100 protein-coding genes and 3 tRNA genes (1 of these 103 running past the window's edge) are annotated in these 115,343 nt (G+C 32.7%); 46 read left to right on the top strand and 57 right to left on the bottom strand.

Annotated elements, in window-relative coordinates; translation table 11 throughout:
• The 7 genes from BUB42_RS14175 to hemN all read left to right on the top strand — a co-directional run.
• On the top strand, positions 1-88 hold the 3' end of the coding sequence (locus BUB42_RS14175; RefSeq protein WP_139257405.1) for an aspartate aminotransferase family protein. Its footprint begins 1,100 nt before the window's first position; only the last 88 of its 1,188 coding nucleotides appear in the window; the start codon falls outside the window, past its left edge; it ends in the stop codon at positions 86-88.
• Positions 89-334: 246 nt separating this feature from the next.
• Positions 335-1,732 carry a tetratricopeptide repeat protein gene (locus BUB42_RS14170; protein WP_073021525.1) on the top strand — a complete coding sequence of 466 codons (1,398 nt, stop codon included), beginning with the start codon at positions 335-337 and terminating at the stop codon, positions 1,730-1,732.
• Positions 1,732-2,481, top strand: a complete 750-nt coding sequence (locus BUB42_RS14165; RefSeq protein WP_073021524.1) for a shikimate dehydrogenase family protein — start codon at positions 1,732-1,734, stop codon at positions 2,479-2,481. Before BUB42_RS14170 ends, BUB42_RS14165 begins: the two co-directional genes overlap by 1 nt.
• 239 nt (positions 2,482-2,720) lie before the next feature.
• A complete protein-coding gene (locus BUB42_RS14160) occupies positions 2,721-4,742 on the top strand; it encodes a DUF349 domain-containing protein (protein WP_073021522.1) in 2,022 nt (673 codons plus the stop codon).
• A gap of 387 nt (positions 4,743-5,129) precedes the next feature.
• The gene (locus tag BUB42_RS14155) at positions 5,130-5,342 is read left to right on the top strand and encodes a hypothetical protein (RefSeq protein WP_073021520.1); all 213 of its coding nucleotides are present in this window, start codon (positions 5,130-5,132) and stop codon (positions 5,340-5,342) included.
• Positions 5,329-5,667: a type II toxin-antitoxin system PemK/MazF family toxin gene (locus tag BUB42_RS14150; protein WP_073021518.1), complete on the top strand. Its 339-nt coding sequence runs from the start codon at positions 5,329-5,331 to the stop codon at positions 5,665-5,667. Before BUB42_RS14155 ends, BUB42_RS14150 begins: the two co-directional genes overlap by 14 nt.
• Positions 5,668-5,940: 273 nt before the next feature.
• A complete protein-coding gene (hemN, locus tag BUB42_RS14145) occupies positions 5,941-7,305 on the top strand; it encodes an oxygen-independent coproporphyrinogen III oxidase (protein WP_073021517.1) in 1,365 nt (454 codons plus the stop codon).
• A gap of 61 nt (positions 7,306-7,366) precedes the next feature.
• On the opposite strand, the gene BUB42_RS14140 is transcribed toward hemN, so the two are convergent.
• The 8 genes from BUB42_RS14140 to BUB42_RS14105 form a co-directional block, all read right to left on the bottom strand.
• Positions 7,367-8,068: a sulfite exporter TauE/SafE family protein gene (locus BUB42_RS14140; RefSeq protein WP_073021515.1), complete on the bottom strand. Its 702-nt coding sequence runs from the start codon at positions 8,066-8,068 to the stop codon at positions 7,367-7,369.
• A 70-nt stretch (positions 8,069-8,138) separates the two neighbouring features.
• Positions 8,139-8,591: a FixH family protein gene (locus tag BUB42_RS14135; RefSeq protein ID WP_073021514.1), complete on the bottom strand. Its 453-nt coding sequence runs from the start codon at positions 8,589-8,591 to the stop codon at positions 8,139-8,141.
• 61 nt (positions 8,592-8,652) lie between these two features.
• Positions 8,653-10,071: a cytochrome c oxidase accessory protein CcoG gene (gene ccoG, locus BUB42_RS14130; RefSeq protein WP_073021512.1), complete on the bottom strand. Its 1,419-nt coding sequence runs from the start codon at positions 10,069-10,071 to the stop codon at positions 8,653-8,655.
• 102 nt (positions 10,072-10,173) lie between these two features.
• Positions 10,174-11,055, bottom strand: a complete 882-nt coding sequence (locus tag BUB42_RS14125; RefSeq protein ID WP_073021511.1) for a cbb3-type cytochrome c oxidase N-terminal domain-containing protein — start codon at positions 11,053-11,055, stop codon at positions 10,174-10,176.
• An 18-nt stretch (positions 11,056-11,073) separates the two neighbouring features.
• On the bottom strand, positions 11,074-11,253 hold the full coding sequence (locus BUB42_RS14120; protein ID WP_073021509.1) for a CcoQ/FixQ family Cbb3-type cytochrome c oxidase assembly chaperone: 180 nt from the start codon (positions 11,251-11,253) through the stop codon (positions 11,074-11,076).
• A 19-nt stretch (positions 11,254-11,272) separates the two neighbouring features.
• Positions 11,273-13,450, bottom strand: coding sequence for a cytochrome-c oxidase, cbb3-type subunit I (gene ccoN, locus BUB42_RS14115; protein WP_073021508.1), 2,178 nt, complete (start codon positions 13,448-13,450; stop codon positions 11,273-11,275).
• Positions 13,451-13,497: 47 nt separating this feature from the next.
• A complete protein-coding gene (gene ccoS / locus BUB42_RS14110) occupies positions 13,498-13,701 on the bottom strand; it encodes a cbb3-type cytochrome oxidase assembly protein CcoS (protein ID WP_073021506.1) in 204 nt (67 codons plus the stop codon).
• Positions 13,702-13,818: 117 nt separating this feature from the next.
• Positions 13,819-16,257 (bottom strand): heavy metal translocating P-type ATPase, encoded by a 2,439-nt coding sequence (locus tag BUB42_RS14105; protein WP_073021568.1) that lies wholly within the window; start codon positions 16,255-16,257, stop codon positions 13,819-13,821.
• Between the two features lie 107 nt (positions 16,258-16,364).
• On the opposite strand from BUB42_RS14105, the gene BUB42_RS14100 reads away from it, so the two are divergent.
• On the top strand, positions 16,365-17,045 hold the full coding sequence (locus BUB42_RS14100) for a Crp/Fnr family transcriptional regulator (protein ID WP_073021566.1): 681 nt from the start codon (positions 16,365-16,367) through the stop codon (positions 17,043-17,045).
• Between the two features lie 5 nt (positions 17,046-17,050).
• Here BUB42_RS14100 and BUB42_RS14095 read toward each other — a convergent pair whose 3' ends face one another.
• From BUB42_RS14095 to def, 4 genes are all read right to left on the bottom strand, one after another.
• A complete protein-coding gene (locus tag BUB42_RS14095; protein WP_073021505.1) occupies positions 17,051-18,499 on the bottom strand; it encodes an APC family permease in 1,449 nt (482 codons plus the stop codon).
• 359 nt (positions 18,500-18,858) lie between these two features.
• Positions 18,859-19,638: a nucleoside triphosphate pyrophosphohydrolase gene (gene mazG, locus BUB42_RS14090; RefSeq protein WP_073021503.1), complete on the bottom strand. Its 780-nt coding sequence runs from the start codon at positions 19,636-19,638 to the stop codon at positions 18,859-18,861.
• A gap of 78 nt (positions 19,639-19,716) precedes the next feature.
• Complete coding sequence (locus tag BUB42_RS14085) at positions 19,717-20,205, bottom strand: DUF5606 family protein (protein ID WP_073021502.1); 489 nt, start codon at positions 20,203-20,205, stop codon at positions 19,717-19,719.
• 80 nt (positions 20,206-20,285) lie between these two features.
• Positions 20,286-20,873, bottom strand: a complete 588-nt coding sequence (gene def, locus BUB42_RS14080) for a peptide deformylase (protein WP_073021500.1) — start codon at positions 20,871-20,873, stop codon at positions 20,286-20,288.
• Positions 20,874-21,068: 195 nt separating this feature from the next.
• Here def and BUB42_RS14075 point away from each other — a divergent pair, with 195 nt between their 5' ends.
• The gene (locus tag BUB42_RS14075; protein ID WP_073021499.1) at positions 21,069-23,282 is read left to right on the top strand and encodes an FUSC family protein; all 2,214 of its coding nucleotides are present in this window, start codon (positions 21,069-21,071) and stop codon (positions 23,280-23,282) included.
• Positions 23,283-23,342: 60 nt separating this feature from the next.
• Here BUB42_RS14075 and BUB42_RS14070 read toward each other — a convergent pair whose 3' ends face one another.
• The 4 genes from BUB42_RS14070 to BUB42_RS14055 all read right to left on the bottom strand — a co-directional run bounded on the left by BUB42_RS14070 (position 23,343) and on the right by BUB42_RS14055 (position 25,910).
• A complete protein-coding gene (locus tag BUB42_RS14070; RefSeq protein WP_073021497.1) occupies positions 23,343-24,839 on the bottom strand; it encodes a malate:quinone oxidoreductase in 1,497 nt (498 codons plus the stop codon).
• A 105-nt stretch (positions 24,840-24,944) separates the two neighbouring features.
• Positions 24,945-25,361 (bottom strand): Holliday junction resolvase RuvX, encoded by a 417-nt coding sequence (gene ruvX, locus BUB42_RS14065; RefSeq protein WP_073021496.1) that lies wholly within the window; start codon positions 25,359-25,361, stop codon positions 24,945-24,947.
• 44 nt (positions 25,362-25,405) lie between these two features.
• Positions 25,406-25,687: a type II toxin-antitoxin system RelE/ParE family toxin gene (locus BUB42_RS14060; protein WP_073021494.1), complete on the bottom strand. Its 282-nt coding sequence runs from the start codon at positions 25,685-25,687 to the stop codon at positions 25,406-25,408.
• Positions 25,677-25,910, bottom strand: coding sequence for a hypothetical protein (locus BUB42_RS14055; protein WP_073021492.1), 234 nt, complete (start codon positions 25,908-25,910; stop codon positions 25,677-25,679). The genes BUB42_RS14060 and BUB42_RS14055 overlap by 11 nt, the downstream gene beginning before the upstream one ends.
• 167 nt (positions 25,911-26,077) lie before the next feature.
• Between BUB42_RS14055 and BUB42_RS14050 the strand changes: the two genes are divergently transcribed.
• Genes BUB42_RS14050 through BUB42_RS14040 form a run of 3 tightly spaced genes read left to right on the top strand, consistent with a single transcriptional unit; the run spans position 26,078 to position 28,997 of the window.
• Positions 26,078-26,893: a 2,3,4,5-tetrahydropyridine-2,6-dicarboxylate N-succinyltransferase gene (locus tag BUB42_RS14050; protein WP_073021490.1), complete on the top strand. Its 816-nt coding sequence runs from the start codon at positions 26,078-26,080 to the stop codon at positions 26,891-26,893.
• Between the two features lie 36 nt (positions 26,894-26,929).
• Positions 26,930-27,910 carry a glycosyltransferase family 2 protein gene (locus tag BUB42_RS14045; protein ID WP_073021488.1) on the top strand — a complete coding sequence of 327 codons (981 nt, stop codon included), beginning with the start codon at positions 26,930-26,932 and terminating at the stop codon, positions 27,908-27,910.
• A gap of 22 nt (positions 27,911-27,932) precedes the next feature.
• Positions 27,933-28,997 (top strand): glycosyltransferase family 9 protein, encoded by a 1,065-nt coding sequence (locus BUB42_RS14040; protein ID WP_073021486.1) that lies wholly within the window; start codon positions 27,933-27,935, stop codon positions 28,995-28,997.
• A gap of 48 nt (positions 28,998-29,045) precedes the next feature.
• Here the strand turns inward: BUB42_RS14040 and BUB42_RS14035 are convergent, their stop codons facing one another.
• On the bottom strand, positions 29,046-29,804 hold the full coding sequence (locus tag BUB42_RS14035) for a lipopolysaccharide kinase InaA family protein (RefSeq protein ID WP_073021485.1): 759 nt from the start codon (positions 29,802-29,804) through the stop codon (positions 29,046-29,048).
• 225 nt (positions 29,805-30,029) lie between these two features.
• On the opposite strand from BUB42_RS14035, the gene BUB42_RS14030 reads away from it, so the two are divergent.
• Positions 30,030-31,172, top strand: coding sequence for a glycosyltransferase (locus BUB42_RS14030; RefSeq protein ID WP_073021483.1), 1,143 nt, complete (start codon positions 30,030-30,032; stop codon positions 31,170-31,172).
• Between the two features lie 12 nt (positions 31,173-31,184).
• On the opposite strand, the gene BUB42_RS14025 is transcribed toward BUB42_RS14030, so the two are convergent.
• Complete coding sequence (locus BUB42_RS14025) at positions 31,185-32,141, bottom strand: WaaS/CpsH family glycosyltransferase (RefSeq protein WP_073021482.1); 957 nt, start codon at positions 32,139-32,141, stop codon at positions 31,185-31,187.
• A 68-nt stretch (positions 32,142-32,209) separates the two neighbouring features.
• Between BUB42_RS14025 and BUB42_RS14020 the strand changes: the two genes are divergently transcribed.
• The 8 genes from BUB42_RS14020 (at position 32,210) to BUB42_RS13985 (ending at position 37,515) form a co-directional block, all read left to right on the top strand.
• Positions 32,210-32,773: an L-threonylcarbamoyladenylate synthase gene (locus tag BUB42_RS14020; protein ID WP_084118353.1), complete on the top strand. Its 564-nt coding sequence runs from the start codon at positions 32,210-32,212 to the stop codon at positions 32,771-32,773.
• Between the two features lie 36 nt (positions 32,774-32,809).
• Complete coding sequence (locus tag BUB42_RS14015) at positions 32,810-33,193, top strand: GxxExxY protein (RefSeq protein WP_073021479.1); 384 nt, start codon at positions 32,810-32,812, stop codon at positions 33,191-33,193.
• Positions 33,194-33,217: 24 nt separating this feature from the next.
• On the top strand, positions 33,218-34,633 hold the full coding sequence (locus tag BUB42_RS14010; RefSeq protein WP_073021477.1) for a CCA tRNA nucleotidyltransferase: 1,416 nt from the start codon (positions 33,218-33,220) through the stop codon (positions 34,631-34,633).
• A 57-nt stretch (positions 34,634-34,690) separates the two neighbouring features.
• The gene (locus BUB42_RS14005; RefSeq protein WP_073021476.1) at positions 34,691-34,963 is read left to right on the top strand and encodes a hypothetical protein; all 273 of its coding nucleotides are present in this window, start codon (positions 34,691-34,693) and stop codon (positions 34,961-34,963) included.
• Positions 34,948-35,244: a type II toxin-antitoxin system RelE/ParE family toxin gene (locus BUB42_RS16505; protein WP_073021474.1), complete on the top strand. Its 297-nt coding sequence runs from the start codon at positions 34,948-34,950 to the stop codon at positions 35,242-35,244. The genes BUB42_RS14005 and BUB42_RS16505 overlap by 16 nt, the downstream gene beginning before the upstream one ends.
• 2 nt (positions 35,245-35,246) lie before the next feature.
• Complete coding sequence (locus tag BUB42_RS13995) at positions 35,247-36,266, top strand: COX15/CtaA family protein (RefSeq protein WP_073021472.1); 1,020 nt, start codon at positions 35,247-35,249, stop codon at positions 36,264-36,266.
• Positions 36,267-36,321: 55 nt separating this feature from the next.
• The gene (locus tag BUB42_RS13990; protein WP_073021470.1) at positions 36,322-37,095 is read left to right on the top strand and encodes a CDP-alcohol phosphatidyltransferase family protein; all 774 of its coding nucleotides are present in this window, start codon (positions 36,322-36,324) and stop codon (positions 37,093-37,095) included.
• Between the two features lie 237 nt (positions 37,096-37,332).
• Complete coding sequence (locus tag BUB42_RS13985) at positions 37,333-37,515, top strand: CsbD family protein (RefSeq protein ID WP_073021468.1); 183 nt, start codon at positions 37,333-37,335, stop codon at positions 37,513-37,515.
• A 102-nt stretch (positions 37,516-37,617) separates the two neighbouring features.
• Here BUB42_RS13985 and BUB42_RS13980 read toward each other — a convergent pair whose 3' ends face one another.
• The 9 genes from BUB42_RS13980 to BUB42_RS13940 form a co-directional block, all read right to left on the bottom strand.
• Complete coding sequence (locus BUB42_RS13980) at positions 37,618-38,400, bottom strand: LytR/AlgR family response regulator transcription factor (protein ID WP_073021467.1); 783 nt, start codon at positions 38,398-38,400, stop codon at positions 37,618-37,620.
• Positions 38,401-38,444: 44 nt separating this feature from the next.
• Positions 38,445-38,753 carry a 2TM domain-containing protein gene (locus tag BUB42_RS13975; RefSeq protein WP_073021465.1) on the bottom strand — a complete coding sequence of 103 codons (309 nt, stop codon included), beginning with the start codon at positions 38,751-38,753 and terminating at the stop codon, positions 38,445-38,447.
• 4 nt (positions 38,754-38,757) lie between these two features.
• Complete coding sequence (locus tag BUB42_RS13970; protein WP_073021564.1) at positions 38,758-39,057, bottom strand: 2TM domain-containing protein; 300 nt, start codon at positions 39,055-39,057, stop codon at positions 38,758-38,760.
• 91 nt (positions 39,058-39,148) lie between these two features.
• Positions 39,149-40,483 (bottom strand): 2TM domain-containing protein, encoded by a 1,335-nt coding sequence (locus BUB42_RS13965; RefSeq protein WP_073021464.1) that lies wholly within the window; start codon positions 40,481-40,483, stop codon positions 39,149-39,151.
• Positions 40,484-40,540: 57 nt separating this feature from the next.
• On the bottom strand, positions 40,541-41,161 hold the full coding sequence (locus BUB42_RS13960) for a hypothetical protein (RefSeq protein ID WP_073021462.1): 621 nt from the start codon (positions 41,159-41,161) through the stop codon (positions 40,541-40,543).
• Positions 41,162-41,280: 119 nt separating this feature from the next.
• The gene (locus tag BUB42_RS13955) at positions 41,281-41,685 is read right to left on the bottom strand and encodes a DUF2141 domain-containing protein (protein WP_073021460.1); all 405 of its coding nucleotides are present in this window, start codon (positions 41,683-41,685) and stop codon (positions 41,281-41,283) included.
• Between the two features lie 590 nt (positions 41,686-42,275).
• A complete protein-coding gene (locus BUB42_RS13950; RefSeq protein ID WP_073021458.1) occupies positions 42,276-42,965 on the bottom strand; it encodes a glycoside hydrolase family 78 protein in 690 nt (229 codons plus the stop codon).
• 4 nt (positions 42,966-42,969) lie between these two features.
• The gene (locus BUB42_RS13945; protein WP_073021456.1) at positions 42,970-47,793 is read right to left on the bottom strand and encodes a T9SS type A sorting domain-containing protein; all 4,824 of its coding nucleotides are present in this window, start codon (positions 47,791-47,793) and stop codon (positions 42,970-42,972) included.
• Positions 47,794-48,200: 407 nt separating this feature from the next.
• Entirely contained in the window at positions 48,201-50,360 is a 2,160-nt protein-coding gene (locus BUB42_RS13940; RefSeq protein ID WP_073021454.1) for a TonB-dependent receptor, read from the bottom strand.
• 254 nt (positions 50,361-50,614) lie between these two features.
• Between BUB42_RS13940 and BUB42_RS13935 the strand changes: the two genes are divergently transcribed.
• The 5 genes from BUB42_RS13935 (at position 50,615) to BUB42_RS13915 (ending at position 58,118) form a co-directional block, all read left to right on the top strand.
• Positions 50,615-51,178: a sugar O-acetyltransferase gene (locus tag BUB42_RS13935; RefSeq protein ID WP_073021562.1), complete on the top strand. Its 564-nt coding sequence runs from the start codon at positions 50,615-50,617 to the stop codon at positions 51,176-51,178.
• 80 nt (positions 51,179-51,258) lie between these two features.
• Positions 51,259-51,654: a hypothetical protein gene (locus BUB42_RS13930; protein ID WP_073021452.1), complete on the top strand. Its 396-nt coding sequence runs from the start codon at positions 51,259-51,261 to the stop codon at positions 51,652-51,654.
• Positions 51,655-52,231: 577 nt separating this feature from the next.
• On the top strand, positions 52,232-52,771 hold the full coding sequence (locus tag BUB42_RS13925; RefSeq protein WP_073021450.1) for an IS1096 element passenger TnpR family protein: 540 nt from the start codon (positions 52,232-52,234) through the stop codon (positions 52,769-52,771).
• Between the two features lie 202 nt (positions 52,772-52,973).
• The gene (locus tag BUB42_RS13920) at positions 52,974-54,032 is read left to right on the top strand and encodes a nucleoid-associated protein (protein WP_073021449.1); all 1,059 of its coding nucleotides are present in this window, start codon (positions 52,974-52,976) and stop codon (positions 54,030-54,032) included.
• 321 nt (positions 54,033-54,353) lie between these two features.
• On the top strand, positions 54,354-58,118 hold the full coding sequence (locus BUB42_RS13915) for a metallophosphoesterase (protein WP_244533938.1): 3,765 nt from the start codon (positions 54,354-54,356) through the stop codon (positions 58,116-58,118).
• A 20-nt stretch (positions 58,119-58,138) separates the two neighbouring features.
• Here the strand turns inward: BUB42_RS13915 and BUB42_RS13910 are convergent, their stop codons facing one another.
• Entirely contained in the window at positions 58,139-59,203 is a 1,065-nt protein-coding gene (locus BUB42_RS13910) for a hypothetical protein (RefSeq protein WP_073021447.1), read from the bottom strand.
• 475 nt (positions 59,204-59,678) lie between these two features.
• Between BUB42_RS13910 and BUB42_RS13905 the strand changes: the two genes are divergently transcribed.
• The 4 genes from BUB42_RS13905 to BUB42_RS13890 all read left to right on the top strand — a co-directional run bounded on the left by BUB42_RS13905 (position 59,679) and on the right by BUB42_RS13890 (position 68,627).
• Positions 59,679-60,584, top strand: a complete 906-nt coding sequence (locus tag BUB42_RS13905; protein WP_073021445.1) for an ABC transporter ATP-binding protein — start codon at positions 59,679-59,681, stop codon at positions 60,582-60,584.
• A gap of 88 nt (positions 60,585-60,672) precedes the next feature.
• Positions 60,673-61,509 (top strand): ABC transporter permease, encoded by an 837-nt coding sequence (locus tag BUB42_RS13900; protein ID WP_073021558.1) that lies wholly within the window; start codon positions 60,673-60,675, stop codon positions 61,507-61,509.
• 15 nt (positions 61,510-61,524) lie between these two features.
• The gene (locus BUB42_RS13895) at positions 61,525-63,609 is read left to right on the top strand and encodes a T9SS type B sorting domain-containing protein (protein WP_073021443.1); all 2,085 of its coding nucleotides are present in this window, start codon (positions 61,525-61,527) and stop codon (positions 63,607-63,609) included.
• 23 nt (positions 63,610-63,632) lie between these two features.
• The gene (locus BUB42_RS13890) at positions 63,633-68,627 is read left to right on the top strand and encodes a T9SS type B sorting domain-containing protein (RefSeq protein ID WP_073021441.1); all 4,995 of its coding nucleotides are present in this window, start codon (positions 63,633-63,635) and stop codon (positions 68,625-68,627) included.
• 233 nt (positions 68,628-68,860) lie between these two features.
• Here the strand turns inward: BUB42_RS13890 and typA are convergent, their stop codons facing one another.
• The gene (typA, locus tag BUB42_RS13885; protein WP_073021439.1) at positions 68,861-70,657 is read right to left on the bottom strand and encodes a translational GTPase TypA; all 1,797 of its coding nucleotides are present in this window, start codon (positions 70,655-70,657) and stop codon (positions 68,861-68,863) included.
• 172 nt (positions 70,658-70,829) lie between these two features.
• On the opposite strand from typA, the gene BUB42_RS13880 reads away from it, so the two are divergent.
• Both BUB42_RS13880 and BUB42_RS13875 read left to right on the top strand, forming a co-directional pair.
• Positions 70,830-72,542 (top strand): PAS domain S-box protein, encoded by a 1,713-nt coding sequence (locus BUB42_RS13880; RefSeq protein WP_073021437.1) that lies wholly within the window; start codon positions 70,830-70,832, stop codon positions 72,540-72,542.
• 1 nt (position 72,543) lies between these two features.
• Positions 72,544-72,957, top strand: a complete 414-nt coding sequence (locus BUB42_RS13875) for a response regulator (RefSeq protein WP_073021436.1) — start codon at positions 72,544-72,546, stop codon at positions 72,955-72,957.
• A 65-nt stretch (positions 72,958-73,022) separates the two neighbouring features.
• Here BUB42_RS13875 and rpsT read toward each other — a convergent pair whose 3' ends face one another.
• The 5 genes from rpsT to proS all read right to left on the bottom strand — a co-directional run bounded on the left by rpsT (position 73,023) and on the right by proS (position 75,169).
• On the bottom strand, positions 73,023-73,274 hold the full coding sequence (rpsT, locus tag BUB42_RS13870) for a 30S ribosomal protein S20 (RefSeq protein ID WP_073021556.1): 252 nt from the start codon (positions 73,272-73,274) through the stop codon (positions 73,023-73,025).
• Between the two features lie 33 nt (positions 73,275-73,307).
• Positions 73,308-73,379 (bottom strand) — tRNA-Glu (locus BUB42_RS13865).
• Between the two features lie 45 nt (positions 73,380-73,424).
• A tRNA-Glu gene (locus tag BUB42_RS13860) sits at positions 73,425-73,496 on the bottom strand.
• Positions 73,497-73,541: 45 nt separating this feature from the next.
• Positions 73,542-73,613, bottom strand: a tRNA-Glu gene (locus BUB42_RS13855).
• Positions 73,614-73,690: 77 nt separating this feature from the next.
• The gene (proS, locus tag BUB42_RS13850; protein WP_073021434.1) at positions 73,691-75,169 is read right to left on the bottom strand and encodes a proline--tRNA ligase; all 1,479 of its coding nucleotides are present in this window, start codon (positions 75,167-75,169) and stop codon (positions 73,691-73,693) included.
• 101 nt (positions 75,170-75,270) lie between these two features.
• On the opposite strand from proS, the gene BUB42_RS16290 reads away from it, so the two are divergent.
• From BUB42_RS16290 to BUB42_RS13825, 5 genes are all read left to right on the top strand, one after another.
• A complete protein-coding gene (locus tag BUB42_RS16290) occupies positions 75,271-76,314 on the top strand; it encodes a hypothetical protein (protein ID WP_139257403.1) in 1,044 nt (347 codons plus the stop codon).
• A 234-nt stretch (positions 76,315-76,548) separates the two neighbouring features.
• Complete coding sequence (locus tag BUB42_RS13840) at positions 76,549-78,120, top strand: OmpP1/FadL family transporter (RefSeq protein WP_073021432.1); 1,572 nt, start codon at positions 76,549-76,551, stop codon at positions 78,118-78,120.
• A gap of 191 nt (positions 78,121-78,311) precedes the next feature.
• Positions 78,312-79,625, top strand: a complete 1,314-nt coding sequence (gene rimO, locus BUB42_RS13835; RefSeq protein ID WP_073021430.1) for a 30S ribosomal protein S12 methylthiotransferase RimO — start codon at positions 78,312-78,314, stop codon at positions 79,623-79,625.
• 42 nt (positions 79,626-79,667) lie between these two features.
• A complete protein-coding gene (locus BUB42_RS13830) occupies positions 79,668-80,126 on the top strand; it encodes a hypothetical protein (RefSeq protein WP_073021428.1) in 459 nt (152 codons plus the stop codon).
• Positions 80,127-80,154: 28 nt separating this feature from the next.
• Entirely contained in the window at positions 80,155-81,057 is a 903-nt protein-coding gene (locus BUB42_RS13825) for an N-acetylmuramoyl-L-alanine amidase (protein ID WP_073021426.1), read from the top strand.
• Positions 81,058-81,443: 386 nt separating this feature from the next.
• On the opposite strand, the gene BUB42_RS13820 is transcribed toward BUB42_RS13825, so the two are convergent.
• From BUB42_RS13820 to bshC, 4 genes are all read right to left on the bottom strand, one after another.
• On the bottom strand, positions 81,444-82,199 hold the full coding sequence (locus BUB42_RS13820; RefSeq protein ID WP_073021425.1) for a DUF6733 family protein: 756 nt from the start codon (positions 82,197-82,199) through the stop codon (positions 81,444-81,446).
• Positions 82,200-83,485: 1,286 nt separating this feature from the next.
• The gene (locus BUB42_RS13815) at positions 83,486-84,838 is read right to left on the bottom strand and encodes an NAD-dependent succinate-semialdehyde dehydrogenase (protein ID WP_073021423.1); all 1,353 of its coding nucleotides are present in this window, start codon (positions 84,836-84,838) and stop codon (positions 83,486-83,488) included.
• Between the two features lie 402 nt (positions 84,839-85,240).
• A complete protein-coding gene (locus BUB42_RS13810) occupies positions 85,241-85,660 on the bottom strand; it encodes a nucleoside-diphosphate kinase (protein ID WP_073021421.1) in 420 nt (139 codons plus the stop codon).
• A gap of 84 nt (positions 85,661-85,744) precedes the next feature.
• The gene (gene bshC / locus BUB42_RS13805) at positions 85,745-87,334 is read right to left on the bottom strand and encodes a bacillithiol biosynthesis cysteine-adding enzyme BshC (protein WP_073021419.1); all 1,590 of its coding nucleotides are present in this window, start codon (positions 87,332-87,334) and stop codon (positions 85,745-85,747) included.
• A 103-nt stretch (positions 87,335-87,437) separates the two neighbouring features.
• On the opposite strand from bshC, the gene BUB42_RS13800 reads away from it, so the two are divergent.
• The 5 genes from BUB42_RS13800 to BUB42_RS13780 all read left to right on the top strand — a co-directional run bounded on the left by BUB42_RS13800 (position 87,438) and on the right by BUB42_RS13780 (position 94,835).
• Complete coding sequence (locus tag BUB42_RS13800) at positions 87,438-88,721, top strand: MFS transporter (RefSeq protein WP_073021417.1); 1,284 nt, start codon at positions 87,438-87,440, stop codon at positions 88,719-88,721.
• Positions 88,722-88,868: 147 nt separating this feature from the next.
• Entirely contained in the window at positions 88,869-91,058 is a 2,190-nt protein-coding gene (locus BUB42_RS13795; RefSeq protein WP_073021416.1) for a B12-binding domain-containing radical SAM protein, read from the top strand.
• Between the two features lie 103 nt (positions 91,059-91,161).
• A complete protein-coding gene (locus BUB42_RS13790; protein WP_073021414.1) occupies positions 91,162-91,647 on the top strand; it encodes an acyl-CoA carboxylase biotin carboxyl carrier protein subunit in 486 nt (161 codons plus the stop codon).
• 132 nt (positions 91,648-91,779) lie between these two features.
• Complete coding sequence (gene accC / locus BUB42_RS13785; RefSeq protein ID WP_073021412.1) at positions 91,780-93,219, top strand: acetyl-CoA carboxylase biotin carboxylase subunit; 1,440 nt, start codon at positions 91,780-91,782, stop codon at positions 93,217-93,219.
• Positions 93,220-93,293: 74 nt separating this feature from the next.
• Entirely contained in the window at positions 93,294-94,835 is a 1,542-nt protein-coding gene (locus BUB42_RS13780) for an acyl-CoA carboxylase subunit beta (RefSeq protein ID WP_073021410.1), read from the top strand.
• 80 nt (positions 94,836-94,915) lie between these two features.
• Here BUB42_RS13780 and BUB42_RS13775 read toward each other — a convergent pair whose 3' ends face one another.
• Together BUB42_RS13775 and BUB42_RS13770 are read right to left on the bottom strand one after the other, a co-directional pair.
• On the bottom strand, positions 94,916-95,212 hold the full coding sequence (locus tag BUB42_RS13775) for a DciA family protein (protein WP_073021408.1): 297 nt from the start codon (positions 95,210-95,212) through the stop codon (positions 94,916-94,918).
• A complete protein-coding gene (locus BUB42_RS13770) occupies positions 95,193-95,633 on the bottom strand; it encodes a lipocalin family protein (RefSeq protein WP_073021407.1) in 441 nt (146 codons plus the stop codon). The genes BUB42_RS13775 and BUB42_RS13770 overlap by 20 nt, the downstream gene beginning before the upstream one ends.
• Positions 95,634-95,851: 218 nt before the next feature.
• Between BUB42_RS13770 and BUB42_RS13765 the strand changes: the two genes are divergently transcribed.
• Positions 95,852-96,916 (top strand): serine hydrolase domain-containing protein, encoded by a 1,065-nt coding sequence (locus tag BUB42_RS13765; RefSeq protein WP_073021405.1) that lies wholly within the window; start codon positions 95,852-95,854, stop codon positions 96,914-96,916.
• 186 nt (positions 96,917-97,102) lie between these two features.
• Here the strand turns inward: BUB42_RS13765 and ftsY are convergent, their stop codons facing one another.
• The 12 genes from ftsY to BUB42_RS13705 form a co-directional block, all read right to left on the bottom strand.
• Entirely contained in the window at positions 97,103-98,083 is a 981-nt protein-coding gene (gene ftsY, locus BUB42_RS13760) for a signal recognition particle-docking protein FtsY (protein WP_073021403.1), read from the bottom strand.
• A 128-nt stretch (positions 98,084-98,211) separates the two neighbouring features.
• A complete protein-coding gene (locus tag BUB42_RS13755) occupies positions 98,212-98,364 on the bottom strand; it encodes a DUF4295 domain-containing protein (RefSeq protein ID WP_072987107.1) in 153 nt (50 codons plus the stop codon).
• 73 nt (positions 98,365-98,437) lie between these two features.
• Positions 98,438-98,620 carry a 50S ribosomal protein L33 gene (gene rpmG, locus BUB42_RS13750; protein WP_016988713.1) on the bottom strand — a complete coding sequence of 61 codons (183 nt, stop codon included), beginning with the start codon at positions 98,618-98,620 and terminating at the stop codon, positions 98,438-98,440.
• Positions 98,621-98,647: 27 nt separating this feature from the next.
• On the bottom strand, positions 98,648-98,884 hold the full coding sequence (gene rpmB / locus BUB42_RS13745; RefSeq protein ID WP_024980263.1) for a 50S ribosomal protein L28: 237 nt from the start codon (positions 98,882-98,884) through the stop codon (positions 98,648-98,650).
• Between the two features lie 75 nt (positions 98,885-98,959).
• Positions 98,960-100,210 carry a CinA family nicotinamide mononucleotide deamidase-related protein gene (locus BUB42_RS13740; protein ID WP_073021401.1) on the bottom strand — a complete coding sequence of 417 codons (1,251 nt, stop codon included), beginning with the start codon at positions 100,208-100,210 and terminating at the stop codon, positions 98,960-98,962.
• Between the two features lie 194 nt (positions 100,211-100,404).
• Positions 100,405-100,749, bottom strand: coding sequence for an Hpt domain-containing protein (locus BUB42_RS13735; RefSeq protein WP_073021399.1), 345 nt, complete (start codon positions 100,747-100,749; stop codon positions 100,405-100,407).
• Positions 100,749-101,360, bottom strand: coding sequence for a fumarylacetoacetate hydrolase family protein (locus tag BUB42_RS13730; protein ID WP_073021397.1), 612 nt, complete (start codon positions 101,358-101,360; stop codon positions 100,749-100,751). Before BUB42_RS13730 ends, BUB42_RS13735 begins: the two co-directional genes overlap by 1 nt.
• Positions 101,361-101,420: 60 nt before the next feature.
• A complete protein-coding gene (locus tag BUB42_RS13725; protein WP_073021396.1) occupies positions 101,421-102,191 on the bottom strand; it encodes a 3'-5' exonuclease in 771 nt (256 codons plus the stop codon).
• A 263-nt stretch (positions 102,192-102,454) separates the two neighbouring features.
• Positions 102,455-103,774 (bottom strand): dihydrolipoamide acetyltransferase family protein, encoded by a 1,320-nt coding sequence (locus BUB42_RS13720; RefSeq protein ID WP_073021394.1) that lies wholly within the window; start codon positions 103,772-103,774, stop codon positions 102,455-102,457.
• An 84-nt stretch (positions 103,775-103,858) separates the two neighbouring features.
• Complete coding sequence (locus tag BUB42_RS13715; protein ID WP_073021392.1) at positions 103,859-105,034, bottom strand: glycosyltransferase family 2 protein; 1,176 nt, start codon at positions 105,032-105,034, stop codon at positions 103,859-103,861.
• A gap of 122 nt (positions 105,035-105,156) precedes the next feature.
• Positions 105,157-105,966 carry a lysophospholipid acyltransferase family protein gene (locus BUB42_RS13710; RefSeq protein WP_073021390.1) on the bottom strand — a complete coding sequence of 270 codons (810 nt, stop codon included), beginning with the start codon at positions 105,964-105,966 and terminating at the stop codon, positions 105,157-105,159.
• A gap of 84 nt (positions 105,967-106,050) precedes the next feature.
• Positions 106,051-106,695, bottom strand: a complete 645-nt coding sequence (locus BUB42_RS13705; protein ID WP_073021388.1) for an NUDIX hydrolase — start codon at positions 106,693-106,695, stop codon at positions 106,051-106,053.
• 93 nt (positions 106,696-106,788) lie between these two features.
• On the opposite strand from BUB42_RS13705, the gene BUB42_RS13700 reads away from it, so the two are divergent.
• Positions 106,789-107,226 carry a DUF4268 domain-containing protein gene (locus BUB42_RS13700; protein ID WP_073021386.1) on the top strand — a complete coding sequence of 146 codons (438 nt, stop codon included), beginning with the start codon at positions 106,789-106,791 and terminating at the stop codon, positions 107,224-107,226.
• 360 nt (positions 107,227-107,586) lie between these two features.
• On the opposite strand, the gene BUB42_RS13695 is transcribed toward BUB42_RS13700, so the two are convergent.
• The 4 genes from BUB42_RS13695 to mnmA all read right to left on the bottom strand — a co-directional run bounded on the left by BUB42_RS13695 (position 107,587) and on the right by mnmA (position 111,826).
• Positions 107,587-108,000, bottom strand: coding sequence for a hypothetical protein (locus BUB42_RS13695; protein WP_073021385.1), 414 nt, complete (start codon positions 107,998-108,000; stop codon positions 107,587-107,589).
• Between the two features lie 3 nt (positions 108,001-108,003).
• On the bottom strand, positions 108,004-108,948 hold the full coding sequence (locus BUB42_RS13690; RefSeq protein ID WP_073021383.1) for an NAD(P)H-dependent flavin oxidoreductase: 945 nt from the start codon (positions 108,946-108,948) through the stop codon (positions 108,004-108,006).
• A gap of 12 nt (positions 108,949-108,960) precedes the next feature.
• Positions 108,961-110,574 carry a S8 family serine peptidase gene (locus BUB42_RS13685; protein WP_073021381.1) on the bottom strand — a complete coding sequence of 538 codons (1,614 nt, stop codon included), beginning with the start codon at positions 110,572-110,574 and terminating at the stop codon, positions 108,961-108,963.
• Positions 110,575-110,638: 64 nt separating this feature from the next.
• On the bottom strand, positions 110,639-111,826 hold the full coding sequence (gene mnmA, locus BUB42_RS13680) for a tRNA 2-thiouridine(34) synthase MnmA (protein WP_073021379.1): 1,188 nt from the start codon (positions 111,824-111,826) through the stop codon (positions 110,639-110,641).
• A 277-nt stretch (positions 111,827-112,103) separates the two neighbouring features.
• Between mnmA and BUB42_RS13675 the strand changes: the two genes are divergently transcribed.
• Entirely contained in the window at positions 112,104-112,481 is a 378-nt protein-coding gene (locus tag BUB42_RS13675) for a c-type cytochrome (protein WP_396178058.1), read from the top strand.
• A 280-nt stretch (positions 112,482-112,761) separates the two neighbouring features.
• Here the strand turns inward: BUB42_RS13675 and BUB42_RS13670 are convergent, their stop codons facing one another.
• Positions 112,762-113,484 carry a toxin-antitoxin system YwqK family antitoxin gene (locus BUB42_RS13670; protein ID WP_073021554.1) on the bottom strand — a complete coding sequence of 241 codons (723 nt, stop codon included), beginning with the start codon at positions 113,482-113,484 and terminating at the stop codon, positions 112,762-112,764.
• Between the two features lie 353 nt (positions 113,485-113,837).
• Here BUB42_RS13670 and BUB42_RS13665 point away from each other — a divergent pair, with 353 nt between their 5' ends.
• Positions 113,838-114,809: a fasciclin domain-containing protein gene (locus BUB42_RS13665; RefSeq protein ID WP_073021375.1), complete on the top strand. Its 972-nt coding sequence runs from the start codon at positions 113,838-113,840 to the stop codon at positions 114,807-114,809.
• Positions 114,810-115,343 lie beyond the last annotated feature (534 nt).

Here is a 115,343-nt window from a genome sequence, read left to right as displayed (position 1 = left end):
GCCGCCGCTAACTATTTCACAGCAAGAAATACGAGAAGGTTGTAAAATAATTCTTGAAGTTATGGACGAAATAACTTTAAATCATTAATTTTATTTGGAGCTAATCCGGCTATTTGTTACAATCTTTTACATCCGCCGCGGCGAACATAAAAGGATTTCCACTTCTATCCGGGCTAGTGATTCACGTTAATAACATATTTTTAGGTTAATTTGAACATCCTGCAGAACAGCAAATTTGAATTTGTTAATTAAATTGTTCACAAGAATAAACTTATTAGCTCATACAAAGCTTAAGGATGTCTAATTTTAGGTAGGCGAAATTAAAAAAAATAGTATGCAATTAAGCAACGAAGAAGAAGACTACAACTTATCCCTGTCCAAATTTGAGTCGATGTTGAAAACCAACAAAGTACTCTTTTTTGATTCTGAAGAATTTGAAGAAATTATTCTTCATTATCTAGATATGGGTAAATCCGCTTTAGCGAAAAAAGCACTCAAATTAGCACTAGATCAGCACCCTAAATCAACAGGACTAAAATTAGTCCAAGTGGAGATGTTAGTTTATGATGACAAATTGGAGCTTGCCGAAAAATTATTAAATGAATTATACGCAATAGAACCAACTAACGAAGAAATATACATTCAAAAAGCAAATATTTATTCTAAAAGAGATCAACACGAAAAAGCAGTGGAACTTTTAAAAATAGCTTTAAAATATACTGATGATTACGCTGATGTCTATAATTTAATAGGAATGGAATACCTGTTTATGGATAATTTTGAGTTAGCGAAAAACAATTTCATCAAATGTTTAGAAGAAGATTTGGAAGACCAATCTGCTTTGTACAACATTGTTTATTGTTTCGAATTTTTAGATCAAAATCAAGATGCTATCGTTTACTTGAATCAATATATAGACAAAAATCCATATAGTGAAATTGCTTGGCATCAAGTGGGACGCTTGCATTATAGCGAAAAAGAATATAAAAATGCCATTAAAGCATTTGATTATGCTACTTTAATTGATGACGAATTTCTAGGTGCTTTTATGGAAAAAGCAAAAGCATTTGAACGCTTAAAAAAACACAAAGAAGCAATTGAAAGCTACGAAAGAACAATAGAATTAGATGACGCTACTTCGTATGCATTACTTCGCATTGGAAAATGTCATGAAAAGCTAGGCAACAAGGTTCAAGCCTTGAAATATTTCAATCAAACGGTTCACGAAGATCCACTTTTAGACAAAGGTTGGATTGCAATCACTGATTTTTATGTTCGTCAAAAAAATTATCAGAAAGCTCTTTTTTATGTCAATAAAGCATTAGCAATTGACAATCATAATAAGATGTATTGGAAAAGATTTGCTTCTATCAATAAATACATGAATTTCTTTGAAGAGGCGGAATTTGGCTATCGAAAAGCCGTTGAATTTGGTGATCATTCATTAGAAACATGGTTGTTTTGGGTTGATATTTTGCAGTATTTGGGCGAATTTGAAAGTGCGATTCAAACGTTGTTGCAAGCATCTGAATATTTTCCTGAAGAAAACGAAATTGAATATCGTTTAGCTGGACTTTATTTCATGTTAACTGATGGAACTAAGGCAAAATTTCATCTTAGCAATGCAATGAGACTGAATGTTGAAAACATTAAATTGTTAGAAGAATTATTTCCTGTAGTTTGGACAAAGAAAATGGTTCAAAATTACATTGCAAAATATAAAAATTCATAATGATTGATACAGTTCGAAAACGTTTTGGTTTATTAGGCAGAAATATTAGCTATTCGTTTTCGAAAGGTTATTTTACAGATAAATTTATTAATGAAAATTTTGAAGGCTGCACATATGAAAATTTCGATATTGCCGAAATAGACTCTTTTCCAGAAATCATAAAAAATAATCTAGATCTTAAAGGATTAAATGTCACTATTCCATATAAAGAAATTGTACTACCATTTTTAGATAAATTATCGAAAAAAGCAGTATCGATTGGCGCTGTAAATACAATTAAAATTACCAAAAAAGGAAAATTAAAAGGCTATAATACCGACTATTATGGTTTTAAAAAATCATTAGAACCACTATTAAAAGACCATCACAAAAAAGCGCTAATTTTAGGAACTGGAGGCGCTTCAAAAGGAGTAGCCTTTGCATTAGAGGAACTAAAAATTCCTTATACATTTGTTTCAAGAGAAATTAAGGGTAATGCAATAGATTACCCAGGAATCAATTCTACAACATTTGATAATTACCAAATTATAATCAATTCAACTCCAGTGGGAACAAGTCCTAATGTGGATTTATTTCCGTTAATTCCTTATGAATATTTCACAGAAAAACATATTGCTTTTGATTTAATTTATAATCCTGCAGAAACTCAATTTCTAAAAAAGGCCAAAGAAAATGGCGCGCAAATTAAAAATGGTTTGGACATGCTTATTTATCAGGCGGAGAAGGCTTGGAAAATTTGGAATAAATAGAAAGTTAAAATCAAAAAACAAAATTTTTTTTTACTAACTACAGCCTTAAAAAGTTGTGGTTTTTTTTATTAAAAAACCGAAAAAAAATATATTTTGCACATTCTGACACCGTTGCATTCCTGTTAATTAAATTATATTGAATGCATTAAAAGTGATTAGTAAGATATTTATTTTGTATTTACAAACTGCTTTAGTATCTTTCGCAATAGATAGAATTACAAACCTTACACATTGAAAAAATGTTAGAAGAAAAGAACGATAACCTGACTCATCACGAAAATGAAGCAGATGGAAATGTAGAAAATGGCAATCACTTTACTGAAGAAGTTACTTCGCCAGCGGATCAATTGTCAACGGTGGTTGAAAATGATACAGTTACTGAAGAAAATATAATTCTTCCTTCTGAGGAGGCAAATACAGCCTTAGTAGATGTAAATGAAGGAGATAATCAAACAGCAGTTGATTCCATTTCTAATTCGAATGCAGAAGAAAGTGAAGATGAAACACGTAAAGATCGTCACGAAATTCCAATGCAGGACTATGATACATTATCACTTGAGGAATTAGTTGATGAATTAAAAAATTTAGTTGTGGCAGAAAAAGTATTGGCTGCCAAAGATCATATTGAAGAGATAAAAAAATCATTTTTAGCAAAATACAACCATCTTTTAGAAGAGAAAAAAGAAGAATTTCTAGCCGAAAATCAAGATCCTAGCGAAGATTTTCAGTATCATTCTCCTCTAAAAACTAATTTTGATAAATATTATTCCACTTACAGAGAGGCCAAAAATGTGCATTTCAAAAGTTTACAGACAAATCTAAAAACTAATTTAGAAAACCGATTAGCTATAGTTGAGGAATTAAAAGAGTTAATTAATCCGCAGGAAAATATAAAAGACACGTTAAAACATTTTAATGATTTAAGAGAACGTTGGAAAAATGCTGGTTCCATTCCAAAAGATAAATACAATCACGTTTGGAACAATTATCATTTTCATGTAGAAAATTTCTATGATTATTTACACTTAGATAGAGAAGCTCGAGATCTAGATTTTAAACACAATTTAGAGCTAAAACAAAAAATTGTAGCACGTGTTGAAGAATTAGTAAACGAAGCTGATGTTAATAAAGCATTCAGAGAATTACAAGATTTACATAAAATTTGGAAAGAAGACATTGGTCCTGTTTCTCGAGAACATCGGGATGATATTTGGAATAAGTTTAGTGATTTGACTAAACAAATGCATGACAAAAGAGAAGTTTTATTTGAAAATCAAAGAGGAACAGAATTAGAAAATTTAGTAAATAAGAAAGAAATTATTGCTAAAATTGAGGTGATCGCTACTGAAAAGGTCAATGCACATTCACAATGGCTGGCTCAAATAGAAAAAGTAGAAGCTTTGCGAACTGCGTTTTTCTCTGCTGGAAAAGTGCCGTCAGATGTTAATGAAGAAACCTGGTCCGCTTTTAAAACTGCTGTTAGAAATTTCAATTCTTTCAAGAATTCATTTTACAAAGACATTAAAAAAGATCAAAACGATAATTTAAGCAAAAAAACGGCTCTTGTAGTTAAAGCTAAGGAACTTCAAGAAAGTATAGATTTTGCGGCCACAACTCCTATAATGAAGCAAATTCAAGAGGAATGGAAACAAATAGGACATGTACCAAGAAAATATTCAGATAAAATTTGGAAAGAATTTAAGGATGCGTGTAATCATTATTTTGAAAAATTAAAAGAACAAAAAAATGAAGAAAACGGAGAAGAAGTAGCCGCATTTGACAATAAAAAAGCATATTTAGAAACGTTGAGAGAATTCCAATTAGTTGGAGAGCACAAAACCGATTTAGACGCAATAAAATTACATATTGAAACCTGGAAAAGTTATGGAAAAGTACCTTTCCCAAGACGACACATAGAAGGTAAATTCAATAAAATTCTAGATGCACTTTTTGAGAAATTAAGTTTGAGTAAAAAGGATACTGATTTGATGCGTTTTGCCAATAGAATGGATCATTTATCAGAAAGTCATGATACTCGAAAACTTGATAATGAAAAGATTTTCATCATGCGAAAAATTGATGAAGTGCAAAATGAAATTTTCCAATTAGAAAATAACATTCAGTTTTTTACCAATACTAGAAATGCTAAAAAAGAAAATTCAATAGTTTTGGAGGTTCGAAAAAACATTGCAATTCATAAAGAAAGCCTTGACGTTTGGAAAGAAAAATTAAAGCAATTACGAAATTTGAATATGGAATAGTATTAATTAAAAATACGAAACCTCGAATCGTAATAATTCGAGGTTTTTTTATGCAAATATATCAAGTGTTTTACATTTTTATATGATCCGGAATATTACGAAATTTTAAGTAGCATTAAAAATGTGAATTTTGTGTGGCAATTTTATTTCTTAATTTTGATAGGAGGATCTAAAAATAAAAATTTGGTTTGTTAATATTTTAAATTGCCAATTTAGCAATATTATTACCGTTTTACAGAAATTCAAAAATTATCGAATTGCAATAAAACTATAAATTGATTAAATAATATTTTTTGTCGTACTTTTACTTCTCGATTTAAGCAAAATTTTTTGCTATAAAAATTTAAAATAGCTTATTAAAGAATAGTTTAATAAAATATTCAAATCATGGAAACTTTAGACATTATTAAAGAAATACGAAGGTTGCCTCTCTCTAAGAAGTTTTACATTGTTGAAGAAACCATCAAGGCAATTAAAGAAGAAGAATTGCGTCAGCAAATGGAAGGTGCGGTAAATGAATTATATCTGGACTATACTAAAAATTCAGAATTAACTGCATTCACAGTTTTAGATTTAGAACATTTTTATGAAACAAAGTGAAATTTGGTTGGTTAATCTTGACCCCACCAAAGGAGCCGAAATACAAAAAACGCGTCCTGCGATTATTGTTAATAATAATTTGTTAGGCAAACTTCCTTTAAAAGTTGTAGTTCCTCTAACCGACTGGAAAGATCGCTATAAAATTGCTCCTTGGATGGTTCAAATTAAACCTAATATTCAAAATGGATTAAAAAAAGAATCGGCGGTTGATTGTTTTCAGGTGCGTTCAATCTCTGAAGAACACCTTATAAAGAGAGTTGGCACGATTGATATTGCTGCGCTATATGAAATTAAAGAAGCTTTGAAAAAAGTGTTCGAAATGTAAAATCGCAAAATTATAGGCAAATTGCTTTAACGGTAAAATTCAATAGTTTTGGAGGTTCGAAAAAATATTGCAATTCTCAAAGAAAGCCTTGCCGTTTGGAAAGAAAAATTAAAGCAATTACGAAATTTGAACATGGTATAAATAATAAAATTGTTATTATTAAAATCTTGAGACTCGAAAGAGTCTTTTTTTATGTCAATTTCACACATGATAAATATCATTTTAAATAGTGACCGTAAATACTATTTTTGAAGCTCAATAAAAGCTTTTATCATGAAAAATTCCTTAATTCAGAAATACAATGTTGCAGGTCCAAGATACACCAGTTATCCTACGGTTCCATATTGGGATGAAACTGATTTTTCGTATAAAATTTGGACGGAAACTCTAAAAAAATCCTTCGTTGAAAGTAATAACGTAGAAGGAATTAGTTTGTATATTCATTTGCCTTTTTGCGAAAGCTTATGCACTTTTTGTGGCTGCAATAAGCGCATTACAAAAAATCACAGTCTAGAAAATCCATACATAGGAGCCGTTTTGAAAGAATGGTCGATCTATTGTAAAATAATCGGCGAGAAACCCGTTATTAAAGAAATTCATTTAGGAGGCGGAACTCCAACTTTTTTCTCGCCTAAAAACTTAGAAGATTTAATAAACGGTATTTTTAAAAGTGCTACAAAAGCGGCGAATTATGAATTTAGCTTTGAAGGACATCCTAACAATACTTCTTACGAGCATTTACAAAAATTATATGATTTAGGATTTAGAAGAGTGAGCTTTGGTGTGCAAGATTATTCGGCTAAAGTTCAAAAAGCCATACATAGAGAACAGCCATTTCATAATGTTGCAAAAGTTACTTTTTGGGCGAGAGAAATTGGCTATACATCTATTGGTCACGATATCATTTTTGGCTTACCTTTTCAAGAGGTCAACGATGTGATTGATACAATTGAAAAAACAAAATCACTACAGCCAGATCGTTTGGCATTTTATAGTTATGCACATGTACCTTGGATCAAAGGCAACGGGCAACGCGGATTTAAAGATGAAGACATCCCAAAAGATGATCAAAAAAGATTGTTGTATGAAACGGGTAAACAACTACTTTTTGAAAATGGCTACTATGAAATAGGAATGGATCATTTTGCGTTAGCAACCGATAGCCTTTATAAAGCTTTTCAAGATGGAGAATTACACCGTAACTTTATGGGATACAGTTCCTCTAAAACGCAATTAATGATTGGATTAGGTGTATCTTCCATTAGTGATAGTTGGTATAGCTTTGCGCAAAATGTCAAAAATTTAGAGGATTACTATCAAATATTGGAATGGGATAAACTACCCGTTTATCGTGGGCATTTATTAACTGATGAAGATCTTATTATTCGAAAACACATTTTGAACTTGATGTGTCAATTTGAAACTTCATGGAGTGATGCTACAACTTACTTTAACGAAATTCCTGAGATCATACTTCAGTTAAAAGAAATGGAAAATGATGGACTTTTAATTTTTGGAGAAAAAAGCTTAACGGTCACCGATGCTGGAAAACCTCATGTACGTAATATTTGTATGGCGTTTGACTTACGCTTGGTTAGGAAAGCACCAGAAACCACGCTGTTTTCAATGACAATTTAATTTTTCTTCCAATGATAAAAAATGCGCTATTTGGCGTATTTTTTTTTGAACAGTAAAAAGTCTAATGGCAGTTAGGATTTTCTTGAACAAACAAACTCATATTTGAAGGGGATATATATGGGATACCAAGACCTAAACCTCTCAAAATAAATAAGCAACCAATAAAGACAGCTACATACGGAATTATTTTCTGGATTTTATTTCTAATTGGTACTGTCAAATAAGAATTAATATACACCACACTACTCATCATAGGAACTGTTCCTAAACCAAAGAGTATCATATAAAGTACGCCTAGACTTTCACTTTGCATTGCAATTGCCCCAAAAAGAGCGACATACACCATTCCGCAAGGTAAAAACCCATTTAATAATCCAATGGTAAAAAGAGACTTGTAACTTTTATTTCTAAATTGACTTCCTAACGCGGTTTTGATTTTGGAAATTAATTTAAAAGCTGGTTTAGAAAAATTGTATTTGGCAAAGATCTTTTCAGGAGTTAGCACAATAATAATCATTGCTGCACCAATAAAAATGGATAAATTTTGTTGAATTCCTGCTAAAAAGAAACCTTTTCCAAGAAGTCCAAAAACAAATCCTATACTGCCGTAAGCTGTTAATCTTCCTAAATGATACGTTATAATTTGAGTCACTTTTTTAGCCTGATTGTGTCGATCTACAGGCAACATCAAAGCGATAGGCCCGCACATTCCTATGCAGTGAAAACTACTTATTAAACCGAAGATAAAGGCTGAGTATAGCATTTTGTTTACTTTTTAACAAAAATAAAAATCCTAAATCCAGCTATTGGTTTTAGAATTTTTAGAATTTAAGTTAGTTGATATAAATTGTTTTTTTAGACAAATATAATTTTCCTTCATATTGCCATTCCATATTAATGTCCCATCGACCGCCTACCAAACTTTTTTTAGGTATGAGTAAAGTAGTATCATCAGATAATGAAATAGGAATTTCAAAATCTAATTTTTTGTTAGACGGTCTATAAAGGGACACTTTTCCTTGGATGTTTTTTGGTACAAATGCATCTGGAAAAACAATCGTAACTCCATCTGCAGCTAATATGAAAACCGGTTTCACAGCAAGATCTTCTGCATTTTGAACACGTTCCATTTCATCTCCAAACTTAGCGTCATGCTTATAATATTCTTCAACAACTAGATCATTATCGTACTTAGAATCCGATTGCACTTTAATTACAAAGAATAGAATAAAGCTAATAAATAAGCTAAAAGCAATTACGATTGCTGTTCCCCAGTTAATTTTCATGATTTCTTTTTATAATTTCTTTTAAGTAAAATTTTTGATTTAACTCCGTGGCTTGACCTTTTTAATCAAAACTTCGCGGACCCAAGAAACTTGTTGTACTAGTTTCAATTTTTTTATCACCATTATATACTTCAATTTTCAGTTTGGTCTTGTCGCTATCCAATAAATTTTGGTTGATTTCTATAAACAAAGTTCCACCGCTCATTCCTTGTTTAGGAACCTGTAAGTTTTTCTTTCCTACAACATTCAGCGTTCCTTTTATTCCCACTAGTTTAAAACTGATATCGTTGAAATCATTACTTGTTTTATTTATGATCTTAAAAGTATAAATGTTGCTAATGTTATCTCCTTTATGTTGGAACAATTGCCCAGGGAGTCGTAAAATTGTAGCTTCAACATCAGTGCGTAAAAAGAGTAAACCCAGTAAAATACCAACTAAAATAAACAACACAGCGGAATATCCTTTCATTCTAGCAGTGAATTTGAACTTGATATTTTTTTCAATTTCATCCTCCGATGCGTACCGAATAAGTCCGCGCGACAAACCCACGTTATCCATAATGGCGTCACATTCATCTATACAAGCGGTACAATTGACACATTCCATTTGCGTTCCATTACGAATATCGATTCCTGTAGGACAAACATTCACACATTGTTTACAATCAATGCAATCGCCCTTTCCTGTTAGCGCTCTATCTTCTTGTTTGTTGAATTTTGCTCTTCCAGTTTCTTTTTCGCCACGTACAAAATCGTACGCTACATTTATAGATTTATCGTCTAATAAAACGCCTTGCAATCTTCCGTAAGGACAAGCTATAATGCACACTTGCTCTCTAAACCACGCAAAAATAAAGTAGAAAATTCCTGTAAATATAAGCAGTGAGATTAATGTACTAATATGATCTCGTGGACCATCTTCAATCATTAAAAGCAATTTATCGCTACTAATAAGATAGGCTAGAAAAACATTGGCAATAAAAAAGGAAATGATTAAAAAGATAACCCATTTAATGCCTTTTTTTCGGATTTTCTCTGCATCCCATTTTTGTTTATCCAATCGTATTTGCGCTCCACGATCCCCTTCAATCCAATATTCTATTCTGCGGAAAACCATTTCCAGAAATATTGTTTGGGGACAAATCCAGCCACAAAATATACGTCCAAAAATAACTGTAAAAAGAATAACGAAAACGACGCCAACAATCATAAAAAGAACAAAAATGTAGAAATCTTGCGGCCAAAATGGAAATCCAAAAATATTGAATCGTCTTTCCAATATGTTAAACATCATAAACTGATTGCCATTGATCTTTATAAAAGGATTAGCAACAAGAACAATTAGCAAAAAATAGCTGACCCACTTCCTGTAATCGTAGAACTTTCCAGAAGGTTTTTTGGGAAAAATAAATTTTCTGTTTCCTTCTTCATCTATAGTTCCAATAGTATCTCTAAAAGCTTCGTCTGGTAAATTTGACATTTCTTTTTTATTTAAAACACAATTTTAAAATAATTCTTAAAATCCAAAAGTTAAATAAGAATGCGTGTTTATATTTAATATATAACTGAAACTAAAATTGATTTATTCAACATAAACTTCACCTTCGGGCGCTTTAGCATCAGGCGGATTAGTTCCATTCAATGAAATAACGTAGCTGGCCACTTTTTGCATTTCTTTTGGTTTTAATGTTCCCTTCCAAGAAATCATTCCCTTGCCATCACGGCCTCCATTTACTAAAGTGTGAAATATATTTTTTATTCCTCCTCCAAGTATCCATTGATTATCCGTTAGGTTTGGACCAATTTGCCCACCTCCATCAGTTCTGTGGCAAGCAGCACAATTGGTATTGAAAATTTCTTTTCCTGTTGCTAGATCGCCTGCTTCAGTCAATAAAGTCACTGTTTTTTCATCCATCATATCGGGAGCAGTTTTCATGTATTCTGCAACCTCAATTTTGGCTTGAGCAATTTCTTTCTTTAGTTCCATTTCTTGGTTATCGGCACCTAAAATTTCAAATCGAACCATATACACCACCCCAAAAACTATCGATGCATAAAATAAATACACCCACCATGGTGGTAAATTGTTATCTAATTCTTTAATCCCGTCGTAATCATGGTCAAGTAGCAATTGATCTTCGCTTACTTCTGCTGATGATTCTGGTTTTATTAACAATCCTACTAATTTTTTATACCATTTATTTTCAGTTAGACTCCAATTTTTAGATTCGTTTAACTTGGCTTTCTCCTCAGCAGTTAATAAATAATAAGTCACATTGTTCACCGCTGTAATTGTTATTTCTATAGCGATGATGATAAATAGAAATACAAGTAAAAATACGGTGACCATAGGAAACTTGATGAAAGCAGGGCGCTCGCCTGAGTCTATAAAAAATTCTGTTGCTGCAAACACGGCAAAGAAAATAAAAGGCACACTAAGGTATGATGGAATTAATTTTTTCATTCTGTAAATTTTAAAAAATTATACTTTTTTATTGTCGCTCAATGGCATTTGGCTTAGCTCGTCGATTTTTTCTTTTTTATAAGAGAAAACCCAAATGCCGAGTCCCACGAAAAAGAAAAAGAAAATCAATAGCGATAAGATGGGAAATATGGCCACACCATCGATCGTCTCTAAATTGTGTTTTACTTGTTCAAACATGATTTCTACTTTTTAAGAACTATTTTTTCACTTTGATATCTGTTCCAAGACGTTGCATATAAGCAATTAGGGCTACAATTTCTCTTTCATTCATTGGAACAAATTTTTCTCCCCGTGCTGCTGCTTTTTGCTTACTTTCTTCATAGCTTTTTACAAAATCAGGATCGTTTTTTAAACTTTCTTCAATTGCAATGGCTTGTTTTCTCAAATCATCTAAGCCACTTGCAACTTCAGCATCTGTGTAAGGCACACCAAGTGTTACCATCGCTTTCATTTTTTTCTGAGTCAAAGAAATATCCATCGGTTCATTATCAAATAACCATTTATATCCGGGCATAATTGAGCCAGCTGATATACTTTGTGGATTCCAAAAGTGATTGAAATGCCAGTTGTCATTGTATTTTCTACCTACTCTCAATAAATCGGGTCCTGTACGTTTAGATCCCCATAAAAATGGATGATCGTATACAAACTCACCAGCTTTTGACTGAGGGCCATAACGCTCTACTTCACTACGGAATGGACGAACAGACTGCGAGTGACACCCAACGCATCCTTCACGAATGTATAAATCACGACCTTCTAGTTCAAGCGGAGAATATGGTTTTACACTTGTAATTGTTGGAATATTAGATTTTACCATAATAGTAGGTACAATCTGGATCACACCACCAATTAAAATTGCCACAGTAGCTAAAATTGTCAACTGAATTGGTTTTCTTTCCAACCAAGGATGAAGTTTTTCACCTTTCACTCTTTTAGCACTTATCCTAACTAATGCTGGAGCTTCGGCTAATTCATCTTCAATTGTAGAACCTGATCTTATTGTTTGAATAATGTTATACACTAAAACAAGCATTCCTGTTAAATATAAAGTACCACCAATAGCTCTCATCCAATACATAGGCATGATTTGAGTTACCGTTTCAAGGAAGTTACCGTAAGTTAAAGTTCCGTCTGGATTGAATTGTTTCCACATTGAAGCTTGTAAAAAACCAGCAACATACATTGGAATTGTATATAAAATAATACCTAGAGTACCAATCCAAAAATGGAAATTCGCTAATTTAATAGAGTACAAATTACTTTTAGTCATTCGAGGAACCAACCAATAAATCATACCAAATGCTAAGAAACCATTCCACGCTAATGCACCTACATGAACGTGAGCAATAATCCAATCCGTGTAATGCGCAATTGCGTTTACGTTTTTAAGAGATAACATAGGTCCTTCAAAAGTGGCCATTCCATAACCAGTAATTGCGACTACGAAAAATTTTAAAACAGGATCGACGCGTACTTTATCCCAAACACCTCTCAACGTTAAAAGTCCGTTGATCATACCACCCCAAGATGGCGCAAGTAGCATAATAGAAAATGCAACACCTAAGTTTTGCGCCCAGTTTGGCAAAGCAGAATATAGTAAATGGTGTGGTCCAGCCCATATATAAATAAAAATTAATGACCAGAAGTGAACAATAGATAATCTATAAGAATAGACAGGACGATTTGCGGCTTTTGGCACAAAATAATACATCAATCCTAAAAAGGGTGTGGTTAAGAAAAATGCAACTGCATTATGACCATACCACCATTGAACAAGGGCATCTTGAACACCAGCATAAACAGAATAACTCTTGAAAGCTGAAACTGGTAACTCTAAGTTATTAAAAATATGTAAAACTGCTACTGTAACAAATGTTGCTATATAAAACCAGATTGCGACATACAAGTGACGTTCTCGACGCTTTATCATGGTTCCAATCATATTGATTCCCATAACAACCCAAATGATCGTAATTGCAATATCTATAGGCCATTCTAATTCGGCGTATTCTTTAGAACTACTAAAACCTAACGGCAGAGTAATAGCGGCGGCTACAATAATAAATTGCCAACCCCAAAAGTGAATATTACTTAATAAATCACTGTACATTCTGGCCTTTAGTAAACGTTGCATAGAATAGTACATTCCTGCAAAAAAAGCATTACCAACAAAGGCAAAAATAACAGCATTCGTGTGTAGCGGTCTCAATCTACCGTAACTTAACCATGATATTCCGTCGGTCATGTTAGGAAAAAGAAACATAAAAGCAAGTGTGAGACCAACAATCATTCCCACTACTCCAAAAAGGATTGTAGCGTAAATGAATTTCTTTACAATTTTGTTGTCATAATAAAACTGCTGCATTTCCATAATTAAATTTGTTTATTATTTAAATTTTAAGGGCAATTATCTTGGAATTATTCTTCTAGATTATGATCCTCATTTTTTTCAACCGTAGTTTCTTTTTTAGTTGATTTTAAAAGCTCGTCATCAAAGAGCATTCGTACTGATGGTGTGTAATCATCATCATATTGACCTGTTTTTACTGCGGTAATAAAAGCAATAAAAAAGCCGATTGCGATAATTATACTAATAGTAATTAATAAATAAATGACACTCATATCCTAGATTATTGTAACAAAATTACTGTGGAATATTCGCCTAAAACATGACATTTATCATGCTTTTAAACAATTGTTAAATAATTGTGAAACCTTAACGCTCTAGAAGTCACAATTCTATTTTTTACTTGCATAATAGCTACTCATTGCAGTAACAAAACTGACAATTGTTATTGTACTTAACGGCATGATTATGGCGGCTACTAAAGGCAACAAATTCCCCGTAACAGCGAAGTATAATCCTATAAGGTTATATAATAGCGAAAGCGTAAAACTCATTTTAATAGTTGTTATTGAATTCTTTGACAGTTGTAAAAAGTAGTTTAATTTTTGGAATTCAGTAGCATCTAAAATAGCATCACAAGCAGGTGAAAAAACATTTACATTTTCAGAGATGGATACTCCTATATTGCTTTGCGCCAATGCTCCAGCATCATTTAATCCATCACCTACCATCATTACATTTTTACCTTCTTGCTGTAATTTTTTAATGAACTCTAGTTTTTGCTCTGGTTTTTGGTTGAATATTAATTCTGTGCCTATCGGCAAAAGTTGCTCTAGAGTTTTCCTTTCGCCATCATTATCACCTGATAAAACTTTGATTTCATATTGTTTATCCAAAACAACAAATAATTGCTCTAAACCAGCCCGATATTGATTCTTAAAAATATATTTTCCATAATATATTCCATCAATTTTTATGTGAACAGATGTTTTCCCCTCCTCAATCTTCTCTAAAATAGAGAGAGAAGAAGCAGACAAATTAGAGTCTTTGACTAATTCACTTGAGCCAATTAAAACCTCGATTCCATTAATACAAGCTTTAATTCCTTTTCCAGTTATTTCTTCAAAAACATCAATATTCAATTTTTCCACTTCAGGTAAAAAATCATATAGCATCCTACTTAATGGGTGATTTGAACCGCGAAGTGCATTTTTTACTAATGCTAAATTCCCATTTGTTAAGTTTGTCATTAACTTCCCTTCTTTGGCAGTGATGGAGGAGGATTCAAAAGAAATATTAGATTTTTTATTAGTGGTAATTGTCCCTGTTTTATCAAAAACTATAGTATCTACTTTAGATAGTTGTTCAATAACCAAAGCATTTTTAAGATAAAATTTTTGTTTACCTAAAATTCGCAATACATTTCCAAAAGTAAAGGGAGCAGTTAGCGCAAGTGCGCAAGGACAAGCTACAATGAGAACTGCAGTAAGTACATTGAAAGCTGTGTTTGCGTCAATTGTAATCCAGTAGCCAAAACTTGCAAAAGCAATTAGTAAAAGTATAGGGGTGAAATAATGGGAAATTCTATCGGTAATCGTTTTATGTTTTTGCTCAACATTTTTTTGGAACACATCATTACTCCACAATTGCGTTAAGTAACTTTGAGACACCGAGTGCAGCACTTCCATTTCAATAACTTTTCCTATCTGCTTACCTCCTGCAAAAACTTTATCACCTGACTTTTTCTCAATAGCAACTGCCTCTCCAGTAACAAAACTATAATCGATTTCTGCTCTTTCTGAAATTAAAATTCCATCCACAGGAATTAATTCTTGATTTCTTATCAATAATCGGTCGCCTTTTATGACTTCATAAATAGGCACGCTGACTTCTGATAAATCAGAATTAATTTTCGTGATAGCAATTGGAAAATAAGATTTAAAATCTCTTTCGAAACTTAAAAAACTATAGGTTTTAATTTGGAACATTTTCCCTAAAAGCATAAAGAAAATAAGTCCTGTTAAGCTGTCGAAAAAACCAGAACCATAGTCCATGATAATGTCAAAAGCACTTCTCACAAACATGACAACAATTCCTAAAGCGATAGGAATATCAATGTTAAGCATTTTGGACCTGATGCTTTTATAAGCCGAAACGTAATATCCACTAGCGGAGTAGAAAAAACTTGGCATTGCCAAAGCAAAAATTAGCCATCTAAAAAAACCACGGTATTGATCTAACCAATATTCTTTTACTTCGAAATATTCTGGAAAGGAAAGCAACATAACATTTCCAAAACAAAAGAAAGCAACTCCTAATTTATAAGTTAAAGTGCGATCAACTTTATTACTACCAGTTTCATAATTTTCTAAACTAATGTAGGGTTCATAACCAATGGAACTGAGTAAGTAAACAATAGTTTTGATAGAAGTTACCTCTGGATTATAGGTAATTCTAACTCTCTTTTCCGGAAAATTAACCTGTGAAGTACTTATACCTTTTTGAAGACGCTGTAAATTTTCCAAAATCCAAATACACGAGCTACAATGTATATGTGGTATGCTAAGCGAAATAATAGCGGTTGAATTCTCTTGGAATTCCAACAGTTTGTTAACAATATTTTCATTGTCTAAAAAATCATATTTTCCTTTAATATCTTGGGGGGTTGCTCCAGGGGATTTTTCAAAATCATAATAACACGTCATATCGTTTAGATTAAAAATTTCGTACACCGTTTTACAACCGTTGCAGCAAAAACTCTTATCGTCAAAAATTATTTCGTTTTCTTTTACAATATCTAAACCACAATGGAAACAGTTTTGTGTGTCCATAACTTTACTCATTTTACCTGATGCAAAGTACTTAAACGATTGTTAACTAAAATATGATAATTATCATATATAAGCAGTACTTTTGTGGCACGTAAAGAAAGAAGATGATGAGTAAATGTGAACAATGTATCGTTAGAGAATTTAGCTCTTTGAAAGCACTTACAAAAGCCGAATTACTAAAATTATCCGAATGCAAAACATCTCATGTTATCAAAAAAGGGGAAGTTATTTTTGAAGAGGGAGAACATGTAAATGGAATATATTGTATTAAAGATGGAATTTGTAAACTGACGAAACTTAGTGCAAATGGTAAAGATCATATTGTAAAGCTAGTAACAAAAGGCGAATTATTAGGCCAACGCTCGATGATAAGTGAAGAACCCGTAAATTTAAGTGCTGTTGCCCTCGAAGACATGCAGGTTTGTTTTATTCCAAAGTCAGACATGATGGGGTTCTTTGATCACAACAATCACTTTTCAATGAATGTCATGAAAACTATTTGTGGCAACTTAAAAGAAGCTGATGATCACACAGTTAATTTAGCCCAAAAAACGGTTAAAGAACGACTAGCTGAAACACTACTATATTTGCATAATACATTTGGCAAAAATGAAGATGATTCACTCAAAGTCCAACTTTCGAGAGACGAACTAGCGAGTATGATAGGAACTGCTACTGAAAGTTGTATTCGTTTATTATCTGATTTTAAAAAATTAGATTTGATTGAGTTAAATGGAAAAAAAATTATTTTAAAAGACATCAATAAACTTAAAAAAATAGCAGATTAATTTTTTTACTCCTTTTTGTTCATTGCCAAATAATATACTGGAATTCCAAGACAAACAATGAATAAACCCAAACCAGTATTTAAAGGATAATAAATGAGTAGCGTCAAACAAATTGCTGTTGTTACAATTATATAAATTGCTGGCACAATTGGATATCCAAAAGCTTTGTAGGGTCTGTCAGCATTTGGTTCTTTTTTTCTAAGAATAAAAACCCCTAAAATTGTTAAAACATAAAACAATAGTGATGCAAAGGTGGCATAAGTAAGCAGATCTCCAAATTTACCCGAAACACATAAAATACAAGCCCAGATACATTGTACCCACAAAGCTTTAGCGGGAACTTGGTTTTTGTTCAGCTGAGTTGCTTGTTTAAAAAAAAGTCCATCTTTTGCCATAGCAAAAAATAATCTACCTCCCGAAAGAATTAGGCCGCTGTTGCAACCAAAGGTGGATACCATTATTAATGCAGCCATTGCAAAAACACCTATATTTCCCATAATCATGCTAGCTGCTGCCGCTCCTACTCTATCGTTGCTGGCAAACATGATTCCGCTACTGCTAATATCAGTAGCATTAGGTGTTCCGTGAATTGGCAATAAAGCCAAATAAGCAAAATTTGCTAAAACATAGATTACTGTAACAATTAAAGTTCCAAGGAATAAACTGCGAGGGATATTTTTTTTGGGTTCTTTAATTTCGCCCGCAATAAAAGTTACATTATTCCACGCATCACTAGAAAAAAGTGAATTAATGATTGTTGCTCCCGCAGCTCCAAGAAGTGCCATTCCTGCAAGTTTTGTCACTTTAATAGTGCCATCTGGATTTACAACTGTTTTACTAGCATCCCACATGTTTGCAAAATTATCGGTCAAAATAGTAGTTTGTAGACCTACGTATAAACCCAAAATTATCAACGCAAAAAGGGCTATCAATTTAGCCGAAGTAAAAATCAGCTGTACCGTTTTTCCACTTTCCACTCCTTTGGTGTTGATATAAGTCAGCAGAATTATACTTAAAATCGCTACTACTTTTTGATATGAAAAAGTGAAATTTGGACCTACTTTAAAAAGTAATGTATCTAACACAGGAAAAAAAATAGCAGCATAATTAGCAAATGTAACCGCAATCGCAGCGATAACTCCCGTTTGAATTACTGTAAAAACCGTCCAGCCGTAAAGGAATGAAACGAGCCTGCCATAAGCACGCTGAATGTAAACAAATTGTCCTCCCGCTTTAGGCATCATCCCAGCTAATTCGCCATAACTTAATGCTGCTGCTACAGTGATTAAACCCGTTACAATCCAAATCACTAATAACCAAGCTGCAGAACCAATATCTCGAGCCATCGCTGATGTTACTATAAAAATCCCTGAACCTATCATCGATCCAGCAACTAAACTCGTAGCATCTATTAATCCTAAAGAACGTTTTAACTCGGTTTTATTTTCTGACATTTATAATTAATTACTAATACTGTTTATTACAAATCGATTTTTGGGTTTTCCGTTTTGGGTTTTCTGTTTTTTGTTTTTTGTTTTCTGTTTTCTGTTTTCTGAATACTAAAAAAATAAACACTTAACATTAAACACAGCAATCTGAAAACTGAACACTATAATCTCTTCGCTTCTTCCCAAAATTTGGAAATTTGAAAATCACAGATTTTCAATTCCAATTTATTTGGGAAGCCTCTTCGCTTCTTCCCAAAATTTGGAAATTTGAAAATCACAGATTTTCAATTCCAATTTATTTGGGAAGCCTCTTCGCTTCTTCCCAAAATTTGGAAATTTGAAAATCACAGATTTTCAATTCCAATTTATTTGGGAAGCCTCTTCGCTTCTTCCCAAAAAACATCCATTTCAGCTAAGGTCATGTCCATTAGGGGTTTTCCTAATTCTCCCGCTTTACTTTCTAAGTATTGAAAGCGTTTGATAAATTTTTTATTGGTTCGTTCTAGCGCATCCTCAGGATTTACTTTTAGAAACCTAGCATAGTTAATCATCGAAAATAACACATCTCCAAATTCAGCCTCAATTTTATCCTGATCGCCTGCCTCAACCTCAACTTGCAGTTCGGCTAATTCTTCTTGTACTTTATCCCAAACTTGGTGCGATTCCTCCCAGTCAAATCCCACTCCTTTTACCTTGTCTTGTATTCTACTCGCTTTTACCAGTGCAGGTAAACTTTTAGGAACTCCTTCTAAAACCGATTTTTTACCTTCTTTTAGCTTTAATTTTTCCCAATTTTGCTTTACTTCTTCTTCATCTTTTACAACAACATCGCTGTAAATATGCGGATGGCGATGAATGAGTTTTTCACAAATTTCATTGCAAACATCTGCTATATCAAAATCATTAGTTTCACTTCCTATTTTAGCATAAAAAACCAAATGTAAAAGTAGATCACCTAATTCTTTCTTGACTTCGTTTAAATCATTATCTAAAATAGCATCTCCTAGTTCATAAGTTTCTTCAATTGTTAGATGACGCAAGCTTTGCATCGTTTGCTTTTTGTCCCAAGGGCATTTCTCCCTTAAATCGTCCATGATGTTTAATAATCTTTCGAAAGCTTGAAGCTGGGTTGGTCTAGAGTTCATAGCGAATATTTTTGGTAAAAATAAAAAATCCCGTTCAGAAATAAAGCTGAACAGGATTAAATTATACTAAACGTAAAATTATTTTTTTGCGACTTTTTTGGCTTTTGCTGGAACGTCAACGGCTGCAACCTCAGTTTCATTGACAATAGAATCAACTTCTTCGGTTTCAACTGCTGCTGGAACTGAATCAACCAGTAATCCTTTTGATTGAAGCATATTGTACCAATTTAAAACTTTTTTGATGTCTGATGGATAAACGCGCTCGTCGTCATAATCAGGTAAAATCTCTTTGAAATAAGCAATTAAAGTTGCGTTGTCCTCTTTATGAGAAATAGCTTGTCCCTTATTTTCCTTATCAGCAATAATCTGCATGATTTGAGACAATGGTTTCTCCGCTTCAAAAGTGTAAATCGAGATTTCAGATAATAAGCTGACATTGCTTTTCAAATTAACTGTGATTTTTTTGCCGTCAACTAATGACTCTGCTACAAATCCAGTACGCGTTTGTACTTGTAATACATATAAACCTGGTTTCCCAGAAATAGCCAATATTTTTTCTAAATTCATTTTTTTGTAATTATAATTAAGAATTTGATTTATTTAGTTGTTGGTTTAAAACCAAAAATCATACCAAGGATTGACGAATATTATCTTCCTTTTTTACCAAAAAATCTCATTCGGTATTCTTGGAACGTTTTTCCTTCGATGATATTTTTTAGTTTTTTTTGAATCAAGCGTTTTTTTAGTGAAGAAATTTTATCAGTAAACAAAATTCCTTCAATATGGTCGTATTCATGCTGAATAACTCGCGCAATTAATCCGTCAAAAACTTCCGTTTTAATCACAAAATCTTCCTCACAGTATTCAATCGTTATTGAAGGATTTCGATAAACATCTTCACGCACGTCAGGAATACTCAAGCAGCCTTCGTTAAAAGTCCATTCTACGCCTTCTTCTTTTATCATTTTAGCATTGATGAAAGTTTTTTTGAAGCTTTGTAACTGCTTCTGTTCTGCATCATTCAGCTCTTCATCATCACTAAATGGCGTTGTGTCGATTACAAATAAACGAACTGCTAAACCTATTTGAGGCGCAGCGAGTCCAACACCGCAGGCGTTGTACATTGTATCATACATATTAGCGATTGTTTCCTTCAAGTTGGGATATTCTGGGGTAAGTAATTCTCCAGTTTTTCTTAAAACTGGATCGCCATATCCTATAATTGGTAAAATCATTAGTCTTGCATTAAAATATTATCTGTCGAAATGGAAATTCATTTCCATTTATTTGAGTCTGCAAAAATAGTAAAAAATTAGACAATGAATAATCCACAGTTCATTATTAGCTAATATTAACAATTTATGTTAAAAGAGCTGCCTTTATTGTTTGAATAATTCATACAAATCTTACCTTTGCTACGACACAATATTATGCTACAAAAAATCAAAATATTTATAGATTCTATTTATTTCACAAATGCGTTGAAAGTTACAATAGCAGCAGTAATTCCTGTGGTTTTATTTTCTCTTTTAGGCGAGTTTAGGATTGGATTTACTATTGCTTTAGGCGCATTTTTTACTTATCCAAGCGATATTCCAAGCAGTCTAAAACATAAAATTAATGGCGTCTTATTTACTGCTTTATTGGTTTCTGTTATTAATCTGTTGGTTAATATAATGTATCCTCACAGTTGGATTTTTTATCCATTTTTAGCAATTTTAATTTTCATGTTGTCGATGATTTCTGTTTATGGACATCGTGCTACAATGACTTCTTTTTCTGGATTGCTTGCCGTTTCAATTGCATTTTCCAACTTAAATACAGGTTGGGCAATGGTAGAGCATGCTGGATTAATTCTTGCAGGTGGATTATTTTACCTTTTAATTTCATTAGTTTTTTATTACGTTAGACCAAACCGATATATTGAATTACAAATAGCTGAATGTATCAAACTTACTGCAAAATATCTCAAACTGAGGGGAGATTTGTGGACTCTCAATGCCGATAGAAAATTGATTATTGAAAAACAACTGCATCTTCAAGTGGAGTTAAATACCATTCATGAAAACATCAGAGAGGTACTTATTAGAAGTTCAACTACTTCTGGTTCTTCCAATCAAAATCGGAAAATGCTACTGGTTTTCATCTCGTTAGTAGAAATTCTTGAGCTAGCATTATCAACGGCATTTGACCATAATAAGTTACATCAAAAATTTGATGAGCATCCAAAAGTGCTATTGACTTATCAAAGTTTAGCGTATAACCTTGCTGCAAGTATAAAGCAATTATCTAAAAGTGTAAGAAAACAAACTTTATACACGTCCAAATACGATTTACTACATGATCTTAATTCTTTAAGTCATGCAATTTTAACTTATGAAAGTGATTTAGAGAAAACTGCTGCTGTGGAAGGAGTTTTTATGTTAACGACAATGTTGCAATATGCTGAAAAACAGATTGAAAAAATAAAAATCATTGAACACGCTTTTACACTTGGTTCCCGATTACAGGATTTGAAAGGAAAAGACAAAGATTTAGAGAAATTTTTAGCTCCTCATTATTATCCGTTGAGTACCTTGACTCAGAATTTTAGTTTTTCCTCTTCAATTTTTAGACATTCATTGCGATTGACAATAACATTACTCTTTGGTTTTGTTGTTGGTGCTTTTTTACCATTTCAAAATGTTTATTGGATACTACTTACAATAATCGTAATTCTGAGGCCTAGCTATGGCTTAACAAAAGCGCGTTCTTTTCAAAGAATGATAGGAACAATTATTGGTGGGTTAATTGCTTTTGGGATTTTATACTTTATGAGTGATAATTTGTTTATCAGCATACTCGCCATAATTTGCATGCTTCTTGGATTTACTTTCACACAAATAAATTATAAAGTAAGCGCTACATTTATTACAATGTATGTAGTTTTTATTTACGGAATAGTTACACCCAATATTAGCGATTTAGTTCAATACCGAATTTTAGATACACTTGTAGGAGCGGTTTTAGCATTTATGGCCAATCATTTTTTATTTCCTACGTGGGAGTTTGTAAACACGCCTATCCATTTAAAGAAATCGATTACTGCAAACCAAGAATATTTAAAAGAAATCGCACTATTCTATAACAAGAAAGGTAGTATTTCTACTTCCTATCGTTTGGCACGAAAAAATGCTTTCATCGAAATAGGAAATTTGATGGCGTCGTTTCAAAGAATGTCGCAAGAACCAAAATCGAAACAAAGACAATTACCGCAAGTTTATAAATTAGCTGTTCTAAACCACTCTTTGCTTTCTTCTTTAGCTTCATTAGGAACTTATATCCAATCCCATAAAACTTCGTCAGCCTCGGAAGCATTTAATATTGTAGTGGAAACTGTCGATAATAACTTAAAAAACGCAATTGAAGTATTAAACGACACTACTGAAATTTATGATGAAAGTATAGCGCAAAAAGATTTGTCTATACATTTTACTGCCTTAAAAAATATTCGAGAAAAAGAATTACAAGAAGGAGAAAAGTTCAATCCAGAAGACTTTCAATTAAAAATGCAAGAAGCACAATTAGTAATTGAGCAACTAGTGTGGTTAATTAACTTATCCGGAAATATTGTTAAAGCAACAAAAACACTTAAAAATACCTAGTAAAAATGGCGCTAATTTAAAAAGTTTTTAAAAGTAAGCGCCGTTTTTTAAGTTTATATTTTATGTATTTAATTTTAAAACTGCCGCGGTTTCTTTTCGAATTTCGGCTAATAAATCGGGGTTTTCATTTAGTTTGTGCCCGTAAGAAGGAATCATTACTTTTAACTTTTCTTGCCATTCAGCTGTTTTAAATTGATCTTTAAAACATCTTTCAATTAAATCAATCATAATGGAAACTGCAGTAGATGCGCCAGGAGAAGCGCCAAGTAAAACAGATAACGAACCATCTTGAGTCGTAATTACTTCAGTGCCAAATTCAAGAATTCCTCCCTCTTTTTCATCTTTCTTGATCACTTGAACCCGTTGTCCAGCTCGTTCTAAAACCCAGTCCTTCGCTTTAGCACTAGGAACATATTCTTTTAGTGCATTGATTCTGTCTTTTGGGGACTGCCGCACTTGGTCAATCAAATATTTAGTGAGCGGAATATTCTTTATACCCGCAGCAATCATTGGTATAATATTATCTGGTTTTATCGACAACGGTAAATCAGAATACGAACCGTTCTTTAAAAAACGCGTTGAAAAACCTGCAAAAGGACCAAAAAGTAGTTGTTTTTCTCCATTTATCATTCGGGAATCAATATGCGGAACTGACATAGGCGGAGCGCCAACACTTGCTTTTCCATAAACTTTTGCTTGATGTTTTGCAATCACATCTGGGTTAACACATTTCAACCATTGTCCGCTTACCGGGAAACCACCGTATCCTTTGCCTTCTATAACGTTAGCTTTTTCTAGTAATGGTAGCGAACCACCTCCAGCCCCGATGAAAACAAATTTTGGATATGCTTTTTTCTTTTGGCCTGAAGCCAAATCAGTAATTTTGATTCTCCACAATTTATCCTCACGCTGTTTCAATTTTGTAACCTCGTGATGAAAATGGATTGTGACACCATCTAATTTAGTTAAATACCCAAAAATATTTCTAGTTAATTCTCCAAAATTCACATCGGTACCAATTGACATTGATGTTGCTGCAACTTTATCTGATTCATCTCGGCCTTCCATAACGAGCGGCATCCATTGTTTCAATAGACTTAAATCTTTACTGAAAACCATTTCTTTAAAAAGAGGATTAGATTGTAGCGCTTCAAATCGCTTTTTGAGATAGGCAACATTTTTATCACCCCATACAAAACTTAGATGTGGAATACTTTTTATAAAATTTTCAGGAGATGAGACTTTATTTTCTTGAACAAGATAAGCCCAAAACTGTCGAGATACTTCGAAGGATTCTGCTATGCTTATTGCTTTGTTTGCACTTACACTTCCATCTTCACTTTCAGGAGTATAATTAAGCTCACAAAAAGCAGAATGTCCCGTTCCTGCATTATTCCAAGCATCAGAACTTTCTGCGGCTGCAATATCTAAACGCTCGTAAATTTCGATTGTAATATCAGGTTGTAATTCCTTAAGGATTATACCTAGAGTAGCGCTCATAATTCCAGCTCCTATAAGAACTACGTCGCTATTTGTGCGGATGGTTGTATCTGGCATGACAAAAATTTTAAGGCACAAAGATACTTTATAAAACTAAAAAAAATATAACAATAAATTGTTAAAAAGTAGGGAATGAGACTTAGATTTAGCGGTAAGATTTACTCAATATCTTTTTTGAGTCAAATAATCTTGCAACATAATTGTTGCAGAGATCTCATCGATAAGTGCTTTATTTTGCCGCTGTTTTTTTTTCATACCGCTATCAATCATCGATTGAAAAGCCATTTTTGAAGTAAATCGTTCATCGACTCTAATAACTTTCATTTCAGGAAAATGATTGGTAAAATGCGTAACAAAACCTTTTATCATTGACGCACTTTCTGATGGCAAACCGTTCATTTGTTTGGGTTCACCTATCAGAACTGCTTCTACTTTTTCCTTACTGAAATAATCTTTTAAAAAAGCAATTGCTGTAGCACTTGGTATTGTAGTTAATCCAGATGCAATGATTTGCATTTCATCGGTAACCGCTATCCCAGTTCGTTTTTGACCGTAATCTATGGAGAGAATTCTAGGCATTTATCTATATTTTTATCAAAGGTAAAAATGATGATTTATAAAACCTAAAGTGAATCTTTATATTTGATAAATCCGAAAACAAAAATGGTGTTTTGTAGTATATTAATTTCATAAACACAAGTATAGCCCTTGAAAACGTAATCTCTTATATTTTCACTATCAAAATAAATTGACTTTTTGTAATGAAGGGGGTGCTTTAAATCTTTTTTAATATTTTTAAGTAAATCTTTTCTGAATTTGAAAGCTGCTCTAGGCTTATCCTTATAAATGTAACGAACCTGATCTGTCAATAGTTTTAAAAATTCATTTGAGATATTAACTATCATATTCAGAAAATATTTTGTCTAAAATTGCATCAGCTTCTTCAACTGTATACAATTTTTCATTTCCGCTTTTGAGTTTAGCATATGCAATATCTAGTTTTTCCTTGTTCTCATCGAAATTAGGATCTTCCTGAACAATTTTTAGTTCATCAGATGAAAACGAACTCAATAACTCTAAAATTTTAGCTTTTATTCTTGGTTGAAATTCTAATATAATTGTTTCCATGATACTTTCGTTTACTATACAAAGATATAAATTTTTACAAAATAAAATCTAAACTTACTTCTTGTATAAAGACAATCAAACAAGAAGTTAAATCTGTAACATTTTCAACTCATTTTGCTTTTTTGCTTTTAGTTAAAAATCCTATCTTTGGCTAAAAATTTTTAGACATGAATCCATTACAAACGATTATAGAACAAGCTTGGGAAAACCGTGCTTTGTTACAAGAAACTACAACTACCAGCGCCATCCGGGAAGTTATTGAATTACTAGATACTGGTAAATTACGTGTAGCTGAGCCAGTTGGCGAGAAATGGCAAGTTAACGAATGGATAAAGAAAGCTGTTGTGATGTACTTCCCTATTCAAAAAATGGAAACATGGGAATCTGGAATTTTCGAATACCATGACAAAATGCTCTTAAAAAGAGGTTTTGCCGAAAAAGGAATTCGCGTAGTTCCCAATGCAGTCGCGCGTTATGGAGCATACATATCAAGTGGTGTAATTTTGATGCCAAGTTATGTAAACATTGGTGCTTATGTTGACGAAGGAACTATGGTGGATACATGGGCAACAGTAGGAAGTTGCGCACAAATTGGAAAAAACGTTCACTTGAGCGGTGGTGTAGGAATTGGTGGTGTTCTTGAACCATTACAAGCAGCTCCCGTAATTATTGAAGATGGTGCTTTTATAGGTTCTCGTTGTATTGTTGTTGAAGGAGTTCATGTGGGTAAAGAAGCGGTTCTAGGTGCTAACGTATGTTTGACTGCGTCTACAAAAATTATTGACGTCACTGGCGATACGCCTGTTGAGATGAAAGGTTTTGTTCCTGCACGATCCGTTGTTATTCCTGGAAGTTATACAAAGTCGTTTCCAGCCGGAGATTTCCAAGTTCCATGTGCATTGATAATTGGGACGCGTAAACCATCTACTGACTTAAAAACCTCTTTAAACAATGCTTTGAGAGAATATGACGTAGCGGTTTAAAGCATTTCTATGTTAAATATTTTACAATAAAATCAATTGGATATTTCAATACTTATAGTTAATTATCGCGGTTGGAAAGCATTAGATCTATGTTTAGAATCTATTAACTTAATCATTTCTAAAACTTTTTCTTTTGAAGTGATAATAGTTGACAATTTTTCTAATGACGGGCAATTCACTATTTTTAAACAAAAATATTCCAAATTCAATTTTTTAGAAAACTCTGGTAATAATGGTTTCTCAAATGGTTGCAACATTGCTGCAAGCGTTGCTAAGGGAAACCATTTTCTTTTCTTAAATCCAGATACAAAACTCACTCTTGAGTCATTAGAAATTTTATTACGCAACGCTATCTTACATCCTGAAATCGGAATCTTGTCTTGCTTGCAGATAAATGAAAATGATGTTTTATATAAACAGACAAATTTATTTCCAGCTTTTGGTCGGTTTTTCGGAATTTCGCGATCCCTTTTTAGAAAGTTTAATAAAAAGCTATTAAACAAGCGCTTTAACAACAACAATAATCTATTTTATCCTGATTGGGTAACCGGCGCAGTGATCTTTATAAATCGGGACTGGTTTAATAAAATTAAAGGATGGAACGAAGACTACTGGTTATATTTTGAAGATGTTGATCTTTGTAAAAAAGTAACCGATGCTGGAGGAAAAGTAGCAGTAACCAGAGAAACAACTATATTTCATCAGCATGGTGGGGCTTCTAGATTAAATGTGAAAACAAAAGCACTGACAAAAACAGAAGTAATTATTTCCAAACATGTTTATATCAGCAATCAATTTTCAACATTAATTCAACTATATCTACAAAGTTTATTGATTGCAGGAGTCCTTTTAGAGAAGATATTTTTATCTATTTTAAGTTTAATTTTGTTTTTTATTCCAAAATTAAAAGTGAATCCTTTAATGCTCAAGAACCTATTTATTTATTATTGGAATGCGCTAGTAAATAAAACATGGATTAGTCCGCGAGCAATAAATTACCTAAAAACAAAAGTTTAATTTTTTTTCAAAAACTTTTTAAATGAAAATACTTGTAATTCAGCAAAAAATGATTGGAGATGTTTTAGTGACTTCTATTTTATGTGATAATTTACGTAAAGCCTACCCAACTGCCATAATTGATTATATGGTTTACGAATCTACAAAGGCTGTTTTAGAAGGAAACACCAGTTTTAATCGTTTAATCCTCTTCGAAAAGAAGCATCAAACGAGCAAATGGGAATACTTCAAGTTAATAAAATCTATTCATCAAGAAAAATATGATATAGTAATAGATGCATATTCCAAACTTGAAAGTTGGCTTGTGGTATTGTTTTCAGGTGCTAAGAAAAAAATATCATATAAAAAAAGGGGTAGAGAGTTCTTATACACTAACACTGTTGAAAGAACAAAAACATCCAAATCAAATTTAGGATTAATAATTGACCAACGATTAGCACTGCTGGAACCTTTACATTTAAAAATTGAATTAGATAATTTTCCTCAAATTTACGCTACAAAAAAGGAGCATGAATATGCAACTTCACTTTTTAATTTACATGCGGTAAATCAGTCAAAAAAAACAATCATGCTAAGCATTTTAGGCAGTAGTTTAGATAAAACTTATCCACTGCTTTATATGTCAAAACTTCTTGATTTTATAGCTTCTAAAGGCAATATTAATTTGCTATTTAATTATATGCCGTCGCAAAAAGAGGAAGCCACGGTAATTTACGATGCCTGTAACGAAGGAACTAAATCTAAACTATATCCACAAGTTTTGGGTAAAAATATAAGAGAATTTATTGCAATTATGAATTCTTGCGATCTTATAATTGGTAATGATGGAGGCGCAATAAATATGGCTAAAGCTTTAGGGAAACCCTCATTCATTATTTTTTCGCCTTGGATCGATAAAAAAGGTTGGGCTACATTTGAAGATGGTATCAAGCATGTCTCGGTACATTTGGAAGAATTTAAACCAGAATTGTTTATTAATAAATCTGCTAAAATGGTAAAAAAGGAAAATGCGCTATTTTATAAAGAATTTAGTCCTGAATTAATTTATCCCGTTTTAGAAACTTTTTTAAGAACGCATGCAGTATGATTTGATCTTGAAAGAGAAATTAGATCAAAAAGTATAATCGTAAAATTCCTATCTCCAAAATAAAAGTTTCTTTTTTCTCGCTATTTTTCTTTCAAATTTTTCTTGAAAATCATTTGTATAAAACCACATTTTTTCAAAAATATTTGCTTCGTTTTGAATGCTATACAACTTTGCATATTCATTACTCATGATCGCGATCATCTCTTTTTTGGGCGTGAGCCTGCTGAAATTTTTCATTCTCATATTAAAATCCATGGTATCATGAAAATTCATTCTATTTAAATCAACTAGGAAAAATGAATATTCATTTTCTGAAACTTTTTTAATTAAAGTATTTCCAGGCGAATGATCAAGAAATTCAATGCCTTTTTCATGCAAATCAATTGTAAATCTAGTAAACTGTCTCAAAATATTTTCGTGATCCGGAAAATTAGGAATTTGTACTAATTCTCTAAAAGTCAAATCGCTGGATAGGTGTTCACTAACATAGTAACTTTCTTGAAGTCCTAGAATACCAAAATTTTCAGCGTAAGCGACTGGTTCTGGTGTTCCAATTCCGTTTTCAAGCAATTTAATCCCATATTCGTAAGAGCGTTTGGCTTTTGATTTTCTAAAATATTTATAGGCGATTTGATTAATTATATGTGGAATTTTGAATGATTTTATATTTATTGTTTTACCGTCTAGTTCGAATAGTTTTATGGTATTGCGTTGCCCGTCTCCAAAAAGACTTCCCGTTGAATTAAAATTAATTATACAATTTTCGATTGCTTTTTCTTCATACCTAGAACGAACCTTTAATAACATTTAATTTTGAGTTGATTAATAATGTGTAAAAATAGAGAAATCATGGCTGAGAAATAGCATTACTTTTTACATTTCTCCGGCACACTATCAATTCTTATCTTGCAAGAAGAAATTTTTAGTCTGTAAAATTTTTGTGATTTCAGGTTATTTGTTATTTGAAAAATAGCTTACCATTTTTTTATACTTTTACACTTAAAACTAAAGTAACGTAGGCCGTATCAAAAAATGAAAATATTAAACATTACATCCATCACAGAATTACGAGGTGGTGACAATCAAATGTATACAATTTACAACCTTCTAAAAGATGATAAAAACATAACACAATATATTCTCTGTCCTGAAAATTCAGTGCTTGCAAAAATGTGCGAGAAGGAAAATATAAAATATTTTACATACAGAAAAAATGCTTTTAAGATTATAAATTTAATTTTTGCGATAATCAAAATTTGTAAGGATTGTAAGGTCGATATTCTTCACATTCATGATTCTACTGCACTTAATGCAGGGCTAATTGCTAAGAAATTTTTATATAATTCTATTAATTTAATTTTTAGTCGAAAGAGAAATAATCCCATTAAAGATAAATTTTTAAATAAATATAAATATTCTCATAAAAGCATTAAAAAAATTATTTGTGTCTCTAAAGCAGTTGAAGCTGTTTTTTACAACATTATTAAAGATCGAGATCGCTTGATTACGATTTATGATGCTATAGATGTTAAAAAATTTGAAACAAAAGAGCATAAAAATATTTTACACAAAGAGTTTAATATTCCTCAAGAAACTTTGATCATTGGAAATATTGCCTCTTTAACCAACCAAAAAGACATTTATACTTTTATTGATACAGCAAAAAAAGTGCTCCAAAAAAACGAAAAAATGATTCCTATAAAATTTATAGTTATCGGAGAGGGATCGTTAATTGATAATTTAAAATCCTATTCTTTAAAAAATAATTTAAGCAATGACTTAATTTTTGCGGGGTATAGAAGTAATGTTTTGGATCTATTACCCGAATTCAATATTTTCCTAATTACCTCTATAACGGAGGGATTACCATTGTCAATTTATGAAGCTATGGCATGTGGAGTTCCTATAGTTGCAACAAAAGCAGGTGGCATACCCGAAGTTGTGATTGACGCAAAAACTGGGTTTCTAGCTGAAATCAAAGATTCGAATACGCTTTCAGACTGTGTCATCAAACTAATTAATGATCCTTCACTAAAAGAAAAATTTACAAATAATGCTCTGGCTGCAGTGAAAAAGAATCATGATTTAAACACCTTAAAGAAAAATTATGAAAAGCTTTATACGGACACTATGAATGATTCTTCAAACGATAACAATTCCATGTTAAGAAATTAATTACTTCATTGTTTACTTAACTTTGAACACTGTTTCGATCCAATTAGCCAACATGTATTTTCTTAAAACACTAGCGTCTATTGGTTTATACTTGGTTTCAAAAAATGATTGAGGAATCTCAAGATTATCTTCTGTGATCACCCAAATATTGTTTACATTATAAAAATCATAACGAACGATATCTTCATTATTAGTAATGATTTTTTTATTGTAACCTAACGCTTCAAAGATGCGAAAACTTAAACCTTGCTGATTATTCTTTTGGATGTCAACTAAAATAGTACTTTCGGCGATATGATTTTTTACCTCCTGAATTGATAGATAATTTTTAATTAGATTTATCTTGGAATTGAAATGACCACTATCTTTTCTCACAATAAAAAGATAAGAAATATTTTTAAGTTCAAAATTAGTAGCTAAATTTTGAAGCATTGGAAATCTTTTATCATATGAAGATATATGAAATACGGTTTGGCGTGGAGTTATATTTTTGATTTCGTTATCGTAAATGTAATTAGTCAAAAACTGAAAATTATACTTTTTTACATCATTTTTGTCGTAGCTGTAAATAGTGTCGAAAAATTGTAAAGTATTTTGCTGTTCTGGATAATTTTCAATTCCATCAAATAAGTAACAGGTCATTTCAACAGCATTTTCACGTAAATAAATTAATAAATCTTTTTCTAGCTTATCGGGCCGAATAATCAGTATTTGATCAAAAGAACCTTTATTCTTCACAATATTATTAATGTAATTCGTTCTATTTTTATCCTTTAAATTTCCTAATAAAAAAAATTTCGAAAAGAAATTATTTATCCTTGAATAAAAATTTTTGTAAGAAAAGGCAATTGAATCTATGTTCACATAAGTCAAATCGACACTATCGATTGAATTTAATCGATCAACAATAAAATCAATATAACCAAATGAATGAGTTGCAATAATTGCGATTTTTTTAATTTTTGTCATAATGCTTATCTTTGCGAATAATTGCAATGCACAAAAATAGAAAGTTATTTAACAATTCAATATTTAAAATGATTAACGACGAACTTAACAAATCTTACGAAATAATAAAAGAAGGCGGAATTATCCTCTATCCCACTGATACCGTTTGGGGAATAGGCTGTGATGCAACAAATCCCGAAGCTGTTGCCAAAATTTATCAACTCAAGAAAAGAGTGGAATCACAAAATATGATCGTTTTGATGAATGGTGATAAAATGATGCATAATGTATTTGCAGACATTCCCGAAGTTGCGTGGCAAATCATCGAATTATCAGAGAATCCTACAACCCTAATTTTAGATAAACCAAAAAATGTAGCGGCAAATTTAATTGCGGCCGATAATACTTTAGGAATTAGAATTGTAAAAGAACCTTTCTGTTTTAAATTATTAGAACGAATGAAAAAACCATTGGTTTCTACTTCGGCTAATATTTCTGGGCAACCCGCTCCAAAAAGTTTTAAAGAAATTAGCGCCGAAATTATAAAAGGCGTGGACTATGTTGTAAATTTGCAACCTGAAAAAATGGGGGGAAAACCGTCGACGATAATTAAATTAGGTTTAGACAGTCAGGTTAAAATTATAAGAAAGTAATTTTACCGCTAATTCGCAAATTTAAATCTTACAATTATGGACGATATTATATATAAGGAAGAATGCTATAAAATTGTCGGGATTCTTTTTGAGGTTCATAAAAATCTTGGTAAAGGATTTTCTGAAATCGTTTATAAAGATGCTATTGAATATGAATTTCAGTTAAATAATATACCTTACGAAAGAGAAAAAGAGTTTTCTGTTGCTTACAAAAACACTATCTTAAAACATAAATTTTATGCTGATTTTGTCGTTTATGATAAAATAATTCTTGAAATAAAAACTACTGATTGTTTTAATAATAGTCACTATAATCAGTGTCTAAATTATTTAAAGATTTCCGGAAACAAACTTGCTTTATTAGCTAATTTCAATCTAATTTCACTAGAGTATAAACGAATTATTGATTCAAAAAAATAATTTGCGAATTTGCGGTATAATAACATGAATTACAAGCAAGCCTTAAACGATAAAATATTCGACGTCATTTCGCAAGCTTCTCAAGAACTTAACTTAGAGAGTTACGTGATTGGTGGTTTTGTGCGAGATTTAATTTTGAAAAGAGACTTCAAGAAAGATATTGATATTGTCGCTGTTGGTAGCGGAATCGAACTGGCTTTAAAAGTTTCTGAATTGCTTCCTAACAAACCTAAAGTTCAAGTTTTTAAGAACTATGGAACAGCAATGTTGCGCTACAAAGAAATTGATATTGAATTTGTTGGAGCTCGAAAAGAAAGCTATACTCACGACAGCCGAAATCCAATGGTGGAAAACGGAACTTTACAAGACGACCAAAACAGACGTGACTTTACAATAAATGCGTTGGCTCTTTCATTGAACTTAAATAATTACGGCGATTTAATCGATCCTTTTGACGGTTTAAAAGATATCGAGAAGAAAACACTCAAAACTCCTTTAGATCCTGATATTACCTTCTCTGATGATCCTTTGCGAATGTTACGCGGCATACGATTTGCAACACAATTGAATTTTGAAATTGAAGCAAAATCATTACAATCAATCACTAAAAATGCGGAACGAATCAAGATTATTTCTGGAGAACGGATTGTTGATGAATTGAATAAAATCCTTTCCACAGAAAAGCCTTCTATTGGATTTCTATTATTATTTGAAACGGGTTTATTAGACATTATATTACCAGAACTAACAGCATTAAACAACGTTGAAGAAATTGAAGGCCATACACACAAAAATAATTTTTATCACACACTAGAAGTCGTTGATAATATTTGCCCGAATACAGATGATGTTTGGCTCCGTTGGTCAGCTTTATTGCATGATATTGGGAAAGCTCCCACAAAACGTTTTGCTAAAAAACAAGGGTGGACTTTTCACGGACATGAATTCCTTGGTGGTAAAATGGCTAAAAAAATATTTGAGCGTTTGCATATGCCACTGAATCACAAAATGAAATTTGTCCAAAAAATGGTCATGATGAGTTCGCGTCCAATTGTTTTGTCTCAAGAAATGGTAACTGATTCTGCTGTGCGACGCTTGGTTTTTGACGCTGGCGAAGATGTTGAAAATTTGATGACTTTGTGCGAAGCAGACATAACCACAAAAAATCCAAGCAAATTCAAGAAATATCATAGCAATTTTGAAATCGTTAGAAAAAAAATTGTCGAAGTGGAAGAACGCGATCAGGTTCGGAATTTTCAGCCGCCTATTTCTGGAGAGGAAATTATGATGATTTTTAATTTAAAACCTTCGAAAGAGATTGGAATACTAAAAGAAGCGGTAAAAGAAGCAATAATTGAAGGCGAAATTCCAAATGAATATCAAGCTGCTTACGAATTTGTTTTGAAAAAAGGCGGGAAAATGGGATTAAACAAAGTTTAACTTATGTTTCTCTCTTATTTTCAGTGCTTTTAATTAATTTTGCTAAAATTTAATAATATGATAACTTCTGACTTAAAAATAGAATTAATTCAAAAAATTATTGAAAGTTCCAATCTTGATTTACTTTTAAGAATAAAAGAAATAATTGAAGCTTCCGATAGTTATCACGTTAATGAACGGCCATCTATTTATCAAAATTTAATAGAAGTAAGAGTTTTTAGTGATGTGGAGCAGGCCAAAATTGACAAGGCTATGATACAGCATCAAAATGGTGATTGTATTTCAGATGAGGAAGCGCAAAAAGAAATACAAGAATGGTTAGAAGATTAGTTTGGTCAATTGAAGCAAGAAATTCCAGAAAAAATATATTAAACTATTGGAATAATCGCAATAAGTCTAAAGTTTACAGTAATAAATTAAATCAGCTTATTAATTCTAATTTGGCTGTTGTCTTAAAATTTCCGGAATTTGGAAATTCAACCAAAAATGACTTAATTAAATTTGTCATTATTAGCCATTTTGAAGTAATTTACATAATAACAACAAATGAAATTGTTGTCCTTGACATCTGGGATACCAGACAAAATCCTCAAAATTTCTCCAAAAAATAAAAATGCAAAAATACTTTTTAAAATCAGCTAAAATTTCTCTCATTCTTGTGTACCTCGTAATTTTTGCAGGAGCATTCGTAAGATTAACAGGATCTGGGATGGGTTGCCCCGATTGGCCAAAATGTTTTGGATACTACATTCCACCCACACAGCAAAAAGAATTACTTTTTACTGCTGAAAGAGAATATGATAAAGGCCAAGTAATCATCAAAGATGAAGCGCTATTAGTTGCTAAAACTGATTTTGTATCAAAGGTGAATTTTGATGCGAACAACTGGGAAAAATATACGAAACATGACTACGCAATTTTTAACCCTTGGCATACATGGGTCGAATTTATCAATCGACTCCTTGGTGCATTAGCCGGGGTTGCTTGTATTATAACTTTTATATTAGCCTTTGGATATCGTAAAGAAAACAAGAAACTTATTATTCTGACTTTTTTGGTTTGTATTTTAATGGGCTTTCAAGCGTGGTTAGGTAAAACAGTTGTGGACTCTGATTTGAGTCCATATAAAATTACAACTCACATGCTGGTTGCATTGTTAATAGTTGCTTTTCAATTAATTGTTATATATGCTGTACAAAGAAATAACAAAACACTACTTTTCAATAAAAAGTTTAATGCGTTTTTAATCTTTTCGTTAGTGTTGACTCTTATCCAAATTATATTGGGTACAGATGTTCGTGAACAAGTCGACATTGTGGCTAAAACCGGGGCACCAGAAATACTATGGCTTAAAAATCCGACAGTCTTGTTTTATATTCATCGGTCTTTCTCCATGATCGTATTCTTGACTAATTTATATTTGTTTTATTTAAACAACAAATTAAAATTGGGCTTTTCAAAAATGAAATGGGTTATGATTTTAATCATAATCGAGATTATTTCTGGAATATCGATGTATTATTTTGATTTCCCTTTTGGAACACAAACGATTCATCTTGTAGTTGCAGCGTTGCTTTTTGGAGTTCAATTTTACTCAATACTGGAATCTAAATCATCAAAAGTTATTTTATAAATAATCCGAACTATCGACTATATTGTCACATATACATTTGTTTACGCACTGATTAATGTCAAAACTAGCAGCTCAAGATAAATTTTTAGATTTATCAGATTACGGAAGAACTTTCGGAAAATTTCTCGCCAATCAACTTAAAAATACTCGTTTTACTCCCATACATGTTACCTTACTTTTTGGTGTTTCAGGTTTGATGGCTATTTACAGTATTCTTGACGGATCGTACTTTTTGGCAGGTTTTTTTATCATTCTAAAGTCCGGAATCGATGCTGCCGATGGGGAATTAGCAAGGTTAAAAAACACGCCCTCTTACACGGGAAGATATTTGGATAGCGTGTTCGACATCATTCTTAATTTTCTATTTTTAATGACAATTTGTTACGTTTCAAAAACAGGTATTTGGCTGACAATTTTAGCCTTTATTGGCATACAATTACAGGGTACTTTATACAATTATTACTATGTCATTTTACGAAATAAATCCGTTGGCGGAGACACAACCAGTAAAATTTTTGAATATAAATCTCCAAGGGCTTTACCAGGAGAAACACAAAAATCAGTCGATATTTTGTTCCGTATTTATACCATCGTTTATGGAGCATTTGACAAAATAATTCATATTCTTGATTCAGATGCTTACAAAGTCAAAACTTTTCCTAACTGGTTCATGACGCTACTTTCAATTTATGGATTAGGCTTTCAACTATTGATAATTGCAATAATGCTGCCTCTAGATTTAATAGAATATATTATTCCATTCTTTATAATTTACACGTTGTTAATTTTTGTGATAATTGGTATCAGAAAGGTATTTTTTAAGGTTTAAATTCATAATAGATTTAATCTATATGTCAGATCTAAATAACATATTATCAATGTTTTAAATACAAATACTTTTAGCTTTACTGCGATATAAATTTAATTCCTTTATAGTAAAATATTGCAATGTCAAAATTCAAAATTATCAGAATTATATAATAGTTTTTAAGAATTGTATAACAGATTAAAAGCTTAAAATTCTGAAATTTGGTAAAAATAATTATTAACTTAAAAATTTAATATTATGCCAAATTCAAAAGAAATTGAAGGAAACTGGAACGAATTAAAAGGGAAAATGAAGCAAAAATTCGCTGATTTAACAGATGATGATTTGATGTACGAAGAAGGAAAAGAAGATGAAATGTGGGGAAAACTGCAACAAAAGCTGGGTAAATCCGAAAAAGAAATTAAATCATTATTTGATTAATTTTTAGCCTACAAAAAATTAAACTGTTTTAAGTATTAAATGAGAAATCTAATTTATAGGTTTTTTATATTTGTGCTTAAAACAGTTTTTTAATTTTAGAAATTACCCAATCCAGTTTTTAAAATCAGATACTTTTTCTCTACTGACAACAACCTCATCTTCCTTGTAAGAAGGCAAAATTACTTTTAAGCGCGAGTTGCTGTACATCACAATTTCTTTGATTGCTTTTAGCGGAATTATAAATTTTCTGCTGATTCTAAAAAAATCTTTTGGATCTAAATCTTGTTCTAAAACTTCTAATGTCGATTCAATTAAATAATTCCTATTGTCGAACGTGTGAATATAAGTTCCTTTGTTTTCGCTAAAAAAACATTCAATTTCTTCTACAGCAATTACTTTTAAATGTTGACCGATTTTTGCCGTAAAACGCTTTTTATAATTTTTCTCAAACGGATTGGTAAGCATTTTTTTTATTTGTTCAAAATCTAATTGAATAGTATTTTCAACAGCTGTTGGCATTGAAAATCTTTCTTTAAATTTAGAAACAGCTATTTCTAAATCGTCCTCATCTATAGGTTTTAATAGATAGTCAATACTATTTAATTTAAATGCTTTTAAGGCATATTCATCAAAAGCGGTGGTGAAAATTACAGCACTTTTGATGTGTTGTTTGACGGCGGCAAAATGCTCAAAAATTTCAAATGACAAACCATCGGATAATTGTATGTCTAAAAAAATTAAATCAGGATGATCATTATTTAGAAACCAAGTAATTGATTCCTCTACTGAATGCAAGAGCGCATTCACTTTCAAATTTAATTTTTCTACTTTTCGCTTTAAAAGTCGAGCGGCAGGTTTTTCGTCTTCGATAATTATTATTCTCATTTTGTGTCTATAAAGTTGGAAAATTAAATCTTTTACAATCGAACCTATTCGTATTTATTTAATTTTTCTTTCTCCATCAATTCCTTAATCTTCTTTTCTTCCCAGTTTTGTCCAAGAACAATATTAGGTCCAAAAACTGATAACCCCTGAGCCGCTAAACCTATCCCCCAAAATAAGGCCGTTGAGAAATTTTTTAAGCTAAGATAACTTTCGCCTTTGTCAAGACTTTGAACGTTGACAATTAAGATCATGATATTGATTACTACGTAAACCAATAAATGCGAATAAAACCCTTTGATTTTCTTTACTCTTTTAATCGCATTCTCATATTTTGATTGTTCTTCTGTTGTCATTTTCCTAGTATTTAATTGATTGTTTTTTTTCCTCTTCTATAAATTGTTGTATCTTTTTTTGCTCCCAATCTTTTCCAAAAAAAGGAAACCAATCAAAGGCTTTGCTTGCATGAAAAAAAAGTCCAATTCCCCAACTTATCGCAGTCCAATAGAACCATAAATGCTTAGGAGAATATTTTAAGTTGATAAAGATTAAAATTCCTATCACTAATAGATACGATAAAAGATGAGAGTAAAAACCTTTTATTTCTTCCACTTGTTTTTTTGCCTTTTGGTATTTCTCGTATTCAGTACCTATTTTCATATTTAGATAATATTTGTTTTTTATTTGAATATGGAATTCGCATATTTTCATCGGTGTTGGCTACCAAATCTAGGTCATGCTCATTTCATAATTATTTCCATTTATTATTTGTACTCTTTTCTTTATTCAAAATTTCTTGGATCTTTCTCTCTTCCCATGTTTTTCCATAACCAAAAGTTTCGAAAGCATGAAATGTCAATCCCATTCCCCATCCTAACATGGGAAACCAAAACCACTGAAAATTTTTTGCCGAATTTAAATTTATGATAATTAATATTGGAATGACGATACAATAAGAAGTCAAATTTCCATAAAATCCTTTGAGTTTCTCCACTCGTTCTTTTGCTCTAAAAAAAGCAGTATCTTCATTATAGCTTGCTATTTCCATACTATTTATTTGTTTAGTTAAGACTGGTATTTTCACTGTAAATACCTTTTCGTTATGTTCGATTAAAACTTTTCGATTGGTAATAATTCCGTATCTATTGATAATGTTTTGAAGCCCCACTCCTTGCCTGTCTTGCAAGACTTCTTTTCTTTGAAAATCATTTTCAATAACCAGATAATTATTTTCCATAAAAATCCGAATGTGCAACGGCCTTTGTTCGCTGACCACATTATGTTTTACTGTGTTTTCCAATAATAATTGCAGAGAGAGCGGGACAACCTTAGCTTCTAGATCAATAGCTATGTTTGGAATTTCATAAAAAAGACTATTTTCAAAACGCATTTTAAGCAGGTTCATGTACGTTTTAGCGAAAGCCAGTTCTTCTTCAACAGAAACTAATTCTTTGTCTTTTTGCTCTAAAACATAGCGGTAAATTTTAGATAGCGAGGTAGTAAATCGCTGTGCATTTTCCGGATTTTCTTCAATAAGCGAACTCAGAACATTTAAACTATTGAACAGGAAATGCGGGTCTATTTGATTTTTTAAGCTCTCGAACTTTGCATTTGCTGTGCCCGCAATGATTTTTTGTTCTTTGACTTTGCTTTCATTATACGACTTATAAAACGCAATGGTATAGATTGACAATGTGACAAAAAAAGTGATGATAATAGAAAATAAATAATTTGCCGGTTTCTCGTTAGCCAAAAAATATTCAAATGAGTTATTGAGATAAATTACTTGTTCAAAAATGTGTATCAGAAAAATAATCACTAATGATAGTATAAAAGAACCTACGAAACCAACAGTTATTCTTTTTACAGAAAACCGATCTTCGAAATAGCTATCCAATGTTACGAAAAGAAATGTGTTTGCACCATAAAGCGAAAAAGTATATAGCGTAGTGAATAAAAAATTTACTGCCATTTTCTTTCCAAATTCAATTTCATCTCCCAATATTACATTGATTAATTCAATTACCACAAAAATAATGAGCGTCAGTTTGATCGTTTTTTTCAGTTCTTTACTTTTGTTAATCATTTTATCTAACTTTTATTTATCTAAAATTACCAAGAAGAAATATTGAGTCTTTTTTTCTTATTTACAATTTTTCATTGCAGCCGTCGCTCTTTCTAAACCCCATTTCGGAGAAAAGGCCGTTTCAGGTTTAAAAGTAGCAAAAAGTCCAATAGCTTTTTCAATTTGAGCGCACATTGGTTTGGTGTCGGTTCCCCAATATTTTGCACTGCCAATTTCAAATTCTGCCTTGCTAAAAACAACTCTTGGATTTTCTGGAGCAATCGCTTGTGCTTTTCCATACAATGCCATTACTTTTCCAGATAATTTTTGCCCGTTTGTCATTGGGTCAAAAGAAATCCAAGCAGTGTGAATCATCGCTTGAATAACAAGTAGTTCAGCATTATTTGGATTTTTATCCATTTCTACATCTAACACTTTTTGAGCTTTAGATAGTAATAAATTCATTTGGTTTTTGTCTTTTGTTTTAAAAGCAGTTGATGCATTTACAAACGCTACATAATAGTTTGGCAACCAACTTGTTGTTTCTGCCGCTGCAATTCTTTCAAATAGATCAGAAGCTTCAGTGTTTTTTCCTTCGCCCCACAATTGGAACGCCTTTCCCATTCCCTGTTCAAATTGTCCTTGAGCCGATAGTAAACTACAGATAAAAAATGCGATGGTAGTGATAATTTTTGTCATGATTTCATTGTTTTTAATTGGTTAGTTGTTTAATTATATTTCAAAAGTATGGTGGTTCTATACTTTTGAAAATTTATTGTTACTGAACTGTTGAATTCTTATGATGAATTACAATTGCTTTATATTTTTAATACAATCATTTTGTTTTCATTAGCCTTAAACATAGCATCTATATATTTTGGCGGCCCCATAAATCCTTTGGCTCCGTTTGAAGCGGCATATTCTTCTTTAGGAATACCCATAAAATTCACGTCTAATTTTCCATTGCTATTTTCATCATGAAAAACGCTAATGGCATATTCGCCAGCTGGCATATTGGCAAAAGTCGCTGTTGCCTTATTATTTTTTATTAAAGCGACATTTCCTCTGAATGTTTTCTCTAAGAAGGTCTTTTCGGAGTTATAAATTCCGATCATTACCTGTCCCTTATTGTTTTTTAAACCGTTGACTTCGACATTGATCGTCACTTGTGAAAATGCGAAAGAAGCAGTCAATAAAAGCGTACTTACAATTAATTTTTTCATGATTTTAAGTTTTTAATTTATGGTTAATTTAAATTTGTTTTTACAACAATGTAAAAGTATCGCAGTTTATATTAATTACAAATTTTTAAATACTGAACTGTGGTATTTTATAGATGAGTTGTTGTTTTAGTCTTTAATGGTTAATTACTAAAGATTAGCCATTAGTGATTAGTTATTGATGATTAGTCTTGATTAATTGAATTTTAGTTATTTGTTATCAGTTGTTATAAAAGCTAAGTTGCTTTTATTTAACCATTAGCGATACCAAAAATTAGATTAATATGGAAAGAATAAACGGTCATCATTTTTAACACGAAAATCAAATCGATAGCTAATTGGTCAATCCTTACCAAAGCTAACTAGCTTTTCAAAGTAATAGGGGAATTAAAATAGAATGAAAATTACCTTTTATCTTAGAACAAATTATCTTAGAAAGACAATACTTAAACGGAAGCCATAATGATGACACACACTATTTGCGCAAGATTATTTTTTTGAAAGGAAGTATCAAAAAGTGTAATTTGTAGAAATAAAAAGCCCCATCTACATTTTAATGTAAACGGGGCTAAATTATCAAAAACTTGAAAGTATTAGTTGGTTTTAAATTTCCATATTTGTCCAGTTGTTTCTCCTCCTTTATTGTCTTTAACTACAATTCTCCAAAAATATTCTTTAGAAGATTCCAATGTAACATCAAAGGATTTTGAAGTACTATTTTCCTTAATTTTTGTAGTAGGATTTAAAGTGGTTCCAAAGTATATGTCATAGGTCAAAACATCAATAGCATCAACGTCAGTAGCGTTCCATTTCAATGTAGTATTTAAAGTATTCAATACAACATTCTGATTAGGTGCAACCAAATCTGGTGAAAACGGAAGGTGGTTGACTACAGCTTCTCCTGAAGTGTAAAACTTAGAGGTTGATGAATAAGCACTAGAAAGGCCTTTACTGTCTGTCGATTTAACTCTCCAATAGTAAGCCGTATTTTTTTCTAGGTTTATGCTCTTGCTTAAGATCTGAACATCCTCAGTATTTATAATTTGAGTAAAAAGGTTATCTTTAGCTACTTGTAATTGATAGGTAATAGCATCGTTGTTAACATCGGTTGCCGGTTTCCATTCAAATATAACCGCAGTGTTTAAACAAAGTTTGTTATCTGCTGGTGCTGTTAAACTAGGTACAGTTGGTGCAGCATTTATTACTTCTGGTTGGTCATCACCTCCACTACTGCAGGCAACTACTACAAGGCTAAATATTGATATATATAATAAACGTTTCATTTTTTTATTTTTTAATAATTTTTATAAATATGGGACGGTCTAGCTCAACTTTAGTCATATAAATTCCTGCTGGTTGATTGTCTAATGAGAGTTGTACTTTTCCATTTTCAACATTATATTTTTTATTGGAAATCAATTTCCCTGCTAATGTAAAAATACTGATGCTAACTTCCTTGTTTGTTGCTGGTATTTCTATTTGAAAAGCTCCAGAAGTTGGATTCGGGAAAGCGGCAAATGTCCCTTCCAATATTGAAATGTCTTTCGCGTAAATTCCTTCGCAATCTTTCGCAGATTTAACCTCTAATAAACCGCCTATTTCAGCATCGACAGTAAATAAAGCAGCATTGGTTTGAAATTGTTCAACTCCATTCAAGAAAACAGTATATGGAGCTGTTCCAGTAGCAATTTCAACTATTACTTTCTTTGAATTTACATTTAATTTTCCTGTAATAGTGGCTCCTTTTGGGATAACTAAGGTGAAAATTTGCTCGAAGGTTTCACCCGGAATAGTAATGGTTACTTTATAAGTTTCAGGTGCTAGATTTGGCACTTTTAAACTGTTATTAGTAAAAGTGTACGAAGTTGCGTTTATTGTTGCTCTATACCCATATGCAGCTGTTGCAGTTATGTTTATTTCACCATTGCTTGAGTTAAGACAGGTTTCACCTTTAGTCTCAATAGTGAAATTGTTTGAAGGTAAACTAAATTTACACTCTATATTAAAAGTTGCAGTAGCATCTTTTTTACTTGACCAATTAGCATCAGAAAAGACTTTGTCATCAACTTGAATACATGAAAGGGGTGTATTGTTTTTTAAATCTAAAGTAGTAATCGAATTATTATTCCCATTTTTTAGGTTCAAACTTTTTAACTGGTTTGAGCTGCAGTCTAAATAATTTAATTTAGTGTTTTTAGAGACATCGAAAGTTGATAATTTCATAGATCTACATATTATTCTAGTTAAATTTACATTTGCAGATACATCTAATGCTGTAATTGAATTATCGGAGCATAGTAAATCGCTTAACTCAATATTTTTAGAAGTGGATAAAGAAGTTAGCAAATTGTTGTAACACAATAAACGATTTAACTTAGTATTTGTAGAAACATCTAGTAAAGTTAATTTGTTGTAGAAACAGTTTAACGTAACTAAAGACACAAAATCCTGTATTCCTGTCAAATCAGTGATTGAACTAAAAGAAACGTCAAGTGAAGTAATAAGCGCTATGTTTGCAGTTAACACTTTTCCATTTTTTCCATCTGTATCAATACCTAATGCAATCAATTTATCTTCAAATTTAGGATCTGGAATTAAAGTGGAGTAGTCACAATCTGAACTATAATTTGCTATTGCATCTTTGCAGAGAGGCCAGTTTGTGTTAGAATATGTAGCATCATCAACTTGTATGCAACTTAATTGTGGATTATCCGTGAAATTTTTAATACTTGGTCCATTAATAATTGTATTCTTTCCATTTTTTAAATTTAATAAAACCAGTTTATTGTTTTGACACAAAATTTGACTCAAGTTTTTAAGCATAGAGAAGTCCAGAGTTTTAATTAAATTGTCGTTACACTGAATATCTATAAGTTTAATATTGTAAACTAAACTTAGCAAAGATAATTTATTAGTAGCAACATTTAAACTTGTAAGATCGTGATTATATTTTAGATCTATTTTTGTTAATTCATTATTGTTACAACTTAAACTTTGTAAAGAAGTAAAGTCTTCAATTCCTGTTAGATCTGAAATTCCCGCATTTGAAACATTTAAAGAGCTTACATTAGTGATATTAGCGGTTAGAACTTTTCCATTTTTTCCATCAGTATCAATGCCTAATGCAATTAATTTATCTTCGAACTTAGGATCTGGAATGGTAGTAGAGGAAGTACAATTAATACTGTAATTTGTATTTGAATCTTTATAGGTTATCCAATTCGCATTTGAATAAGTAATATCATCTACTTCAATACAACTTAACTCTTTATTATTTTTGAAACTTGAAAAACCTATTAATTTATTATTTCCGTTTTTTAAATTTAAACTTTTAAGCTGATTACCTTCACAAAACAATTGATTTAATTTGGTATTTTTAGATACATCTAAATCTTTTAATTGATTTCCTTCACAACCTATATTTGTCAATAAAACATTTTTAGAAACATCTAATCTTGTTAGATTGTTCTGGTCAGCAGAAAAGTATCTCAATAAAATATTTTTTGAAACATCAATATTGGTTAATTGATTTTTATCAACTTTTAGATAGGTTAGCAAAAAATTATTCGAAACGTTTAGGTCTTTTATATAATTTTCAGAACATTCCAGGTGTTGTAATTTTACATTTTTTGAAAGATCTAGTGTTTGTATTTTGTTTTGCTGACAATAAAGTTTTTCTAGAATAAGATTTTTAGAAACATCAATAGATTCAAATTGCCCTTTTCCTGAAATGCCTATATTTATTGGAGCATGAGATATGGCCAAAAAACGTAAAGCTGTATTTTTGGTTACATCTAAATTTGACATAAGGTTGGCACTACAGTCTAAGTCGTTTAATAAAATATTTTTTGTAACATCCAAACTTGTTAATTTGTTACTAAAGCAATGTAAATAATTTAATTTCAAATTATTTGAAACATTTAAATTTGAAATTTGGTTTCGTTGACAATTTAAAAATTTTAATTCTAAAAAATCTTGAATTCCTGTCAAGTCTGAAATGTTGCTATCTGAAACATTTAATGTGGTTAAATTAGCAATGCTTTGAGTAGCGACTTTACCATTTTTTCCATCGTTATCGATCTTTAATGCAATGAGTTTGTCTTCAAATTTAGAGTCAGGAATAAGCGTATAAATGCTACAATCTAAACTAAAACTAGCTGTAGCATCTTTGGTGGTAGTCCATTTTTCTGCGGCAGCAATATCAGCCACTTGAATACAAATTAAAGATGGATTATTAGAACAATTTAAATTGGCCATTGCTGCGTTTTTAGAGACATCTATTTTTTTTAATTGATTTATTGAACAATTTAAAGTAGTCAATGCTGCAAAACCTTCGATACCTTTCAAATCTGCAATTCCGCTATTAGAAAGGTCTAATGATGTAATAGTTGCAATGCTTGAATTTAATATTATTCTATTTTTACCATCAGTATCAATACCCAATGCAATAAGTTTGTCTTCAAATTTAGAATCTGTAATTGCTGTAATTGTTGAGCAGTCATAAGAAGAAAATACTGCATTAACATCCTTTTTAGTAGCCCAATTTGTGTTTGCATAAGTAACATCATCCACACCAATACAACTTAGGTCAGGATTTAATGAAAGATCAATATTTGAATTTGTTATGAAGCTGTTTTTTCCGTTTTTTAGATTTAAACTGGTTAGTTTGTTTGAATTACAAATTATAGTTTTTAATGCTATATTTTTTGAAATATCTAATGCAGTTAAATTATTCTGTTTACATTGTAAACTAGTTAATTTAACAAATTTAGAAACGTCTAGTGTGCTTAGTTCGTTGCTATTACAATGCAAAGTATTTAAATCTAAATTCTTAGAAACATCGAGTGTGGTTAATTGATTCGAATCACAAATTAAAGTGATTAAATCTATATTTTTTGTTACATCTAAACTGGCAAGTTGATTCGAATCACAAATTAAAGTGATTAAATCTATATTTTTTGTTACATCTAAACTGGCAAGTTGATTATTAAAACAAATTAATGTTTTTAAGGCTACGTTTTTAGTAATATCTAAATTTACTAGTTGATTACCGGAACAGCTTAAATTTGTTAGTACTAAATTATTTGAAAGATTTAATATCGTTAATCTGTTGGAATTGCAAAAAAGCTCTGTTAAGGCCACATTTTTAGAAACATCTAAAGTGATTAATTCATTGAAACCACAAATTAAAGAAGTCAAATGAACATTTTTAGAAACATCCAGTGTCGTCATCCCACTACCTTGAATATTTATGGACTTTAAGAGGATGTTTTGAGAGAGATCTACATCTTTAATTTTATTTCCGGTAGCAGTTAAACTAATTAATGCTACGTTCTTTGTGACATCTAGTTTTGTCAACAATCCACTTCCACCAGAGCTCCCATAACCGTTGCCGGTGAAGCATTCCAGTGTTTTTAAGGAAACAAAATCTTGAATCCCTGTTAAATCAGAAATATTTACAGTATTAACATTTAATGATGTGACTGATGCTATACTTGAAGTCAAAACCTTACCATCAGGAGCACCTGAATCGTGCCCAAGGGCGATTAATCGTTTTTCAAAATTAAGATCTGGGATTAAGGTATAGGCAGCACCAATTGTTGCCACATCAATTACCGATACATTGTCTACTAATATTTCAGAGTTCAGCGTGCCCGTTGTCCAGATATCTACTTCGATAGATTCGCTTATCGTTGGCGTGTAGTCAAATTCTATTTTTCGCCATTCAGTGCTAGAAGTTACGGCATCTGTTTTTCTTGCAATTTCAGCTTTAAAAGTCCCTGGTTTGTTATACAAACGAAGGTCGATGGCCGTAAAAGTGCCCGCAACAAGTTTTTGGTACATCGTTATGCGATAGGTTTTCCCTCCTACAACTGGGAAAAATTCACTGTTGATGAAGTTAAAGGTTCCGCTTGTAATTTGCATTTTGGTACTCGAACTTCCATTTTGAGCTGAAGTGCTTTGGAATACTAATCCGTTAAAAAATCTAAACCATTGATCTGGTTGTGAGGATGATGTCCAGTTTTCGAAATTACCGTTCGGAACCAAATTGGTTTGAGCTTGTGTGATAATTGTCAAAAACATAAACAACAAAAGTAATTTTGATTTCATAAAATTGGGGTTGTTGAATTTTACTACAAGAATACAAAAGTCTTTTCAATTAACGCGTCTTTTAATGCTTTAACATTATTTATTTTTTTTAATAGTTTTTATTGTTCGCTTCGTATAAAAAAAGGTTGTTTGTCAACCACTGGCGAGAGTTTATAATAAGTGACTACTTACTTTTCAAATCCTAATGTGATAGTATTTATCAGAGTTATATGCATCACCTGCTTTCTTAACAGGCTGATCTATTTTAACAATTACGATTTAGTTCTTAATAAGTGATTATTAGCCTTTGGTTATTAGTCGCTAGTACTTTATATCTAGAAATTAGTGAGTGGCGATCAGTAATTGATCTTTAAAAATAAGTGAATGCTAAACAAATGACTTTTAGACATTTTAGTTAAAAAACTCCGTTACAAATTCCTCAATTGATTATCCTTTTTATCGTTGCTAATTGTCCAGAAGAATCCAATAAAGAAAAAACGATCTGCGGTAGGAATAATTTCTTTTCTATTAAAAACACCTACGTCATTTGGCTTATTCGCGTATTCGTAACCAAAAACGTTTTGGGTTCCTAAAACATTGGAAACAGAGAAATACAGAATTTTTTGAGGCGACAATAAATACGCCCAGTTAAAACTTAAATTATTGAATGCTTTCGTTTTTCCATTCATAAACTGTGTTTCATTTGGATTATTATACGGCCTTCCTGTACTAAAAGAATGTGTGAAACCTACTTGCGATTTTAAATCGCTGATCCAATATTTAGTTACAATAGACAAAGTGTGATCAGCAACAAAATTTGGTGTTACTTGTACTGGGAAGTTTCTGTAATCTCTTTCGGTATCGATGTAAGAATACGAAATCCAATATTCTAAATTCTTGATTGATTTTCCATCTCTCCAAAAAAGATCCAAACCTTTAGCGTATCCGGACCCTGTATTGCTGTAATCCGAATTAAATACAGCAGTTTCTGTATCGAATTTTACTAGATTCCGATAGTCCTTAAAGTACGTTTCCGCTCTAAAGGTTTTTCCGTTTTTATTGTATTGATAATTCAAAATATAGTGAGAAGCTTTTTCGCTTTCAAATTGATGGTATCTTGAATATTTAACATAATCCGCATTTGGCGTTTGAGTAAAATCGCCATAAGCAAATGAGAATTGACTGTTTTTGGCCATCTTATAGGCAAATGAAATTCGGGGTGAGATAGCAGTTTCATTTAATAAAGCATTATTTGCTGCTCTCACTCCTACTTTTGCAGCCCAATTTTTAGAAAAGAAAATATCGGCTTCACTGTAAACGGCAGCAATGTTAGATTGATAACCATTCGTAAAAATCAAACCTGAAGTTGGACTAAAATCTTCATTAAATTTCGTAATAAAATAATCCGCACCGAACGATAACTTCAATCGATCTGAAAAACTTTTTCGCAGTTTTAGTTTTAAATGAGCAGCATTTTCGTCATTTGACACATTATCTAAATTCAAGTTGATTTTGTTGTTACTGTACCCGTAACTCAATCCAGTTGTGATTTGCCAATTATTTCCAAAAACACCTTTATACGATGAATTCATGTAGAAATTATTGTTGTTCAAATCGACTCTGATTTTATCGGGCGAATTGATACTTTTCTGGTTAATATCAAATTTAGAACTTTCAAATGATGCATAAACCTTTAAAATTCCGTTGTTAAAATTATACCGATACACTGTTTCTCCAGACAAAGACCGAAACGGACTGTTCCAGTCCACGTTTTGAGGAATTAAAACTTGGTATGGAGCTAGATTGGTATAATTAGCATTGAGAGTCAATGAGCTTTTTTTCCATTTTTGAGTGTTGCCTAAACCTAAACCAACGGTCATAAGTGAGATTTCAGTTTTATTTTGATCGGGATCATCTTGTGTGTTTAATAACAAAACACTAGACAATGCTTCGCCATATTCGGCTGAATAACCTCCTGTTGAAAAAGATATACCGCTAAAAAGGAAAGGAGAAAACCGACCACGAGCGGGAATGTTAAGCGTACTTGCGCCGTAGGGTTGTGCTACTCTTATTCCATCAATAAATGTTTGTGTCTCATTAGCCTCGCCACCGCGCACAAATAATCGTCCGTCCTCACCTACTAATTGTGTTCCTGGTAAAGTTTGCAATGCAGCTATAATATTTCCTGCGGAACCAGCTGTGGTAACAATATCTAAAGGTTTTAATACCGAAACTCTTGATTTATCACCAGCTTCTAAAGTTCCTGCTGTAATAACAACAGCATCAAGTGAGGTTACACTTTCACGCAGTTTTACAGTTAAATTTTTAGCATTAGCAACATCAATGACTATTTTTGAAGATTCGTAAATAAGGAAACTAACCACTAAGGTTTGATTTCCTTTGGTTTTTGTTTCAAAAGTAAATTCTCCCACTTCAGAACTTGAAGTTCCGTCATAAGTTCCGTCGATAAAAATATTAGCAGCTGCAACAGGCTTTCCTTTTTCATCTACTATTTTACCTGAAATTGTTGTTTGAGAGAAAAGCACCGTTGTTAATAAAATTACACTTAAAGTAAAAATGGTTTTCATCGTATTTAGTTTTTGATGAAGCAAATGTATTTTAGAAATAAAGCAAGAAAAACTATACTGTGCTGAACTGTTGAAATTAGCGGATGAGTTGTAATGAATTTAATTATAGATTATATTTACAACATTCTATTGTATCTCCCAGCTGGATTTGCATGAGGGATGGCAGTGAAAATCCTCCCCTTTTTAGGGGAGATTGTAACGAACAGCCCGACCGGAGCTTTTGCGGAGGGCATGCCCAAAAAACAAAAAAAAATATGGAACCAAAAACCGAAAAAGAGAAAATGATTGCTGGAGCGTATTATTTAGCTGGTGATGCTGTTTTAGTCAAAGACAGGCGAAAATCTAAAAACTTACTTCATCGGTTAAATGTAACGGAGTATAGAATTACGAAGAAAGCACGGGAAATAATCAAAGAACTGATTCCAAATGCCGGAGCAAACTTATATATTGAACCTCCTTTTTTTTGTGATTACGGATACAATATTTTTTGTGGAGAAAATGTTTATTTTAACGTGAACTGTGTGGTTTTGGATTGTACCAAAGTTACTATTGGCTCCAATGTGTTTTTTGCTCCAGGAGTTCAATTGTATACCGCAACCCATCCGTTAGAAGCTGAATTAAGACGAACATCAGAAAATGCGTTGCCAATTACGATAGGTGATGATTGCTGGATAGGCGGAAATTCTGTCATTTGTCCAGGTGTCACTATTGGAAAGGGTTGTGTGATTGGAGCTGGTTCTGTTGTAACAAAAGATATTCCAGATAATTCGCTGGCTGTAGGCAACCCTGCAAAGGTGATTCGGAAATTGAACGTTTAGGAAATTTCTAAATAAAAATAATAAGTCCGAAAACTAAAATCTGCTATCTTTGTTAAATCATAAACCTTAAACAAATCATAATGAAACATCTCAAAGTATTTTTAGTCTTAGCATTAATTGTGATTACAAACTCCGTTTCTGCACAATCTACCTTTGACAAATGGCCGGCTGTGAAAGAACTTCACGGAGTAATGTCAGAAACTTTTCATCCTGCTGAAGAAGGAAATCTAGCTCCAATAAAAGCGCGATCAGAAGAAATGATGACAAAATCAGCTCAGTTATTGAAATCGGATATTCCAGCTGAGTTTAGAACTTCGGCAATACTAGCTTCGGCAGAACGGATGCAAATGAAAAGTAAAGCATTGCATAAATTAGTAAAATCTAATGGCGCTGATGCAGAAATAGTGAAATCGATAACTGATTTGCACGACACTTTTCATGAAATTGTGGGACTTTGTTCCGAACCAAAACAATAAAAATGAAAGCCTAATCGATTGATTAGGTTTTTTTATGCTAATTTGGAAAAAAAGTGATTTTTTTAGTTGTTATTATTTATTTTACAACGTAAAATATTTTTTTTTTAGAATAAATTATTTTAAATGATGGCTAGCTGAAAAAGCAATAAAATTAATTTTAAACTACGCTTCCTGTCGTGCAAATTGAGGAGAAAAAAGCGACTCCTAGTTTATTAAATAATTACAGTAAAAAAGAGGAAAATTTATAATAATTACATAAAACTTAAAACTCGGGTGAATTTTTAATATGCACTATTTGTTATGCTGTAAAAACAGAAATTGCTTTAATAAATAATGAGAATTAAATACTATCGTTTTTTTAAACCATTTAAGAAATACAAGAGTATCTAAGTTTTTGCTTTAATCGTTTCTTAACCAACATTTTTTTGTTTTTTTAACTTTGAAGGTAGCTGGTTTTTTAAATCTTACATTTTTATAGTCTAAAATTTTATCAACAAAAACCAAATCTGAGTTAAAACATCGAGACAAAATCTAAAATTAAATTTTACCTTTGACCTTCAAAAAAACAAGAATAATTATGGTTTATAAATTTAGAGTCATTCTAGACGCCGAGGAAGATATTTTTAGAGACATAGCAATACTTGCAGAAGATACTTTGGAAGATTTACACAATGCTATCTTTAATTCTTTTGGTTTTGACGGAATGGAAGTAGCATCATTTTATACCTGCGATGAAACTTGGAATCAAGAAGATGAAATCTCTCTTTTTGATACTGGCGATGTAATTGGAGAACAAAAAATAATGAGTGATTATCCATTAATCGATATTTTAGACAAAGAAAATACTAAAATTATTTATGTCTATGATTTCATTAATATGTGGACATTTTTAGTTGAATTAGCTTCGATTGAAGAACAGGTTGTTGGTAACACGTACCCAGAAACGATTTTCTCTCATGGAGAAATGCCAGATGAAGCAATGGAAAAAAACTTTGAATCGGATGACGCTGATAGTTACAATGATGAATATGAGGACGGTTTAGATGAAGATGATCTTGATATGTTTGATGGAGATGACAGTTTTGAAGACTATGGTAATGAGGAAAACTGGAATTAAGCCTCTCCCCAACCCTCTTTAAAGTGGAGGGAGACAAACCAGGCAAAAATAAGGAGAATATTAAGATTCATTCCGAAAACTCTTTTTTTAAAATGAAGTTCTATTCTACCTCTGATAATTAATTAGACTAAAAAGTTAAACTCGAAATAACATCTCTTCTCCCCCTGCTTTGGAGGGGGTTGAGCGGAGGAAAACCATAAAAATGATCAATTTATACAACACGCACATTGAAAACTTATCAATTCATAGAGTTGGTAATAAAAGCAGAAATGAAGCAATTTTTTTATCAGAACAACCTTTTAATCTTAATGATGAAATTGTTCCTTTGATGAAAGAATTTTTTTTTAAGCCATTTAGAGATAAAGAAGAAAACTATTTCCAATTTGCGCATGAAATTGATTTAGATTACAATGACATGTTTAAGTTTGCGACTGAAGTTTTTGAAAACCCAAGTGTTATTCATGAGGTTTCAAAGAAAATTACTTCACACTTATTTGAACAGTCTAATCATCCGCATATTAAGAATGGTGAAGTTTACGTAACTTATTTAACGAATGTAAGTATTGACAATAATATTGTTGATGCAATTGGAATTTTTAAAAGTGAGATCCAAGCAGACTTTCTTCAGTTTGAGGAAAAAGCAACACATTTAGAAATGATTTTACAACAAGGCGTAAGCCTTAATAAATTAGACAAAGGCTGTTTGATCTTTAATTACAAAAAAGACGAAGGTTATAAAATCTTGACTGTTGATAGCAATCGCTATGATGCTAGATACTGGCTGGAACATTTTCTTTCTGTAGATGCATTTGAAGATGAAAATTTTATCACTAAAAAATATTTAAAATTTTGTCAAAATTTTGCAAAAGATGTCGTTTTTCCTGCTGAAGACAAGAAGGAAGAAGTGATGTTTATGAATAGATCCGTTAATTATTTTGCAAAAAATGACGAGTTTGAAGAAACTGAATTTTTAAACGAAGTATTGGATAATCCTGACTTAATTCCTGAATTCAAAAATTACAAAATAGACAAAGGCGAAAAATATAGCATTGAAGATGTTACTTCGTTTCCTATTGCAAATGCAGCGGTTTCTGATGCACGAAAATCGATTAAAAACGTTATTAATCTTGATACACATATCCAAATTAAAATGGACTTTATCAATCCTGAAAGTGCCGAAAAATATGTAGAAAAAGGTTGGGATGAAGAAAAACAAATGTATTATTATCTTGTATATTTCAATAAAGAACAAAAATCTTAAAAAGAAGAGCAATTAAAATACCGTTAAAAATCACAGTCCCCGATTATGAAAATAATTGGGGATTGTGATTTTCAAGGAACAAATATAAGCAATGTAAAAATGTAGCATCAGCGGCAGTACTTGTAGATTGCTATCAAAATGTACCGTTGGATTTACATTAAATTACAAGAAAAATACATTCGAATTAATAATTAATTCTCACAAAACTTACAATTACAAAAAATTACAGTAAGTTTATATAAAAGAGAAATATAGATACAAATAATATCTTCGCCATTAAACCGTTTCCCTTTTTAAAATATTGTCTTTTTCTTTAAAAATATGAATCGAATTTTGATTTTACCTCTTATGAAATTATTTTTAAATCAATATTTTAAATCATTCCTCGCACCAAGTTGTTTACTTATTCTATCAGGACTTATTTTTCAATCTTGTGCAACTCACCACGCTCAATTTGGCAAAAATATTAAACAACCAGTTACAGCATTAAATGCTGATACATTGGAAATCGCACACACTATTTATTTAATAGGAGACGCTGGAAATACTAATAAAAATAATGTTGAAAAGAACTTTGGCCCTTTAAAAAATAGGTTAAAACAAGCTAGCAAAAATACAACGCTCTTATTTTTAGGTGACAATATTTATCCTAAAGGCTTACCAGAAGCGATTAAAACTAAAGAACGACTTATTGCAGAAGCTAAACTTACTAATCAGCTCCAGATATCGAAGGAATTTAAAGGAAAAACAATTTTGATTCCCGGAAATCATGATTGGTATAATGGCATTAAAGGTTTAGAACGTCAAGCTAAATTTGTAACAGATTATCTTGCTGACAAACAATCATTTTTACCACGGAAAAGCTGTGGGATTGATGCGATAGATTTAGACAAAAACGTGACGGTCATTACAATCGATAGCCAATGGTTTTTAGAAGATTGGGATAAAATTCCAACAATAAATGATGAATGCACAATAAAAACACGTGAAGCTTTTTTTATAGAATTGGAAGATCTTTTGATCAAAAACCAAGAGAAAACAGTAATTCTAGCTTTGCATCATCCGTTGTTGAATAGCGGATCTCATGGCGGACAATTCTCGTTGAAAAAACAGTTGTTTCCGTTAGAGCAAAAAATTCCGTTACCAATTATAGGTTCCATACTTAATTTTTTTAGAAAAACATCAGGGATAATTAAGCAAGACAGCCAAAATAAGTATTATCGATCCTTTGCAAACCGAATAAAAATAATTTTGCAAAATAAGGATAATGTGATAGTAGTATCAGGGCATGACCACAACTTGCAATACATTGAAAAAGAAAATATTAAGCAAATTATAAGTGGTGCAGGATCAAAATTTGAGGCGGCAAAAGCAGTATCCCCGAATGACTTTTCTTTTGGTAGACAAGGATATGCCTCTTTAAACATATATAAAAATGGTGTAACTGTAGTTTCTTTTTATGGACAAGAAGATGGAACTGAAAAACTACTTTTTCAACGTGTTTTATTAAAGAAAAAAGAAGATTTTAGCACCACTTTATTTCCAAAATCTTTTCCCGTAAAAACTGTATCGAGTGTTTACGATTTAAAGCAAACACAAAAATCGAAGTTTTATAAGTTTCTTTTTGGTGAACATTACCGTAATTATTACAGTCTTCCAATTACTGCAAGAACAGCTACTATTGATACTCTGTTTGGCGGTTTGACTCCAAAAGTATCTGGTAGAGATTATCAAGCAAATGCTTTACAATTATTTGATAAAGATGGAAAACAGTATATAATGCGAGCCGTTAAGCAAAATACCACGCGTTATCTAGGATCGGTAATTTTTCAAAACCAACTTAAACAAGATGAGTTTGATGGCACTTACGCTGAAAGTTTACTTTCTGATTTTTATACCACCGCTCACCCGTATACGTCGCTCTCCATTGGTAACTTAGCTAATAAAATTAATGTATCACATACAAATCCTTCTTTATTATATATTCCAAAACACAGTAGCTTAAAGCAATTTAATTCACATTTTGGAAATGAATTATATATTGTAGAGGAATATCCATCTAATAGCCAAAAGTCATTACAAAGTTTTGGCCAGCCAGATGCAATTATTACTACAAAAGAGGTTTTAAAAAATATTCGTAAAGATAATAAGTACGTCATTGACGAAAGTGCTTACATTAGAGCAAGGCTATTTGATATGTTAATTGGCGATTGGGATAGAAACGAAGAACAATGGCGCTGGGGCGAATACAATATAGGCGAAAAGGTAGTGTACAAGCCCATTCCCCTTGACCACGATCAAGCTTTCTCTAAATATGACGGTGCTCTAGTTTTTTTATTAATGAAAAGCGTAATATTACGAAACAGACAATCTTTTGATAAGAAAATTAAAAATGTCAAGATGATGAATCGGGAGCCCTATCCTTTGGATTTAGCGTTGTTAAAAGATGCCGATGCAAATGAATGGATTAAACAGGCAAAATACATTGCCGAAAATCTTTCGGATCAAGAAATAGAAGCTGCATTTGATAATTTGCCAGAAGAAGTAAAAGATAACTCGATTGCCGAAATTAAAAGAAAATTAAAACTCCGTAAAAATGATTTACGACTAGCAGCCGCAGAATATTACGAGGTTTTACAGCATACCGTTGTCATTGTTGGTACCGACAAAAAGGATAAATTTATTGTTCAAAATACAGCGAAGAATAAATTGGAAATACAAACATATCAATTAAAAACCACCGGGTATGAATTGCGATCTACCAGATCCTTTAACAGTAAAGAGACAAAAAGAATATGGATTTACGGTTTAGATGATGATGATCTATTTGAAGTAGTAGGAGCTACAAATTCAGGAATAAAAATAAGACTTATTGGCGGTCAAAATACGGATTCATACCTAGTTGAAAACGGTCGAAAAGTAAAAATTCATGATTTCAAGTCAAAGGAAAGTATCTTTCAAGTCGATAATAAGAGTAAAATTTTGTTAAGCGATGATTATGAAAGTAATTTATATGATTACAAAAAACCAAAATACAATGTTTTTTCATCCTTACCAAACATAGGTTTTAATCCTGATGATGGGGTTAAATTAGGCGTAATCACCGGATTAAAAATAAACAGTTTTAAACAAAATCCATATACACAAAAACATACTTTAAAAATCAATTACTACTTTGCTACAAGTGGCTATGAAGTGCTTTACGATGCTCAGCTTCCAAAATTATTTGGTAAATGGGATTTCGATCTAAAAAGTCAGTACACTAGTCCAAATTTTACGATTAATTATTTTGGATTTGGAAACGAGACAACGAATAACGAAGTCGATTTTGGAAGAGATTTTAATCGAGTTCGCATCCGGATGCTTAAGGTCTTGCCTTCAATAAAAAAAATAGCAGAAAACGGAAGCACGGTGCAATTGCAAACAAGCTTTGAACGAATTGCTGTAGAAAAAACGACTATTAGATTTGTCGATCTCTCGGCTAGTGTAAATCCCGCAGTTTTTCAAAACCAACTTTTTGCAGGAGCAGTAATTAAGTACAGTTTTGAAAATTATGATATTCCAGCTTTTCCAGCAATGGGAATGGGATTCTCGATAGCTGGTAGCTGGAAAGTAAACTTAGAAAATACGAAAAGAAATTTTCCCACAATAGAAAGTAAACTGAACTTTAATCATAAAATTGATGCTAATGGTAAATTAGTGTTTGCCACAATTATTAAGGGAAAAGCAATTTTAAATAACAACTTTGAGTTTTATCAAGGCGCTCAGTTAGGTGGTGATTATGATTTAAGAGGTTTTAGAAATGAACGTTTCTTAGGAAATAAATCGTTTTATCAAAGTAGTGATGTGCGATGGGATTTAGGAAAAATAAAACGAAGTGTAATTCCTATGTCTTTTGGTGTCTTGGCTGGATTTGATTACGGCAGAGTTTGGTTGGATAACGAAAATTCAGAAAAGTGGCATCAATCAGTTGGTGGTGGACTTTGGCTGAACGGATTAAATTCACTTACAGCAAGAATTACTTATTTCAAAAGTTTTGGTAACGATCCCTCTCGGGTTGCGTTTGGACTGGGATTTGGATTTTAGAACTAACTTATCTACAAGATTTAATCTTTTGATTTTAACAAATTTATATTTTGGTAATTGCGCACAACAAAGTCGAAAGCAGCGGTCATAATATTTCCCATAGATTTTGCCTTTTTAAAGTTTAAATCGTTCGTGTAGTTATATAATTCCATTTGTAATTGTTGCGTATGGGCGGCTGGCGCAAGAAAATCATTGCCCATAATTTCGAGCAGAATATTAATTCTCGTTTCAGCAGAAAGCATTCTTTTAGCAAGAACGGAGCGCTCTTCATCTTTATATTGTTCTATCGAACTGTCTTGTAATTTTTCTTTTACGAGCTTCACCATTGGATAATTTTCTTTAAAAAACTGAGGCCGATACACCTTAAAATTTCCTTCATAGCACTGTTGATCAAAATCTATCGCTCGAATTCGATACACTACTTGATCAAAGTCGTGGATAGGTACTATGACATAATTATAGGATCGCATGTCTCCTAGTAACCGAATCATACTGCGTTCATTAAACTTTACAAACTCTTTGGCAATTTGCGATTTCTCGGTTTCTGTGCAATCTTTTAGCAAAGTTTTGATAAACACATCGCCAGGTATTCCCATGATGTGTTCCTCAATTAATGTGTCTTGGTACACTAGAAAATTAATTTTATCTGGAGAAAGAATATGCTCTAATTCTAAACCATAGATGCGCGAAGCATCCGCCTTTTTTATATAAAAATGCGTGTAATTATCATTAAGAATGTTTCTTACTTTTATTCGAAAAGGTTTCGAGTTTCCAAAAGTGCAAAAATCAATAGAATCGACATTTAAGAATTTAATAATACCCAGATTACCATCAGAATGCAATAATGAATAAACCTTCTTCAAAGTTAAATCAATTTCGTCTCTTTCGCATTCATTATAATAAACTCTAATCCACAATGTATCCTCATCAAGTTTATCGTAAACTGTAACTGAACCAGCAAAGCGGAGCAAATCGTCATATATAATAGAGACTTTTGACAATCGATCAAAACGTTTTAAATACTCTAATAAATTAGCGTTTACTGGATAAGATGGCTTTTTAAACATCATTACTGGCTCAGTCATTGGAAAAAAATTTAGATGTAAAATTACAATTTATTGCCCTAGTTCAAACGAATTTTTCAAAACTGTTTTATTCAAATATAAACTAGTGAAAAATGCATAGTATTAGTACCTCAATGTTAAGTTTTACATTTAATTATCGTACTTATTTCACAATCAATTATTAGCTTTACTCAAAGTAAAAAGTAATTGAAGTAATATATACTTCTATTTAAATCAACCGATTTAAAAAAATATGTAAAAACTATACGCAGTAAATTATATATGGCACTATTTTATAACAAGGCAGTAAAAACATCGAAATGACACATCCAGCTTTGAAAAAACAAGGAAATATGCATTGGCCTAAAAATATATTGGAAAACCAACAACAGTAAAAAAGTTGAATTCGCTTTGCAAATTGATTTGTAATAAAAACTAAAGCAACAAAAGTAGTAACAAAAAAGTTTCTTAATCGTCCTATAGAAAAATCGTAATAATGAATCCACTAGATACAATACTTTCAGTTACTAATCTCAATAAACGATATGGTGCACTTCAAGCGTTAAAAAATGTCTCATTCGAAATAAAAAAAGGAAATGTGTACGGAATTTTAGGCCCTAATGGTAGTGGAAAATCTACAACTTTAGGAATTGCTTTAAATGTGGTCAATAAAACTTCTGGAGACTACAAGTGGTTTAGCGGAACAATGGAAACGCACGAGGCACTCAAAAAAGTAGGGGCAATTATAGAGAGACCAAACTTTTACCCGTACATGACTGCTAAAGAAAATCTTGAATTGGTTTGCAAAATTAAAGGAATCAGTTATGTAAAAGTGAGCGAAAAACTTGAGTTGGTAGGTTTGACTGACCGTCAAAATAGTAAATTCAGTACTTTTTCACTAGGGATGAAACAACGACTGGCAATAGCTTCCGCACTTTTAAATGATCCAGAAATTTTGATTTTGGATGAGCCTACTAACGGACTTGATCCGCAGGGGATTCACCAAATTCGGGATATTATAAAACAAATTGCCGCAATGGGAACAACAATTTTATTAGCTTCTCACCTACTGGATGAAGTAGAAAAGGTTTGTACTCATGTTTTAGTGCTACGAAAAGGAACTATTTTATATTCAGGATTAGTAGATGGAATGTCAGCAAATAATGTGTTTTTCGAATTACAATCTGATGACAATGAAACATTAATTGCAGCTTTAAAAACACATGCTGCAGTTAAAAATATCGCAATTGAACAAGGAAAAGTTCTAGCTTACCTGCAAGAAAATCTGGAAGCAAAAGATTTAAATAAATTTCTTTTCGAAAAAAATATAGTTCTAAATCATTTAGTCAAACGAAAAAACAGTCTTGAAGAACAGTTTTTAGAATTAACTAACGGAAAATAATTTATCAAAATTCAAATTGAAAATTCCAGTTAATCGATTTAAAATTAAAAAATTTTTACTAACAAATCAGGTCACAAATTCTTCATTTATGAAACGACTTCTCTCTATAGAATTACAAAAAATTTGGAAAAATAAAGCCAGTCGCGTTTTGACTTTGACTTATTTTATACTGTTAACATTTATCGCGCTAATTGCGTCAATAAAATTTGATTTAGGAATTTTTAAATTCCATTTTGCCGAAATGGGTATTTTTAATTTCCCTTTTATTTGGCATTTTAATACTTACATTGCAGCAATACTAAAATTATTTTTGGCAATCGTAATCGTTTCCATGATGGCAAATGAATATAGTTATGGAACGCTAAAGCAAAATTTAATTGATGGAATGAGCAAAAAGGAATTTATTGAATCTAAATTCCTAACCGTCGTTTTATTTGCCGGTGTATCTACCGTTTTTATTTTTATCATGTCTCTTCTACTTGGTTTTAGTTTTTCGTCTTACACGGAAATGAGTATTGTTTTTTCTGACTTAGAATATTTATTGGCTTATTTTGTAAAACTTGTTGGCTTTTTCTCGTTCTGTTTATTTTTAGGAATATTGGTAAAAAGATCAGCATTCGCATTAGGGTTCTTGTTAGTTTGGAATATAATTGAAGGAATTATCAATGGTGTTTTAACTTTTAAAATTTTTCCAGAAAGTACAACTGCTGCTTCAATTATGCAATTTTTTCCGCTGCAATCCATGTCTAATTTAATTGTAGAACCTTTTAGTCGTTTATCGGTGGTAAAAAATCTTGGAACCCAAATTGGTTTAGACGATATAAAAAATTATGACGTCGAATTATCTTCTATAATAATTGTGATCTGCTGGACAGTGATCTTTGTTTTCTTCTCTTACAAATTACTAAAAAATAGAGATTTATAGTATATTTGCGGCACCATGAAATATGCAAAACTTATTTTACTTTACTTCTCATTTTGCTGTTTTGTCGATTCTGCTGTAGCGCAAAGCATTATTGTAGACGATTCGAAAAATGCGCAAGAATTAGTAGAAAATATTTTAGTAAATAGTACATGTGCAACAATTGCTAATCCTGTAGCTAGTGGGGATAACTTTTCAGGAAGTAATAAGAGTTATGGTTATTTCAATAATCAGGGAGGAACTTTTCCTTTTGCGGAAGGAGTTGTTTTAAGTACATGGAGTAGTCAAAATTCGATTGGTCCTTTTATCGTAAATCGAGGTGGTGGCGATGATCGATGGTTAGGCGATACAGATTTAGAACAAGCGTTAGGTTTAACAGAAACTATAAATGCCACATTTTTAGAATTTGAGTTTATTCCTTTGACTAATTTTATCAGCTTTAATTATATCTTCGCATCAAATGAATATCAATCCTATTTTCCCTGTGAGTTTTCAGATGGATTTGCATTTTTAATCAAAGAAAAAGGAAGTTTAGATCCTTATCAAAATATAGCTGTCATTCCCAACACAACTACTGCTGTATCTTCGACTAGCATACACCCTTTTATTCCCCCAGTTAGAACTATCGTAGGTTTAAATCCAGGATGTTCTGCTGAAAACGAAAGTTATTTTGGAGGTTACAATACTAATGCAAGTCCCGTAAATTACAGTGCACAAACTGTAGTTCTCAATGCTCAAAGCAATGTTGTAGCAGGAAGAACATATCAAATTAAATTAGTTATCGCAGATGATGAAAACGAAGAATTTGACTCAGCTGTTTTTATAGAAGCGGGAAGTTTTGCTCCAAAAATTAATTTGGGATCAGATCAAACGGTTTGTTTTGGAGGTAAGACAATTTTAGACGCTGGTTTAACTGGTAACACGAATACTTATCAATGGTTTAAAGATGGCGGAACAACACCATTAGGAAGTAATTCTACTCTGGAAGTGAACAGCGCCGGACAATATTCAGTACTTGCAACCTTAGCAGCAGGTTGTGTTGCCACGGGAACTATAAATATTGCGTACAAAAATCCTATCCAAAAATCACTTACGCAATGTGGTGATAGCTCTGGTAATGCAACATTTGATTTAACCACATTAACAACTGAAATCGCTAATGGAAATACTAATGCCGTTGAATATTTCGAAACCGTAATAGACCTACAAAATCAAAGTCCACGAATTACAAATACTGCAAATTATAATTCAGCATCTAAAATTATTTACGCTAAAGCAACAAATAATGCGGGATGCGTAAATGTTACCGAAATTACACTCCTAGTTTTAAGCACTTTACCAGCAGTTCAAAAATTAAGTTTTTGTGATAACGATGCCATTCAAGATGGTATCAGGGTATTTGATTTATTTAAAGATATAAACCCTAAGATTTTGCCTGTAGTTGTATCGCCTTTAACTGTAGAAGGTTACTATTTATCTGCAAATGACGCCACGAATAGACAAAACGCTTTGCCAACTAATTTTACAAGTACTACAAACCCACAAACACTTTTTATTCGCGTTGAGAATGGATTAGATTGTCGCGGTATTTTTGAAATACAACTTGAAATAAATATTTACACTCCAGCAATTCCTGGAATTATAAAAGGAACAGTAGTTAATCAATTTTCAGGAGAAAGTAATTCTATTTTGATAGAAACGATGGTAGCAGGCGATTTTGAATATTCTCTTGACGGAATCACTTTTCAATCCAATCCGCTATTTACAAATATCAGCGCGGGCATTTATAAAGCATTTGTAAGAGACAATAGTAGTTGTGGTTTGTCATTTACAACCGTATATGTTCTGGACTACCCTCGATTTTTTACTCCAAATGGAGATGGTTTCAATGATGTATGGCTGATAAAAAATCTAACTATTTTCCCAAATGCGACGATTAATATATTTAATAGGTTTGGAAAATTATTAAAGCAATTTAACTCATCAAATCAAGGATGGAACGGAATTTTTAATGGAGAAGCGCTGCCATCAGATGATTATTGGTTTACTTTAAAAGCTGATGACAGGAAAATCATTAAAGGACATTTTTCGTTAAAAAGATAGGAATAATTTCTTATTTTTAGCAAATGAAAAAAACATTACTTATTCTATTTACTTTTCTATCAATAAGCGCCTTTGCTCAGTTTAGCAAAACACATTATATTCCGCCTCTTACGGCGGCAATTAATAACTTGCCTGGAGATCAATATTTATATATTTCTACCCCTAGCACTACCAATGTAAAAATTGAAATTACAGCCATTGGTGGAGCGACTATTTCAGCAACAGTCAACAACAATAATCCTTATGTTTACAATATAGGACAAGGAATAAACACGCAGTTGTTTACTTCCAAGACTCAAATAGGAGTTATTGCCAATAAAGGATATATTGTTGAAGCTGAAGATTTAATTTATGTTAGTGTCAGACTAAACTCGGGATTAACAGTACAAAATACATATGTTCATGCAGGCGGCTTAGTATCAAAAGGCAATAGTGCACTAGGAAGTACCTTTAGATTAGGTGCAATGCTAAATCCTCTTTTTGATTCCACACTTTTAAACTTCGCTTCGATCTTAGCTACTGAAAATGGAACAAAAGTCACCATTTCTAATATTCCCATTGGAACAGTTTTAACAGATGGATCAGTTATTTCTGGGCCTATTATTGTTACTTTAAACAAAAATGAAAGTTATGTACTAGCGATGGATAACTCTCCAAACACAATTCCATCAAATAGTTCAAAAATTATTGGAACACTAGTTGAATCCGACAAGCCTGTAGTTGTAAATTCTGGATCATTTTGCGGAAGTAACAGCATTGCTTTGCAAAACAATGGACAACCACAAGGACGAGATGTAGGTTTTGACCAAATAGTCCCATTCGAAAAAACTGGAAAAGAATATATTTTTATCAAAGGATTAGGTACTGATGAATTAGAGCGCGTTTTACTTATTGCGCATCTAAATAACACAGAAATTTATATAAATGGAAGTACAACGCCTATCCTAAAAAATGCTGGCGAAAATTTAATTTTGGATGGCAGTTATTTTATTAACGGCAATTTGTATGTTACATCTAGTAAAAATATTTTTGGATATCAAAGTATTGGTGGTGGAAGTTCACCAGCAAATCAAAATTTATTTTTTGTTCCTCCCATTAATTGTGCAACTCCAAACTCAGTCAATAATATTCCATTTATTGAAAGCATTGGTAGTATAATTTATAACGGAGGTATTAATATTGTTACAGAGGCTGCAGCAACAGTTTTGATTGATAATAATCCAATTGCATCAAACGCAATACCAATCAATGCAAATCCTGGTTTTGTATATTATTCAGTTTCTGGATTATCTGGAAATATAAGTGTAAAATCTACAGGACAAGTGTACGTATCCTATTTTGGAACAAACGGAGCTGCAACTTATGGCGGTTATTATTCTGGTTTTGACACCAAACCAGAAATAGTATCAGATAAAATTACAGTTACAAATTCCAATTGTATTCCTAATGTTATTTTGAAAATCAATTCATTGTCATCCTACGATACCTTTGAATGGTTCCAAGATGGGCAAGTAATTCCAGCAGAAATTCTCAGTTCCTATCGACCTACGGCGCCTGGATCGTACCAAGTAAAAGGGAGCATTTCGGGTTGTCCAAGTACGGGTGCTATTTTTTCAGATAAAATACCAGTTAGCTTTTGTCCATCTGATAGCGATAACGATGGGACTAATAATAATATTGATTTAGATTATGACAATGATGGAATCATAAATTGTACAGAATCACTGGGAGATGCAGCACTAAACCTTTCAAATCTAGCTACAGGACTTATTACTTTAGGCGCTTATAGTAATCCTTTTACAGGTACAATTAGCACTTCTGGATCTAGCCCAGCGGTTGCTAATCCGATTATTGGAACTACAAACGGAAGTTTTATTAGTGAAACACCTGCGGGTAAAGATAATACCGTAAGTTATGCTATTAGTTTTACTAATCCAGTTTCAGTATCTCTAGAATATGTTCAATCCGCAAATCCAAGCGATTTACTAAGCTCAGCTGCCGAATTTACAATAAAATCGCCCACAAATAAAACAATTACAGTTCTCAACCCTACGAATCAACTGCTGATCGATACAAATTATGACGGCGTTTTTGAAAGTGGTGTTACTGAATATTCCTCGTTTGAAATTCGATTTCGTTTAAATAGTGTAGTGCCATTGGCAGCCGGAACAGGAACCTTTAGTTTTAAATCCTATTTAATTGAATCTTTGACTTTCGTACAAAAAAACTTATCAGATACAGCAAATAGTAAGGCCTCTTTCCTAATTAAAGCTACTTGTTTACCAAAAAATTCTGATAATGACGGAACAACCGATGATTTAGATACTGACAGCGATAATGATGGTATTCTTGACATAATTGAAGCTCAACCCAACAATTCTGTTGCAATTTCTAACGTTGATACAAATAAAAACGGACTCGATAATGCCTTTGAGCCAGGTTTTACACCGTTTGACAATGACAGCGATGGAGTTCCTGATTATTTAGACTTAGACAGTGATAATGATGGAATTTTAGATTCGGTAGAAACTGGAAATGACTTAGATAGTGATGGAATAAGGAATTATCGAGATTTAGACAGTGACAACGATTTGTGTTTTGATGTTGTTGAAGCTGGATTTTTAGACGGTGACAATGATGGAAAGTATGGCAATTCACCGTTTACTGTCGATTCAAATGGACGCGTTATTGGAGCGCCTTATTCAGTTCCAAATCCCAATTATCTCCTATCAGCACCAATAATTATTACTTCTCAACCAACAGTTGCTCCAACTTGTGAATTGCAAAATACTGCAATTACCTTAGCTGACAATGGAGGAAATACTTACCAGTGGCAAGTGTCAACAGATGGACTCAATTGGACTACGATTACAAACAATGCCCCTTACTCAGGAGTTACAACAAACACATTGTTGATAACAAGCGTCACAAATGTAATGAATGGTTACAAATACCGTGTTCGATTAAATAAAACTGGAAATAGCTGTGGTTTGATTTCTGCTCAAACAACATTGACAGTTTATCCAAAACCAATTATTACTTCATCAACCGAACTAAAGCAATGCGATGATGACAATAATGGGAAAACAACCTTCAACTTAACCCAAAAAAACAATTTCATCTCGGCGGATGTAACAAATACTTTTACTTATTTTGAAAACAGTAGTGATGCCATTATTGGTAACGGATCTTCTAAAATTATAAATCCAACGGCTTACATTAATACAACACCATTTACTCAAATTATTTATGTTAGGGTTGAGACCACCAATGGATGTGCTACTATTGGCACGTTAGACTTAAAAATTTCTACTACCACAATATCTCCCACTTTTAGTCGGCCTTTTTCTACTTGCGATGATCTAACATCCGTAGCTAATTCGGATTACGATGGAATATCAGTTTTTGATTTTCATTCGGTTACAAATGATATTAAAACAACTTTTTTGACTGGGACAATTCCCTATTCTATAAACTATTATCGAAATGAGAATGATGCGCTATCCGAAGTAAATCCCTTAAACCAAAACTTTCCGCCAGATCTAACGAACCCAAGTAGCATTTACAACTATAGAAACATTGGCTATCCAAATAATCAACAAATTTGGGTTCGTGTAGATAGCGATATTGATAATGCGTGTTTTGGACTTGGACCTTATATTAATCTAACCGTTGAGAAACTGCCTTCTGCGAACCCAGTAACAATTCCTCGACAATGTGACGATAATCAGGACGGCATAATCACATTTAATACATCAACATTAGAATCAGACCTACTCGGTACCAATCAAACCTCCACTGTGACAATTACCTATTTTGATGCTCTAAATAATCCATTACGGGATGTTAATGGAGCTTTAATAACAAGTCCATTTCCCGCTTCATTCACAACATCTTCTCAAATCATCAGGGCAGTGGTTACTAATAATACGACTTTAAGATGCAGCGATGAAAACCTAATAGTATTTACCGTTAATGACTTACCAGAAGTATTTGCAGTTGCAACTGAATTAACAACCGTTTGCGATGATGAAACTAATCCATTACTGCAGGATGGTAAATATCCGTTTGATACTAGTACATTTCAAAATACGCTTTTGCGAGGTCAAACAGGAATGAATATAAAATTTTTCGATCAAAATGGAATATCATTACCAAGCCCGCTACCAAATCCTTTTGTCACTGCTACCCAAAACATCTCTGTTGTAGTTGAGAATTCAATTAATCCAACTTGCAGCGCGTCACTAATACTACCATTTATTGTGCGTCCATTACCAGTAATCAATTTAAATTTAGATGCTAAACAGGATGAATTAGTATGTTCTAATCTACCTACTTTCTTTGTCACGCTCGATGCTGGAATAACTAATGCGTCTGCAACAACCACTTACACATACATCTGGTCTAGAGACAATATCATTTTAGGTGGAGAGATTAATTCCACTTTAGATGTAAATACAGCGGGAACTTATACCGTTGAAGTTAGTACTCTTTTAGGTTGCAGTAGAAAACGTACCATCAAAGTTACCCCTTCAGATATTGCAACTATTACCACAGTTGATATAGTTGATTTTACTGATGTAAACACGGTAACAATAAATACCACAGGAAAAGGAATTTATGAATACAGTTTGAATGATCCGTCGGGACCTTTTCAATCCTCTAATGTCTTTGACAACGTCCCTTCCGGAATTTATGAAGTTTATGTAAATGATACGAATGGTTGCGGGATCGTGAGCAAATCAATCTCTGTAATTGGTGTCCCAAAATATTTTACACCTAACAATGACGGTGTAAATGATTATTGGAATGTAAAAGGAATTACTGACCGTTTTAACGCTAAAACCACAATTTATATTTTTGATAGATATGGAAAACTTTTAAAACAAATAAACCCAACTGGCCTAGGTTGGGACGGAACATTTATTGGTGCTCCGGTGCCATCAGATGACTATTGGTACACCATCAAATTAGAGGATGGAAGAGAAAGCAAAGGACATTTTAGTTTAAAAAGATAAGAAGAATTTTTTGGGCGTGCCACCATAAATAGAAGGGCCAACTCACAGTTATGGTGAGTTGGCCCTTCTATTTATGCCGTCAGGCTATCCGCGCTACTTCGGTAGCTTGCTCCTATCCTTCACGCGATCAAAACACAACAGCATTTTCCTTGCTTTCCATTAACTCTTAAAAATAAAAATCCCAAATTCCAATTAATGGAATTTGGGATTATAAATATTGAAATTTAAATAAATTAGATTTTAAATCTTTTTCTATCTGTTTCTGTTAAATATATTTTTCTTAAACGAATTGATTTTGGAGTAACCTCAACATATTCATCTTTTTGAATATACTCTAACGCTTCTTCAAGAGAGAAAATAATTGGAGGAATAATCCTTGCTTTCTCATCATTTCCAGATGAACGAACGTTAGATTGTTTTTTCTCTTTAGTCACGTTCACACACATATCATCACTACGCGAATTTTCACCAATTACTTGACCTTCGTAAATTTCGGCACTTGGTTCAACAAAAAACTTACCACGATCTTGTAATTTATCGATTGAGTAAGGGATCGCTTTTCCTTTTTCCATAGAAATTAATGAACCTTTGTTACGTCCGGAAATTTCTCCTTTATAAGGTTCGTATCCAATAAAACGGTGTGCCATAATAGCCTCACCAGCTGTTGCGGTAAGCAATTGATTACGCAATCCAATAATTCCACGTGATGGAATATTAAATTTTACAACCATACGTTCCCCTTTTGTTTCCATACTCAGCATTTCTCCTTTACGCATAGTAACAAATTCTACCGCTCTACCTGAAAGATTATCTGGTAAATCAATTGTTAATTCTTCAATTGGCTCACATTTCTTACCATCAATTTCTTTGATAATAACCTGTGGTTGACCAATTTGTAATTCATAACCTTCTCTTCTCATGGTTTCGATAAGAACCGATAAGTGAAGTACGCCACGACCAAAAACCATAAATTTATCAGCCGAATCAGTTTCACCCATTTTCATGGCTAAATTTTTCTCTAATTCTTTTGTCAATCTATCTCTAATATGACGAGAAGTTACAAATTTTCCTTCTTTACCAAAGAAAGGAGAGTCATTAATAGTAAACAACATGCTCATTGTAGGCTCATCAATAGCAATTGATTTTAAAGCTTCTGGATTTTCAAAATCAGCGATAGTATCTCCAATTTCAAAACCTTCTACTCCAACAATAGCACAAATATCTCCTGCAACTACCTCTTGAACTTTCTTACGACCCAAACCTTCAAAAGTATGAAGTTCTTTAATTCTAGATTTAGTTGTTGCACCGTCTCTTTTTACTAAAGAGATTGGCATACCTTCTTTCAAAACACCTCTTTCTAAACGACCAATAGCAATACGACCTGTAAAGGCTGAAAAGTCTAAAGAAGTAATCAACATTTGCGGAGTTCCTTCAGAAACTTTAGGAGCAGGTACATGTTCGATAACCATATCTAACAATGCTTCTACATTATCAGTTACGTTTTCCCAATGGTCAGACATCCAGTTATTTTTAGCTGAACCGTAAACAGTAGGAAAATCTAACTGCCACTCTTCGGCACCTAATTCAAACATTAAGTCAAAAACTTTTTCATGAACTTCTTCAGGAGTACAGTTTTCTTTATCGACCTTATTTATCACGACGCATGGTTTTAAACCAAGGTCTAATGCTTTTTGTAATACAAAACGCGTTTGTGGCATAGGTCCTTCAAAAGCATCTACAAGTAGACAAACTCCATCAGCCATATTCAATACACGCTCAACTTCTCCCCCAAAATCAGCGTGACCAGGAGTATCAATAATGTTGATTTTTGTTCCTTTGTAAACTACAGAAACATTCTTTGAAGTAATGGTAATACCTCTCTCACGCTCTAAATCGTTGTTATCAAGGATTAAGTCACCTGTGTTTTCGTTGTCACGAAATAACTGACAATGATACATAATTTTATCAACCAAAGTTGTTTTACCGTGATCGACGTGGGCAATAATTGCAATATTTCTTATAGATTCCATCTGTGTTTTTTAATGGGCGCAAATGTACAATTTTTTTTTATATAAATAACACATAGCTAATAGTTTCGCGCTTTTGAAGCTTTTGGGCAAACTATTGAAATACAAATCATACCTTCTAAAATAAGTTATAACTGATTTTACTTTTTAAACAATAATTATTTATATTTGATTAATGAAAAATAAAACTAACCAAGTAGTCATAATTTATATCCTCATCTCCCTGTTTGTTGCTATTGTCAGTTACAAAATATCGCAACGATATATTTCTGTTGATAGTAGTGTTTTTTATAGCTTTATCAAAGATCTTATATTTGTTGTGGCTACAGGTTCTATCTTTAAACTAATTCTTTCCAAAAACGACAATAGAAACATTGCTATTTTCCAAAAGCTAAAAAATACAAACAACGAAATAAAAGAATCAAATGAAAAGTTTGATATTGTAGCAAAGGCGACCAGTGATACAATATGGGATTGGAAAATTCAAGAAAACAGCTTTACTTGGAATAAAGGGATTGATAGTGTTTTTGGATATTCGCCGGAAGAAGTTGATAACAACGCTAATTGGTGGTTCGATAAAATTCATCCCGAAGACAGCATAAAGATTTCTGTTAAACTTTATTCTTTTATAGAACAAAAAACAGAAAATTGGCAAGATCAGTATCGTTTTAAGTGTGCTGATAATAGTTATAAATATGTACTTGATAGAGGTTTTTTACTTTTAGATGAAGAAGGCAAAGCGGTAAGAATGATTGGAGCTATACAAGATATTACTAAACAAAAAGAAGAAGAATTACGTCTTAAATTACTTGAAACTGTAATCACGCAGTCAAAAGATGCGATTATAATTATTGAACCCAATCCGCACAATTCTTTAGCACCAAAAATAATATATACAAATCCTGCCTTCTCTGTCATGTCTGGATACTCTAGTAAAGAAGTTTTAGGACAAACACCAACTATTTTTATGGGACCTAAATCCGACGAAAAGGAGTACCTAAAATTTATGGCAGCGCTGAATAAAAAGGAAGAGTGTGTAGTGGAAACAATAAGTTATAAAAAAAACAGAGATGAATTTTGGGTGCGCTTCTCTATGATACCCATTTACAATGTCGATAACGAGCTCTCTCATTGGTTATCTATTCAAAGAGATGTCTCAGAAGAAAAAAAACTTGAGAAAGAAAAAGAACAATTAATCAGAGAGCTTACACAAAACAATAAAGATCTAAAGCAATTTTCGTATATAACATCACACAATTTACGGGCACCATTATCCAATCTAATAGGACTTTTAAATCTCGTTGAAGACATACCAATTGAAGATGAAGAATTAAGTGAAATTTTAGCAGGCTTTAACAAATCAACGCATTTATTAAATGATACCATAAATGACTTAGTAAAAGTTATAATTATTAGAGACAATCCATCAATACAGAAAGAAGAAATAGTGTTACTTAGAATTTTTGAGAATGTTTTAAAGCAACTTGATTCTCAAATAAAACTATATAATCCTGTCATCACATTTAATTTCGAAAAAAATGTTACAGTATATGTTAATAATGCTTACATAGAAAGTATACTGCTAAATCTTTTAACAAATTCTATCAAGTATAGATCTCAAAATAAAAATATAAACATTGAGATCACAGCAATTGAAGCCAATGATAGCGTTATATTAACCTTTAAAGACAATGGAATAGGAATTGATTTAGAACGACATAAAGAAAAAGTTTTTGGACTATACCAGCGTTTTCATAATTATCCTGATAGCAAAGGTTTAGGATTATATCTTGTCAAATCACAAGTTGAAACTATGGGTGGAACGATTGAAATTGCAAGCAAAGTTAACAAAGGAACTATGTTTACATTAACTTTTAAAAAGAAATAATATGCTAAATCAAATTCTTTGTATTGATGACGACCTTATCACGCTCATGCTTTGCAAGAAAGTTATTAGTAAAACTTTATTTTCTAAAGAGATCATTACGATGCAAAACGGAGAACAAGCAATAGCGTATTTCAATCAAATTAAAAACAATGCCGCCAATGATCAAGTGTTAATCCAACCGCAACTTATATTTTTAGATTTAAATATGCCGGTGATGGGTGGTTGGGAATTTTTAGATTACTTCCTTGAACCTGAATATTTTATTTTTAACACTATAAAAGTTGTTATTCTTTCTTCTACAATTGATCCAAAAGAATTTGAAAGATCTAAGAAATATCCAATGGTTATCGATTTTTTACCAAAACCAATTTCGAAGGCAATGCTTGAGCATCTACAAGATAAATTCGATTTCTAAAATTATAAGAACAAAAAAAAGCCCTCAAATGAATGAGAGCTTTACTATTTGTTTAACCAAAGTTACTAAAGTTTAGCAACAAGTTTAGTTAATTTAGATTTTAAGTTCGAAGCTTTATTATCGTGAATAATATTCTTCTTAGCTAATTTATCAATCATTGAAATTACACTTGACAATTTAGAACTTGCATCTGTTTTATCAGTAGCTATTCTTAATGCTTTGATAGCGTTACGAGTAGTTTTGTGTTGGTATCTATTTAATACTCTTCTCTTTTCGTTAGTTCTGATTCTCTTTAGAGCTGATTTATGATTTGCCATTTTATTGCTTTTTTTTCTTTTACTAGTTTTTTGTAGTCCGTAAGGGAATCGAACCCCTGTTACCAAGACGAAAGCTTGGCGTCCTAACCCCTAGACGAACGGACCATTATCCCCTAAGTTTTATCAATATAAAATTGAACATTTGATTTGTAGCCCGTAGCGGAATCGAACCGCTCTTACATGGATGAAAACCATGCGTCCTAACCGATAGACGAACGGGCCATTTTCCTTCTGAGTTCAGGATGACTTAAATATGCAAAAAAATAGTAGCCCGTAGCGGAATCGAACCGCTCTTACATGGATGAAAACCATGCGTCCTAACCGATAGACGAACGGGCCTGCTTCTCTAATGCGGATGCAAAAATACAACTATTTTTGAAACGTGCAATACCTTACTCAAAAAAAAAAAAAATTTTTTAATATGCCTTTGCAAACAGCACTCTACCTATTGAGGTTTCCCCAGTCAAAACGCAGCTTCCCGTCTCTAAAACTCTGTTTAATGGAATGCATCTAATAGTCGCTTTTGTCAGTTCTTTGATCTTTTCTTCAGTTGCTGCTGTTCCGTCCCAATGTGCTGATACAAAACCTGCTTTACTATCTAAAACAGCTTTAAATTCTTCAAAATTATTTACTTCAGTAATATGTGAATCTCGATAATTTAAAGCTTTTGTAAACATATCATTTTGAATTTTTTCTAATAATTCGCTGATATGTGTAACAATTCCATCTTTCAAAACAGTTTCTTTGGTGAGAGTATCTCTTCTAGCAATTTCAAATGTTCCGTTTTCTAAATCTTTGGGGCCTACAGCAACCCGAATAGGAACTCCTTTTAATTCCCATTCAGCAAACTTAAAGCCTGGTTTTTGAGTAGTCCTATCATCAAATTTGACAGAAATATTTAGTTTTCGTAGCCCTGCGATTAACACAGCGACCTCAGTTGAAATAGCGACCAACTGCTCATCTGATTTATAAATAGGTACAACTACTACTTGTATGGGCGCGAGATTAGGCGGTAAAACCAAACCTTGATCATCCGAATGAGTCATCACTAAAGCTCCCATTAAGCGAGTTGAGACTCCCCATGACGTTCCCCAAACATATTCTTGCTTTCCTTCGGCAGTGGCAAACTTAACATCAAAAGCTTTTGCGAAATTCTGACCTAAAAAGTGCGAAGTTCCTGCTTGTAGCGCTTTTCCATCCTGCATTAGTGCCTCAATACAATACGTTTCTTCTGCTCCAGCAAAACGCTCCGTTTCAGTTTTTATTCCTTTTACAACTGGTATTGCCATAAAATTTTGAGCAAAATCAGCGTATACATTCATCATTTTTTCGGACTCTTCAACAGCCTCAGCTTTGGTAGCATGAGCAGTATGACCTTCTTGCCATAAAAATTCGGCCGTACGCAAAAATAGTCTAGTTCTCATTTCCCAACGCACAACATTAGCCCATTGATTAATCAAAAGAGGCAAATCTCTGTAAGACTGAACCCATCCTTTATACGTCGACCAAATAATTGCTTCACTTGTAGGACGAACTATTAGCTCTTCTTCTAATTTTGCATTTGGATCAACCATTAATTTCCCTGGTTTGTCTGGATCATTCTTCAACCTATAATGTGTTACAATAGCACATTCCTTAGCAAATCCTTCCGCATTTTTTTCTTCTGCTTCAAACATACTTTTTGGAACAAACAAAGGAAAGTAAGCATTTTGATGTCCTGTTTCTTTAAACATTCGATCAAGCTCAGCTTGCATTTTTTCCCATATTGCATATCCATAAGGTTTAATAACCATACAACCTCTCACTCCCGAATTTTCAGCTAAATCGGCTTTGACAACCAGCTCGTTATACCATTTTGAATAATCCTCTGATCTAGTAACTAAGTTCTTACTCATATTGAATTGTTTGGCACAAATTTTGTTTTGATATTTTTAACTATATAGTTGTGCAAAACTAACTATTTTTGTAGTGTAGAACCATAAAAAAACTCATATAAATGAAAACTTATACTCGCCCCCTCGCCGATACACCTCTGTTCTACTTAGTTGGAATTTTAAGTATCCTTTTTACATCTTGTGGCTCTTATCAAAACAGTTCCTATTATGATTCTGATGGGATTTATGGTAGCGCATTACCTCAAGCTACTGAAAACAATAACCGTTATGATACCAATCAATATGAAAACTACTTTGGATCTTTGCAAAGAGATAATAGAGCAGATGAAATTTTCACAAATGTTGATGATTATAAATACAATGTTGATGATTCATCTCAACAAAACAATGACCTTGGCCAACCTGGTTGGGGAAGTAACCCTCAAGGCGTAAGCATTAATGTTTACGATAACAATTGGGGAATGAATAATTGGGGTTGGGGAATGAATAACTGGGGCTGGAATGGCGGCTTCGGTGGTTGGGGAATGAACAATTGGGGCTGGAACGGTGGTTTTGGCGGTTGGGGAATGAACAATTGGGGTTGGAACGGTGGCTTTGGTGGTTGGGGAATGAACAATTGGGGATGGAACGGTGGCTTTGGTTTAGGAATGGGATTTGGTTGGAATAACTTTTATGGAAACAATTTTGGTTACTCTAATTTTAATAATAGATCCTATTCGTACAACTCTGGCAGAAGAGGTTCTAACTATAATGATTCCAGAAGCAATGCAAGAACTGATGGTTCTATAAATAGATCTCAAGGTAATTCAATTAATAGAAGATCAATTGATTCAAATGGTCGACAAAGTTCTAATTACAGAAGAAATTCATACGATGGCATGAATAGAACGAGTCCTACTTTTTCAAGAAATCAATCGCAATCTCGAAGTAATGCACAAAGTGCTCCAAGAAGAGGCAACATAAACAATGGTCGTACCCAAAATAATTCTTCCAGATCTTACAGCCCATCAAATAATGGTAGTAGCTCAAGATCATATAGTCCAAGTTCTAGTGGTAGATCCAGCGGTGGCGGAAGCTTTGGCGGAGGTGGTGGTGGTGGAAGATCGTCAGGTGGTGGTGGTGGTGGCAGAGGTGGTCGAGGTTAATACCTCAACAACCTTACCTTCTTACTAAGAACCAATATTGTGATTTAATTCAAATGATCCACTTTAAATTAATATAATTATTTTAGTGCGAACTTGAATTTATAACACGATAAAAAAATATCGATGTTCAGTTTTTATCAACTGAACATCTACAAAAACAAGAAAAAACAAATGCGATACAATTGTTGTTTTACTATTGTGCGGCAAGTCCCCTAAAAAATAAAAATTACAAATATGAAAAAATACTTATTTCTAATCGCTATAAGTTTCACGTGGGCCATCGGGCAAGCACAAGAAATATCAGATGCTCTACTTTATTCCCAGGATAATTTAACGGGTACAGCCAGATTTAGAGCAATGAGTGGAGCTTTTGGCGCTTTAGGAGGTGATATATCTTCTATAAACGTCAATCCTGCGGGTTCTGCGATTTTTTCGAATAATCAATTAGGTCTTACATTAAGTAGTTTTAATACTAAAAATAATTCTAATTATTTTGGCACAACCACTACCGATAAGCAAAATTCATTTGATTTAAATCAAGCTGGGGCAGTCTTTGTGTTTAACACTAGAGGAAAAAGTAAATGGAAAAAAATATCTGTAGGTGTTAACTATGAAAACACAAATAATTTTGACAACAGATTGTTTTCAGCTGGAACAAACCCAAACAATTCTATAGATCAATATTTTTTAAGTTATGCAAATACGGGAAATAATGGAGCACCGGTTCCTCAACAATTTGTAAATAGAGAGCCTAGCGAATCTATTGCTGATCTCTATAATTTTTTGGGAAGCAATTTACCATCAAACCAATTTCCAAATTTAAGCGGTTTTGCTGCGCAACAAGCAATGATTGGCTTTTTTGATCAAGGATTTATTATTGATGCAGTTGATGTTAACAATCCAAACAGTCTATATTCCTCACTGGTGCCAGATGGCGGAACCTTCTTTCAAGAAAATACGGTTAACAGCACTGGTTACAATGGGAAATTATCATTTAACGCAGCGACATCTTATGATGATAAATTGTTTATCGGAGTAAATTTAAATTCTCATTTTACTGATTTACAAAAGACTTCTAGATTTTATGAAGAAAATGATGCCCCTCTTACCAGTGATTATACCGTATCTACTGTATTATTTGACAATACACTTTACACGTATGGTAATGGATTTTCATTTCAAGTAGGGGCTATTGCAAAAGTATCGGATGAATTTCGTTTAGGACTTGCATACGAGTCGTCAACTTGGTATAATTTAAATGATGAATTATCACAAAGACTTGTCGTTTCAAGCAGTGCGGAAGGTGTTGATGATGTGATTGACACTGTAAATCCTCAAGTAGTTAACATCTATGAAACTTATAGACTACAAACACCCAGCAAAATTACTGGAAGTTTAGCTTATATTTTTGGTAAGTCAGGCTTAATAAGCATCGATTATGCTATAAAAGATTACAGCAATATTAAATTGAGATCTGGATTTGATGGAGTTAATAACGCAATCAATAATTTACTTGACAATACTGGTGAGCTAAGAATAGGAGCCGAATATAGAATTAAAGCCCTAAGTTTAAGAGGTGGTTATCGTTACGAACAAAGTCCTTATAAGAACGGAATAACGATAGGTGATTTAAATGGGTATTCAACTGGTTTAGGATATAATTTTGGATCAACAAAAATTGACTTAGCGTACTCTTATGCTAAAAGAGTTTCACAGCAAGGATTTTTTGGCCAAGGATTTACTGATGGAGCTAGAATTGCAGGTATAAATAATAATCTATCATTAACTCTATTGTTTGAATTATAAGAACTAGAATAAATCAAATCAAAATCTGTTTCTAAATGAAACGGATTTTTTTTGATTTACTCCCACTAAAATCCCAACACTATTACATTCTCCAAAAAACTCATTAGAAAATTAATAGAATCGGAAACAAGTTCAGTTAAAATAATTATTGTAATTTTGCAAAATTCCCATATTATAGGGAAAATAATGTTATGAGAACTAAGTCTTTAAAGAAGAATAAAATTAACGTGATCACTCTTGGGTGTTCAAAGAATGTATATGACAGTGAAGTACTTATGGGCCAACTTCGCGCAAGCGGGAAAGATGTTGCTCATGAAGCTCCAGAAGCCGAGGAAGGTAATATCATAGTTATTAATACCTGCGGATTTATAGATAATGCTAAGGCAGAATCAGTAAATATGATTCTGGAATATGCCGATAAAAAAGAAAGAGGATTAGTAGACAAGGTATTTGTGACGGGCTGTTTATCAGAGCGATATAGACCTGATTTAGAAAAAGAAATCCCTAATGTTGATCAATTTTTTGGAACAACAGAATTACCAGCATTGCTAAAAGCTTTAGGAGCTGATTACAAACATGAATTATTAGGTGAACGTTTGACAACAACACCTAAAAATTATGCCTATTTAAAAATATCGGAAGGATGTGATAGACCTTGTAGTTTTTGTGCAATACCTTTAATGAGAGGTAAAAACGTATCTCAAACTATTGAAAAATTAGTAAAAGAATCAGAGGGTCTTGCTAAAAATGGTGTGAAAGAATTAATTTTAATTGCACAAGATCTGACTTATTATGGTTTAGATATTTATAAAAAGAGAGCTCTAGCTGAATTATTAGAAGCGTTAGTGAAAGTAGAAGGAATAGAATGGATACGTTTGCACTATGCTTTCCCTACAGGTTTCCCAATGGATGTTTTAGAAATAATGAAGCGAGAGCCAAAGATTTGTAATTATTTAGACATACCATTACAGCACATTTCTGATTCTATTTTGAAATCAATGCGCAGGGGAACAACGCAAATGAAGACAACAAAATTATTAAAAGAGTTTCGCGCAGCCGTTCCCGGAATGGCAATACGCACCACTTTAATAGTAGGATATCCTGGAGAAACACAAGAGGACTTCAATATTTTGAAGGAATTTGTTCAAGAGATGAAATTTGATCGAATGGGATGTTTTGCCTATTCGCATGAAGAAAACACTCACGCATACTTACTTGAAGATGATGTTCCAGCCAATGTAAAACAAGATCGTGCTAACGAAATTATGGAACTTCAGTCTCAAATTTCTTGGGATTTAAACCAAGAAAAAGTAGGTCAAACTTTTAAATGTATTATTGACAGAAAAGAGGGCGGTCACTTTGTGGGTCGCACAGAATTTGATAGTCCGGATGTAGATAATGAAGTTCTAATTGACGCTTCAAAACATTATGTGAAAACTGGTGAATTTGTGATGATCAAAATTATTGAGGCTACAGAATTTGATTTATATGGAGAACCTGCATAGTATTTTATTTAATCATTTGTTAACCTATTTAAAAACTTAATTATGAATTTTATAAAGTCATTTTTAATACTTACAGTCGTATTATTGAGTTCAAACGAAGTTTCAGCGCAATTTGGAAATGGTGGATTTGGTAACAGAGGTGGCAATAACCGCGGAATGAATAGTGGCATGCAAGAACAGCGAACACCTGAAAAACCTAAAGAAATTCCGGTTGAAGTTACTGTTGGTAAAATTATAGAGCAAATCAAGTCACCACTTAATCTAGATGAACTTCAAGTGATTGCAATTTCTAATATTCTGAGTGAAAATATTAGGACTCAAGGTATGCTAATAAAAGCTGAAGTACCCCAAGAAGCTAAAATGGAAAATCTTAAAGCTCTAGCGGACGTTACAGATCGAAAAATAATGGACCTATTAAATGCCGATCAAAAGGAAAAATTCAAGGCACTTAGTGAAGAAAGTAAAAAACCCAAAAAATCAAAAAAGAAAAAGTCTGAATAATTAAGTAGCACTTTATATGTATTATATTATGAAAAATTTTTTCTACTGTTTGATTTTTGCTAATCTTATCATATCATGCTCGACAAATCCATACAAAAAAAGCGAAAAAGTTTATGATGAAAAGCTTAAATCTCTACAAGAAACGATCTCTAGTAAAGAACCCGTTACTTTACCAGTAGTAAATAGTTTTAAAATTACAATTGATACTTTATATTCTGCTCGATTGCTTACCATTAAAGATTCTATTTCAAAAATGAGTCTTACCATTTTAAAAAATGGTGTAAATACAGAATGGATTGGTACGGTTAATTTTAATTTAAGAAAACCCAATTTTGTAATAATTCATCATACTGCACAAGATTCAGTACAACAAACAATAAAGACATTCACGCAACCACATTCACAAGTTAGTTCCCATTATGTCATAGGGGAAGACGGTCGAGTGGTACAAATGCTCAATGATTATCTTCGAGCTTGGCATGCAGGCAACGGCTCTTGGGGAAAAAACACAGATATAAATTCAACTTCAATAGGTATTGAATTAGACAATAACGGGATCGAACCATTTTCTGAATTACAAATCAATAGTTTACTAGCATTACTAACTAAACTTAAAAAAGACTATAATATTCCAACACAAAATATTATCGGTCATTCTGATATTGCACCGACTAGAAAAGTAGATCCAAGTGTGTTGTTCCCATGGCAAACCTTAGCAGAAAAAGGATTTGGAGTTTGGCCTGACGAAATTTTAGAAACTGCCCCAATTACCTTCAATGTCGAACAAGGTTTGAGAGTAATAGGGTATGACACGAAAAACTTAGTTGCCGCAATAGCAGCTTTTAAATTACATTTCATTCAAAATGAAGTTAATTCAATTCTTGACGAAAATACCATTAATACCATTTATTCTATTTATAAAAAGCAGTAACATTTTACAATTTACAGCATAAGCAACGTTCTTTTCAATCTATTGAACAAAATTTTAAGTTTTAAAAAGTTCAAATTTAATTCTTTAATTACATATAAATTTTATTAAAAAAACTGCCAAAATATTTGAATCTATTTTGGCAGAAAAATATCAACTGTAAATTATCGCTGGTTTTACACTTTAAATATGGCATTTTACGAGATTGTCATGACTTCGAAATTTAAATTCTGAGTTAAGAAAATTAGCATAATACTTAGAATTTATAAGTAAAAAGCAAAAAATCTATCCCTGAGCTCTTGTAATATATTACAAAACTTTTTTATAATACAAAAAAATCGTGCTTGTAAAATCAAAGATAATTTAACAATCCTGCGTTAAAGATTTCATTAAAGAGAAACAAAAAATGTTAGTTTGTAAAAGTCATTTGCTGCGAAGCGAGTTGTTTTGTCCTCTAAATTTGCTCCGAATGAAAATCGCAAGCCTGTAGCTCCTTTTTTGAACTGAAGATAGGGTCCTAACCATAAATAACCGTCAGCACGATCTAATGAACCACCCCCGTTTGTTTCACCACCAGAAAGATACAACTGCTCGACATGCGCACCGACTGAGAAAAATGAATTAAATTTAGCTCCTAAATTAGCCCAATAATGCACATAGTTATTAGTTGATTGTCCCACAGTTGTTTCATTTGACAATGAAGCATAATAACCATAATAAAATTGACCTTCAAGCACATCCGATCCATAATTGACAGTTAGATTTGGAACTATTCCATCACCCACAATACCGCGCCCTTGAGCACCACTAGATAACAAACTACCCATGGTAAAACCTAATTGTGGGTTAATATTAAAATTACCTATTGTTTTGTTGTAACCTAAACCAAATTCTGTCCATTGACCCCAATCTCTTCCAGTTCCTGCGCCCCACTGTATGCCATAAAACGTAAAAGCATCAGTTTCTGTAAATGAATATGCGCCAGTCATCGTTGGATTAAAGCCAAAGAAAGCATCATGGTTCAGGCTCAAAACTATACTTATTTTATCTTCAATCGCTTCTTTTCCCGCCGTTTGAGCTTGCATTGTTAGATTGCCAAAAATCACTGCGATTATAATTTGCAATAATTGTTTTCTTAATTTCATAATAATAAATTTTAGTTGGTTAATGAATTAGTTATATTTTAATAATATAATCGAATTTGAAATGTGTGAAAAATAGAGCTAATTGTAAAATAAGGTTTACCTTAACTTGTGAAGTTTCAAACCTTTTGAACGAAATTTATCGTTATTTTTAGTACTGAATTTTTTGTTTGTTGGAGCGAATTTATTAACTTTTTGATCGTCAATATTATTTTTTGATAAATATTATTGTCAAATTAGTAAGAATTACCAATGTAGAAATTAAAGTAAATTAAACTATTCATTTCGTAATTTTTAGGTCAAATAATAAAAATATGATAATAGAATTAAATCCAGATACCCAATAAATTTTAGACTTTTAAAAAATACAATACAGTAATATGGTCTAATAGATGATTTAAATGTAAATTATAATGACTGACCCCCTAAAAAATAATAGTTATAAAATTTATTGTATAAATTAATAAAATTTAATCGAATAAGATTATACCAAAAAACAGGTTGGACTTTTAAAAAATACAGATCGAAATTATATTTAATGAGGCGGTAAACATTTTAACAATTTTATGATCAATAAATATCTAATTTCTACGATAATTAATTGTGTAAATATTTTTTACATTATGTCGAGTTTCTTTTTCAAATGGGAGATCTTTTCATCAAGTATAAAGCGGGGGTTTACTGTTGTGTCGCATTTGCAAATGTAGTGTGTGGATAAAACTCGAAACATAATTAAGATGGCGAAGAAAGTCGGTTTGCCATATTGGATTTAATGAAATAAATACCGCGTACTTGTGCCAATGGCAATGCAGAGTAAATTGAAGAGATATTCAAAATAAATTATAAGGTTATTATCCAGTTTTTTAAATTAAATTGATTAATTAATTTAAAAAAACGAAAAATATCATACTGATGTTAGCACTAAAAACAGAAAGAATTTAAAGTGGGTATTCTTTTAAACGAAAACAGGAGCAAAAAACAAACGAGACAAAAAATTGGTACTTTTTTTATACAAAGTTCTCCATTAATCATTATCCCAGTTATATTTAGTAAAATAAACAAAAATAGAAAATGCTGCTATTAAAGGAGAGCCATCTGAAATGATGATGACATAAGGACTAACAATTTGAAAACAGGTACTAGCAGGAATTCAAAAAGTAACCGATCGAAGAAAATCTTTTCTCGCCTTTTTACTCCAATTAAAATAAAAAATAGCAGCAACTGTTATCACCATTATCAATTTCTATGATTATCCTGAAAATTTTATCAATTTTAAGATTAGTTATTTCTCACTCGATGATTACCGATTTCATGTTCATGAATTCTTTGATTCCTATTTCTCCCAACTCTCTGCCATAACCTGATTTCTTTATTCCACCAAAAGGAATTCTAGAATCAGATCTAACAAGAGAGTTAACAAATACGTTTCCTGCTTCAATTCTTCTCGCTAATTTGTAAGCGCGCGCTCGATCTTCTGTCCACAGCGCAGCAGCCAAGCCATATTTATGATTATTAGCAATTGTAATTGCATCCTCTTCATTTTTTGCCCTAATAACTGTGGCAAGTGGGCCAAAAGTTTCTTCCTGAAAAGCAGTAGAATCAACAGTTACAAAATCAATTAATGTGGGTTGAAAATTGCATCCTTCATGTTCCCCACCAATAACTAATTTCGCACCTTGCTTTAATGTGTTTTTTAGTTGACTCGCTAAAGTTTCGACCAAATCCAATCGCGCGAGCGGTCCCATTTGGACATCCTCACGAAGTGGATTGCCTTGATGGATCATTTGTATATTTTTAGAAAAAAGAAAAACGAATTCATCTGCTATCTTACTAGTGACAATAAAACGCTTTGCGCAAATACAGGCCTGACCAGCATTTAACATTCTTGACTGCGCTGCGACTTTAGCGGCTTTTTCCAAATTTGCATCATCAAGAACTATAAAAGCATCTGAACCACCTAATTCCATTACGGTTTTTTTAATGTGTTTACCAGCTACCGCTGCCACTGATGAACCGGCACCTTCACTCCCTGTTAACGTAATTCCCTGCACAATATTTGAAGCTATCACATCTTCAACTTGAGCAATTTCAATACTGATATGCTGAAAAACACCCTCTGGAAAACCCGCTTCTAGAAAAGCATTTTCAATTGCTTTCGCACAACCCATAACATTAGATGCGTGCTTTAAAACGGTAACATTACCAGCCATTATTGTAGGTGCAGCATATCGTAAAACTTGCCAAAAAGGATAATTCCAAGGCATGATCGCAAACACAGCTCCTATTGGATCATAAACTGACATACTTTTAAAAGGCGTATCATAAATTTTATCCCTGAGTATTTGCTCGGCATGTTCTGCATAAAAATCACAATTATCCGCTGACTTTTCAACTTCAGAGATACTTTCAGCGTAAATTTTACCCATCTCGTTAGTGATAAGCAACGCTAATTTATCTTTGTTTATTCTCAGCACACTTGCCAGTTTTCGCATTTTATCAGCTCTTTCTTGAAAAGTAGTGCTTCGCCAATTAATAAAAGCTTTTTCAGATAATAGCAGTTTTTGATTGAGTTGTGCATTTGTCAAAAGTTCGTGCTCAGCAATTACTTCCTGCGAAAACGGATTTATGGATTTGATTATCATTTTTGGTATTTTAAAATAGTGATGAAAAGTGTTTTGGAAACTTTAAAACCATAAAGATATTGCTCTGTCAACGATTACTAGCTGTATTAAGACAATTATAATTTAATACCAATTTAGTCTAAAAATCTTTTCAACACCATTTAATACCTGTTTGAGTAATTTAATTTTTGAGAAATGATTTGTATCACTTGGTTCAAAAGCAGTATTAGCAAGAACTAATCTGGACTTTACAGAGTTGTTTTTTAAAGATGATAATGCAATTTACGAAGCGATTGGATTATGCATAAACATATCAATTTCGTGCATCTGTAGACGGATCAAAAAAAATCCCACTTTACATTATACTGCAAATGGGATTTTTTCAATAAGTAAGCCTTTGAGAATTCCGAAAATGTAACTGGATTAAAACTGCTCTCTTCCAGCAAAATGGAAAGCACCTTCGATTGCAGCGTTTTCATCGCTATCAGATCCATGAACGGCATTTTCTCCAATAGAAGTTGCATACGCTTTACGTATCGTTCCTTCTGCAGCATCAGCTGGATTTGTAGCACCAATTAAAGTTCTAAAATCTTCAACTGCATTATCTTTTTCTAAAATAGCAGCGACAATAGGTCCTCTTGACATAAATTCTACAAGTTCACCGTAAAAAGGTCTAGCAGCATGTACCGAGTAAAATGCTTGAGCATCAGCTACAGTTAATTGCGTTAATTTTAAAGAAACGATTTTAAAACCTGCATTAGTAATCATTGCAAGTATGTTTCCGATGTGCCCATTTGCAACAGCATCAGGCTTAATCATTGTAAAAGTTCTATTAGTAGCCATCTTTTTTATTTTTTAATTGGGTGCAAAAATAAACTTTTTTGTTCAATATTGTAATAAAAACTATCGGAAGTCGATTCAAAATAATTAAAAAGTAATTATATCAAACTGATTTTCCAAAGGCTTTAATTTTTCTACGATCATAGGAATTAAATTTTCACCATTTTCTAAATAAAATTCAGAAAAATTGGCTTGTCTTTCTTGTAAACTTTGATTGGGAAACAACTCATTTTGCAAGTCAATTATTCGTTGTAAAACATCTGCTAATTTTCTTTTTTGTGCTCTTAGCAAACGCTTTTCCAAATTTTCTAAGCCTTTATTCTGCTTTATTTCTTGCGCTTTTACTGCTCCCATAAAGTCTTTATCGGTTTGCGATGCGACGTCATACAAAGTTTCAAATTGATGCATCAACTGCTCTTTTAAATTTATAAGATCTATTGAAAAATCTGATAATTCTTTAGTTTTTCTATTTAAAAGTTCCTCTTGCTTGGAAAATAAGTCGATCCAAAGCAAACTTAGTTTATCAGCTTTTTTTTCTTGTTTTTGTGTTGCGAGAAGTGCTGAATTTCTAAGAAGAAGTATTGGAAAAGTAATATTTGATGCATCAAAAAATGATTTTAATTCTAGCCAATATGCTATTTCACCACCACCACCAATGTAACATAAATTAGGTAGAATAACTTCTTGGTACAACGGACGCATAATAACATTTGGACTAAATTTTTCAGGAAAGTTCTTTAATAAATCTAGTATTTCAATTTTAGTGAACTCAATCTTCGTGTTATTCACTTTATATAGTTCATCTTCAAAAATAATACGCTCTCTTAAATTGTCTTCTATATAAAACAAGTTGATCTCCCGTGGATTAACCTGAATGGTGTAACCCTTCAATTTTTCGGCCGTTTCTACCACTAATTTATAAGAAGATTGGTTTAGCAGTTCCTCTTTCATGTAAGGAATAAATGAACTTTTAAGATCTGAATTATCAGCATCAATAATGACTAGACCATAAGATCCAAATAAAACATTAGCGAGATATCTAGTTGCATCCGCTAAATTATTATTATTTAGATAAGCCTCTTCGAATAGTTTTTTCAATGCCAAAGCATTTGTACTTGAACCCAATTCAACAGAAAAAACTTCGAATAAATCCTCTAGTCCCGCAGTTGACAGGCGTCCCACTGGACCGCTGCTATCTTTATTCCATCTAAATTTTCTTCCTTTAAAATTAAAATAATTAATTTCTTCAAAATCATGATCTTCGGTTGCCATCCAATAAATAGGAACAAAATTAGACTCAGGATACTTTACTTTAAGTTCATTTGTCAAATTAATAGCTGAGATTATTTTGTATAAAAAGTACAACGGACCCGTAAATAAATTTAATTGATGTCCTGTGGTAACTGTAAAAGTGTTGTCTACTAATAAAGCTTTAATATTTTGTTGCGTAAAATGCGAAGTCTCAACGTTTAAATACTGTTTTTGTAAAACAGTTACGAGATTTTTTCGAGAACTGTGATCAAAATTATTTTTCTTGTTAAATATTTGATTTTCAAAGTTTTCAATACTGGGAAATTTGCTATATAAAGGTTGTAAATTACTTTTTTGATCTAAATAATCATTCATTAATGGAGAAAAATATCCTGAATTTTGATAGCTGATGCAGTCAGTTGGCATAATAAAATTTTATATGTTGCTAAATTACCACTATTTATTTGAATTACTTATTTGTTACTTTCGAAAAATAGTATCATTTTTATCTAAATATTTTAACAGTCTCATGAAAGATATCTCTAAAACGAATACAAAAAACTCAGTAAAGCATGTCCTTTTTGGCAGTTTAATAGGAACGACAATTGAATTTTTTGATTTTTATATTTACGCAAATGCTGCTGTCTTGGTGTTTCCTCAGTTGTTTTTTCCAAGTTCAGACACTACGATGGCTACTTTACAATCATTAGCTACTTTTTCGATTGCCTTTTTATCGCGTCCTCTTGGTTCGGCCTTTTTTGGACATTACGGAGATAAAATCGGTCGTAAATTTACGTTGGTGGCAGCGTTGCTGACTATGGGGATTTCGACGGTTACTATTGGTTTTTTGCCGAGCTATGCCAGTATTGGAATTGCTGCTCCTCTATTATTGATGTTGTGCCGATTTGGGCAAGGTGTTGGCTTAGGAGGTGAATGGGGAGGTGCTGTTTTATTAGCTATCGAAAATGCGCCACCTCACAAAAGGGCCTGGTATGGAATGTTTCCCCAACTTGGTGCTCCTATTGGCTTGTTGCTTTCAGGAGGCACTTTTTTGATTTTAACGGACACCATGACCAACGAAGATTTTATGGATTATGGCTGGAGAATACCGTTTATTGGCAGTTCACTTTTAGTACTTGTTGGTTTTTATATTCGCTTGAAAATTACAGAGACGCCAGCCTTTGAAAATTCTAAAGCAGAACAGCAAGAAGTCAAGATTCCATTTTTTACTTTGCTAAAATCCTATAAAAATCAGTTGGTTTTTGGCACTTTTGCAGCCGTAACTGCTTTCTTGGTATTTTATTTAATGACGGTATTTACATTGAGTTGGGCTACTTCCGATTTAGGGTATTCCAAAAGAGACTTTTTATTGATTCAGCTGTTTTCTGTATTGTTTTTTGCATTCTTTATTCCTGTTTCTGCTTTGCTTGCGGACAAAATAGGGAGAAGAAAAATGTTAATAGTAGCCACTATTGCCATTGGTATTTTCGGATTTTCATTTTCTTATTTTCTAAATTCAGGTAGTACTGTTTTAGTAGTTTTCTTTTTATGCACGGGAATGTCTTTGATGGGATTGACGTATGGTCCTTTAGGTACTTTCTTATCTGAATTATTTCCTACCTCAGTTAGGTACTCGGGTGCTTCATTGACTTTTAATTTGGCGGGGATTTTGGGCGCCGCTTTTGCGCCAATGATTGCTATTTATTTAGCCTCTACTTATAGTTTGACTTATGTTGGTTTCTATTTGACGTTAGCCGCTTGTATTTCACTATTTGCGCTATTGGTAATTAGCAAGGAGGAACATAAGTTTTAGAAAAAAAATGGATTTTTGTTACAATTGTCGCCATGTCTAAATTGTATTTTTCAGAGTTAAAAGTTATGATTTAATTTAAAATCAGATTATTCATTTTTGTAAAAACGATGCAAATATCCCTTATTTTTGCACAAAATAATCTCAATTTTGAAAACGAAACTTTTAGTCATAACGCCACCATTCACTCAATTAAACACACCTTATCCCGCAACTGCTTATATCAAAGGTTTTCTTAATACCTTAAATATTGAGACCGTTCAAGCTGATTTAGGCATTGAAGTGATATTGAAGTTGTTTTCAAAGGAAGGATTAAGTTGTTTATTGCCTCAAGCAAAAACTAAAAATTTGTCTGATAATGTTAAAAGAATAATTGCATTATGGGATGAATATATAAAAACCATAGACCCAGTTATTTCTTTTTTACAAGGAAAAAATCCAACGCTAGCGCTACAAATTTGTCAAGAAGATTTCTTGCCAGAAGCTTCTCGTTTTGCACAATTAGAGGATCTAGATTGGGCTTTTGGAACGATGGGAACGCAAGATAAAGCCAAACATTTAGCTACATTATATCTGGAAGATATTTCAGATTTTATAGTAGAATGTATAGATGAAAATTTTGGATTTAGCCGTTATGCAGAACGTTTAGGCAGAAGTGCGAATTCCTTTGACGAATTATACAACGCCCTAAATCAAGAGCTAACCTATGTAGATAAAATTTTTATTTCGATTTTAAAAGATAGAATTGAAACTGTCGAGCCAACTATGTTTCTAGTTTCAGTTCCTTTCCCAGGAAATTTATATGCTTCTTTTCGTGCAGCACAATGGATAAAACAAAATCATCCTCACATAAAAATTTCAATGGGCGGCGGCTTCCCAAATACCGAATTAAGGTCGCTTTCCGATGAACGCGTTTTTGAGTTTTTTGATTTTATTACATTAGACGATGGCGAAGTTCCTATTGAAGAATTAATAAAGTCTACAACCGCGGAATCAAAAGATAGAACTTACAAACGAACTTTTCTGCTTGAAGACGGAAAAGTAGTTTATAAAAATAATTCTACTAAACCAGATTACAAACAATCACAGGTTGGCACGCCAGATTATTCTGATTTACTGCTGGATAAATACATCTCAGTTATCGAAATCGTAAATCCGATGCACCGAATGTGGTCTGACGGTCGCTGGAATAAATTGACCATGGCGCACGGTTGCTATTGGGGGAAATGTACGTTTTGCGATATTTCTTTGGATTATATCAAAATCTATGAACCCGTTGCGGCAAATTTGTTGTGTGATCGAATCGAGGAAATGATGGAGCAAACAGGTGAAAACGGTTTTCATTTTGTTGACGAAGCTGCACCGCCTGCACTTATGCGGGCGCTAGCGCTTGAAATATTAAGACGTAAACTGGCAGTGACGTGGTGGACAAACATTCGATTTGAAAAAAGCTTTACAAAAGATCTTTGTTTACTCTTAAAAGCCTCTGGTTGCATTGCTGTTTCTGGGGGTCTAGAAGTAGCTTCTGATAGATTATTAAAGCTCATTGATAAAGGTGTTACCGTTGAACAAGTGGCGATAGTAACTCGGAATTTCACTGAAGCAAATGTAATGGTGCATGCCTATTTAATGTATGGTTACCCCACTCAAACCATCCAAGAAACGGTGGACAGCCTTGAAATGGTGCGGCAGTTGTTTGAAGTTGGTGTATTGCAATCGGGATTTTGGCACCAGTTTGCAATGACCGCACACAGCCCCGTTGGCATGTACCCAGCAAAATTTGGCGTTGTAAAGGATACCGAAATTATAGGAACATTTGCAAATAATGATATTAATTATACCGATTCTACTGGCATAGATCATGAGAAATTTAGTTTTGGACTTAAAAAATCATTGTTTAATTTCATGCACGGAATTTGTTTTGATTATGAGTTAAAAGATTGGTTCGATTTCAAAATTCCAAAAACTACAATCTCACCAGACTTTATATATAATGCTTTATCGATAGTTCCACCTTTGGGCGTTAGGGGGCTTGCCAAAATTGTTTGGTTAGGAGGAAATCCCGCTGTAGAATATTTTACAAAATCTAAAAAAGGCAATTCATGGGAAATGATTGCGCTTACTTTTCATGACAAAAAGCAAAGTTTTACAATCCAAATGAACAAAGATGAAGGCGAGTGGTTACTAGGAATCTTGAAAAAAATCGCTGTTTCCAAAACAAAAACCTACACTTTTCAAGAAATAAAATCTGATTTTGAGAAAGATTTAGAAGATTTTGAATTGTTTTTTTATTCCAAACCTATAAAAACTTTACGAGAATTTGGTTTGTTAATTGTATAAAAATATATTGCTCACAGCTATACCAAATTAGCATAAAATTTAGATATTTAAGTAGCGAAAACGTTTTCTTTGCCTAATTTTACAATCATTAAAATATCTTCTTATGAGTACAGGTTATAAAGTAACTGTTGATAATGCTTTTCAATTCGATCTTGACAGTCAAAATGTTTCACTACTAGATTCGGTATCCATTGAAAAAAATAAATTTCATGTCTTGCACGAAAACAAACCATATAAAGCAGAAATCATCACTTCTGATTTCAATCAAAAAAGCTATACAGTAAAGGTCAATAACAACATCTACAACGTTGCAATTTCAAATCCTCTAGACCTGTTGATAAAAGAAATGGGCTTTGAGGTTGGTCTCACCAAGCAAGTAAATTTCATTAAAGCACCTATGCCCGGACTGATTTTAGAAATAAGCGTGGTAGTGGGACAAACTGTAAAAGAAAACGATAACCTTATTATTTTGGGTGCTATGAAGATGGAAAATAGTTTCCTTTCGCCTCGCGAGGGCGTAATTAAATCCATTTCGGTTGTGGTAGGAGATGCAGTAGATAAAGGACAGTTGTTAATTGAGTTTGAGTAAATCCTCCCTAAATCCCTTCAAAGGAAGGACTTTTACACCTAATGTTAAAATTAAAATAATACGGAATTAAAAAACTTATTAAAAAGTTCTATAATTCCACCTTTAGGGACTACGGAGCCAAAAATCAAAAAAATGAAAAAAATATTAGTTGCAAATAGAGGAGAAATCGCCATTAGGGTGATGAAAACTGCTCAAAAAATGGGAATTAAAACGGTTGCAGTTTATTCTACAGTAGATAGAAACGCGCCTCATGTAAAATTTGCTGATGAAGCCGTATGTATTGGCGGAGCTCCTTCAAATGAATCTTATTTACTTGGAAGTAAAATTATAGCCGTGGCCAAAAGCTTAAATGTAGATGCAATCCATCCGGGTTATGGTTTTTTAAGCGAAAACGCAGATTTTGCCGAAGAATGTGAAAACAATAATATTATATTTATTGGTCCAAAATCCAAAGCGATTCGAGTTATGGGAAGTAAATTAGCAGCCAAAGAGGCTGTTAAAGAATACAATATTCCAATGGTTCCCGGTGTTGACGAAGCGATTACAGATATTGAAAAAGCAAAAATAGCTGCTACAGCAATAGGCTTTCCTATTTTAATCAAAGCCTCAGCAGGTGGTGGTGGCAAAGGAATGCGCGTGGTAGAAAGCGAAAATGATTTTGAACCCCAAATGAACCGCGCTATCAGTGAAGCGGTTGCTGCTTTTGGCGATGGATCTGTTTTTATTGAAAAATATGTAGCATCGCCTCGACATATCGAAATTCAAGTTATGGCAGATAGTCACGGAAATATTTTGTATTTATTTGAAAGAGAGTGCAGCATTCAGCGTCGCCATCAAAAAGTGATCGAAGAAGCACCATCTTCTGTTTTAACAGCAGAATTGCGAAAAAAAATGGGAGAAGCTGCCGTTTTAGTTGCTAAGTCATGCGATTATTTAGGTGCGGGAACCGTAGAATTTCTATTGGATGAGGACAATAATTTCTATTTTCTCGAAATGAACACACGTTTGCAAGTGGAACATCCCGTTACAGAATGGATCACCGGAACTGATTTAGTCGAACTACAAATTAGAGTAGCAAGAGGTGAAGCGCTGACATTAAAGCAAGAAGATTTAAAAATAAAAGGACACGCTGTAGAATTGAGAGTTTATGCCGAAGATCCTATGAATGATTTTCTACCTAGCGTAGGACATTTGGATGTATATCAGTTACCTGTTGGCGAGAACATTCGCGTAGATAACGGCTTTGAACAAGGAATGGATATTCCCATTTATTACGATCCAATGTTGGCAAAACTGATAACTTACGGCGACACCCGCAAAGAAGCCATTCAGTTAATGATTAAAGCAATTGATGAGTATTATGTAGAAGGTGTGCAAACGACTTTACCGTTTGGGAAGTTTGTTTTTGAACATGAAGCTTTTCGTTCCGGAAATTTCGATACTCATTTTGTGAAGAAATATTATAACACAGAAGAACTGAAAAATCAAATGAATAAAGAAGCCCAAATCGCCGCTCTAGTTGCTATGAAGCAGTATTTTGAGGATCAAAAAATCGTAAGATTGCCTAATTAAAATATTTATTTGCCATTAAACCATTTTAGAAATAAATAAAAAATTTACAAATTAGCGATCAAAAATAGAAAAGAATGGAAGACAAGATAAAAGTATTAAATGATAAAATTGCTGAAGCTCATCTAGGTGGTGGCAAAAAACGCATCGAAAAACAGCATTCTAATAAAAAATTAACTGCTCGAGAGCGAATTGAATATTTACTAGATGAAGGTTCTTTTGAAGAAATTGGAATGTTAGTTACGCATCGTACTTCTGATTTTGGAATGCAGAAAGAACTTTATTATGGCGACGGTGTAATCACTGGATATGGAACAATTCACGGACGACTAGTTTATATTTTTGCTCAAGATTTTACTGTTTTTGGTGGTTCATTATCAGAGACACATGCCGAAAAAATATGCAAAGTGATGGACATGGCAGTCAAAATGGGAGCACCTATGATTGGGCTAAATGATTCTGGTGGCGCACGTATTCAAGAGGGTGTGCGCTCTTTAGGTGGATATGCTGATATATTCTTTAAAAATGTTCAAGCGTCAGGAGTGATCCCACAAATATCGGCTATAATGGGACCATGCGCCGGCGGAGCGGTTTATTCACCTGCTATGACTGATTTTACAATGATGGTCGAGGAAACGAGTTATATGTTTGTGACTGGTCCAAATGTTGTCAAAACGGTTACTAATGAAACTGTGACATCAGAAGAATTAGGAGGAGCGAGCACGCATTCTACTAAATCTGGTGTTGCACATTGCACTTCTGCTAATGATGTAGAATGTTTAGAAGATTTAAAAAGACTGTTGAGTTATTTACCGCAAAACAATAAAGAGGTAGCTCCTACCTTACCGTATGAATTAGGTGACGAGCTTCGGGAGCAATTGCTTGGTATTATTCCAGATAATCCAAATAAACCGTATGACATGCACGGGGTTATAAACGGAATTATCGACGAAGAATCTTTTTTTGAAATTCATAAAAATTACGCCGAAAATATTCTAGTTGGATTTGCTAGATTAGGCGGGAGAAGCATAGGCATTATTGCAAATCAACCAATGGTGTTAGCAGGTTGTTTAGATGTTAACAGTTCAAAAAAAGCCGCACGATTCACTCGTTTTTGCGATGCGTTTAATATTCCGTTATTAGTTCTAGTTGATGTACCTGGTTTTTTGCCGGGAACAGATCAAGAGTGGAGTGGGATTATTGTTCACGGTGCTAAATTGCTGTATGCTTTAAGCGAAGCCACTGTGCCAAGAGTAACTGTAATAACTAGAAAAGCGTATGGTGGTGCTTATGATGTAATGAATTCAAAACACATTGGCGCCGATATGAATTTTGCCTGGCCAACCGCTGAAATTGCAGTTATGGGAGCAAAAGGAGCATCTGAAATTATCTTTAAAAAAGAAATCAATGAAGCAGAAGATCATGAAGCAAAATTATTAGAAAAGGAGTCTGAATATGCTAATTTATTTGCAAATCCATATACTGCAGCGCAACGTGGTTTTGTTGATGAAGTAATTTTGCCTCAAGACACGAGACGAAAATTAATTAAAGCATTTAGTATGCTGGAAAATAAAGTAAGTGTAACACCTGATAGGAAGCACGGGAACATACCTTTATAAATTTGAACGATGTACTTTACAAAAAAACCAGCAAAATTGCTGGTTTTTTGTTTTATAACGATGAAATCGATATTAGTATTTTATCTTAAAACTACATCTTTGACAACATCTCTTCGTAATTCCTCGTTGATCATTGCAACAATTTTTGATTTTCCATGACTCAATTCTTCTCGTAAAACTGATGAAGTCAACTCAACATAAAGCGTGCTTCCTTTTAAAACAACATTATTTGTATAACTGTTCACACCGTTGCCCATTAAATTTTTCCACGCATCTTTGACATCAATTTGATCCATTCCGGGTTGCAGCTTATTCACTTGAATAATTTGTTTCAAAACGTCTGCTATTGTGCTCTGATTATTTAGTCGTTTTGCCATCTCCTAGTAGATTTATTGCCGCTGTTTTTTTATAATGATATACTGTTTTTTGCTTATTCAGCAAAACTAATTCTTCTGCTGTTAAGGAAATTATTTCTTCACTCCATTTCATGTATGGCGTAGAATAATCTAGAAAAGCTTTATCATCTGTAAAACGAACAACAACGTTTTCAAACGCATCGTTAACTAAAAAGGTGCCATCAAATTGAGGCATAACTTTTTTACGAATCCCTTTATTGTTTTTTATTTGAAAAAAATCAAAATTTTCATTGATGCCATATTCCTTATCTTTTCCCTTATCAAAAGTGACTTTTTCAATTTCCCAGTAGCCATTAATTTTGGAAATATCGTCTGGTTTTATCTTTTGCTGACAAGCAACAAAAAAAAATGCCGTAAAAAGAAGTATGCATATATTTTTCATAAATAAAAATTTTAGAACTAAATTGGTGAAATAATAAATCAACTAATAAAAGTGGAGGATCTCCATTACATTAGTAAAGTGAAATCAAGTGAATTACTTTTGGAGCTGACGACAAAGTTACTCTTATTAAAATCAAAGAAAAGATAAATTTTAAAAAACACATTAAACTATTTTCTATTTTTTTTGTCTAAAAGAAATAGAAATAAATCATCAAAAATATGTCAAAAATAATTTATAGCTTACTTATCATGACACTTTGCCTAAGTTGCAGTTCTGAAAATACCGAAATGCTGTCACAATCATCTGATCTAATTTATTTTCCTCCAAATAATTCTGCTATTTGGGAAACAAAATCAATATCTGATTTAGGTTGGAATCAAAATAGATTACAACCCTTATTAGATTATTTAGAATTAAAAAATACTAAAAGTTTTATCATTCTGTATAACGGAAGGATTGTTGTAGAAAAATATTTTGGTACACACTCTTCAACTTCGCCGTGGTACTGGGCAAGTGCAGGAAAAACATTAACAACAACAATAAGCGGAATTGCTGAACAAGAGGGTACAATAAACATAAACAATAAAGTTTCAGATTATTTAGGTAAAGGTTGGACAAGTGCACCGCTAGCAAAAGAAAATTTAATTACTTGTAAAAATTTATTGACTATGACCTCAGGTTTAAATGATGCGTTAGGCGATGATGTTTCTCCTGTAAATCTTCAATATGTTGCTGATGCTGGATCTCGATGGGCTTATCATAATGTGTATGTAAAAATGCAAGATATAGTTTCACAAGCTAGTGGTCAAACTTGGTCAAATTATTTCAATACTAAACTAAGAGATAAAGTAGGAATGTCGGGAGCTTGGATCCCTAATGATGGCCTGAGCGTTTACTGGAGTAATACTAGAAGCATGGCGCGTTTCGGCTTACTAATGTTTGCAAAAGGAAAATGGAATTCAACTCAGATTATAAATGAAAATTATTTAAATGCTGCAACCACTACCTCTCAAAATCTTAATCAAGCTTATGGATACATGTGGTGGATAAATGGAAAAACGAGTTTTCGATTACCACAAAGCCAGCTGCAATTAAGTGGAAGTTTAATTTCAAATGCTCCCAATGATATGTATTGCGCATTAGGAAAAGATGACCAAAAAATATATGTTGTTCCCAGTAAAAAACTAGTGATTGTAAGAATGGGGAATTCTGCTGATGGAACCAATTTTGCTTTATCTGATTTTGATACAATTTTATGGCAAAAAATCAGTGCTTTGTATTAAATTTACCTTGATTTCACTCGTCGTATAACACCAAAAAAGAAACTTACTATACCTATCAATAGTAAAATATAATAGATAGCTATATTTTTATCGCGTATAATATTTGCCACAACAAAGCAAACGATGCTTACTAAATAAAAATACAAAGTTGGAATATTTTTAAAAAAGGAAAAATTCATAAACTTATTATTTAAAGAACGAATCTACAAATTCATATTTATTGAAAACTTGCAGATCTTCAATTCCTTCACCAACACCTATATATTTTACAGGGATTTTAAACTGATCAGAAATTCCAATGACCACTCCACCTTTTGCGGTTCCGTCCAGTTTTGTAACTGCTAAACAACTTACTTCTGTAGCAGCTGTAAATTGTTTCGCTTGTTCAAAAGCGTTTTGTCCCGTTGATCCATCTAATACTAATAAAACGTCATGTGGTGCCTCTACAACTACTTTTTGCATCACGCGTTTTACTTTGGTCAATTCGTTCATTAAATTCACTTTGTTGTGCAATCGCCCTGCTGTGTCTATTATAACTACATCAGCTTCTTGAGCAACCGCTGACTGCAAAGTATCAAATGCTACTGAAGCGGGATCACTTCCCATATTTTGTCTCACAATAGGAACTCCTACTCTATCAGCCCAAATTTGTAGTTGATCAATTGCAGCTGCACGAAAAGTATCTGCTGCACCTAGAACTACTTTATAGCCTGCTTTTTTATACTGATATGCTAATTTCCCAATTGTTGTTGTTTTACCCACTCCATTTACTCCTACTACCATTAAAACATAAGGCTTAGTTTGAACTGGTATAACAAACTCAGTCGCTTCTCCTGAATTAGTCTCTGATAATAAGTTTGCTATTTCTTCCCTTAGAATTTCGTTAAGCTCTTCGGTGCCAAGATATTTGTCGGCGGCAACACGCTCCTCGATTCTACCTATTATCTTCAAAGTTGTATTTACACCAACATCTGAAGCAACTAAAATTTCCTCTAAATCATCAAGAACATCATCATCAACTTTTGATTTACCAGCAACTGCTTTAGACAGCTTGGAAAAAAAAGATGCTTTTGATTTTTCAAGACCTTTATCTAAGGTTTGCTTCTCCTGCTCATTTAAAGTAGGTTGCTTTTTCTCTGATGAAAATATTTTTTTAAAAAAACTCATTGTATAGATAGTATTAAAAATGAAGTATTTACTCCCAAGCGAGCCATACAATTTCTATTGGTAAATGTATAAAATAAAAAAGCTACTTCCGAATGAAAGTAGCTTTTCTATGTAATGCAAATTGATGATTATTTCTTTTTCAAGAATTCATCAACTGATTCTGGAGTCATAATAGATTCTACGAATGTATATGCGCCTGTTTTAGGAGATTTTACCATTTTGATGGCTTTTGATAATCTCTTTGAAGCTGTTTGTAACGATGCTACGGTTTTCTTTGCCATGATTCAAATGTGTATTTAAAATTTTATAAAATCTATAAATGTTACCACTTTAGATTATCAAAATCTCTAATTATTATTTAATTTCTTTGTGAACTGTTACACGTTTCAAAACTGGATTAAATTTCTTAATCTCCAATCTATCTGGTGTGTTTTTTTTGTTCTTTGTAGTTATGTATCTTGAAGTTCCTGCAACACCTGAAGTCTTGTGCTCAGTACATTCTAAAATTACCTGGATTCTATTACCTTTCTTTGCCATCTTGCTATTTTTTTATTTTGGAAGGGATTATTTAATAAATCCTTCTGACTGTGCTTTTTTCAAAACCGCAGCAATTCCATTTTTATTAATTGTTTTTATCGTAGATGCAGCTACTCTTAGAGTAATCCATCTATCTTCTTCTGGAAGATAAAAACGCTTTTTAACTAAGTTTACAGAAAATTTTCTCTTAGTTTTGTTCATAGCGTGAGAAACGTTATTTCCTACCATCGCTCTTTTACCTGTAAGGTCACAAACTCTTGACATTATACTTATCTTTTATCGTTATTCAAAATCAGGGTGCAAAGAAAAGAAAAATAAACCTATAAACCAACAATATTATTATACATTTTTTAAAATTTCTTTCTGTAAAAGCTCCAAACTTTTAATTACAGCTCTATCTACCACTTTTTCACGTGGTTGACCAAAATTAAATTCTTTAACAATTAATTCCGTTGGCGTTGCCAATGCAATAAAAACGGTCCCAATTTCAGCATTTGAATCTCCTTTTGATGGTCCTGCATTTCCAGTTGTAGCAATTGCATAATCAGTTTTCATCATCTTTTTAACACTCAAAGCCATAGCCGAAGCAACCGCGCCACTTACTACTGAATGTTCATTAATCAAGCTCTCATCAATGCCTAAAACTTCAATTTTCACTTCAGTAGCATAAGAAACCACTCCACCTTTAAAATATGTACCAGCTCCCGAAACGGAAGTTAAAAGTTGTGCGATTTTTCCACCCGTACAACTTTCGGCAGTTGCAACTGTCTTATTTTGCTGGGTCATTAATTGACCTAAAACCACTTCTATGGTTTCATTATCATCAAACCCAAAGATAATATCATTGATTATTGCATTTAATGAACTCACGTTTTCATCCAATGCAGTTTCTAATATTTTTTTGTCTGTTCCTCGAGCTGAAAGTCGTAACCGCACTCTTCCTGGGGCTGGTAAATACGCTAATTTAATGAAATTTGGAAGGTTATTTTCCCAATCCTCAATTCGTTCCGCTACTAGACTTTCGCCTTGACCGTAAGTGATGATTGTTTTGTGAATGATGTAAGGACGGTCATATTCGCGCACAATCTTTGGAATTATTTCTTGGTCGACTATATATTTCATTTCATAAGGTACTCCAGGCAATGAAATAAATACAGTGTTTTCTTTTTTCATCCACATTCCTGGCGCTGTCCCCACTTGATTATGGAGTACGGTGCATTTTGAAGGAACTAGGGCTTGATCTTTATTGATTTGCGAAGCAGGTCTATTCATTACCCGCTCAATTAGCTCAATCACATGTTGCTCAACTTTTGCATCGACAACAAGCTTATCCTCGAAATAATCACAAAAAGTTTTTTTTGTAATATCATCCTTGGTTGGCCCTAATCCACCAGTTATGACGACCAAATCTACTGTGTTTTGAAGTTTTGCAAAAGTATCTAAAATATGCTTTTTATCATCGCTTATTGAAAGCATTTCATTGATTTCGACACCAATTTTATCAAGTGATTTAGCGATAAAACCCGAATTAGTATCGACAATTTGGCCTATTAAAATTTCATCGCCAATTGTAACTATGGTTGCTTTCATTTTTTGTTATTTAAAATTGTAAAATTCTAAGAAATTCAAAAAGAGAAACGGCTTTACGAAGCACATTTCTCTTTTTGCGTGAGGGATAGTAGTGAAAATCCTTTTTTTATGGAGCAATAGCGGAATAAAAAAAGATTGTAACGCATAGCCCGACCATGCTGTAACGCTAGTGGAAGAATGGTCACGCCCAAAAACTACAAATCAAAATCTTTTTTGATTTCTTTTACGGCTTCTTTAATTTGCGTTTTTACACTCTTAAAAGTCTCTTTAATATCTTTCTTTTTACCTTCGGTTTTAGTCCATGCTTCAATTTGCAGAATCTCTTCAAAAGCCATTTTCAAACCCATCAAATCCAACGTTGGTTTAATTTTATGAGCAAAAGCATAAGCATGTTTGTGGTCTTTTTTCTTGATTCCTTCTTTGATTTGTAGTAAATCCTCGGGAACTTCTGATACAAAAAGTGTGAGAATTTCATTTACAAATTCTGGGTCGTTGTCCGAAAGTGCGTACACTTTTGAAAGATTATAATGTATTGCCATTATTTTATTTGTATTCTAAATAATTGTTGTCCTTCTAAAAAGCCTTCTAAAATATCATTTGGCTTAACCGCCGCTACTCCTTCTGGTGTTCCTGTAAAAATAATGTCGCCGATTTTCAATGTAAAATATTGAGAAACGTACGAAATTAACTCATCAATTTTCCACAGCATAAGATTTGAATTGCCCTTTTGTACTATTTCAGTATTGCTGTGTAACTCAAATGTAATATTTTCTAGCGAGCTAAACTGATTTTTCGGTAAAAAGTCACCTATAACCGCTGAACCGTCAAAAGCCTTAGCTTTTTCCCAAGGCAAACCTTTTGATTTTAATTTATCTTGTAAATCTCGCGCCGTAAAATCAATCCCAACACTAATTTCGTCATAATATTTGTGCGCAAACTTGGGCTCAATGTATTTCCCTACTTTACTAATTTTTACAATAAGCTCTATTTCGTGATGCACATCATTAGAGAATTCAGGAATTACAAATGGGTGTTGTTTCAATAAAACTGCTGAATCCGGCTTCATAAAAACAACAGGTTCAGTAGGTCTTTCGTTATTTAATTCTTCTATATGATTGGTGTAATTTCTACCGATGCAGATTATTTTCATAGTGTTCAGTGTTTAGTGTTCAGTATTCAGCCAAACTGAGCACTGAACACTGAGCATTTTTTACTTAGTATTCAATTTCCTAAGTTTAATAGCGGTCAGTACTTTCTTTGTGTATAAGGGGAAATCAGCGTTTTGAATCCAGCTAAAATATCCTGGTTCTGTTTCCAAAATTTTATCGACTTTGACACCTTTGTGTTTTCCAAAAGTAAAAATCTCTTCGTTGTCTTTGTCAAAAGCAATCATTCCTGCAAAATCAGCAATTTTCTTTCTTGTCGTAAATTCCGATAAGGATTTCATATCATTTTCCAACTCTGGATAACGGTCTAACTGCGCTTTTAAAATTTCGTAAGTCGCCATCGTATCTGCTTCTGCTGAATGTGCATTTTCTAATTTTGTTCCGCAATAAAATTTGAGTGCAGCACCCAAAGTACGCTCTTCCATTTTGTGAAAAACAGTTTGAACATCTACTGAAACTTTCCCTTTCATGTCAAAATCTACTCCGGCACGCAATAATTCTTCTGCTAACAATGGAATATCAAATCGATCTGAATTAAATCCAGCCAAATCACTGTCTTTAATCATCGTGTGAACTTGAGTTGCTAGCTCTTTAAAAGTGGGTTCATTTGCTACTTTTTCATTTGTAATTCCGTGTACAGCTGTAGTTTGCGGCGGAATTGGAATCGTAGGATTTACTAGCCAAGTTTTACTTTCTTTATTTCCGTTTGGAAAAACTTTAAATATTGAGATTTCTACAATTCTATCTTTGCCAATATCAATTCCTGTAGTTTCAAGGTCGAAAAAGCAAATAGGTTTATTGAGTTTAAGTTCCATTTTTAATTTTTGTATGATTACAAATATAGAAATTCGAGTTTAAATTTTTATGAAGTTTAGATTTAAAGTTTTAATGAAAAAAAGTGGGTTCTAAAAAAACATAGTTTTATGATTGAGACGCCTCCTGCGTACTAAACTAGTAAAATTAAAATGCCTAAAAAGAATTTAAGCGTTTGTATGAAAAGTAATATAGCTTTAATAAAAAAATAAAAACCCGACTGTTTTTTTTAAAACGAGTCGGGTTGTACTTATAATTCTATTTTTTATAAATCTCTATTGACATCAAAAGCTTCTAGATATTCGGCAACGCGTTTTACAAAACTTCCTCCTAAAGCGCCATCTACAACTCGGTGATCATAGCTGTGCGATAAAAACATTTTTTGACGAATACCTATAAAATCTCCTTCTGGTGTTTCAATTACAGCTGGGACTTTACGTATGGCTCCAAGAGCTAAAATCCCAACTTGCGGCTGATTCAAAATTGGCGTTCCAAAAACGCTTCCAAAAGTTCCAACATTAGTAACTGTGTAAGTTCCTCCTTGCGTATCATCTGGTTTTAGTTTTCCAGCTTTGGCTCGACCACCAAGATCATTTACCGCTTTGGCCATTCCAACTAAATTCAATTGGTCTGCATTTTTAATCACAGGTACAATTAAATTACCATTTGGTAATGAAGCCGCCATTCCAAGGTTGATATTTTTCTTTTTGATAATATAATCACCGTCAACAGAAATATTCATTCCCGGATAATCTTTTATGGCTTTGGCAACAGCTTCCATGAAAATTGGAGTATAGGTAAACTTCTCTCCTTCTCTTTTTTCGAAAGCATTTTTATTTTTCTCTCTCCATTTTACAATATTCGTCACATCTACCTCGATAAAAGATTGCACGTGAGCCGAAGTTTGTACCGAAGCAACCATGTAACCCGCAATAAGTTTGCGCATTCTATCCATTTCAACAATTTCATCACCGCCACTTACTGATACTGGCGCTGCTTTTTGAGCCACTGGAGCAGCAGTTGGTTTTTGGACTGGTGCAGCTATAGCAATTGGATGAGCAGCAACTGGCTGATTGGTTCTGTTTTTTACATATTCTAAAATATCATTTTTAGTCACTCTACCTTCTTTTCCTGTTCCAGCAATAGCTTCTAATTCTGATACGGAAACGCCCTCTTCCTTAGCTATATTTTTAACTAAAGGGGACAAGAATTTTTCAGTAGCTGAATAGTCATTAGATGTGGCGTTTTCTTTGACAGTTGTACTTTCAGGAGATATCATTTTTGTTAATTCAGTAACAACCTCAGTAGACACTGACTCTTCCACAGTTGATGACACTTCTCCACCTTCAGTTTCTATAATCGCAATGGTTTGACCTACTTGAACTAAATCGTCTTTCCCAAACAATTGTTCTACTAAAACACCCGAAACTTCACTTGGAACCTCGCTATCCACCTTATCGGTGGCAATTTCGAGAACTGCTTCGTCAACTTCGATTTTGTCTCCAACTTGTTTCAACCAGTTTGTAATGGTAGCTTCTGCGACGCTTTCTCCCATTTTAGGAAGTTTTAATTCAAATCTTGCCATATTGTTAACCTAAAAGGTGATATTGATTTTCAGTTTGCGAAATTACTAAATATTTCAAATATAAATTACATTAAATGTATTTTTTTACTCGATTTTAATAACCTCACCTCTATCGTTACTATTGTTACTTCCTATTAAAAAATTAGCATTTTTAGGCTTAATCTTAAATGTAAATCCACTATTCTTTGCAAATTCAAGAAATAATATACATTCTTTAAAAGAAATAAATTCATTATCAAGAATTATTTCGCTACTTTGATTATTTGTACTTAAAGACGAAATTAATCCTTTTTCAGTTTTTAAATTATGTAAAGTGACTTTTTTTTGCAAAAGTAAAACTAATTTATTTTGCAATTCTGTAGAAGTTGAATATAGGTGGTACGTAACGGGGTCTACTTTCTGTTGACTTTGATGTCGCAGTTTTCGAACAAAGGAAAAAAACACAATACCAATTTTCATAAAAACAGCAAAAAAAACTGATCCTAGACCATTTGATTTTAGATGCTTTTTATAAAAGAAATTCATCGATTCTTGAAATCGCTTCATGTAGGTTCCGTCTTTTATTGTACTCTCGCCTTTAAAATGTATGACTGTTGTTTCATGAAAATAATAATTATAATTTCCTTTCTTAGAAACAACATAAGACAAATCTATATCATCAGAATACATAAAGCAGTCTTCATCAAAACCTCCTACTTCAAGATATAAATCTCGTTTCATCAACATAAATGCACCAACCAGAATATCCACTTTGCCAGTTTGATTTTCATTTAAATGGCCTGCGTAGTATTGATCAAAAAGTTTTGATTTGGGAAACAATTTATAAATCCCCGCTATTTTAGTAAAAGCAACCCAGGGAGTTGGAACACCGCGCTTACTTTCGGGCAAAAATTTTCCAGATCCATCTATAAGCTTACAACCTATAATTCCTAATTTTTTTTGCCTTTGGGCGAAAGCCAAAATTTTAATAAAAGTATCTTCGGCAACAACAGTGTCAGGATTGAGGATACAAATGTACTCGCCTTTTGCCTGATCCACAGCAATATTATTGCCTTTTGAGAAACCAAAATTATCACTATTTTGAATGAGTTTTACGTGTGAAAAGCGCGTTTTCATCATTTCACAACTATCATCTTGTGAATTGTTATCGATAACAATTATTTCGCTGTCTATTTCTAGAAGTGCATTTTGAACACTTAGAATGCAAAGCTCTAAAAAATAGCGAACGTTATAATTGAGAATAATGACGGATAACTGCATTTTTTTTATGAGAAGTTGGAGCTCTTCGACAAGCTCAGAGTAAATGGTTTAGTTAATTTTATAAATGATTTTTTATCACGAATGAACGTAGTTAGATAAGCTCAGACCAATATTTGCAATTTTCAATATTCCCATCTACGTGTTTTGTCTAATTCCTCTTGTTCTTTGATGATTTCAGCTGGTATCACTTTTAGAAACGAACAATGTTGCTCGATCGCGTATTCTACTTTTTCAACAATTTCATCAATAGAATCATTGTCATAATCAATATCTAGGGGTTCTTTAATGATGAAGGATTGAAGAATTCCTTTCTTTTTCATACGAAGTCCTTTTTTATCAAATGAGCGACGAAAACCATCAATAACAATAGGAACTACAATAGGGCGATGTTGTTTTATAATGTGAGCTGTACCTTTTCGGACGGGTTTGAATGATTTAGTTGTTCCTTGTGGAAACGTAATTACCCAGCCGTCATTGAGCGCAATTTTGATGTTTTCGGTATCATCTGGGTTGATGTCTTTTTTATCTTTTACATCTACACCTTTAGCGCGCCAAGTTCGCTCTACTGAAATTGCTCCAGCGTAAGCCATAATACGGGTTAATAAGCCTGCTTGCATCGTTTCTTTGGCAGCTACATAATAAATATTCATTTTAGGTTGCCACAAATAACCAACGTTTTTTATATTGTCCTCTCGTCCACTTAGACTAGCATTAAAAACATGAAACATTGCCACAACATCAGCAAAATAAGTTTGGTGATTTGAAATAAAAAGCACATTTCGCTCCGGTAAATTTCTTATAATTTCTGATCCTTCGATTTGTAATTCGTTAAATCCTCGATATCTTCGATGCGTAACCACACCAAAAATCCGAATTAACGATTTTTTCAGAAAGAGTATGTGCCCAAAAGGATTTCGTTTCAACAATCCCATAATTAATTTATTTTTTAAAATATTTAATTTTCAAACTTACGAAAATAATCGGTGAAGATTTTACTGCTTTAAGTATAACTTGTTTTAAGTGGGCAAAACCTCTTTTAAAACCTCTTTAAGTTCGCTCAAAATCATTGCAGTTGCGCCCCAAACAATGTGGTTTTCAATTTTAAAAGCCGGCACGGCACTACTATTTGAATAAGAGGTTTTTACATCACTTTTTACGACTGTATTTTTACTTAAAAAAACAGAAAGTGGCAACTCAATAATAGCTGCAACCTCAACTGGATCAGGGACAAAAACAAGTTCACTTTTGCAAATTCCCAAAAAAGGGTGAACTAAAAAATTACTTGGTGGTATATACAATTCGCTAAAGGACTTGACAATTTCAATTGTTTTAGGATTAATTCCTATTTCTTCGTGCGCTTCTCTCAATGCCGTAAAAATCAAATCTTCATCTTCTTGTTCGTATTTTCCTCCAGGAAAACCTACCTGAGCAGAATGAATTCCTTCATACGCGTTCCGAAGTATTAAAACTAAATGCGTTTGTTCATTTTTAGGATAAAATAGCATTAATACAGCGGCAATTCTAGGTTTTTTTTTACTCAAATCCATATTGGCCAAATCTTCCATTCGATGAATGGGTGCCATTTTGATATGAGCGTGAAATGCGGGAAGGGTGACATCAATTATTTTAGGAACAAATTGTAAAAATTCTTGAAAATCCATATTCAAAGTCTATTTTTGCGAACTATTATTTAAATCTAAAAGTAGGTAGAAAATACAATTTAGCCTATTTTCTTGCACTAAAATATATCACGAATGTATAGTAAAGAAGAAACTCAACGATTAAAACGCGAATTTTGGGTGGAATTTGCTCAAAAATTTCCGCGCAAATGGCTTTTATACGATACTAAGATTAAAGATTTCTCCTTTAAATTTTATGTCGATAATAAAAAGGCTCAAGTTTTAATAGACATTGAACATCGCAGTGATGAAAAAAGAATTGCTTACTTTGAAAAACTCGAAGCACTTAAAAACATTCTTGAAGAAGAATTTGTAAAAGACTTAGTTTTTGAAAAAGAACACACACTAGAAAGCGGCAAAAACATCAGTCGGATTTGGGTTGAAAAACTAGGTGTTGGCGTAAGCAACCGGAATAACTGGGATAAGATTTTTGAATTTTACAATGAAAAAATGAATGCATTAGAGGCTTTTTATTCCGAGTATGATTCTTTTATAAAGGATATTGAAGTGTAATTGTTGTGATTTACACTATAAAAACTTCTGAATTATCCTCTGCTTTACCGGTTTTATTATTTTGGAATTTCTAAATAAATGGCCAGATGTCCTTGATTTTAATATTTTCTTCTCAACACGATATTTGCGTTAGGGATTATCTCATTAGTTACTATTATCCATAGGAATTCGATGAATTTCATTTGAAGTGGAAATCCTTTTTGAGAGGAAAAAACAAAAAGGTTGAAACGAAAAGCCCAATTCGCCGCGGCGAAAATGCCCAAATACTTTTACAGAACTTTCAAGAGAAAATTTCCAGCTTCACATCATTTTACATTTGTCAGTTGCTGTAAAAACGGTTCCATTTTAATAGCAGAGTTGTTACGGCATATTGAAAATATTGTAATTTATGATTCGGTTGCCGTAATTTATGTACAGTTGTTTCCTATTATCTTGTTTTTTTCTAGTAACAATTGAAACAGTACAATTTACGCCTTCGTTGTCGATGCATGTAAAGGAATAGACGATATCAGCATCATTTTCCTCAATGGGTTGATAAGTGACAATTTCAAATAGTTGGATAATTTGAGAGTACACTACGATTCGGCTTTTGTCTGTATCCAATGTAACTAGAATATTAACCAAACTCAAATCCGACCATTTTCCCCACTTCCCTTGTTCGTTTTTTTCTAAAACGCTAAAACCCGATGTTTTAAACTTGTATGATTGTGCAAATGAATATTGAAAACCTAAACTTAAAAAAAGTAGTAAAATAAATTGTTTAATTCTCGTCATTATTTAAAATTCAAATGTGATTGTGTCTTTTTTTGCGATATTAAAATCGGTTATCATTTCTTCAATGATTGTTGCGGCTGGTTGTATTTTATCAATAATTCCAGCAATTTGTCCTATCTCAAGTTCGCCCTCGATTAAATCGCCTTCAAACATACCTCGCTTTGCTCTCGCTCTTCCTAGTAACGCAAGAAGTTCGTCTTTTGTTGGATTTCGTTGATATAAATCTTGAATATCTTGATAAAATTTATTTTTAATTAATCGAACCGGGGCCAGTTCTTTCAAAGTAAGTTGCGTGTCTCCCTCATTTACACTTACAATTGTTTCCTTAAAATTATCGTGAGCTGATGATTCAATTGATGCGGCAAATCTACTTCCTACTTGTACGCCATTGGCACCAAGGATCATGGCAGCGAGCATCCCTCTGCCCGTTGCAATTCCGCCCGCGGCAATTAACGGAATTGTGATTTTTTCTCGTACCATGGGAATCAGCGTAAATGTTGTGGTTTCTTCTCTACCATTATGACCGCCAGCTTCAAAGCCTTCGGCAACAATTGCATCAACTCCTGCGTTTTGGGCTTTTAAAGCAAAAGTTGAACTGCTGACCACGTGCACAACCGTTATTCCATTTTCTTTTAAAAATGACGTCCATGTTTTTGGATTCCCAGCAGATGTGAAAACAATTTTCACCCCTTCATCGACAATGATTTTCATTATTTCCTCGATGTTGGGATAGAGCATTGGCACGTTTACACCAAAAGGTTTTGAAGTTGCTTTTTTACATTTTTGAATGTGTTCTCGCAAAACTTCGGGATACATTGAACCTGCGCCAATCAATCCTAATCCGCCAGCGTTACTCACGGCACTTGCTAATTTATAACCACTATTCCAAATCATTCCTCCCTGAATAATTGGATATTTTATTTTAAAAAGTTCAGTAATTTTATTCATTTAAATGTATGCTTATTGCTTTATAATTTTTCCTGATTTAGAAAAATTGTCGGATTCCATTTTGTAAAAATACAGTCCTTTGTCTAATGATTTTAGAGAAATTGTTGGTAAGTTTGAAATAACAGTTTGCTCCATCATTTTCTGACCATTTGTATTATAAATAAATAATGTACCCGTTTTAAATTGCGGTGGCAGCAACACTGAAATAAAATCAGCCGTTGGATTGGGATAGATGATAAATTCATCGACGATTAATGAATTTGAAGATAAATTATTGTTCAGTGCCAGAGCAAAATTAGGAATGCCATATCCAAATTGATTGTTAGGATTTGCAAATTTATCTGCAGATTTTAGTACGATATCGCGAATTTGCCGGTTTGTCTTTTGCGGAAGCGCTTGCCACAAGCTCGCTATCATTCCCGCCATAATAGGTGCAGAAAAAGAAGTTCCATTAGCGAGTCCAATATTTCCTGCTTGATCAGAAACAACCGCTGATTGGCCTTGAGCCATAATTTCGGGTTTTATTCTTTGATCAAATGAAGGTCCTATTGAGCTAAAAGAAACTCTGTTTTTAGCAGCATTAACGGCACCAACAGCAATTACCGAAACGGCATCGGCGGGAACGGCGATATGAGGATTAGAGCTTGAAGCACCCGAATTACCTGCCGAGGCAACGACAATCATCCCGCGACTGAAAGCAATTTCAGCAGCACGAGACATAAATGTGGTGGCGCCATTCATGTCACTGTAGGTATGATCGTAAGACGAATTATCAAAATCAAAATAGCCTAATGACGTATTAATTACATCTACTCCAAGGCTATCCGCTTTTTCCGCTGCCTCAACCCAAAGGGATTCTTCGATAGGATTTTCGGAATTATCATCTTCGGTAACGAATAGATAGTATGAAGCATCTGGAGCGGTTCCAATCAATGAATTTTCTTTGTAGCCGCCCATAGTTGAAAGTACCAATGTGCCGTGAGAATCTCCGGAATAAAAATTGGAATTTCGCAACACAAAATTGTAACCTCCTAATATTTTATTGTTATCTCTTAATCTTTGAAAAGGTTGTGCGACATCTACTCCAGGAAATCCAGAATCCATTACAGCGATAATTTTTCCAGAGCCAATGAAATTTTGCTGGTGTAAAACTTGCCCATTTAGCATTAGGATTTGGTTTGTAGAGTTACCGTAAGCAAAGTCAATTTTTGTATTTTCCGATTTTCTCACTCGCTTAATCTTAACAGATTTTGAAATTCTACCAGACTGATTTAAAGATTTATCGGCAAAATCAATTTTACTTACAAAAGGTAGTGTCTTTAATGTATTTAAATTAGGTTGGCTGCCTCTGACATGAATGGCATTAAGCCATTTTGATTTGGCTAACACGGTAATTCCTGTTTTTGCTTTTATCTGACTAATATATGATGGTTCAATAGGAATATCTTTGGTATCTAATGCGATACTTTGATTGCTCCTTCGGTCTAGTGCTCTTTGCGAAAGCATTTGCAGCGGGGAGTTAAAATACAATTGAGAGCTCGGTTTTGCATTGAAGTACACCCACGCATCTTGCTGAGCAAATCCTAGCGAGGAAACTAATAATAAGATGAAGTACTGTTTTTTCATAAACTACCTGTTTTTTTTGTGAGTTATTATTAATTAAAGAAAATAAATCGAAAATTACTTATTTTTAAGAAATCACTCCAGATCCGATCAATTCATCTTTTAAATACCATGCTGCAAATTGTCCTTCTGTAATTGCTGATTGAGGTTCATCAAAAGCGATGTACAGTGCATTTTCAAATTGATGTAAAGTCGCTCTTTGCAAAGGTTGTCTGTATCTAATTCTGACCATGTAATTAACGCTTTCTCCATTGGCTAAGGCCAAATCCTTCCGAATCCAGTGCAGTTCTTCATTTTCAATTTTGAGCGCTTTTTTGAATAGTCCAGGGTGCTGACTTGTCAATCCCGTGTAGATCGTGTTAGTTTCCACATTAGTCGCAATGATAAATAAAGGATCAGTTGTGCCTCCTACATTCAATCCTTTTCGTTGACCAGTAGTAAAATAATGTGCGCCTTGATGCTTTCCTACCACTTTCCCCATATTTGGACTATACGGCATTTTTTGTGATTCTGCTTGTAAAGCTTCCTCTAAAGCTAGATCATCCTGTTTTTGAATAGTATAAATTGGATCGTTTTTATCAATTTGGATAATTACCCCTTCTTTTGGTTGTAATTTTTGCTGTAAAAATTCTGGTAAACGCACTTTTCCAATAAAGCACAACCCTTGAGAATCTTTCTTATCGGCTGTAATTAAATCCATCTGAGCTGCAATTTCACGTACTTCTGGCTTTGTCAGTTCACCTATGGGAAACAAAGATTTAGCTAGTTGTTCTTGTGACAATTGACACAAAAAATAAGATTGATCTTTGTTAGTATCGGCACCCGCTTTGAGTTGATAAACAGTTTCACCGTTAACATTAATTTCAGTTTTTCGGCAATAATGTCCCGTTGCAACATAATCAGCTCCAAGACTTAACGCAATTTTCATGAAAACATCAAATTTAATTTCCCGATTACAAAGAACATCAGGATTTGGCGTTCGTCCTTTTTCATATTCGTTGAACATGTAATCAACGATTTTTTCTTTATATTCCTCGCTTAAATCGACAGTCTGGAAAGGAATTCCTAATTTTTCCGCGACTAATAAAGCGTCATTACTATCTTCTAACCATGGACATTCATTGGAAATTGTTACTGTATCGTCATGCCAATTCTTCATAAAAAGACCAATAACTTCATATCCTTGCTGCTGCAACATATACGCCGCAACACTTGAATCTACACCTCCTGAAAGTCCTACAACAACACGCTTCATCTTCAAAATATTATAATTTAATAAGGCTGTAAAGTTACAAATATTTGTCGAGGAAAAAGTGCGACCAAAGATGTTAAAATAAGTATGAAAAATGTATAATTTGCTTAACAAACTTCTGATCCAATCTTAATAAAAATCACTTTTAATTAGATGAAAATATGATAAATATCACATCCGATCTTTTATGTATTCTCTAATTTTACTCGTCGATTTAATTTTAAATCAAATTTGTAATTAAATATTAAATCGAATGAATTTAATTAAAACAGTATATAAAATGAAAAAGTTTGTTTTTTCAATAGCGATGATTGCTGTTGCTATTCACGGTTTTAGTCAGAACACTGACAAAGGAAAGAAAATTTACAGTCAAGTTTGCATTGCTTGCCATCAGCCAACCGGTTTGGGAATTCCTGGCGCGTTTCCGCCTTTAGCTAAATCAGATTATCTCAATAAAGACGTAAATAGAGCAATAAAAGGGGTTGTAAAAGGTCTTAAAGGAACTATTATTGTAAATGGTAAAACGTACAACGGAGTTATGCCTTCTCAAGCATTAAGTGATCAACAAATTGCCGGTGCTTTTACTTATGTTTACGCAAATTGGGGGAATAATAAAACGGTGGTGAATGGGGCAATGGTATTAAAACAGCGCAAATAACTATTAAATTTTACCAAAATAAAAAATGTAAAACCTAATTTAATTTTCAAGTAATAAGTTCTTTTGTAACCTATATTTTTAATCATCAAAAGCAGAGAGTTTAATTTAAAAGGTTTCCCTTTATATTTAATGCTCTTTCGCAACATTCGAACTTGTTTCATTATCTTTTATCTCCAAAACCTTGTTCACAAATCTTGGACAAGGTTTTCTATTTATTATCCTCATTACTTTGTCGAGAAATCTTTATGCTCCGATCAAATTTTATAAACGCGAATAAATATCAGATTTTACTTTTTGAAAAATTCTCGGGCAAACTCATGTTCACTTCTTTCACCAACTTACCTTTTCGATAAAACTGCCAAATCTCAACTTTTTTTCCTTTACTAAACTCGCCTTGTGATGCAATGTCGCCATTTGAGTCTCTAAAAACTGCAGTGCCGTTATAGAGATCGTTCTTGAAATTGGATTCCTCTAATAAAATTCCTTTCTCCGTAAACTTTTTATAAAGACCCTCTTTTAAATTATTTTTATAAAAAATCTCCTCGGCAACTTTACCATTAACGTAAAATACAGTTCGCAAACCTTGCAATTTTCCTTTATTATAATTTTCGATAGTCATTGTAGTTTTAGAATCCTGATGGTAATACTTCCATTCGCCTTCAAATAGTTTGTTAAGTAGTTTCCCTTCGCTCACTTTATTACTGTTTTGATCGTAAAATATAGTATAAGCTGAATTATCTTTAGGATTAAATTCTCTTGTGGCAATTATTGTTTTAGCTTTGGTATCATCGAAAAAATTAAATATTCCATTTTCTTTACCATGTTCAAAAGTCCCTTCATACTTAGGCCTTTTGGACTCGGTGTATAGTCCTTTCCATAATCCATGCTTTTTACCGTTACTATCCAATTTATTATAATCAGTTTGCGTGTGGCTGACGAAAGGAATTAGTAATAATAATGTTAGTAAGCATAAGCTTATTGTATTTATACGCTTCAATTTCATAATATGTACCATTTATTGTTTAAAAACTTTTTTAATTCACTTTTATTACAAAAATGATCTTTTATTAATTTTGGATTCGTTTATTCTCGCAGAAATGCAAACAAGAATCACTAGAAACTACAATAATCCTATTAAATTTTTTTTGATAATGTTTAATCATTAAAAATAATCATTAAAAATAAAAGTTCAGTAAATAATATGTCTACAAACACTTATATGTTAATTAACTCACAGTCAGCACTTAAACAAAAGTAAAAGTACTCACAAAAATTTACTATTTGTTTAACTTTATCAATACTTTTATAAACAATCAAGAAACATTTTTATTTATAATCATTTTTAAAACAAACATTATGAAAAAAGTATTCAAATTTAAAGTACTCGCTCTGGCTCTTCTTGCTGCAGTATTCATCTCTTGTGACAATGATGACGACGAACCAAAACCTGTTGACAATACGATCACAGGAGTTGCAGTTGGTAATCCAAATTTAAAAATTTTAGTTCAGGCGTTAACTCGCGCTGAGTTAGCCGCCACTCTAAAAACAGCAGGTAAATTTACAGTTTTTGCCCCAACAGATGCCGCTTTTACCACATTTTTAAGAGCTAATAATTTTGCCGACATTAATGCCGTACCAGTTGCAGCTCTGAAAGAAATTTTGTTGAACCATGTAGTAAATGGCGAAGCAAAAGCAGCAAGTTTAACAACTTCATACATTAAAACTTTGGGTAAAGGAACTGCATCTGCAACGAATACATTAAGTATGTATGTAAGTGTATCCGGTGCAACAGTTAGATTAAATGGTGTTTCTAGCGTAACAACTCCGGATGTAATGGCTTCTAATGGAGTCATTCATGTTGTAGATGCGGTGATTGGCTTACCCACAATTGTTACACATGCAACTGCAAATCCAAACTTCACTTCTCTTGTAGGAGCCTTGACAGGTGCTGGACAACCTGCATTCACGACAATTTTAGCTGGACCAGGACCTTTCACAGTTTTTGCGCCTACAAATGCAGCTTTTACAGCCTTAAACACTGAATTAGCACCTGGTGGAATTGCAAGTGTTTCATCAGCAAACTTAACTAGAGTATTGCAATATCACGTTGCAAACGGTAACGTTTTAGCTGCAACTTTAACCGAAGGACAAGTAGTAACTCCCATTTTAACTCCAACTCAAACATTTACAGTTTTATTAGCTGGTGGTGCCAAAATTAGAGATGCAAGAGCTAGAGTTACCAACATTGTAGCAACTGATGTTCAATGTGCTAATGGAGTAATTCATGTACTTGACAGAGTATTGTTGCCATTATTTCCTGGAACTTAATTAATGCAAAAAGTATGAAGTTTTAGAGTAATAACTTTTTAACAACTTTAAATCTATAAAAAGCGGTTAAATAAATTTCGATTTATTTAACCGCTTTTTTTGTGATATGCTCTTGAGCTTCGAGACTCTTCCAGCGTGACAAATTGTGGCGTGAGTGTTTGGCAAAATATATTATAAAAAAAGTACAAACATTAAACAGTTTTTTTTAAACCATTAAGAGAGTTAAGTTAATTTAAGGTTTAATTCAACTTAATGTTACTTAATTTTCTTAATGGTTTTAGTAAATTTAATGGTTGATTGAGACAGCCTTTTTTCAGATCTTTTATAAGAAAATAATGTAATGTGATTTGCTCTCGAGCCTTGAGACGCTTCCAGCGTGACAAATTGTGGTGTGAGTGTTTGCTAAAAAATATTATTAATACTATAAATATGAAACAGTTTTTTTCATTGCTATCCGAAAGTTTTAAGAAAACCTTAAATATCAGTCGGCATTGCCTATATACAGGTTGTTTTTAAAAAATTATCCTGAAAATA

Source organism: Flavobacterium micromati (genome assembly GCF_900129585.1).
Classification (GTDB): Bacteria; Bacteroidota; Bacteroidia; order Flavobacteriales; family Flavobacteriaceae; genus Flavobacterium; species Flavobacterium micromati.
This window is presented reverse-complemented; position numbering and strand designations above follow the sequence as displayed.

Coding starts and splice junctions, on each gene's coding strand:
- BUB42_RS13755 (WP_072987107.1), bottom strand. CDS start 98,364: ATGGCAAAGAAAACCGTAGCATCGTTACAAACAGCTTCAAAGAGATTA.
- BUB42_RS13900 (WP_073021558.1), top strand. CDS start 60,673: ATGAAACGACTTCTCTCTATAGAATTACAAAAAATTTGGAAAAATAAA.
- BUB42_RS13840 (WP_073021432.1), top strand. CDS start 76,549: ATGAAAAAATACTTATTTCTAATCGCTATAAGTTTCACGTGGGCCATC.
- rimO (WP_073021430.1), top strand. CDS start 78,312: ATGAGAACTAAGTCTTTAAAGAAGAATAAAATTAACGTGATCACTCTT.
- BUB42_RS14010 (WP_073021477.1), top strand. CDS start 33,218: ATGAATTACAAGCAAGCCTTAAACGATAAAATATTCGACGTCATTTCG.
- ftsY (WP_073021403.1), bottom strand. CDS start 98,083: ATGAGTTTTTTTAAAAAAATATTTTCATCAGAGAAAAAGCAACCTACT.
- BUB42_RS13970 (WP_073021564.1), bottom strand. CDS start 39,057: ATGAAAATAGGTACTGAATACGAGAAATACCAAAAGGCAAAAAAACAA.
- BUB42_RS13780 (WP_073021410.1), top strand. CDS start 93,294: ATGGAAGACAAGATAAAAGTATTAAATGATAAAATTGCTGAAGCTCAT.
- BUB42_RS14170 (WP_073021525.1), top strand. CDS start 335: ATGCAATTAAGCAACGAAGAAGAAGACTACAACTTATCCCTGTCCAAA.
- proS (WP_073021434.1), bottom strand. CDS start 75,169: ATGAGTAAGAACTTAGTTACTAGATCAGAGGATTATTCAAAATGGTAT.
- BUB42_RS13960 (WP_073021462.1), bottom strand. CDS start 41,161: ATGACAAAAATTATCACTACCATCGCATTTTTTATCTGTAGTTTACTA.
- ccoG (WP_073021512.1), bottom strand. CDS start 10,071: ATGTCAAATTTACCAGACGAAGCTTTTAGAGATACTATTGGAACTATA.
- BUB42_RS13740 (WP_073021401.1), bottom strand. CDS start 100,210: ATGAAAGCAACCATAGTTACAATTGGCGATGAAATTTTAATAGGCCAA.
- BUB42_RS13715 (WP_073021392.1), bottom strand. CDS start 105,034: ATGCAGTTATCCGTCATTATTCTCAATTATAACGTTCGCTATTTTTTA.
- BUB42_RS13710 (WP_073021390.1), bottom strand. CDS start 105,966: ATGGGATTGTTGAAACGAAATCCTTTTGGGCACATACTCTTTCTGAAA.
- BUB42_RS13830 (WP_073021428.1), top strand. CDS start 79,668: ATGAATTTTATAAAGTCATTTTTAATACTTACAGTCGTATTATTGAGT.
- BUB42_RS13705 (WP_073021388.1), bottom strand. CDS start 106,695: ATGGATTTTCAAGAATTTTTACAATTTGTTCCTAAAATAATTGATGTC.
- BUB42_RS14015 (WP_073021479.1), top strand. CDS start 32,810: ATGGACGATATTATATATAAGGAAGAATGCTATAAAATTGTCGGGATT.
- BUB42_RS16290 (WP_139257403.1), top strand. CDS start 75,271: ATGAAAACTTATACTCGCCCCCTCGCCGATACACCTCTGTTCTACTTA.
- ccoN (WP_073021508.1), bottom strand. CDS start 13,450: ATGGAAATGCAGCAGTTTTATTATGACAACAAAATTGTAAAGAAATTC.
- BUB42_RS13980 (WP_073021467.1), bottom strand. CDS start 38,400: ATGAGAATAATAATTATCGAAGACGAAAAACCTGCCGCTCGACTTTTA.
- BUB42_RS13930 (WP_073021452.1), top strand. CDS start 51,259: ATGAAACATCTCAAAGTATTTTTAGTCTTAGCATTAATTGTGATTACA.
- BUB42_RS13875 (WP_073021436.1), top strand. CDS start 72,544: ATGCTAAATCAAATTCTTTGTATTGATGACGACCTTATCACGCTCATG.
- mnmA (WP_073021379.1), bottom strand. CDS start 111,826: ATGAAGCGTGTTGTTGTAGGACTTTCAGGAGGTGTAGATTCAAGTGTT.
- BUB42_RS14105 (WP_073021568.1), bottom strand. CDS start 16,257: ATGGACACACAAAACTGTTTCCATTGTGGTTTAGATATTGTAAAAGAA.
- BUB42_RS13815 (WP_073021423.1), bottom strand. CDS start 84,838: ATGATAATCAAATCCATAAATCCGTTTTCGCAGGAAGTAATTGCTGAG.
- BUB42_RS13765 (WP_073021405.1), top strand. CDS start 95,852: ATGTCAAAAATAATTTATAGCTTACTTATCATGACACTTTGCCTAAGT.
- BUB42_RS13910 (WP_073021447.1), bottom strand. CDS start 59,203: ATGACTGAGCCAGTAATGATGTTTAAAAAGCCATCTTATCCAGTAAAC.
- BUB42_RS14155 (WP_073021520.1), top strand. CDS start 5,130: ATGGAAACTTTAGACATTATTAAAGAAATACGAAGGTTGCCTCTCTCT.
- BUB42_RS13700 (WP_073021386.1), top strand. CDS start 106,789: ATGTATAGTAAAGAAGAAACTCAACGATTAAAACGCGAATTTTGGGTG.
- rpmB (WP_024980263.1), bottom strand. CDS start 98,884: ATGTCAAGAGTTTGTGACCTTACAGGTAAAAGAGCGATGGTAGGAAAT.
- BUB42_RS14160 (WP_073021522.1), top strand. CDS start 2,721: ATGTTAGAAGAAAAGAACGATAACCTGACTCATCACGAAAATGAAGCA.
- BUB42_RS13685 (WP_073021381.1), bottom strand. CDS start 110,574: ATGAAAAAACAGTACTTCATCTTATTATTAGTTTCCTCGCTAGGATTT.
- BUB42_RS14040 (WP_073021486.1), top strand. CDS start 27,933: ATGAAAATACTTGTAATTCAGCAAAAAATGATTGGAGATGTTTTAGTG.
- BUB42_RS14125 (WP_073021511.1), bottom strand. CDS start 11,055: ATGAAAAAATTAATTCCATCATACCTTAGTGTGCCTTTTATTTTCTTT.
- BUB42_RS13695 (WP_073021385.1), bottom strand. CDS start 108,000: ATGACGAGAATTAAACAATTTATTTTACTACTTTTTTTAAGTTTAGGT.
- BUB42_RS13790 (WP_073021414.1), top strand. CDS start 91,162: ATGAGTACAGGTTATAAAGTAACTGTTGATAATGCTTTTCAATTCGAT.
- mazG (WP_073021503.1), bottom strand. CDS start 19,638: ATGAACTCTAGACCAACCCAGCTTCAAGCTTTCGAAAGATTATTAAAC.
- BUB42_RS14120 (WP_073021509.1), bottom strand. CDS start 11,253: ATGTTTGAACAAGTAAAACACAATTTAGAGACGATCGATGGTGTGGCC.
- BUB42_RS14025 (WP_073021482.1), bottom strand. CDS start 32,141: ATGACAAAAATTAAAAAAATCGCAATTATTGCAACTCATTCATTTGGT.
- BUB42_RS13920 (WP_073021449.1), top strand. CDS start 52,974: ATGATCAATTTATACAACACGCACATTGAAAACTTATCAATTCATAGA.
- hemN (WP_073021517.1), top strand. CDS start 5,941: ATGAAAAATTCCTTAATTCAGAAATACAATGTTGCAGGTCCAAGATAC.
- BUB42_RS13770 (WP_073021407.1), bottom strand. CDS start 95,633: ATGAAAAATATATGCATACTTCTTTTTACGGCATTTTTTTTTGTTGCT.
- BUB42_RS14060 (WP_073021494.1), bottom strand. CDS start 25,687: ATGATAGTTAATATCTCAAATGAATTTTTAAAACTATTGACAGATCAG.
- def (WP_073021500.1), bottom strand. CDS start 20,873: ATGATTTTACCAATTATAGGATATGGCGATCCAGTTTTAAGAAAAACT.
- BUB42_RS13800 (WP_073021417.1), top strand. CDS start 87,438: ATGAAAGATATCTCTAAAACGAATACAAAAAACTCAGTAAAGCATGTC.
- BUB42_RS13950 (WP_073021458.1), bottom strand. CDS start 42,965: ATGAAACGTTTATTATATATATCAATATTTAGCCTTGTAGTAGTTGCC.
- BUB42_RS13735 (WP_073021399.1), bottom strand. CDS start 100,749: ATGGCAATACATTATAATCTTTCAAAAGTGTACGCACTTTCGGACAAC.
- BUB42_RS13725 (WP_073021396.1), bottom strand. CDS start 102,191: ATGGAACTTAAACTCAATAAACCTATTTGCTTTTTCGACCTTGAAACT.
- ccoS (WP_073021506.1), bottom strand. CDS start 13,701: ATGAGTGTCATTTATTTATTAATTACTATTAGTATAATTATCGCAATC.
- BUB42_RS13720 (WP_073021394.1), bottom strand. CDS start 103,774: ATGGCAAGATTTGAATTAAAACTTCCTAAAATGGGAGAAAGCGTCGCA.
- BUB42_RS13730 (WP_073021397.1), bottom strand. CDS start 101,360: ATGAAAATAATCTGCATCGGTAGAAATTACACCAATCATATAGAAGAA.
- BUB42_RS14100 (WP_073021566.1), top strand. CDS start 16,365: ATGAGTAAATGTGAACAATGTATCGTTAGAGAATTTAGCTCTTTGAAA.
- BUB42_RS13915 (WP_244533938.1), top strand. CDS start 54,354: ATGAATCGAATTTTGATTTTACCTCTTATGAAATTATTTTTAAATCAA.
- BUB42_RS14135 (WP_073021514.1), bottom strand. CDS start 8,591: ATGAAAATTAACTGGGGAACAGCAATCGTAATTGCTTTTAGCTTATTT.
- BUB42_RS14005 (WP_073021476.1), top strand. CDS start 34,691: ATGATAACTTCTGACTTAAAAATAGAATTAATTCAAAAAATTATTGAA.
- BUB42_RS13965 (WP_073021464.1), bottom strand. CDS start 40,483: ATGATTAACAAAAGTAAAGAACTGAAAAAAACGATCAAACTGACGCTC.
- BUB42_RS13925 (WP_073021450.1), top strand. CDS start 52,232: ATGGTTTATAAATTTAGAGTCATTCTAGACGCCGAGGAAGATATTTTT.
- BUB42_RS14165 (WP_073021524.1), top strand. CDS start 1,732: ATGATTGATACAGTTCGAAAACGTTTTGGTTTATTAGGCAGAAATATT.
- BUB42_RS13940 (WP_073021454.1), bottom strand. CDS start 50,360: ATGAAAACCATTTTTACTTTAAGTGTAATTTTATTAACAACGGTGCTT.
- BUB42_RS13670 (WP_073021554.1), bottom strand. CDS start 113,484: ATGAAATTGAAGCGTATAAATACAATAAGCTTATGCTTACTAACATTA.
- BUB42_RS13825 (WP_073021426.1), top strand. CDS start 80,155: ATGAAAAATTTTTTCTACTGTTTGATTTTTGCTAATCTTATCATATCA.
- bshC (WP_073021419.1), bottom strand. CDS start 87,334: ATGCCAACTGACTGCATCAGCTATCAAAATTCAGGATATTTTTCTCCA.
- BUB42_RS13890 (WP_073021441.1), top strand. CDS start 63,633: ATGAAAAAAACATTACTTATTCTATTTACTTTTCTATCAATAAGCGCC.
- BUB42_RS14085 (WP_073021502.1), bottom strand. CDS start 20,205: ATGAATTTAGAAAAAATATTGGCTATTTCTGGGAAACCAGGTTTATAT.
- BUB42_RS13945 (WP_073021456.1), bottom strand. CDS start 47,793: ATGAAATCAAAATTACTTTTGTTGTTTATGTTTTTGACAATTATCACA.
- BUB42_RS13985 (WP_073021468.1), top strand. CDS start 37,333: ATGCCAAATTCAAAAGAAATTGAAGGAAACTGGAACGAATTAAAAGGG.
- BUB42_RS13990 (WP_073021470.1), top strand. CDS start 36,322: ATGTCAAAACTAGCAGCTCAAGATAAATTTTTAGATTTATCAGATTAC.
- BUB42_RS14150 (WP_073021518.1), top strand. CDS start 5,329: ATGAAACAAAGTGAAATTTGGTTGGTTAATCTTGACCCCACCAAAGGA.
- BUB42_RS14140 (WP_073021515.1), bottom strand. CDS start 8,068: ATGCTATACTCAGCCTTTATCTTCGGTTTAATAAGTAGTTTTCACTGC.
- BUB42_RS13675 (WP_396178058.1), top strand. CDS start 112,104: ATGAAAAAGTTTGTTTTTTCAATAGCGATGATTGCTGTTGCTATTCAC.
- BUB42_RS13820 (WP_073021425.1), bottom strand. CDS start 82,199: ATGAAATTAAGAAAACAATTATTGCAAATTATAATCGCAGTGATTTTT.
- BUB42_RS14035 (WP_073021485.1), bottom strand. CDS start 29,804: ATGTTATTAAAGGTTCGTTCTAGGTATGAAGAAAAAGCAATCGAAAAT.
- BUB42_RS13905 (WP_073021445.1), top strand. CDS start 59,679: ATGAATCCACTAGATACAATACTTTCAGTTACTAATCTCAATAAACGA.
- BUB42_RS14020 (WP_084118353.1), top strand. CDS start 32,210: ATGATTAACGACGAACTTAACAAATCTTACGAAATAATAAAAGAAGGC.
- accC (WP_073021412.1), top strand. CDS start 91,780: ATGAAAAAAATATTAGTTGCAAATAGAGGAGAAATCGCCATTAGGGTG.
- BUB42_RS16505 (WP_073021474.1), top strand. CDS start 34,948: ATGGTTAGAAGATTAGTTTGGTCAATTGAAGCAAGAAATTCCAGAAAA.
- rpmG (WP_016988713.1), bottom strand. CDS start 98,620: ATGGCAAAGAAAGGTAATAGAATCCAGGTAATTTTAGAATGTACTGAG.
- BUB42_RS13690 (WP_073021383.1), bottom strand. CDS start 108,948: ATGAATAAAATTACTGAACTTTTTAAAATAAAATATCCAATTATTCAG.
- BUB42_RS13935 (WP_073021562.1), top strand. CDS start 50,615: ATGGAACCAAAAACCGAAAAAGAGAAAATGATTGCTGGAGCGTATTAT.
- BUB42_RS14050 (WP_073021490.1), top strand. CDS start 26,078: ATGAATCCATTACAAACGATTATAGAACAAGCTTGGGAAAACCGTGCT.
- BUB42_RS13665 (WP_073021375.1), top strand. CDS start 113,838: ATGAAAAAAGTATTCAAATTTAAAGTACTCGCTCTGGCTCTTCTTGCT.
- typA (WP_073021439.1), bottom strand. CDS start 70,657: ATGGAATCTATAAGAAATATTGCAATTATTGCCCACGTCGATCACGGT.
- BUB42_RS14070 (WP_073021497.1), bottom strand. CDS start 24,839: ATGCCAGATACAACCATCCGCACAAATAGCGACGTAGTTCTTATAGGA.
- BUB42_RS13880 (WP_073021437.1), top strand. CDS start 70,830: ATGAAAAATAAAACTAACCAAGTAGTCATAATTTATATCCTCATCTCC.
- BUB42_RS14055 (WP_073021492.1), bottom strand. CDS start 25,910: ATGGAAACAATTATATTAGAATTTCAACCAAGAATAAAAGCTAAAATT.
- BUB42_RS14095 (WP_073021505.1), bottom strand. CDS start 18,499: ATGTCAGAAAATAAAACCGAGTTAAAACGTTCTTTAGGATTAATAGAT.
- BUB42_RS13955 (WP_073021460.1), bottom strand. CDS start 41,685: ATGAAAAAATTAATTGTAAGTACGCTTTTATTGACTGCTTCTTTCGCA.
- ruvX (WP_073021496.1), bottom strand. CDS start 25,361: ATGCCTAGAATTCTCTCCATAGATTACGGTCAAAAACGAACTGGGATA.
- BUB42_RS13995 (WP_073021472.1), top strand. CDS start 35,247: ATGCAAAAATACTTTTTAAAATCAGCTAAAATTTCTCTCATTCTTGTG.
- BUB42_RS13775 (WP_073021408.1), bottom strand. CDS start 95,212: ATGGCAAAACGACTAAATAATCAGAGCACAATAGCAGACGTTTTGAAA.
- BUB42_RS13975 (WP_073021465.1), bottom strand. CDS start 38,753: ATGACAACAGAAGAACAATCAAAATATGAGAATGCGATTAAAAGAGTA.
- BUB42_RS14075 (WP_073021499.1), top strand. CDS start 21,069: ATGCTACAAAAAATCAAAATATTTATAGATTCTATTTATTTCACAAAT.
- BUB42_RS13895 (WP_073021443.1), top strand. CDS start 61,525: ATGAAATATGCAAAACTTATTTTACTTTACTTCTCATTTTGCTGTTTT.
- rpsT (WP_073021556.1), bottom strand. CDS start 73,274: ATGGCAAATCATAAATCAGCTCTAAAGAGAATCAGAACTAACGAAAAG.
- BUB42_RS14030 (WP_073021483.1), top strand. CDS start 30,030: ATGAAAATATTAAACATTACATCCATCACAGAATTACGAGGTGGTGAC.
- BUB42_RS13810 (WP_073021421.1), bottom strand. CDS start 85,660: ATGGCTACTAATAGAACTTTTACAATGATTAAGCCTGATGCTGTTGCA.